We start from the raw sequence: 114,261 nt of genomic DNA on the forward strand, positions 1-114,261 counted from the left end.
TCGAGCCGCCACGAAAGTGGGCCGTAGTGATCCGGTAGCCCGGGGTGGAGCGGCTATCGCGCAACGGATAAAAGGTACGCTGGGGATAACAGGCTTATCGCGCCCGAGAGTTCACATCGACGGCGCGGTTTGGCACCTCGATGTCGGCTTATCACATCCTGGGGCTGGAGAAGGTCCCAAGGGTCCGGCTGTTCGCCGGTTAAAGTGGTACATGAGCTGGGTTCAGAACGTCGTGAGACAGTTCGGTCTGTATCCGTCGTGGGCGTGGGAGTGTTGAGGGACGTCGTCTCTAGTACGAGAGGACCGAGACGAAGCGACCGCTCGTGTACGGGCTATCCCGCCAGGGGTACCGCCCGGTAGCGATGTCGCGCGGAGATAACCGCTGAAAGCATCTAAGTGGGAAACTCTTCCCAAGATGAACACTCCTGGAGCATAAGCTCCCTCAAGGGCCCTGGGAGACTACCAGGTTGATAGGGCGCAGGTGCACGGAGGGCAACCTCTTCAGCCGAGCGCTACTAATCGCCCGTGAAGTTTGATCTCTCCCCCAGGGGGCACACCCGTGCCCCCGGACGATTCCTCTCTGCCGCAGGCGCCAAGGCGCCGGCGGCGCTCACCATCCATCTCCCGATTGTCGCGGAGCCCCTCGGGGCTCCGCTTCGATATCCGGCGCGCTTGACGCGCCGCGAGAATCGGCTGACGACTAGCGCGCAGGGGCCACACCCGTTCCCATTCCGAACACGGCAGTTAAGCCCTGCAGCGCCGATGGTACTAGGACCGAGAGGTCCTGGGAGAGTAGGCCGTCGCCAGCCTTTCCTTCGAAGGCCCGATATCCGCAAGGAGTCGGGCCTTCGCGCGTTTCAGCCCTCGCCTCGCTCTTGACAGCCGCGCCATCACGTCGGACTATAGGATTACGAAGTCGGCTGACAGATCAGATCGGCAAGCCGGCCTCGTTCCGAAGGATCAGGTCCGGACGACCGCGCCCGCGCTCGCTCCGCGCTGTGTCCCGCCCGCCCGGGCGAGGATTGAGGGTATATGAAGGATCAGGGCGTCCTCTGATGTGCCTGGCCATTCCTGGGCAGATTGTCGCAGTGGTCGACGAGGAGCGGCGGCTCGCCCGCGTGAACGTCGCAGGCGTGCAGCGCAACGTAAACGTCGGACTGCTGGATGCCGATGGGATCGGCGTTGGCCCCGGCGATTGGGTCCTGATCCACGTCGGCTTCGCCCTCTCCAAGGTGGACGAAGCGGAAGCCCTCGCCACCCTCCGCCTGCTGGAACGCATGGGCGGTGAGTATGAACTTGAGCTGAGCGAGCTCAGAGCGAGCGCGATCGAGTGAGCACTCGCCTCCCGCCCACGCCTCAGGCCTGCGACCCCGGCTCCCACTGCACCACCTGCGCCGACGAAGGCACGCCGATGCGCGTCGTCCGGATGGACGCGGACAACGCGCTCGCCGTGGGCGTTGATTCGGAAGGGCGCGAGGCCGAGATCCAACTCAATCTCGTAGGTGCGGCCGCGCCCGGCCAGCTGCTGCTGGTGCACGCGGGCGTGGCGCTGCTCCGGCTCGACGGTGGTGCCGGAGCCGGCGGCGGCGAGGAGCGGCCCAGATGAAGTTCGTCGACGAATTCCGGAATCCCGAGCTCGGCCGGGCCCTGTCGGCCCAAATCGCGGCGGAGGTCGAACCGCGGCGCCATTACAAGGTCATGGAGGTCTGCGGCGGCCACACCCACACCATCTACAAGTACGGTGTGGATGACCTGCTGCCCGCCAACGTCGAGTTGGTGCACGGGCCCGGCTTCCCGGTCTGCGTGATTCCGATGGGGCGGGTGGACGACGCGATCTCCATCGCGCGCGGGCCCGGCGTGATCTTCACCTGCTTCGGCGACATGCTGCGGGTGCCGGGTTCCAGCGGCACCCTGCTCGACGCCAAGGCCGCCGGGGCCGATGTGCGCATGGTCTACTCGCCGCTCGATGCGCTCCGGATCGCGCGGGACAATCCCGATCGGGACGTGGTCTTCCTCGCCATCGGCTTCGAGACCACGGCGCCTTCCACGGCACTCACGCTGATGCGCGCCCGCGCCGAGCGGATCCCCAACTTTTTCTGTCTGTGCAATCACGTCACCATCGTACCGCCGCTCAGGGCGCTGCTCGAGTCGCCCGATCTCCGGCTCGACGGATTCATCGGGCCCGGGCACGTCTCGACGGTAGTGGGCGGCCGGCCGTTCGAGTTCATCCCGACTGATTATGGGAAGCCGGTGGTGATCTCGGGATTCGAGCCGCTCGATGTGCTCCAGTCGGTCCACATGGTGCTCCGGCAGCTCGCCGAGGGGCGCTGTGAGGTCGAGAACCAGTACACCCGGGTCGTGCCCTACGCCGGTAACCCCCGCGCTCTGGAGGTGCTGGCCGCGGTCTTCGAGCTCCGCCCTCATTTCGAGTGGCGCGGGCTCGGCTTCATCTCGCAGAGCGGGCTCAAGCTCTCCGCGGCATACGCGGACTTCGACGCCGAGCGGCGCTATCCGGTGCCCGGCATCAGGGTGGCGGATCCCAAGGCCTGCCAATGCGGCGAGGTGCTGAAGGGCGTCATCAAGCCGTGGGAGTGCAAAGTGTTCGGCACGGCCTGCACGCCCGAGCGGCCCATCGGCACCTGTATGGTATCGAGCGAGGGGGCCTGCGCCGCCTATTACAACTACGGGCGGTTCGCCCGGGAGCGGCAGGTCGTGTAATGATGCGGCATCCCGCCGCGGGTGCCGCCGACGTCGAGCGGCACGCGCAGGAGCCGAAGGGCATGCGCGCCGAGGTCGATGCGCGCGAGCAGCGGGTGCTGGGCCGCATCGAGCAGGCGCGCTCGCGGCCCGCGCACTTCCGCGATGCGCAGATCACGATGGCGCACGGCGCCGGCGGCAAGGCGACCCGCACGCTGATCGAAGGTTTGCTTGTGCCGGCGTTCGGCTCCGCTTCGCTCGGCGAGTTGGCCGATGCCGGTACGGTGCGGCTCGAGGGCCTGGGCTTGGCACTCACGACTGACAGCTTCGTGGTGAAGCCGCTCCGGTTTCCCGGCGGATCGATCGGCGAGCTCGCCGTGAACGGCACGGTGAACGACCTCGCCGTGGCTGGAGCCCGCCCGGTGGCGCTTACGCTCGCGCTGGTGCTCGAGGAGGGGCTTCCGGCCGAGGCGTTGCGGGCGGAAGTCGAGGCGATTGGGGCGGCGGCGCGGACAGCGGGCGTCGAAATCGTGGCCGGCGACACCAAGGTGGTGGAGCGGGGCCACGCGGATGGCATGTACGTCTGCACTACCGGGCTCGGCGTCCTTGATCCGCGCGCTTCGTTGTCGCCTCGCGCGCTCAAGCCCGGCGACCGGATCGTGGTGTCCGGCCCGATCGGCGCGCACGGCACGGCGATCATGCTGGCGCGCGGCGAGTTCGAGCTGGACGCGGCCATCGAGTCGGATACCTGCTCGCTCTGGCCAGCGATGGACGCACTGCTCGCGGCGGCGGGCCCGGGGCTCCGCTGCGTTCGCGATGCGACGCGCGGCGGCGTGGCGTCCGCGCTCAACGAGCTGGCCCTCGCATCCGGCGTCGCCATGCTCGTCCGCGAGCGCGCAGTGCCCGTGGACCCCGCCGTCGCGGGCGCGTGCGAGATCCTCGGCATCGATCCCATGTACGTGGCGAACGAGGGGCGACTCGTGGCGTGCGTTGCACCGGAGCTCGCGGACGCGGCGGTGGCCGCGCTCTGTCGGGTTCAAGGCTCGGAGCGCGCGGCGGAAATCGGAGAGGTCCGGTCCGAACCGCCGGGCATGGTGCTGGTCGAGACCGCATTTGGCGGCAAGCGCGTGATGGATCTCCTGGTCGGAGACCCGCTGCCACGGATCTGCTAGGAAGACGTGCTGGTCGGGCTCTCCGCCGCGTTCGCGCGGGCGGTGGACTGGGAGGTCGAGCTGGTGCTGCGGACGGTGGAGGAGCTACGGCCTGATGCCGCCAGTCCAGGGTAAGAGCGGTACGACCACGACGCCCGCCGCGACACTCGGGGCCGCCGCGTGGATCGACCACCTCCTGCAACGCCGCACCGACGCCAACCATCGCTTCTTTGCCGCACACGCCGATCGGATCGCGCGGCTCTGCCACCGCATGGCCGAGCGATTTGCGCGGGGCGGGCGGCTGGTGGCGTTTGGGCACGCCGCGGCGCCGCGGTCCGACGTGCGCCATGTGGCGGTGGAGTTCGTGCACCCGGTGATCGTCGGGAAACGCGCGTTGCCGGCGTTGGGGCTCGCGAGCGAAGGTGGGCCGCTCGCCGCCCAAGTCGAGCTTCTGGCCGAGCCCGAGGACATCGCGATCGCGTTCGGGACGGACGAGCGCGGAGGCGATAGCGATACGGCCGCAGCGCTCGACGCGGCGCACCGTCGCGGCTGCCTCACGATTGCGTTTTCGCCAGCGGGCGCCGCGTGGGAATTCGTGCCGCCGAGCGACGACCCGTTCGTGCGCCAGGAGCTGGTCGAGACCCTCTATCACGTGCTCTGGGAGCTGGTGCACGTGTTCTTCGAGCATCGCGGGCTGCTGCATGGGCGGGAGGCGCGCACCGTTCACGACATTGGCGCGCCGGGATTTCTCTATCCCTTTCTGGCGGAGCGGGAGAACGACCTCGAGTCGGTCGTGGGCGACGTGCGTGCGTCGGTGCTGCTCAAGGCCGACGAGGTGGCCGCGCTCAGGGCGCGCACGCTGTCCGAAGGGCGCGATGCGCTCGCCGCCGCCGCGACCGCGCTGCGTGCGGCGTTCGACGGTGGTGGGCGCCTCTTCGCGCTCGGCAACGGCGGGTCCGCCACCGATGCGATGGACGTCGTGGCCGACTTCCGCGAGCCGCCGCGCGGATGGCCCGCACGCCCGGCGGTGGATCTCACCGAGGACGCGGCCATCCTGACCGCGATCATGAACGATGTGGGGCCCGAGCTCATCTTTTCCCGCCAGATCATCGCGCACGGGCGCGCGGGCGACGCAGTCCTGGCGCTCTCGACGAGCGGCGGATCGCGCAACGTGATCGAGGCCCTGGCCGAAGCGCGCCGGCGGGCCATGGTCACGGTCGCGCTCGTGGGATATGGCGGCGGCCGCATCGCCGCGGAAGGATTGGCCGACCACGTGATCGTGACGCCCTCCGAGCACATTCCGCGCATCCAGGAGGCGCAGGCGAGCGCGTACCACGTGCTGCGCGAGTTGGTGGAGCTGGCGGGCGCGGACGCGCCCTCATGAGCCGCGCGCCGGCGATGCGGCCGCGCGGAGGCGCCGTCGATCCGACCCGGCGACCGGGCCGGCGCCGGGTGCGGGCCCGGGTCGAAGGCGTGGTGCAAGGCGTTGGCTTTCGCCCGCACGTCTACCGTCTGGCCGTGACGCTGGGCCTCGGCGGTCACGTCCGGAACGACGTGCGCGGCGTGGTGGTGGAAGTCGAAGGCGACGCGGGTGCGGTCGAACGCTTCCTCGATCGTCTGGTTGCGGAGGCGCCGCCGCTCGCGTCGATCGAGCGGGTGCTGCGCGACGACATCGCGCCGGCCGGCGAGCGCAGTTTCTCGATTCTGGAGAGCGCCGCGGCGGGCGAACCGTCGGCGCTCGTCTCGCCCGACACGGCGACCTGCGCGGCCTGCCTCGGGGAGTTGTTCGACCCGGGGGACCGCCGCTATCGCTATCCGTTCATCAACTGCACCGACTGCGGGCCCCGGTTCACCATCGTGCGCGGCGTGCCGTATGACCGGCCGCTTACGACGATGGCGGGGTTTACGATGTGCGCCTGGTGCCGGGCGGAGTACGACGATCCGGGCGCCCGCCGCTTCCATGCCCAGCCCAATGCGTGCGCGGCATGCGGCCCGAGCGTGCGGCTGGTCGATGCGCTCGGGCATCCTGCATCGCGGAATGCGCCCAATGGCGATGACGCGATCGCCACCGCGGCACGTGCGCTCGCCGGCGGCGCGATCATCGCAGTGAAGGGGCTCGGCGGTTACCACCTGGCCTGCCGCGCGGACCACGAGAGCGCGGTGGCACGACTCCGTTCGCGAAAACATCGCGAGGACCGCCCGTTCGCGCTCATGGTGCCCGACGTGGGCAGCGCGCGCGCGCTGGCAGACCTGGCGCCCGAAGACGAAGCGCTGCTCACCGGGCCCGCGCGGCCGATCGTGCTCTGCCGGAGGCTCGCCGCGGGCCAGGACCGCAGGGTGGGGGCGGTCGCGCCCTCGGTGGCGCCGGGTTCGCGCGACCTGGGCCTGATGCTTCCCTATACGCCGCTCCACCACTTGCTCGTGGCGGATGCCGGCGTGCCGCTCGTGATGACGAGCGGAAATGTCTCCGACGAGCCGATCGCCTATCGCGACGACGACGCGCTTGCGCGGCTCGGAACCATCGCCGATCTCTTTCTCACGCATGACCGCCCGATCCAGACCCGGACCGACGACTCGGTGATCCGGACGGTCGCCGTCGGCGCCAGCGTTCGGCCGCTCGTCGTGCGGCGGTCACGCGGCCACGTGCCGGCGAGCCTCGCACTTCCGGACGAGGCGCCGCCGCTCCTGGCGTGCGGCGCGGAGCTCAAGAGCACGTTCTGCGTCGGCAAGGGGCGTCGCGCGTGGGTAAGCCATCACATCGGAGATCTCAAGAACTACGAGACCCTCGCGGCCTTTCGTGAGGGCGTAGCGCAATTCGAGCGGCTCTTCGCGGCGCGGCCCGAAGTCGTCGCGCACGACCTTCATCCCGACTATCTCTCCACGGCCTACGCGCTCGAGCGCCAGAGTGTCCGCCACGTCGCCGTGCAGCACCACCACGCCCACCTGGCTGCGTGCCTCGCCGAGCACGGTATGCGCGGCCCCGCGATCAGCGCCATCTTTGATGGCGCGGGTTACGGACCCGATGGGACGGTGTGGGGCGGCGAGTTGCTCTTCGGCGATCTCACCGGCTTCGAGCGGTGTGGCCACCTCTGGCCGGTGCGGCTCCCGGGCGGCGACCGCGCGGCGCGAGAGCCGTGGCGGATGGCGTGCGCGTGGCTCGCGGAGGCGGAAGGCGGCGCGCCCGCGCTTCCCTGCGCGCTGCAGGATCGAGTCGAGCCACGCCGCTGGCGCGCGGTCACGCAAATGGCGCTCGGCGGGCTGGCCGCTCCGCTCACGACGAGCGCGGGGCGCCTGTTCGACGCCATCGCTGCAATCGCCGGCGTGCGGGCGGAGGTCACCTACGAAGGCCAGGCGGCCATCGAGCTGGAAGCGCTCGCCGACCCAATCGAAGAGAGCGGGTACACCGTACCCTTGGTCGAAGCGGCGGCCAATGCCACGCTCCAGCTCGACGTCCGCGAGGCGGTGCTCGCGGCCGCGCGCGACGCCGCGGCGCTCGTTCCGTCGCCGGTGATCTCGGCGCGATTCCACAACGGCCTCGCCGAGGCGACCTCCGCGGCCCTCTCGTACATGGCACGCGCGCGCGGCTGCGACGTCGTGGTCCTCTCGGGCGGCGTATTCCAGAACCGCCTGCTTCTCGAGCGCACCGCGGCGCCGCTCAGCGCGGCGGGGTTCACAGTTCTCGTGCCGGAGCGCCTGCCGCCGAACGACGGCGGCATTGCATACGGTCAGGCGGCGGTGGCGGCGGCGCTGCACGCGGCAGCAACCGGCGCGAGCCGCTGAACGCGTCGACGGGAGCGCGCATGCTCGGCTTGGACCAGTGGATCGCGACGTTCGGCGGCGGCGGCATTACGATGGGGCTCATCGTGGCGCTGCTGCTCGGGCTGCGGCACGCCACCGACCCCGATCACCTCACCGCCGTTTCGACGCTGGTGCTCACCGGCGACCGGAGCGCCCGGCGCGCCGGCCTGCTCGGGCTCGCCTGGGGGCTCGGCCATGCGACGACGCTGTTCATGTTCGGCCTGCCGGTCGTCTTGTTCCGGCGATTCCTCCCGGAACGGCTGCTCCAGGGTGCGGAAGTGGCGATCGGCCTCGTCGTCATCGTCCTTGCGGTGCGCCTGCTGCTCCGCTGGTGGCAAGGCGAGTATCACATCCACCCGCACCGGCACGGTACGGTGCGCCACGCCCACCCGCACGCGCACGCGACGGCGCATGCCATCGATGCCCCGGGCGACCATACCCATTCGCATGCGGACGCGCTCGGCCGCACCCCGCTCGCGGCGTATGGCATCGGGCTGGTGCACGGAGTGGGGGGGTCCGCGGGCGTCGGCGTGCTGCTCGTGGGAGCGGTCTCGGGGCGCACCCAAGGCGTGGTCGCGCTGCTCGTCTTTGCCGCGGCGACGGCCGTGTCGATGGCGCTCGTGTCGACGGCGCTCGGCTACGGGCTGAGCCGGGGTCGGATGGCAGCGAGCTTGGCGCGGCTGGTGCCGGCGTTCGGGGTGGGCGGGCTGCTGTTCGGCGCGTGGTACGCCGTGGTCGCAATGCGATAGCACACACCTCAAATACCCGGTACAAACGACGCGCGCCCGAGCGCGCCCGCGTTCGGGGCCGGGTTATCGTCGACGATCTCGAACGAGACGCGCTTCGGCTGGCTTCGGTTGCCGGCCAGGTCGCGAAGCCTCACGTCTGCTGCCACTTTGCCCGTGGCGCAGGTGTTCACCGGGCATACGAAGATCTTGTCGATCTTGATCGTCCCAGCGGTCTTCGCGAAGAGCAAGTCCGGGCGGTTCACGATGCTTGTCGGCGGGATGACGTGGTTGGGATCCGAAACCACCTGGAACTCGAGCCCGACCACGTTGCCTTCGGCGTCCGTGAAAGACACCCTCGCATCGACCGGATCGCCGGCCGGGATCGGAGACGGGATCTCCGCCGCCGACAACACGGGCGCCTCGTTCGTGACATCGAACGAGAAGGTGGACGGCTCGCTCTGATTGCCCGCCTTGTCTTGGAGCGTCACGGTGGCGGTTACGCGCCCCGCGTTGCAGCCGGGAGGCCCTGCGGCCGGGCAGTTGTAAAATCCCTGCCCGATCGTTCCCTCGGTGGCGTCCGCCACGTCAAGCGGGACCTCGGTTCTGCCCTGGGCCTGGACATTGGTCGGGGTGCTCGTCACGTCCACAAGCACCTTCTCCAGGTCGCCGTCGGGATCGACGAATTGCGCCGTGCCGATGACGTGCGTGCCGGCCACGCTCGGTACGCTGGAGGGAAACTCCACACTGGTAATCCGGGGCGGCCCGGATGACGCCGGCGGTTCGACGGGAGCGTCCGCTCCGCCGCTTCCGCAGCCGCTCAGGCCGATTGCCCACGCCAGCCCAACGGCCGGCACGCAGACCATCTTTCGGGCGATTCTCATGGCGCACCTCGCGCGCTTTGGGATGACCGTCCTCGGGCCGCTGGCGGTACTTCATCGTCCCCAGCTCGGCGCACCGTCGAACGCCGCGTTGTTCGTGAAGTTGGCCGGGGCCGAGCCATCGGCGTTGATGACGAAGATCTCGTGGTTCGCGCCGACGATCCGCTCGAGCGCGATCCGGCTGCCGTCCGGCGACCAGGTGGGGCTGAAGTCTGCGTTGGTATTGCTGGTGAGCGGTACGGCGCCCACCCCGTCGGCGTTCATGACGTAGATCACGTTTGCGGCCGGGCCGCCCGCGCCGTCGGGGTCGCCGCTGAACGCGATCCGGGCGCCGTCGAGCGACCAGGCCGGCCGAGGGACATCACCGACTACGTGCTCGGCCTTTTGAGCGTGCGCATGGGCGACGACGCAGCGGCCGGCCGGTACCAGGACAGCCTCGTGGCGGGGCCCGACTCGTCGTACAGGCAAACCTTCGCCCGCGCGCTCGCCGCGAGCATCCGGGCAACTGCGGCGGTGGAGCGGGGGAGCCCGGAGGAGGCGTTGGCCGAGCTGGAGCGCGCGCCGCTCGATTGGCCGCGCGACTATACACCGGCGCACTTCAACACCCAGGGGCACGAGCGATTTCTGCGGGGCGAGCTGCTCCGCCGGCTCGGACGTGGTGCGGAGGCGCTAGGGTGGTTGGAGCCGATCGCCGAGCTGTCAACGGCCGATCTGGTATATCTCGCGCCGTCGGAGCTTCGCCAGGCCGAAATCCACGAAAAAAACGGAGAGCCGGCGCGGGCGGCGGAGCACTACCGGAACTTTCTCGAGCTGTGGAAGGAGTGCGATCCCGAACTGCGTCCGATGTGGCTCGAGGCGAAAGCCCAGCTCGACCGGCTGAGCGAGGCGGCGGACTGATTCGAGCCGCGTATACTTCCGCATGACCCGCTCAGGCGTGATCGCCCTCGCCGGCGCGCCCAACACCGGCAAGTCGTCGCTCCTCAACGCCCTCGTGGGCCAGCACCTCGCCATCGTGTCGCCCAAGGCGCAGGCGACGCGGCTGCCGGTGATGGGGCTCGTGACCGAGGACGACACACAGTACGTCTTCCACGATCTGCCCGGACTGCTCGATCCCTCCTACCTCATGCAGGCCCGGATGCGCGCGCTCGCCGTGGATGCGCTCGACGGCGCCGACGTGATCCTCCACCTGCACCCTGCACCCGCCGCGCCCGCACCGCCGCTCGCCGAGGTGACGCGGCTCGAGCGGCCGCCGGCAGCTCCCGTGCTGCTGGTCTACACCATGGGCGACCTCGTAAGCGGCGGGCGTCGTGCTGAACTCGAGAGCGGCGGGGCCTCGGTCGTGGCGGCCATCGAGGGTCAGGGCATCGCGTCGCTCCTCGCGCGTATTCGGCCGCTGCTGCCCGAGCGGCCGTTCGCCCACGACCGTGACGACGTCGGTGTGCAGCCCCTTCGCTTCTTCGTCGTGGAGTATCTCCGCGAAGCCGCGTTCGAGCTGTTGCAGGACGAGCTGCCCTACGCGTTCACCGCCGAGGTGGACGAGTTCCGCGAGGACGAGCGACCGGTGTACATTCGGGCGACGCTGTACGTCGAGCGGGAGTCGCAGAAGGGGATGGTAGTCGGCGAAGGAGGCCGGACCATCAAGGCGATCGGAACGCATGCACGCGCGCGGCTGGAGGAACTGCTCGGCGCGCCGGTCTATCTCGACACCTGGGTGAAGGTGCTCCCGAAATGGCGCCGCAGCGCCGCGGCGCTCACCCGATTCGGCTTTCCCGTTTCCCGGGAGGAATCCGCATGAGCCTCGCGCCCGAATTGCTCGAGATCCTGGTGTGCCCCAAGTGCAAGGGCGAGCTGGAGTACCGGACCGAGCCGGAATGCCTCGTGTGCCAAGCCTGCCGGCTGGTGTACGCGGTGGAAGACGGCATTCCCATCATGCTGATCGACGAGGCCACGCCGCTGTAGTCCGGGCAGCACCCCGCCGATGATCCGACGCCTCCTGCTCGTGGCGCTGCCCGCGAGCCTCGTGTTCGGGTGGTTGCACTTCCCTCCGAGTGTCGTATTCATCGTGGCGTGTCTCGGTGTGCTGCCGCTCGCCGGCTACATGGGCGAGGCGACGGAACACCTCGCCCATCGCACCGGCCCCACCATCGGCGGGTTGCTCAACGCGACGTTCGGCAACGCGGCGGAGCTCATCATCGCCATCGTGGCGCTCCGGGCCGGCCTGGTGTCGCTGGTCAAGGCCTCGATCACCGGCAGCATCCTCGGCAATCTGCTCCTCATCCTCGGCATCTCGCTCATCGCTGCAGGCACCGACCGGCAGGAGATCCGCTTCAACCGCACCTCCGCCGGCTCGAGTGCCGCGATGCTCGCGCTCGCGGTTGTCGGCCTTGTCTTTCCGGCGCTCTTCCACGCGGCGCATCCCGAAGCGCGGGCGCGCGCGGCCGAGCTGCACATGTCGGAGTGGGTGGCCGCGATCCTGATTGCGACCTATGGCTTCTCACTGCTCTTCAGCCTCAAGACCCACCGGCGGCTCTTCGGCGGCGAACCGCACGCCATGGACGGACCCACGTGGGGCGTGCGGAAGGCGGTCGTGGTGCTGGCGCTCGCGACCGTCGGTGTCGCGATCGAGTCGGAGCTGCTGGTACATGCCACCGAGGCCGTCACGGCGAGCCTGGGCCTGAGCGAGCTGTTCCTGGGCCTCATCGTAATCCCCCTCATCGGAAACGCGGCGGAGCATGCCACAGCCGTCGTGGTGGCCCGGAAGGGGCAGGTGGACCTCGCGCTACAGATCGCCCTTGGGTCGAGCACGCAGATTGCACTACTCGTGGGGCCGCTGCTGGTTTTCATCGGGCTCGTGCTCGGCCAAGAGATGGATCTGGTGTTCCAGCCATTCGAGGTGATTGGCCTGGCGGCGGCCACGGGCGTGGCCGCCATACTCATGCTGGACGGGGAATCACACTGGTTCGAGGGGGTCCAACTCCTGGCGGTATATGCCATCCTGGCGGTCGCGGCGTTTTTCATTTGACTTGGCTCGGCGGCGCGGCTTAAGTTAGCGTCAGGCAAACTCTTACCTGAGGGCACGGGTGCGGACTCGCCCGACGATTCTCTTCTTCTCGCCGGACGGTCGCCCGGTGCCGGCCCTGGTACGCCAATGGGCCCACGCCAAGGCATTCCCCCTCTTGCCGTTCCGCCGGGCCGACGAGATCGAATCCATCGTCCTGCGGGGCCATCCGTGCCTGCTGTTCGTGGATGCGGACCGCTCGAGCGCGGTGGGTCTCGGGCTCGTCCGGCGCCTCAAGAGTGATGCGTTCACCGCAATCGTCCCGGTCACCGTGCTGGCAGGCGAGCACCACCCGGAGGCCGTCCAGGCCTGGTTCGAGGCGGGGGCGGACGAGGTCATTACCGGCGCCTTTGCACAGGCGGAGCAGCGGGCTCGCATGGAGGCCATGCTGGTCCGCACGCAGCGGGATGTGTCGGTGCACCCCTCGACCCGGCTCCCCGGCACCACGGAGATCGAGCGGGAGATCCGGCGCCAGTTGGAGCTGCACCAGCAGTTCGCCGTGTGCTACGCGGACCTCGACCACTTCAAGGAGTTCAACGATCGCTACAGCTACTACGACGGCGATCGGGTGATTTATCTGCTCTCGCGGATTCTGCACGACGTCGTGAAGGGCATGTTGGGGCCGCGCGGGTTCGTGGGGCATATCGGCGGCGACGATTTCATCTTCGTCATCCCGGCGTGCGAGATCCACGGCGTCTGCACCGAGATCCTGAGCGTGTTCGACGCTCTGATTCCGCTGCAGTACAACGAGCAGGACCGGCGCGCAGGGTACTTCTTCGGCAAGGACCGCCGGGGCCAACTTCACCGGGTGCCGCTCATGACGCTCTCGATCGGCATCGTCACGAACGTGAGCCGGCGGTTCGCGCATCCGGCGCAGGTGAGCGAGCTGGCCACGGAAATGAAGAGCTACGCCAAGACGCTGCCTGGCTCGGTGTTCGTCGTCGATCGCCGTCAGGGATCCGATGCCGACACTCGGGCCGTCCCGGCATCACGCGAACGGGGCGAGGAATCCAAATGAACGTCACGTGTCCGAACTGCAGCACGCTGTACCGGGTCGATCCGGCCAAGGTGCCCGAGCAGGGAGTGCGGGCGCGCTGCGCAATCTGCAGCGCCGTCTTTGCGGTGCGGCGGGAGAGCGACGCGGCGCCGGCGCGGGCCGAGCAGCAAGCCGACGCTCCTTCGGCCGCACACGCTCCGGCGCCGGTGCCCCCGCCGGCCGCGCCGGCGCCGCAGGCTGCCAACCCCGCTGCGGCCGAGCCGACGGTCGCCGCGCAGGTCGAGAGACCCGCGGAGCCGGCGATCGAGGCGCGGAGGGAGCCGGAACCGGCACCCGCCCCCCGCGTCGAGACACATGCGCCTGAACGGCCGGGGGCGCCAGCGCCAGCGGCGCCAGAGCCACCCGCGCCACTGTCGCCGGCGCCCAGCGCATCGCCCCAGCCGGCCGCCCCGGTCCGCGGCATCGTCTTTCCGCCGCCGGCGGTGCCGCGGGCCGCACCCAGGCCCGCCATCCCCGCGGTGGCCGCGGCGGCGCCGAGCATCGGCACGCACGTGATCACGCCACCGCGGCCCGTGCCGTCAGCGCCCCAGGCGTCCGCCGCGCTCGCCACGGCCATGCCGGCCGCCGCGCCTGCAGCGCCAGCCTCACCCGCGACCGCAACGGCCCCGCCGTCGCCCCGGCCCATCAACCCGTTCCTTTCCCAAGACCCGTCGTCCAAGGCACGGCGCCTCGCACGCGCGCTCATCTCCGACATGGTGGTCTACCATCCGGGCAAGCGGCAGCAGGGCCTCCGCGACGGCAACCTTCGCGAATTGTTCAACGACGAAATCCGCAAGAGCTGGGACGAATACACCGAACAGGTGGGGCAGGAGATCGCGGAGACGACGGTCTTCTTCCGGGAGGCGCTGAACGACATCCTGGCGGACGGGCGGCAACTCTTCTAGCCCCCGCGCGAACGGGGTATATTCGAGCGTTCGGAGCCGTTCGTCCGCCCGCGGGCGGTCGAGCGGCTCACTCGCATTGTCACCACCCTGGAGCCCTGCCCATGTCGGATCTCGCCGAGCATCTGGCCGAACTGGAGCGTCGCGTCGCCGAGCTGCGAGACTTTCTTTGACCTGACGGGCAAGGCGGCGCGGCTCTCGGCGCTCGAAGCTCGGCAGTCGGAACCGGGCTTCTGGAGCAACCCCGAAACGGCCCGCGCCGCTGTGCAGGAGCTCAAGCAACTCAAGGGATGGACCGGCCCCTACGAGACACTGCATGCGAGGCTCGTGTCCGCGCGCGAAATGGCCGAGCTGTTGAAGGCGGAGCCGGACCTCGGGCTCTCGGCCGAGCTCACCCGCGAAGCGGAGGAGCTGGAGCGTGGCGTGGAGGCGTTCGAGCTCCAGGCGATGTTGCAGGGCGCCGAAGACGAGCGCGACGCACTGCTCACGATCCATCCCGGCGCGGGCGGCACCGAGTCGCAGGACTGGGCCGAGATGCTGATGCGGATGTACGTGCGCTGGGCGGAGCGGCGCGGATTCGAGGTGACGATCCTCGACCTGGTCCCCGGCGAAGAGGCGGGCATCAAGGCGGCATCGATCGAGATCAAGGGCCAGTACGCGTACGGCTATCTCAAGGCGGAGAAGGGCGTGCACCGGCTGGTGCGCATCTCCCCGTACGACTCCCAGGCCCGGCGCCACACGTCCTTCGCGTCGGTGTTCGTCTATCCGGAGGTGGACGACACGATCGAGATCGATCTGCGCGAGGAAGACATCAAAATGGATGTCTTCCGCGCCTCGGGCGCCGGTGGGCAGCACGTCAACAAAACCAGCTCGGCCGTGCGGCTCACCCACATTCCGACGGGCGTCGTCGTCTCCTGTCAGCAGGAGCGCAGCCAGTTCAAGAACAAGGACACCGCGATGAAGATGCTGCGCGCCGCCCTCTATCAGCGCAAGCTCGAAGAGCAGGAGGCGGAGCGCGCCAAGCTGGAGGCCACCAAGGCGGACATCTCCTGGGGCAACCAGATCCGCTCCTACGTCTTCCAGCCCTATACGATGGTGAACGACCACCGGACGGAGGTGAAGGTCGCTGACGTGCAGCGGGTGATGGACGGCGACCTCGACGAGTTCATTCAGGCTTATCTCAGGCGCTTCGGAGGCCGCGCGGCGTGAGCGCCACCGAAGAGCGCAGCTACATCGAGGCCGCGCGCCGCGAGCGGATGGCCGAGCTGGACCGCCGCGGCATTCCCGCGTTTGCATACCGGTTCGAGCGCACGCACACGACGGCCGAGGCGCGGGCGGCTTATCAGGACGCGATGGGCGACAACGGGCCGGAGGTGGCCGTCGCCGGGCGCATCGTGTCGCTCCGCTCGCAGGGCAAGACGGCGTTTGCGCACCTGGAGGACGCCGCAGGGCAGATCCAGATCTACTTTCGGCGTGACGCACTGGGCGACGCATACGAGCTGGTGACACTGCTCGACCTCGATGACCACGTCGGGGTACGCGGCCGCCTCTTCCGCACTCGCATGGGCGAAATTACGGTGCGGGTCGAGGCCCTCGAGCTGCTTGCCAAGTCGCTGCGGCCGCTGCCGCGCGGCAAGACCGTGGGCGAAGGCGACGAGGCGACGACATTCGGTGGCCTGGCCGACCCCGAGGTGCGGTATCGCCAGCGCTATGCGGATCTCGCCGTACACGCCGAGGTGCGTGAGGTGTTCCGGCTGCGCGCCCGGGCCATCGCATATCTCCGGCGGTTTCTCGACGAGCGCGGGTTTCTCGAAGTCGAGACGCCCGTGCTCCAGCCGCTCTACGGCGGCGCAGCGGCGCAGCCGTTCGTCACGCACCACAACGCGCTCGACCAGCCGCTCTTTCTCCGCATCGCCGACGAGCTCTACCTCAAGCGGCTCCTGGTGGGCGGGTTCGAGCGGGTCTACGAGATCGGACACGACTTCCGCAACGAGGGGATGGACCGGACGCACAACCCCGAGTTCACGATGCTCGAGTTGTATCAGGCATACGCCGATTACCGGGACATGATGGCGCTGGTCGAGGCGATGATCTCGGGGGTCGTCGAGCATTGCCTGGGCACCCGCACGATCGAGCGGGAGGGAGTGATGCTCGACTTCACGCCGCCTTGGCCACGGGTGGAGTTCGTTTCGGGGCTCGCGGCGCGCACCGGGGTGGACATCCGAACCGCCCCCGAGGCCGCGCTCAGAAAGCTCCTGGTGGACGCTGGCGTGCCGCCCGACACCGCGGCGGGATTTTCCGGCGGCAAGTTGTATGACGAGGTGTTCAAGGTGTGGCTCGAGCCGACGCTCGTGCAGCCGACGTTCGTGGTAGACTACCCGAAGGCGCTCTCGCCGCTCGCGCGGGTGCACCGGACGGACCCGGCGCTTACCGAGCGGTTCGAGTTGTTCGTGCGCGGCGTGGAGCTGGCCAATGCGTTCAGCGAGCTCAACGATCCCGACGACCAGCGCGCCCGGTTCGCGGATCAGGCCCGCCAGCGTGCCGCCGGCGACCACGATGCGCAGCAATACGACGCCGACTACATCCGTGCGCTCGAGTACGGGATGCCGCCGGCGGGCGGCGTCGGCATCGGGGTGGACCGGCTGGTGATGCTCCTCACCGGCGAACCGTCCATCCGCGACGTGACCCTCTTTCCCGCGATGCGGCCGGAGACGTAAGCGAGCTGGCAAACCGATGACGCTGCAGCCCACCGATCGAGTGCCCGGCGAAAGACCGCCGGTGACGGGCACGCCCGAGCTCCGGGCCGTCCTGCGCTGGCCCTCGCGGCTCGAGCGCCGGATTGCGGGGCGCTACCTCCGCTCTCGCCGGGGCTCGCGTACGGCATCGCTCAGCACGGTCATCTCCATCGGCGGTGTCGCCGTCGGCGTGCTGGCGCTCACGGTGGTGCTCGGCGTCATGAACGGTCTGCGCGACGATCTGCGCGAGCGCATCCTGGTGGGAAGCCCGCACCTCCGGGTGCTCACGTTCGGCGCGGGGCTCCGGCTGGACGACTGGCAGCATGTGCTCGCCGAGGTGCGGAAGGTGCCGGGCGTGGTCGCGGCGGAGCCCGAGGTGATCAGCCAGGCCGGAATCACGGCGGGCCACGACTACGGCGAGGCCGTCAACGTGCTGGGCTTCGAGCCAGACACCGGCACGAAGTCGGTCACATCCTTCCCTCAGTCGATCACCAAGGGCGATCTCTCCTTCAAGCCGACCCGCAAAGACGTGGATGGCGCGCTGCTCCTCGGCGCCCGGCTCGCGAGCCGGCTCTCGGTCTATCCTGGCGATGTGGTGACGCTGGCGCCGGTCACCGAGGCCAAGATCAATCCCGCGCTCGGCGTCGCCGTGCCCAAGTTCTGGAAGTTCGAGGTGACCGGGCTGTTCGACACCGGCATGTTCCAGTACGACAACCAGTTCGTCGTAATGTCGCGGACCATGGCGCAGAAGTTCACCGGATTGGGTGACGCGGTGTCGGGGATTGCCGTGCGGGTGACCGATCCCGACCTGGCCCCGGTGGTGGGCGCGAGGATCGAGCAGCGGCTCGGGTATCCCTATCGCACGCTCGACTGGCAGGACCAGAACGCGAGCCTCTTCAGCGCTCTCCAGCTCGAGAAGCTCGCGATGGGCCTGATTATCTTCTTCATTATGGTGGTCGCGGCGTTCAACATCGTCGGGACCCTTACGATGGTGGTGGCGGACAAGACGCGTGAGATAGGCATCCTCCAGGCGATGGGCCTCACGGCGCCGGCGGTCGCACGGATCTTCCTCGCACAGGGCGCCATCATCGGGCTGGTCGGCACCAGCCTCGGCCTCGTCAGCGGCCTCGCGGTTTCCTACCTGGTGGACCGCTCCGGCTGGATCAAGATCAACCCCGCGGTGTACTTCATCGATCACCTGCCGGTCCATGTCGAGCTGCGAGACGTACTGGTTGTGGTGGCCGCGAGCATCGCGATCGCCGTGCTCGCGACGGTGTACCCGTCGCTCTCGGCGGCGCGGCTCACACCGGTCGAAGCCATCCGGCATGAGTGAGCGGCGGAGGTGAGTGTGCCGATTCTGGAGGCGAACGCGCTCAGGAAGGTTTATCGCGGGGGGGACGGGAGCCTGATCGAGGTGCTCGCCGGCACCGACCTCGCGGTCGCCCGGGGCGAGTTTGTCGCCATCATGGGGGCGAGCGGCAGCGGCAAGAGCACGCTGCTCCACCTTCTGGGCGCGCTCGACCGGCCGACCTCGGGCACGGTAAGGCTCGAGGGCCAGTCATACGCCGAGCTCGCGCCACCGGCGCTCGCGCAGGTGCGCAACCGGCGGCTTGGGTTCGTCTTTCAGTTTCATCACCTGCTGCGGGAGTTCACCGCGTTGGAAAACGTCATGCTGCCCCTGCTCATCGCCGGCGCGTCCGATGCGGCGGCGCGCTCCAAGGCCGAGGAGCTGCTCGCGGCGGTGGGGCTCGCGGGGCGGATGTCGCACCGGCCGACGGCGCTCTCGGGCGGCGAGCAGCAGCGGACCGCCGTGGCGCGCGCGCTCGCGACCGATCCGGTGGTGGTGCTGGCGGACGAGCCGTCGGGCAACCTCGACTTCGGGCACAGCGAGATGCTGCACGAGCTGTTCGCCAATCTCGCGCGCCAGTTCGAGACCGCCCTCGTCGTGGTCACCCACAACCGGCTCCTGGCCGCGAGAGCAGACCGGATTCTCACTCTGGAGAACGGGCGGCTGGTGCCGATGCCGGGCGTGGAGTCGATGCCGTCATGACCTGCGACCAGTGCCACGAGCGCGAGGCCGCCGTCCATCTCACCCAAGCGGTAGGCGGCGAAATGACCACAGTCCACCTGTGCGAGCGCTGCGCGGCGGAGAAGGGCATCGAGAGCGCGGGGTCGGTGGAGCAGAACCCCTTTGCGAAGCTCGTGGCCGCGAGCATGGGAAAGGGCCAGCCCGACAAGCTCGCCGGTCTGAGCGGCGCCGACCGCATGGCGTGCAGCCGCTGCGGCGCCACGTTGCAGGATTTCCGCGAGACGGGCCGGTTGGGCTGCGCCGACTGTTACCGGAGCTTCGAGGCTCCGCTGCGCGACCTGCTTCGCCGGCTGCACGGCTCGACGGTGCACATGGGCGAGCGGTACGCGGAACGCGGTGCGCCGGCGGAGCCGGGGCGGCACGAGGCCGAGCTGAGGGAACAGCTCCGCCTTGCAATCGAAACCGAGAACTTCGAGCTGGCAGCCGAGCTTCGCGACCGGCTGCGGGTGGCCGAGTGAGGCGGGTGGCCGAGTGAGGCGGGTGGCCGAGTGATCGATCTGAGCCTGCTCACCGACGGCGGCGTCGGGTGGCTCGACGCAAGCGGGCCGCTCAACAACCTGGTGCTCTCGACCAGGGTGCGGCTGGCGCGGAATCTGGCGGGCAACGTCTTCCAGACGCGAAGCAGCGAAACCGACCGCGAGCGCATCCTCGACACGATACAGCGGGCAGCGCGAGAGACGGTGCTGCTCCGGCGCGCGGCGCTCTTCCGCCTCGACCGATTGGAACGCACCGACCGGCAGCTCCTGCACGAGCGGCACCTCGTCAGCAAGGAATTGGCGGGCCTCGAGGCCGATGGGCGGGTGCGGAGCGGAGCCTCGCTCCTCGTTCAGGACCGCATCGGCGTGATGGTGAACGAGGAAGATCACCTGAGGCTCCAGGGTCTGCATTCGGGCTTCGCGCTCGATGCCGCGTACGCCGAAGTGGAACGGCTCGACGCGGAGTTGGGACAACGACTTCCCTTCGCATTCCACTCTGAGTTTGGTTACCTTACCTCTTGCCCCACGAACGTCGGGACGGGGCTCCGTGCATCGGTGCTGATCCACCTGCCGGGGCTGGTGCTCACCAAGGAGATCTCGAAGGTTCTCCAAGGGCTGGCACAGGTGGGCCTCACCTTCCGCGGGCTGTACGGCGAGGGGAGCGAAGTCGTCGGCAACTTCTTCCAGCTCTCCAACCAGACCACGCTCGGCAAGTCCGAGTCGGAATTGCTCGATCACCTGGGTAAGATGGTGCGCCAGGTCATCGACTACGAAGAGCAGGCGCGGCAGGTGCTGGTCCGGGACGCGCCGGCCATCATCGAAGACAAGGTCTGGCGCGCGTACGGTTTGTTGCGCTACGCGCGGTCGCTCTCCTTCGAGGAGGCGATGAACCTGCTGAGCGGGGTCCGGCTCGGCGTGGGGATGGGGCTGATCCCGGGCGTTGGGATGTACACGCTGAACAAGCTGCTGGTCTACACGCAGCCGGCGCACCTCGCGGCGGGGCAGGGCTCGGGAGCCGGGCCGGCCGCCGACGCGGAGATCCCGATTCGGCGGGCCCAATACGTGCGGCGGATGCTTGAAGAGGAAGTCGGCCGGCGCGGGTAGGCGGCCGTGGCCAAGAATGCAGAACGCAGGTGTCGCGATGAACGGGTACAATTTTACTGATCGTGTCCGCAAGGTCCTGCAGATGGCCCGCGAAGAGGCGGCTCGCCTGCACCACGAGTACGTGGGGACGGAGCACATCCTGCTCGGCCTCATCCGCGAGGGTGAGGGCGTGGCCGCGGCGGTGCTCACCAACCTGAACGTGGACCTGGAGGAAATCCAGCAGAAGATCGAGGAGACAGTCAAGAAGGGAAAGGCGGCCGCCGCCGCCGGGCCCGACCTGCCGTACACCTCGCGCGCCAAGAAAGTCCTCGAGCTGGCGATGACGGAGGCGCGGGAGCTCAACCACTCCTACGTGGGCACCGAGCATCTCCTACTCGGGCTTCTCCGGGAGGAGAAGGGCATCGCGGCACAGGTTCTGACCGACGCGGGCGTGAACCTGGAGCAGTCGCGGGCCGAGACGCTCAGGCTCTTGGGCAGCGACATGCCACAGGCATCGGCCGGCGGCTCGGGCACTACGCCCGCGCCCAGCTCGGCGCCCAAGTCCGAGAAGAAGTCCAAGACGCCGGCGCTCGACCACTTCTGCCGCGACCTCACACAGCTCGCGGCCGAGGGGCAGCTCGACCCGACCATCGGGCGGGGTAAGGAGATCGAGCGCGTCATGGAGATCCTGGCGCGGCGGAAGAAGAACAACCCCGTGCTGATCGGCGAGCCGGGCGTGGGCAAGACGGCCATCGTCGAGGGCCTCGCCCTCCTCATTGCCAACGGACTCTGCCCCGACGTGCTGCGCGACCATCGGGTGCTCTCGCTCGACATGGCGGCCGTCATTGCGGGCACCAAGTACCGCGGCCAGTTCGAGGAGCGGCTCAAGGCGGTCATGAACGAGATCGCCCAGAACAAGCAGATCATCCTCTTTATCGACGAGCTGCACACGCTGGTGGGTGCCGGCGCGGCCGAAGGGGCCATCGACGCCTCCAACATGCTCAAGCCCGCGCTCGCGCGCGGGGAGCTGCAGTGCGTCGGCGCCTCCACGCTGAACGAATACCGGAAGTACATCGAGAAGGACGGCGCACTGGAGCGCCGCTTCCAGACCGTCGTGGTGGACCCGCCCACGGTCGAAGAAACCGTGGAGATCCTGAAGGGCCTTCGCAAGAAGTACGAGGATCACCACCGCGTTTCGATTCCCGACGACACGCTCAAGGCCTCGGCCGAGCTGTCCGACCGGTACATCACCGACCGGTTCCTGCCGGACAAGGCGATCGATGTGATCGACGAGGCCGGCGCCCGGGCGCGGCTCGCCTCGCAGGTGCCGCCCGCCGAAGTGGCGGACCTCAAGGCGCAGCTCGAGCAGGTGAACGTGCAGAAGGAAGAAGCGGTGCGCGACCAGAACTTCGAGCGCGCCGCCTCGCTCCGCGACCAGGAGCGCGAGTTGCAGAACCAGATCCGGCTCAAGCAGGAGGAGTGGGAGCGTGACCGGCAGACCCGCCGGCCGATCATCGACGAGGAGGCCATCGCCTTCATCGTCTCCCGCTGGACCGGGATTCCGGTCACCCGCCTGCAGGAGGCCGAGGCATCACGGCTGCTCCGGATGGAGGACGAAATCCACGCGTCGGTGGTGGGCCAGGACGAGGCGATCAAGGCGGTCTCCCGTGCCATTCGGCGGAGCCGCGCAGGCCTCAAGGACCCCAACCGGCCGATCGGGTCGTTCGTGTTCTCCGGGCCCACGGGCGTCGGCAAGACCGAGCTCGCGCGGGCACTGGCGCGCTTCCTCTTTGCCGATGCCTCGGCCCTCATCCGGGTCGACATGAGCGAGTACATGGAGAAGTTCTCGGTGAGCCGGCTCATCGGCGCGCCTCCTGGTTACGTGGGCTACGAGGAATCGGGCACGCTCACCAAGGCCGTGCGACGGAAGCCCTACTCGGTCGTCCTACTGGACGAGATCGAGAAGGCGCACCCGGACGTCTTCAACATCCTGCTCCAGGTGCTCGACGAAGGTCACCTCACCGACAACTACGGCCGGGTGATCGACTTCAAGAACACGGTCGTGATCATGACCTCGAACGTCGGCGCGCGGGACATCATGTCGGGCAAGTCGCTCGGCTTCCACCAGGCGGATACGAAGACGAACTTCGAGAAGATGCAGGAGCGGATCAAGGACGAGATGAACAAGGTGTTCAACCCGGAGTTCCTGAACCGGCTGGACGACGTCATCGTGTTCCATCCGCTCGACAAGGACCACATCTCGCAGATCGTCGGGATCCTGCTCAAGGACGTGCAGCGCCGGATCGGCGACGAAGTGAAGCTCACGCCCGCGGCGATCGAATTCCTGGTGAGCAAGGGCTACGATGCGAACTATGGCGCGCGCCCGCTCAAGCGGGCCATCCAGCGCTACATCGAGGACCCGCTGAGCGAGAAGATCCTGCTTGGCGAGTTCGGCCGCGGCGAGGAGATCGAGGTCGACGTGGCGGCCGAAGGCGACCGGCTCGTCTTCCGCGCCCTGAGCGGCACGCAGGCGTAGGCGGACCGGCGACCGGACCGGTCAGCGGCGCCGCTCCGCGCTGCGGCGCCACCTCCTTCTTTCGAGCATTGATGCGGCTTCGTTCCTTCGCGCTCGCCGTCCTGGCTCTCGGTTTGGGCAGGGCGGCTTCCCTCCCCGCACAGGTTCCAGCGCAGGCGCCCCCGCCCATCGACAGCATCGCCGTCGAGGGCAATGCGCGCGTGAGCGATGCCCAGATCATCTCCAACTCGGGGCTCGCCGTTCACCAGCGGCCCAACTACCGCGACATCCAGCGCGCCATCACCGCGATCTTCGGCACCGGGCAGTTCGACGACGTGACGGTGGAGCAGCACAACGTCGGCGGGAAGCTGGTGCTCGCCATTCGGGTCAAGGAGCGGCCGCTCCTTGACGGGTGGTCGCTCAAAGGCGTCGAGCGGCTTCCCGAGAACAACGTGCGTGACCAGGTGCGCATCGGAGCCGGCGGGCCGCTCGACCGTGCGGCGGTGGAGCGCTCGCGCGCGGCGATCGATTCGCTCTACAAGCGCCAGGGCTACTACGCCGCGCAGGTCAAGGTCGAAACCCTGGCGCAGGATTCGGGGCACGTGCGCGTGGTATTCGACGTCGCCGAGGGGCGGCGCGTGGCGGTGAGTGAGGTGCAGATCGACGGCAATCGCGCGTTCTCGGACGGGCAGGTGGTGAAGCATATGGCGACCCGACCCGAGGGCTTCTGGTGGTTCCGCAAGGGCGAGTACAGCGAGCGAAAGCTCGACGAAGATCTGCGCGACCGGCTGCCCCGCTGGTACGCCGAGCACGGCTACATCGACTTCCAGGCGCTGGGTGACTCGCTGGTGCCGGACACGACAACCGGCAAGGCCGTGCTCCACGTGAAGGTCGACGAAGGCCAGCGCTTCCAGGTGGGGACGTTCGACGTCCAGGGTAATCGCCGCTTCTCGAGCGAGGAGTTGAAGGTCTACTACCCCTTTGCCGCCGGCGAGCCGTTCGACCGCACCGCGTGGGACGATGCGACCCAGCGCCTGCAGGACCTCTACGCCAACAACGGCTACATCTACGCCCACATCGTCCCGACCGAGACGCGGCGCACGGGCTCCGACGGGCAGCCGACGCTCGACCTGGCATGGCAGATCCAGGAGGGGCAACCGGCGACGATCAACAAGATCGACATCGTCGGCAACGATGTGACCCACGAGCGGATCATCCGCGAGGCAATCGTCCTCCTGCCGGGCGACCTGTTCAATCGCGAGCTGCTGATCCGCTCCTATCAGAACATCAGCAACCTCAACTTCTTCCAGCAGCCGCTGCCGGCGCCCGACGTGAAGCCGGCGGGCAACGGCGTCGACGTCGACATCGTCTTCCGGGTCGAGGAGAAGCGCACCGGCAACATCAACTTCGGTGCCTCGCTCGGGCAGGGCACCGGGGTGGGCGGCTTTCTGGGCCTGGAGGAGCCGAATCTCTTCGGCAAGGGCAAGCGCGCCCGCCTTCAGTGGCAATTCGGCGCGAACATCAACGACTTCAACCTGAGCTACACCGACCCGTCCATCCGCGCCTCGCGGGTCTCGGGCACCCTCTCGGTGTTCGACTCCCGCCAGACGTTCATCATCGGCGACCTCGGGCGCCGCAAGCAGATCGGTGCCAACCTGCAGCTCGGCATTCCGTTCTTCGGCTCTCGGTATACCCGGGTGTTCGCCTCGTATGGTATCCAGCGGATCAAGTTCGACGAGGGGTCGGAAGATCTGCGCGCGCGCTTCTCGTGCAACAACTGCACGCGTTCCACGCTCGGCATGAGCGTGCTCCGGGACACCCGGATCGGGCTGCCGTTCCCCACGGCGGGCACCTACTTCAACGTGGGCGGCGAGCTCAATGGCGGCGTGCTGGGGGGCACGGGCAACTACCGCAAACTCGATCTTGAGGGCCGCTGGTACGCGCCGCTCGGCACGCTCGGTGGCAACGGCCAGCTCGGCCAGGGCGTGCAATTCGTCCTCGGGCTGACCGCCAAGTCGGGGTTCATCTTCGGGGACGCCGGGCCTTTCTTTACGGAGCTATATTCCATGGGCGGTGTCCAGTTCGGCATTCCGCTCAGGGGATACAACGAGTTTTCGATCACGCCGGACGGCTATGACCCGAACGCCAACTCCGGCACGGCGAGCGTCAATGCGTTCGGCAAGTCGTATGCGGCGTTTACGGTGGAGGCGGGCGCCCGCATCAGCGGCGCGCTGTACGTCAACACGTTCCTGGACGCGGGCAACGTGTACCGCACGCCGCGCCAGTACGACCCCACGCGGCTCTTCCGCGGCGCCGGGTTCGGCGCGGCCGTCGTGTCGCCCCTCGGGCCGCTCGGGATCGATATAGGATACGGTTTCGACAAGACGGACCAGTCGGGCAAGCCGGCGCCGGGATGGGAGCTTCACTTCCGGCTCGGGAACTTCTTCTGAGCCGGACCCGATGCGGCCGGATGCAGCGCGCAGTACGCACCCTCACCTCTTGGAGTCGAGAATGATGCTTGCCGTCCGAGCGACCTGGGCAGGGCTCGCGGTCGCGCTGGTCGCCGGGTCCGCCAGCACCGCCACCGCGCAGCAGCGCCCCGCCAAGCCGGCACCGCAGAAGGCCGCGGCGACGCCCGCCGCCGGCGGCGAGAGCACGCGGATCGGGTTCGTCAACATCCAGGCGATCCTTAAGCAGTCGCCCGGCTACGCCAAGGCCGAGTCGACGTTCTCCAAGGAGCTCGACGGATACCGGGCCGAGCTGCAGAAGCTGCAGGCGAATCTGGATTCCGCGGCGCAGGACTTCGAGGCGCAGTCGGCCGTGATGAATCCGAGCCAGCGCACTGCCAAGCGGAAGGACCTGGAGGCCGAGCAGGAGAAGCTGCAGCAGCGCAACCAGGAGCTGCAGCAGACGGCGGCCAAGCGGGAGCGCGAGCTGCTCGACCCGATCCAGGCCCGGGTGAACAGCGTCATCGAGGGCATCCGTGCGGCGGGCAATTACGCGATCATCTTCGACGTGAGCGCGCCGGGCAACGGCATCGTAACGGGTGACAAATCCCTCGATCTCACGCAGCGCGTGCTGGATCAGCTCCAATCCTCGAAATAGCGGGAGCGGAAGACGGACAGCATCATGGGGCGGTCGCCGGACGGAGGGGCGGCCGCCCCATTGCCACAAGGAGAGCCGACGCGATGAGGCCGACGCGATGACGATGGACATCGAGCGGATTCTCACGGTGCTGCCGCACCGCTACCCGCTTCTGCTCGTCGACCGGATCGTCAGCGTCGAGGGCACCACGCGCATCGTGGGGCTCAAGAACGTCACGTTCAACGAGCCCTTCTTCCAGGGCCATTTTCCCGGTAACCCGATCATGCCCGGGGTCCTCATCGTCGAGGCCATGGCGCAGGTGGGTGGCTGCCTCATGCTGGGCAGCATGGAGCGGCCGGACACGAAGGCGGTTTACCTGGCCGGGCTGGATGGCGTCCGGTTTCGGCGGCCTGTGCGCCCCGGCGACCAGCTGCGACTCGAGGTCGAGGTGCTCCAGGCGCGGGGCGGCACCTGCCGCATGAAGGGCACCGCCTCGGTGGACGGCCAGCGCGCGGCCGAGGCGGAGATTCTTGCGCAAGTGGCAGATCGGCCGACCGCTGCCCGGCCGAGCTCGGGACATCCCGGTGGCGCGGCGCGGTGAGGCGCACCGGATGCTCCGCTGGCTATGGACCAGCCGGCGGCCGGAGGCGCGGCTTGTGAGGCTCGCGCTGATCCCGGCGTCGGGCCTCTGGCGCGGCGCGATGGCGGCGCGGGCCCAAGCCTACGCCCGCGGATGGCGGCCGGTGCGCGATCTGCCACTCCCGTCGGTGGGCGTCGGCAATCTCACCCTGGGCGCCTCGGGAAAGATGGCGGTCGCGAGCTGGGTGGCCGCGCATTATGCCGCGCGCGGGTGCAAGCCCGCCATCCTGGTGCCGGGCGCGGCAGATGACGAGGTTGCGCTCAGACAGCATCGTGCGCCGTCGGCGCTCATCGTCGCCGACCGCGATCTCCCGACCTGCGCCGACCGGGCCCTCGCTGGCGGAGCCGAGGTCCTCGTCCTCGACGATGCCTACCAGCGGCTCGACGTCCGGCGCGATCTCAACCTCGCCGTCGTGAGCGCTGAGACGGCGCACGCAGTACGCTGGGGACTGCCGGCCGGCCCCTGGCGCGAGGGCTGGGCAGCGCTGGCGCGCGCTGATGCCGCGGTCATAACCCGGAAGCGCGCTCCGCGCGAGGCAGCGGAAGCCGCCGCGCGGGATGTCGCGAGGCGGGTGCCGGGGCCGGTGGCCGTGGCGCGGCTCGCGATGGATCACCTCGAAGGATTGGTGAGCGGCGCCAGCCACCCGGCCGCCTTCCTTGCCGGTAAGCGCGTCGTGGCCGCGACCCGCTCGGCCGACCCGGACGCCTTCGTCGCGCAGGCCAAGGCGACGGGTGCGGCGGTCCAGGTGGCCACCTGGCGCGGCGCACCCGACTTTCGCGACGAGGACGTGGCCTGGCTGGCCCATGCGACCCGCCGCGCGGACCACGTCGTCATCACCGAGCGGGATGCCGCCCGGCTGCGCGACCGTTGGCCCAACCGGGTGGCCGAGCCGCTGGTCGCCGTGCTGGCGCTCGAGTGGGAGCAGGGCGCGAGCGACATCGTCGCGGCGCTCGACGCCGTCATCACACCCGTCGAACGGCTCTGATCCTCACCATTACCCCGCACCCGCGGAGTCGACCGGAGATCACATGAGCACCGTCATTCCGCCGAGCACCCCGATCATCCGTCCCGACAAGGACACCTTTCTCAACGAGGAGAATCCGTTCGAGGCGATGATGTCGCGCTTCGACTACGCGGCCGAGCGGTTGAGCCTCGACCCGGGACTCTACAAGGTGCTCCGGAGCCCGGAGAAGCAGATCATCGTGTCCATCCCGCTCCTGAAGGACAACGGCGAGGTGGACGTATACACCGGGTACCGGGTCCTCTACAACACGGCGCGCGGGCCGGCCAAGGGCGGCATCCGGTTCGACCTGGCCGTGACGCTCGACGAGGTGAAGGCGCTCGCGGCGTGGATGACGTGGAAGTGCGCGGTGGTCAACATTCCCTTCGGCGGCTCCAAGGGCGGCGTGGTGTGCGACCCGACGAGCCTCAGCATCTCGGAGCTCGAGCGGGTGACTCGCCGCTACACCGCGGCCATCATCGAGGTGCTCGGCCCCGATTCCGATGTCCCCGCCCCCGACGTGAACACCAACGAGCGGGTGATGGCATGGATCATGGACACGTACTCGATGCACAAGCGGCACACGGTGACGTCGGTCGTCACCGGCAAGCCGGTGGCCATGGGCGGCTCGCTCGGGCGTCGTGAGGCCACGGGCCGCGGCTGCATGATCGTGACCCGCGAGGCGCTCAAGCGGCACAACCTGCCGATCGAGGGGACCCGGGTGGCAGTGCAGGGGTTCGGCAACGTCGGGTCGACCGCGGCCCAGCTCATGGAAGACGCGGGGATGCGGGTGGTCGCCGTGAGCGACAAGAACGGCGGCCTCTACAACGCCAAGGGGCTCAAGGTGCGGGAGCTGGTGCAGCACGTCCGCCAGGGCAAACCGCTCAAGGACTACCTGAACGCCGAACGGATTAGCAATGCCGATCTCCTCACCTGCGATTGTGACGTTCTGGTGCCCGCCGCGCTGGAGAACGTGATCACCCGCCACAACGCGCGCGACATCAAGGCGCGGATCATCTGCGAGGGGGCCAACGGGCCGACCACGGCCAACGCCGACCGGATCCTGGACGAGAAGGGCGTCTTCGTGATCCCCGACATCCTGGCCAACGCGGGTGGCGTCACAGTGAGCTACTTCGAGTGGGTGCAGGATCGCGGCGGTTACTTCTGGGACGAGGACACGGTGAACCAGCGCCTCGAGCGAATCATGGTGGAGTCCTTCGACGAAGTCGCCGGCATGGCCGCGCGCCACGGGACGAATCTGCGGATCGGGGCGTACATGGTGGGGATAGAACGAGTGGCGGCGGTACACAGGCTAAGAGGGATGTATGCGTGAGGAGGCGGTCGGGTGAGGCGGTAAAGGCGGGGCGACGGTACGGGCGGTAAGGACCTGCGCCGGCCGAGCCTTTACCGCCTGTGCCGTCCTTACCGCCTCTCCCGCCTACCTTCCCACCTTTCACCTGACCTGATCGCATGGAGCTTTTCCTGCTCACGGTAGGGCGCCTGCGCCCGGCCTTTCGCTCCGCATGCGACGACTATCTCACGCGCATTCGCCGATACTCCCGTGTCACCGAGTACGAGGTGCGGGAAGCGAGCAGGCTGCCGGCGGCGGCAGGACGGGCTCGGGAAGCGGAGGCGCTGCTCGCTCGGACGCCGGACGGGGCGACGCTCGTGGCGCTCACGCGCGAGGGACGCGGGTGGAGCAGCGCGGAACTTGCCCAGGAGGTCGGGAAGTGGCGGCGAGCGGCCGGGCCGGTGGCCTTTGCCATCGGTGGCTCAGAGGGGCTGGCTCAGGACGTACTCGAGCGGGCGCAGGCGCGGTGGAGTCTGGGCCCGCTTACTTTGCCACACGAGCTGGCGCGCGTCGTCGTATGCGAGCAGCTCTATCGGGCGTTCACGATCCTGGCGGGCACGCCGTACCACAAGCCGTCGACGGCCTGATCCGTCGGCGCGCGGGAGATCCATGGCCGAGTGGTTCGAGGAGTGGTTTGGCGAAGAGTACCTCCAGCTCTATCCCCACCGCGACGACGCCGACGCCGAGCGCGTCGTCGGGCTCATCCGGCGGACGCTGCCGTGGCGCGATGGATGGCGCACGCTCGACGTGGCCTGTGGCGCGGGACGCCACGCGCGCGCCCTCGAGCTGGCGGGCGCGCGGCCCATCGGGCTCGACCTCTCGGCCAGCCTGCTTCGGCGGGCGCGCGAGGTGACCGACGCGTCGCTCGTGCGCGCCGACATGCGCTGGCTTCCGATCCGGGCGAGGAGCACCGATCTCACCGTAAATCTCTTCACCAGCTTCGGGTACTTCGAAGGTGACGACGAGCACGCGCGGGCGCTCGCCGCGATGGTGCGGACGGTCCGTCGCGGCGGCTGGTTCGTCCTCGACTATCTCAACGCGTCGGCGGTGCGCGCGCGCCTGGCCGAGCGCCACACGACCGGCGCGCCCCACGGCGCGGAGGCGGACCGGCGGTTGTCGGAGGATGGCCGCTTCGTCTGCAAGACGATCCGCACGCCGGACGGACGCCGGTTCGTCGAGCGGGTGCGCCTCTTTTCGCCCGCGGAGCTCGAAGCAATGCTGCAGCGCGCCGGGCTCGCCATCCGCCACCGCTTCGGTGACTACGCGGGCGCGCCCCTCAGCGACGGCGCCCCACGGACGGTGCTGATGGGGCAGATCGAGGAATCGGGGCTCAACGCCGCGGACGGCGTCTCGGGCGATGGCGCGGATGGACCGGCCCGATGATCCCGCGTCTCGTCCCCTCACCGATTTCTCCGTCAGGCGTGGACTCGCTCGCCGCCCTCGTGGATGCGCCGGCACGCGCGGGCGGGACCCGTTCGGGCGGCGTGCCGCGCGAATTGCTGCCCGCCTTCATGCGAGTGCCCGGCAACGACGCGCTGCTCGCCCGTCTGGCGACCCCGGATCTCCTGCTCGTCACCACGGGCCAGCAACCCGCGCTCTTTTCCGGCCCGCTCTACACGGTCCACAAGGCGCTGTCGACCGCGGCGCTCGCGCGAACGCTTGAAGAGCGGTGGGGGCGGCCCGTCGCCCCGGTCTTCTGGGCCGCCGGCGACGACCACGACTTCGCCGAGGCGGCTCACGCCGAGTGGCTGGCGCCCGACGGGTCGGTAACCGGCGCCGCGCTCCCGCCGCGCCCGGCGGAAGCGCCGCTCACGCCGATGTACCGCGAGCCGCTCGGCGCGGCGGTGTCGCAGGCGCTCGATGCGCTGGCGCGCGACCTCGCGCCCTCGGAGTTCCGCGACTGGACACTCGAATGGCTCGCCCGCCACTACACGCCCGATGCCACGATGGGGTCGGCGTTCGCCACGGCGCTCGCCGAGCTGCTTGCCCCGCACGGCATCGCCGTGTTCGACAGCACGCATCCCGCCGTGAAGCGCGCCGCGGCACCACTGCTGATGGACGCGCTGCGCCGCGCGGCGGCGCTCGACGGCTCGCTCGCCAAGCGGGCGCAGGTGCTGGCCCGCGAAGGACACGATGCCGGCATCGCCGCCGGCGACGGCGCAACGCTCGTGATGGTCGAGTGCCGGATGGGCCGGGACCGGCTGCTCGCGCACGAACACGGCTTCACGACCCGGCGCGGCAAGACCGTGTACGACCTCGCGCATCTCGAGGCGCTCGCCGCGCGCGAGCCGGAGCGGTTTTCGCCGAACGTACTGCTCAGGCCGGTGCTCGAGAGCGCGCTGCTCCCGACCGTGGCGTACACGGGTGGCCCGGGCGAGCTGCGATACCTCCGGCTCACGCCATCGGTCTACGAAACGCTGGGCGTGCGCCCGCAGGCCGTCGTGCCGCGCTGGTCCGGCGCCATTGTGGAGCCGCGGATCGAGCGGGTGTTGGAGAAGTTCGCCATTTCACTCCACGACCTGATGCAGCCGCCGGGTGCGCTCGAGGCGCGCCTCGTGCGCTCGCGGCTGCCGGAGGGCGTCACCGGCGCGCTCGCCGAGCTGCGCCGCGCCATCGAGGCGGGCTACGAGCCGATCGCCCGCTCTGCGGTCGAGATCGATCCCACGCTGGAGAAAACGGTGCAGGCGGCGCGGCAACACGCACTCACCGGCACGGCGGACATCGAGAAGAAGCTGGTGCAGCACCTCAAGCGGCGGGAGGAGACGGAGCTGGCCCAGATCGCGCGAGCGCGGCACGCGGTGTGGCCCAACGGCAAACCCCAGGAGCGAGTGTTGACCGCGGCGCCGTTCCTTGCCCGGCACGGCCCCACGCTGCTCGACGCGCTGATTGGCGAAATGCGCCGCTGGTACGCCGCGGCCCTTGAGGGCGCCGCGCGCCCGGCATAGACTCGACCCATGTCCACCATCGCCCTGGTCGTGGTCCTCGTCGTGGTGCTGATGATCCCGATCCTGGGCATTCTGATCGATTCGCCGCTCGCGCGGGCACTCGCGCGCCGGCTCGAGGGGCCCGAGTCCACGCCTGCCGCCATGACGCAGCTCGCGAGGAAAGTCGAGCTGCTCGAGGCCGAGGTGGACGATCTCACCCGGAGCGTGCGGACGCTCGAGGAGGAGCACCAGTTTCTCCAACGCCTGCTCGCCGAATCGCCGCGCCGCTCGACCCTGCCACCGCCCGAGACGTCCTGACCCCGCCGCCCGGGCGGTCCCGGCGTCCGGCGGCGATGGTCGCCGCGGGCATTCTGCTGAGCCGACTCGCCGGCCTCATTCGCTCGCGGGTGCTGGCGCACTACTTCGCTACCTCCGATGCGGCGGATGCGTTCGTCGCCGCGTTCCGCATTCCCAATCTCCTGCAGAACCTCTTCGGCGAAGGGGCGCTCTCCGCGTCGTTCATTCCGGTGTACGCGGCGCTGCTGGCGCGCGGCGACCGGAAGGAGGCGGACCGGGTGGCGGGCGCCGTGGGCGCGCTGCTCGCCGTCATCGTCTCGGTCCTCGTGTTGGCAGGCGTCGCGTTCACGCCGTCGCTCATCGACGCCATCGCCTACGGCTTTACCGGCGCCAAGCGCGAGCTCACCATCCGCCTGGTCCGCATCCTCTTTCCCGGCGTCGGGCTGCTGGTGCTTTCGGCCTGGTGTCTCGGCATCCTCAACAGTCACCGCAAATTCTTCCTTGCGTATTCGGCGCCGGTCATCTGGAACGCGGCCATCATCGCCACGCTGATCTGGTTCGGCGGGACGGTGGGCCAGTATCGGCTGGCCGCGCTCGCCGCCTGGGGTTCGGTGGCGGGCAGCGCGTTGCAACTCGGCGTGCAGTTGCCCGTGGTCATGCGACTCGCGCGCGGGCTCCGGCCCACGTTCGATATGGCGTCGGAGCACGTGCGGACGGTCGCGCGGAACTTCTGGCCCACCTTCGCGAGCCGCGGCGTGGTGCAGATCAGCGCGTACATCGACGCCCTCATCGCGAGCCTGCTGCCGACCGGCGCCGTGGCCGCGCTCGGCTATACCCAGATCCTGTACACGCTCCCGGTGAGCCTCTTCGGCATGGCGGTCTCGGCGGCCGAGCTGCCGGAGATGTCGAGCGCCACGGGGGAGCGCGCGGAGGTGAGCGCGTATCTTCGCGCGCGGCTCGACGGGGGGCTCCGGCAGCTCGCATTCTACATCGTGCCGTCGGCGGTGGCGTTCGCGGCGCTGGGACAGGTGCTCGCGGCCGCGATCTTTCAGACCGGCCGGTTCACGCGGTCGGACAGCTTCTGGGTCTGGGGCATCCTGGCGGGCTCGTCGGTGGGGCTTCTCGCCGGCACGATGGGGCGGCTCTACTCGTCGGCCTTCTACGCGCTGCGCGACACCCGCACGCCGCTCCGCTTTGCGATCGTCCGGGTGGTGCTCACCACGGTCCTTGGCTTTCTCGCTGCACTCCCGCTCCCGGGGCTCATCGGCATTCCGCAGCGCTGGGGCGTCGCGGGGCTCACGGCCTCGGCCGGCGTCGCCGGCTGGGTCGAGTTTCTGCTGCTCCGCCGCGCACTGGACGAGCGGATCGGCGAGACGGGGCTCGATTGGGCCTACGGCGCGCGCCTCTGGGCCTCCGCCGCGCTCGCTGCGCTCGTGGGCGGCGGCCTTGCGCTCGCCACGCCTGCCGACCTGGCGCTGCGGCATCCGGTCGGTGTAGCGATATTTGTGATCGGCGCGTACGGCCTCGTCTACTACGGGGTCACCGGCCTGCTCGGCATCCCGGAAGCGAGGCTCCTGCTCGCGCGATTCCGGCGGCGCTGACGAGGTTCGACCGTGGCGCGCCCTGACGATTGCCCCGACGTGTTCATGACCGCCCTGCCGATTCCCGATCCGCTCGCGCGCAAGCTCTACACGCTCCCCGAAGGCCCCGGCGTCTATCTCTGGAAGGACGCCGAGGGGGCCGTCGTGTACGTGGGCAAGGCAAAGCGGCTCCGGAGCCGGGTGCGGAGCTATCTCGTGGGCGAGAGTGCGGCGAGCGCCGCGGCCGCGAGCCCCAAGCTCCGGCTCCTGCAGCGGGTCATCGCCGACGTCGAGACGATCGTGGTGAACAGCGAGGCCGAGGCGCTCATCCTCGAGAACAACCTCATCAAGGAATACCGGCCACGCTTCAACGTGCGGCTCAAGGATGACAAGAGCTATCCATCGATCGCCGTCACGCTGGGCGAGCCGTTTCCGCGGCTGCTGGTGACACGTCGCCGCGACATTCCGGGCGCGCGCTACTACGGGCCGTACACCGATGTGGGCCAGCTCCGGCGCACGCTCGCCATCGTCCGGCGGCTGTACACCATGCGGAGCTGCCCCGACGACATTCCGCGCGAGCCGCGGGAGCGGCCCTGTCTCGATTATTACATCGGCCGCTGCAAGGCACCCTGCGTCGGGTGGCAGGGCGAGGCGGACTACCGCGCCATGGTGAACGACGTGGTGGACTTCCTCGAGGGCCGCACCCACGACGTGCGCCAGCGGGTGCGCGAGGCGATGCTGGCGGCAAGCGGACGGGAAGATTTCGAGCGCGCGGCCCAGCTTCGTGATGCGCTCCGCTGGCTCGAGAATCTCGAAGAGCCCGGCGCGGCCGAGGTCATCGGCACCGGCGACGCGGACGTGATCGGCTACGCCCGCGACGGCGACGACGCGGTGGGCGTGCTGCTCCGCGTGCGCGAGGGGCGCGTGGTGAGCCGCGACCACACGTTTCTCGAGGGCGTGGACGAAGAGGCCGACCCCGCGATCCTCGCCGCGTTCCTGGTGCGCTACTACGTCCCGGCCGAGGCGCGCGCGCGGCGCGTGGTGCTGCCGTTCGCACCGGAGGACTGGGACGCCATCCGCACGGTGCTCGCGGGCACCGACTGGACCATCCCGCAGCGCGGCACCGCCAGCCGATGGCGCGAGCTGGCCGACCAGAACGCGCGCCACCTGCTCGAGAGCCTTCGGATCGAGTCGTTCGAGACCGACGAGCGCGCCGAAGATCCGGTCTACGCGCTCGGCCGGGATCTCGGCCTGAGCAGCGTGCCGCGGAGCCTCGTCTGCGTGGACATCTCGCACAACCAGGGGCGCGACATCGTGGGCTCGCTGGTCTGGTTCGAGGCAGGCCGGCCGCGGAAGAGCGAGTACCGCAAGTTCAAGATCAAGGGTCTGGCGGAGCAGGACGATTTCGCGGCCATCCACGAGGTGGTGACGCGCTATCTCGCCCGCCGGCGCGACTCGAACGAGGCGCTGCCCGACCTCATGGTGATCGACGGCGGTAAGGGCCAACTCAACGCCGCGCTGGACGCGGCGCGCGCGCTCGGCTTCGACGCGCTCCCGCTCGTGAGCCTCGCCAAAAGGGAGGAGGAGATTTTCCTTCCGGGCCGCGCGGAGCCGCTTCGGCTGTCACGCCGGAGCCCCGCACTCCGGCTGCTCCAGCGGGCGCGGGATGAAGCGCATCGCTTCGGCCTCGCATACAACCGGAAGCGGCGGACGCAGCGCACACTCACGTCGGAGTTGCTCGAGATCCCCGGCGTCGGCCCCACCCGCCGGCGCGCGCTACTGGAGCGCTTCGGCAGTCTGGCCGGGGTGCGCTCGGCCACTGCGCAAGAGCTCGCGGCGGTGCCCGGGTTTTCCACCGCGCTCGCGGAACGGATTCTCGAACGGCTGCACGCCAAATCGTGACCACGCGCGCCCGTGCCTGAGCTGCCGGACGTGGTGGTCTATCTCGAGGCGCTCGAGCGGCGCATTGCCGGGCGCATGCTGGAGCAGATCCGGGTGCTGAGCCCGTTCGTGCTCCGAAGTGTGGATCCGCCGGTGGCGGCGGCGGCAGGCCGCCGGGTCATGGGACTCCGGCGGCTCGGCAAGCGCCTCGTCTGGGAGCTCGATGGCGAGCTGTTCGTCGTCATTCACCTGATGATTGCGGGGCGCCTCCGCTGGCGGCCGCGCGGGGCCAAGGCCCCGGGCCGAATGGGCCTCGCCGCGTTCGATTTCGCGGAAGGCACCGTGCTGCTCACCGAGGCGGGGACGAAGCGCCGGGCATCGCTGCACCTCGTGCGCGGCGCGGCGGGGCTCGCCGCCTTCGATCGCGGCGGCGTCGAGCCGCTCGAGGCACCCCTCGAAGCCTTTGCTGAGCGGCTCCGATCGGAGAACCACACGCTCAAGCGAGCGCTCACCGACCCGACGCTCGTGAGCGGCATCGGCAACGCGTACTCGGACGAAATTCTGCACCGTGCGCGGCTCTCGCCGCTCGCGCTCACGCGGCGGCTCGCCGACGGCGAGCTCGCCCGGCTGCACGCGGCCGTGCAGGCGGTGCTCACCGAATGGACCGGTCGGCTCCGGCGCGAGGCGGTCGATGGATTTCCCGAACGTGTCACGGCATTCCGTGAGGGGATGGCGGTGCACGGGCGGTGGCGCGAGCCATGTCCCGCGTGCGGCTCGCCGGTGCAGCGCATCCGTTACGCCGAGAACGAGACCAACTACTGCGCCACGTGCCAGACAGGCGGCCGATTGCTCGCCGACCGCGCGCTCTCGCGGCTCCTGCACGATGATTGGCCGCGCAGCCTCGACGAAATGGAGGAGCGGCTTGGCCGCTGACCCGGACTGGACCCTGCGTTGCTCGGCCTGCGATGAAACCACCGCACCCGTGGGCCTCCCTACGGTCTGCGGCCGGTGCGGGCAGCCGTGGCTGGTGCGCTACCCGTCGCGCGCGCACACCCTCGCCGACCGCGACGCGCTGCGCCAGGCGCGCGGCAGCAACAGCGCGCCGGAGGCCGACGGCATGTGGGGATTCCGGGCATTTCTCCCGCTTGCTGACGGCGAGTCGCCCATCACGCTCGGCGAGGGCGGCACGCCGCTCCTCCGCCTCGCGCGCACCGGTGAGCGCCTGGGCCTCGCGCGGCTCCGGCTCAAGGACGAGTCGGTGAACCCGACCGGCTCGTTCAAGGCGCGCGGGCTCGCCATGGCGGTGACCCGCGCGCGGCTTGGCGGCGCCGAGTCGTTCGTCGTGCCCACCGCGGGCAACGCGGGCGTGGCGCTCGCCGCGTACGCCGCGCGCGCGGGGTGCCACGCCACGATCTTCGCGCCTGCGAGCACGCCGCCCGTCATTCTCGCGCAGGTCCGGCGGTTCGGCGCCGAGCTCAACCTGCTCGACGGCCACATCGGTGACTGCGGCCGCGCGGCGCTCGCCCACGCCGAACGCACCGGCGCCTTTCCGGTGCACACGCTGCGCGAGCCCTATCGGATCGAGGGCAAGAAGACGCTCGGCCTCGAGCTGGCCGAGCAGCTCGGCTGGGGTCTGCCGGACGCGGTCGTGTATCCCGCCGGCGGCGGGACGGGGCTCATCGGGATGTGGCTCGCCTTTGCAGAGCTTATCGCGGCCGGGTGGGTGCGCGGCCCGATGCCCCGGATGTACGCGGTCCAGGCCGAAGGGTGCGCGCCCGTGGTGCGCGCGTTTGAACGCGGCGCCGCGCAATGTGAACCCTGGCCCGACCCGCGCACGGTCGCGAGTGGCCTCCGGGTGCCGGCGCCGCTGGGCGGGGCGCTCATGCTGCGCGCGATGTGCGAGTCGGGCGGCGGCGCGGTCGCGGTGAGCGATGCGGAGCTCGCGGCGCAGGCCGACCAGGTATCCGCGCGCGAAGGCGTGGATGTGGGGCCCGAGGGCGGAGCGAGTCTTGCGGGCGCGGCGGCGCTCCGCGCGCGGGGAGACATCGAGCCGGACGAAACCGTGATCGCATTCAACACCGGCGCGGGCTGGCTCTATCGCTCGTGAGCATGCAATCCCTCGCGCGAGCGTGGACGGGTGCATAGGGGACTGTATATTCAGATGTCATGCCTCAGAGCCGGTTCGCCATTCTGGACCCCGCCGCAGGGATCAGCGGTGACATGCTGCTCGGCGCGCTGGTCGCGGCGGGCGCGCCCGAGGCATGGCTCACCGGCCTGCCCGCGCGGCTCGGGTGTCCCGAGGTGTCGGTGGGGATCACGCAAGTAGAACGGTGTGGGGTACATGCGGTGAAGGCCACCGTCCGACTTCCGGGCGGCGAGGTCGAGGCCCCCGCCGCGCCGCACCGTCCCACCCGCTCCCATTCACACCCTCACCCGCACAAGTCCAAGCCCGCCGCCAACCACGCGCACGGCCCGCATCGCCACGTGGGAGAGTTGCTCGCGCTCATCGAGCGCGCACCGCTCTCGACCTGGGTCAAGGAGCGGGCCGGCGCTGCATTCCGATTGCTGGCGGAGGCGGAGGGGCGGGTGCACGGCGTGCCGGCGGAATCGGTGGCGCTGCACGAGGTGGGTGCGCTCGATGCGCTCATCGACATCGTCGGCGGGGTCGAGGGATTCGAGCAGCTCGGCGTGCGCGACGTGTACCATCGCGCGGTGGCGGTCGGTGAGGGATGGGTGCACGCGGCCCACGGCATCATTCCGGTGCCGGCGCCGGCCACTGCGGTGCTGCTCGAAGGCCTAGAGGTGGCGCCCAACGGCCCGGTGTCGGGTGAGGCCACGACGCCCACCGGCGCGGCACTCCTCCGCGCGCTGTCGTCGGGTCCGCCGCCTGCGCGGTGGCGGGCCGTGTCCGCCGCCAACTGGGGCGCCGGCGGCCGCGACCCGGCGGAGTACCCCAACGCGCTCCGCCTCATTCTGGCCGAGCCGGCGCACGAACTCGGTGAGGTGGTGGTGCTGTCTACCGACCTGGACGACCTGAGTCCCGAGTATCTCGATCCGTTGCGCGAGGCGTTGGTGGCGGCCGGCGCGCTGGACGTGCAGACGTGGCCCACGCAGATGAAGAAGGGCAGGACGGGGTTCCGCGTCGAGGCCGTCGTTGCGCCGGCCGACGTCGACCGCGCTGCCGAGGCCTTCTTCCGGCACAGCACGACGGCCGGCGTGCGGCGCACGGGTGCGGAGCGGGTGACGCTGCCGCGGCGCGAAGTCCGACTCGACGTGGCCGGTGGCGGGAGCGTGCGGGTCAAGTTGCTCGACGGTCCCGACGGGCTCCGCGCCAAGCCGGAATACGACGACGTGGCGGCGGCCGCGCGACGCGCGGGACGTCCCGTGCACGAACTGGCAAGGGAGTTGCAAACCCGCGCCCTGACCCTGGCCGGGGCCGATCGGCCCGCGGCAACGGCGCGCGACACCACGACGAAGGAGCCGTGACGAGTGACGACTGAGAGGCAAACATCACGCGCGTGGTCTCCGGCGGCGCTCAACGCCGCCGGCATCGCGCTGGTCGCATTGGCGCTGCCGATGCTGGCCGTACCCGCGCGCGCGCAGACGCCGTCGGGCGGCAATGCCCGTGTGATCGCCGCGATGAAGAAGCAGGGCGGGGCCTCGGCGCTCCCCGCATGCAAGGAGGGCATTGCACCCGGCGGCCGGGTCCAGGACGGTCTCCGCGCGCTGCAGTCCGACAAGTTCGGTGAGGCCGCGCAGCGGCTCGCCGAGGCGACAAAGCGCGAACCGGAGAACGGTGGTGCATGGCTGTACCTCGGGCGCGCCTACCTCTACGAGGGCGACCTCGCCGGCGCCGACTCTGCGTTCACCAAGGCGGAACAGCTCGCGCCCGCGTGCAAGGAAGACATACTGCGCTACCGCCAGGCCGCGTGGGTGCCGCTGGTGAACGACGGCGTGGACTTCGTCAAGGCGAACCAGAGCGACTCCGCGTTCGTCGTGTTCCGGGCGGCCAATACGATCTACCGCGGCCAGCCGAACGCGTTCGCGGGATTGGGTGTGATCTACGCGAACCGCGGTGAAACCGACAGCGCCATCACCTACCTCAAGAAGGCGGTCGAGGTGGCGGCGGCGGACAGCATGGTCGAGGAGCGCAACAACTCCACGCTCAATCTCGGCATCATGGAGACCAGGGCCAAGCGCTTCGACGACGCGATCGCGACGCTCGAGCGGTACCGCACCTGGGTGCCGAACGACACGACCGCGGCAAAGACCCTGGCCCAGGCGTACCGGGCCGCCGGCAAGGGCGACAAGGCCGCCGCGCTGGAGAAGCAGTTCGGCATCGCGCCCACCGAGGTACCCGGGGGTGACACGAAGGACCTCGCGAGCAAGGGCATCGCGCTCTTCACCGCGGGAAAGTTCGCGGAGGCGGCGGACGTGTTCGGGCAGGTGTTCGAGAAGCAGCCCTTCAACCACGACGCGCTCGTCAACCAGGCGACGGCCTATTACAAGGCAAAGGACGGTTCCCACCTGGTCGAGGCCGCGACCAAGCTCGTGGCACTGGAGCCGCTCAACGAGATCGGCCTCGAGCTGCTGGAGCAGGGCTACAAGGAGACCCATCAGACGGACAAGCAGATCGCCACGGTGGCGCGGCGCCGGGCGCTTCCGGTCAAGATCGAGAGCAAGGGCGTCAAGATCAGCCCGACCAGCCTGGAGCTCTCGTTCACGGCCACCGGTCACGAGGCGCGCGACGACAAGGACAAGCTGATCAAGCCGGCGCCCGTGACGCTCACGTTCGAGATGATGGGGCCCGACGGCGCCACGCTCGCGACGCAGGACGTGACGGTGCCGCCGCTCAAGGCCGACGCAACGCAGGACTTTACGGTCGATGCCAAGGCCAACGGCATCAACGCGTGGCGCTACAAGGCCAAATAGCGCCGCCCCATGTAGATTTCCGGAGAGTGCCGCACAGGAGGCGGGAATGGCCGGGATCGAAACGCGCGAAACGGACCGGGCCGGAGGCACGGCCGGGCCGGCCGGAGTGCCGGCGGGGCTCACGACCACCCAGGCGCCATTCATCGAGCAGGCGCAGCGGGACGGGCAGCTGTACATCCACCAGCCGTACGAGTTGTACACCGAGGCGAACCACGAAGCGTGGCGGCGGCTCTTTCACCGGATGGTGCCGCGCTGGCGCGAGTACGCCAATCCGCATTTCCTGGCGGGCATCGACAACCTGTGCCTCGATGCCGACCGGGTGCCGAAGCTCGAGGACGTGAATCGATTTCTCAATCCGCTCACCGGCTTCAAGGCGAAGCCGGTGAGCGGCTACGTGCCGGCGTTCATGTTTTTCGACTGCCTGCGCAACCGCGAGTTTCCCACCACCATCACGATCCGCGACGCCCGCCGCCTCGACTACCTGCCCGAACCCGACATCTTCCACGACATCGCCGGTCACGTGCCCATGCATACCGACCGCGCGTTCGCCGAGACGCTGGTGCGGTTCGGCGAGTGCGCCCATACGGCGGCGGACATCGTGGCGGGCATCGCGGACGAGGCCGAGAAGATCCGGCGCGTCACCAGCATCTTCAAGGGCATGGCGCGGTTCTTCTGGTTCACCGTCGAGTTCGGCCTCATGCGGAGCGGCGACGGACTCCGCGCCTATGGGAGCGGCCTGCTCAGCTCGCACGGCGAGCTGACCCATGCCATCGATTCGCCGGCCGTGCAGCGCTACCCCATTCAGATGGAGTGGGTGGTAAATCAGTATTTCGAGATCGACCACTATCAGCCGCTGCTCTTCGTGGTCGATTCGTTCGAGCACCTGTACGACCTCGTCGGTCAGCTCGAGCGGTGGATGAAGGCCGGGCGGTTGGACAACGTCTCGCCGGGTGAGCCGGTGATGAACGAAGCGGACGTGAAGAGCTTTCTGGAGGCCTCGCTCGCGAGGTCGTGAGAGGAATGTTGCAATGCGCGCAGGGACGAAGTGGGGGACGTGTCTGGCGGTGGGCGCGCTGCTCGCGGCGGCACCGGTACATATCGAAACCGCCGGGGCGCAAGTGTCGCTGCCCCGGGCGGCGCCCCACGGCGGGGGGGCACACCCGGCGTCCGCGATGGAAAGCATGGACTCCGTCGGCGTGAACATCGCGATGCTCAACGTGGCGCTCTATACGCGCGGTGCGAACGATCCGCAGCCGAGCGACACGGCCCGCGCGCTGCTCGCGACCAGAGTGCTGCGCGACGCGCTGCGAGAGCACCTTGGCGCGGCGGCGCTCGCCGACTCGGCGGCCGTCGCCGAGGTGACGAGCTCGGACCGGGCGCGGGAGATTACGGGCGGCAAGGCCTGCAACGTCATCGTGGACTGCGCGCGTGAAGCGGGCCGCGAGCTTGGCGCGCGCTGGGTCGTGATGAGCAAGGTGAGCAAGACGAGCAACCTGATCTGGCTCTTCTCCGGACAGTTGATCGACAACCGCACCGGTCGCTTCGTGCTCGACGACACCACCGAGCTCAAGGGCGACCCGACCACGATGATTCCGGCCGGCACGAAGATCTTCGCCGAGCGGGTTGCGCGGGCGGTGAAGCAGGGCACCCCGACACCGTAGGTTCACGCCACCCTCCGGCGCCTTGCGCCCTCGCCGGTGCCTCCGGACCGACCCGCCCCGCGGGGGGCACGTTCCCACTGGCTCGTCGTAATCGTCTGGGCCATCATCGGCGGCGCGGCCGCGATTTTCGCGACGCGGGTGCCCGACCGCCTCACCGGCCAGAGCACCGAAAGCCCGAGCTCCGAGGCGGAGCATGCCGAGGGGGTCGTCGACGCCGGGTTCGATGCTCCGATCGGCGAGTTCTTTGCGGTCGCGCTCAAGGGGCCGAACCCGCTCGGACGCCGGGGCGGGGGCGGCATCGCGGTGCTCGACACCCTCATCGCTGCGCTCCGCCGGCAGCCCTACGTCCGCGGCACCATCTCGGTTCGCACGTCCGGCGACTCGATGTTCGTGAGCCGCGACCACCGCACTGCGCTCATTCTTGTCGCGTTCAATGCCTCGCCCGACAGTCTGAGCGTGCTGGTGGATCCGCTGCGCGCCGTCGTCAGCCGGACGCTCCACCAGGTGCCGGGCGGCGCAGCGTACCACGCGCTCGTCACCGGTCGAGCGCCGCTCGACCTCGACGAGCGCCGCCTCGTCACGAGCGACAGCCGCCGCGGCGAGGTGCGCATCCTGCCGTTCACCGGGATCATCCTCGTGCTCGCCTTCGGCGCGCTGGGCGCGGCGCTGCTTCCGATCGGCATCGGCATCCTTGGCGTGCCCGTGGCCGTCGCGGTGCTCGGACTCCTCACCCACGTGATGCCGGTGTCGATCTTCTCTCTCATCATCGTGACGATGGTGGGGCTTGGCGTCGGGATCGACTACTCGCTGCTTATGGTGACGCGGTTCCGGAAAGAGCTGAGGGCTGACCAGACCCCGGCGGAGGCGGCGGCGCGCACGGTGGCCACCGCGGGCCGCGCGGTGCTCACCTCGGGACTCACCGTCGTACTCGGGTTCGGCGCCCTCCTTCTCACACCGCTCGTCGAGACCCGCAGCGTGGGCGTGGCTGGGGTCGTCGTGGTTGTGGTGATGGTGCTGCTCGCGACCACGCTGCTCCCCGCGGCGCTCGCGCTGCTCGGGCCCCGCATCGATTGGCCCCGCTGGCTCGCTCGCCGGCTCGCCTGGTATCACGGGCGCGCACTGTGGGAGCGATGGGCCCACGCCCTCACCGGCCGACCCTGGGTGGCACTTGCGCTGGGCGCCGCCGTGGTGCTGGCGCTCGTCTGGCCCGTGCGCCATATCCGGATCGGGCTGCCTGCGCTGGACTGGTGGCCGGCCGCGACCGAGTCGGGCCAGGGTGCCCGGACGCTCGAACGGATGGGCGTCGGCGGCGTGATCGAGCCGATCAAGGTGGTCGTCACCCTGCCGGACACCCAGCGCGCGACGTCGGCTCGCTCGCTCCGCGGCCTCATGGCACTCAGCGACTCGCTCCGGGCCGATCCGCGCGTGGGGCAGGTGCGGAGCATCGTGGATCTCAAGCCCGGTACCTCGCTCCTCGCGTACTCGCTGCTTTACAGCGACCTCGCAGCAGCGCGGGCCGAATACCCCGACTTCATCCCTGCCTACCTGAGCCGCGACACCCGCACGGCGCTCATCGATGTGGTACCGGCCGATACCACCTCGCTCACCTCCGACATGGAGCTCGTACGGCGCATCCGGCGGCTCGGCACCGACAACATCCGGGGGCTCGCGGGCGCCCGGGTGCTCGTCGGCGGGTACGCCGCAGCGAACGTCGACTTCCAGCGGAACCTGCTCGACCGACTTCCGCTCCTCGTGGCCATTATCCTCGGGAGCACCGCGCTTACGCTCGCGCTCATCTTTCGTTCGGCCCTGATTCCGCTCAAGGCGATCGTGCTCAACTCCCTGTCGGTCGGGGCGACGTTCGGCGTGATCGTGCTTGTGTTCCAGGATGGGTGGGGTGCATCGCTCTTCGGGCTCAACGGGCCGACGGAGGCGATCTTCGTCGTGGTGCCGGTGATTGTGTTCGCCTCGGTGTTCGGGCTCAGCATGGACTACGAGGTGTTCCTGCTCACCCGCATCAAGGAGGAATTCGACCGCGCCGGTGACAATACGCAGGCCACGGTCGAGGGGCTCACGACCATTGCGTCGACCATCACCTCGGCGGCGCTCATCATGATCATTGTGTTCGGGTACTTCGCCTTCTCGCGGGTGCTGATGATGCAGTTCGTCGGTTTCGGGCTCGCGGTAGCGGTGCTGCTCGACGCCACCCTGATCCGCCTGGTGCTGGTGCCGGCGATCATGGATCTCGCGGGCCGGTGGAACTGGTGGCCGGGGTATCGGCAACCGATTTCCGCGCGACGCCGTCGTCCGGCCGGCGGCAGTACGCGGTGATCCGCGCGTCGACCTCGGACTGCGGACGCGGCCAGAACACGTCGTAGAGCGCGAGCCGCAGCCGTTCGACCGCCACGCCATAGCGGAGCGAGTCGAGGCCGAGCGCGGCAAGGCCGCCGCAGTATGCCTCCGCCTCGCGGTCGAGCCGGAGGGCAAGGTCCGCCTGCAACGCCCGCAGCCGCGCGTCGCAGTCGCCCGCGAGCTGGCGCCTGTGCGCTGCCTCGTGGGCCTCGGTTTCGATCCGGGTGAGCGAGTCGAGGTGGGGATTCACGGTAGTGACCGGCACGCCGTGCTCGCAGCGCGTCACGGCGAGGTACCCGTGACGAAGCGGCGGGGCCGGCGCGTTGGCCGAGACCGGCGGCGCGCCGGGCAGTTGCGCCCCCGCCGGATTGCTCATGAGTGCGAAGAATGCAAGCGCTGACAGCGCGCGACGTCCGAGACGCGGCGGTGCGCGCCTAGCGAGCGAGTGCGTCAACTCGCGAGACGGACGGCATGGAGCCTCCCTCGTTGAGCGTTGGTCCAGGCGTCGCATATGCGCCGCGCGTGGATGCACGCGAGCGTGCACCCGGCCTTGCCGCTCCAGCGACCCGCGGCGATATTCCGCCCCGGATCGGAAGCACCTCAGCGATCCATCTTCAATGCACGAAATTGCGGGAGTAGCTCAGTTGGTAGAGCGTCAGCTTCCCAAGCTGAATGTCGCGGGTTCGAGCCCCGTCTCCCGCTCTCGCAGTCCCCTCCGACGCTCTCCTACAGCCCCGCCACCACCTTCGCCTTGATCGCCTCGTACTCGGCGTCGGTGATGAGACCGTTCGTCAGCATCTCCTTCGCCTGCTTGAGCCGGTCCACCGAATCGGCGCCCGGAACGCCGCCGCCCGCGGCCGACGCCGCACCCCCGAGCGCGTTCCCGCCCAACTGCACGCCGCCCGAACGCGCCCGCAGCTCCTCGAGATCGCGCACCCGGCGCTTCTCCCGCCACGCCTGCACCTGCGCTTGGCAGGCGCGGTAGACCGCCTGCGCCTGGTCCTTCCTCAGTCCCTCGAAGTGAAAGCCGCCCGCCCGCTGCTCGGCGCTCGCAAGGTCGGCGTGGTCGAGCACCGAGAGCGTGAGATCGGCCCCGAACACGCCCACGTCGAGCTTTGCCTCCTGCAGGTCCTGCCACCGGAGATCCTGGACGTGAAACCCGCCGAAGAGCCCGCGCCGGAGCGCAATGAGCCGCCCGCTCGTCGCTGCCACGAGATGCCGCCGGTGCTTGAGCGCGAAGATCCGCCGCTCGACTGCCCAGCTCTCCAGCGTCTCACCCGACACCAGCAGGCCCTTCAGCTCCCCGAGCGCCGCCTCGATGCGCGCGTCCTCCATACGGTCCTCGTGATTGTAGGGGTGCGATACAATGTCACCCGGACGGCCGGCGGGCAATGATGGGCGGGCGGGCGGACAGGCGGACGGAAGGTGGCCGCGGGAGGCGATGGTGCCGCGAGCCCATTCCCAGGTCACCTCAAACGTCGGGCCCGAAGTCCCACATTCGGTTGCCTTTACCCCGCCGACCCGCGATCTTCTGCGCCGGCATGATCAAGGTCACGGCGATAGACCCCGATTCGATCGCGGCGGAGCTCGGACTCTCGCCCGGCAGCGAGCTCGTCTCCATCGACGGACGCGCACTGGACGACTTTCTCGACTGGGAGTTCCTGAGCGCCGAGGAGGAGTTTGCGCTGCACGTGCGGCAGCCGGATGGAGAGGAGATCGTCTTCGAGATCGAGCGTCCCCTGGGCGAGCCGATGGGTCTCACCCTCGAGCCGCCGCGCATCCGGCGCTGCGCCAACCGCTGCGACTTCTGCTTCGTGGACGGCCTCCCCGAGGGCCTCCGCGACGTGCTCTACATCCGCGACGACGACTACCGGCTCTCGTTCCGCTACGGCAATTTCGCGACGCTCACCAACCTCAAGCCGCACGACTCCGCCCGCATCATCGAGTACCGGCTCTCGCCGCTCTACGTGTCGGTGCACGCCACCGACCCCGTGGTGCGCCGCTGGCTGCTGCGCAATCCCACCGCGCCCGAGATCCTGCCGCAGCTTCGCGGCTTCGCCGAGCACGGCATCGCGTTCCACACCCAGATCGTGCTCTCGCCCGGTGTCAATGACGGCGCCGTGCTGCGGCAGACGCTGGATGATCTCTGGCACTTCGGCCCCGCGATTCTGAGCTGTTCGGTCGTGCCGGTGGGGCTCACCGAGTTCAGCAAGCATCAACTGGTGCGAGAGCCAACCGCCGGCGAGTGCCGTGCCGCCCTCGCGGAGGTCGAGCGCGCCGCTGCCCGCGCCCGCGGCGAACGCGGCATCGCGTGGGCGCAGGGCGCGGACGAGCTGTACCTGCGCGCGGAACTCGAACTGCCCCCCGCCGGGTCGTACGACGGATTCGAGCAGGTGGAGAACGGCGTCGGCGCCGTGCGCTGGCTCGAAGGGCGCATCGCCGAGGAGGCCTCCGCGCTCGGCGGCTGGGACCGACGGCGAATCGGCGTCGTCACTGGCACCGCGATGGCGCGGCTCATGCCCGCGGTGCTGGCGCCGCTCGCGCGCGCCACGGGTGCTGAGCTCGAGCTCATCCCGGTCGAGAACACGCTCTTCGGCGCGTCCGTCACGACCGCCGGTCTTCTCCCCGGCGCCGACATCGAACGCGCGCTGGCCGACCGGCGAGATCTCGACCTCGTGCTGCTGCCGGGCGAGGCGGTGAACGACGCCGGGCTCTTCATCGATAGCCGCTCGGCCGAGGCGCTCGCCGCGGCGCTGCCGGTCGAGCTCCGCTTGTCGAAGGATTTCGCCGACGCGCTGGGCGGCGCGTCCGCCGCCCTCCGGTGAGCAAGCCCACGGTCGCCATCATCGGCCGGCCCAACGTCGGCAAATCGACGATCTTCAACCGGATCCTGGGCGGCCGCCCCGCGATCGTGTCGGAGCGCGCCGGCACCACGCGCGACCGCCACTTCGGCGACGCCGAGTGGAATGGTCGCCGCTTCTGGATCGTCGACACCGGCGGCCTTATTCCCGACTCCGACGAGCCGATGGATCGCGCCATTCGCCGCCAGGTCGAATTCGCGCTCGCCGAAGCGGACGTGGTGCTGTTCCTGGTCGACGGCAAGGAGGGCGTGATGCCCCTCGACCGCGCCATCGCCGATCGACTGCGGACCGCGAACCGCCCGGTGCTCCTCGCCGTGAACAAGCTCGACGACCTGGAGCGGAGCACTGCGCAATACGAGTTCTATGAGCTGGGCTACGGCGAGCCGATCGGCGTGTCCGCCGGCGTGGGGAAGGGGAGCGGCGATCTGCTCGATGCGCTCGTCGAGCGCTTGCCGCCGCGCAGCGTGGGCGAGGACGAGGAGACGATCCAGGTGGCCATCGTGGGCCGTCCCAACGTGGGCAAGTCCTCCCTGGTGAACCGCCTCCTCGGCGAGGAGCGGCACGTCGTCGCACCCGAGGCGGGTACCACGCGCGACGCCGTGGATTCCCTCTTGCGGTTTCGAGGGGCGACGCTCAACTTCATTGACACCGCAGGCTTACGCAAACGAACTAAAGTAGCAGATGATCTGGAGTTCTATTCCACGCTTCGCACCGGGCGTGCCATCGAACGGGCCGAGGTCTGCGTGCTTGTGGTGGACGCGACGGTCGGGCTCCATACCCAGGACCTGCGCATCGCCAATGCCGCGTGGGACCGCGGCGCGGCACTCATCATCGTGGTGAACAAGTGGGACCTGGTCGAGGAGAAAGACGCGAACACCGCGCACCGCGGACAGCAGGCGCTGATCGAGCGTGTGCCGTTCCTCGCCTACGTGCCGTTTCTCTACGCGTCGGCCCTCACCGGGCAGCGGGTGCACCAGCTGCTCGAGCTCATTCTCACCGTCGCCGAGGAGCGTGAACGCCGCGTGCCGACCGCGGAAGTGAACCGGGTGCTCGAGGGATTGACCCAGCGCGCGGCGCCGCCGCAGGAGGCGGGCGACGAGGTGAAGCTGCTCTATGCGTCGCAGATCGGCACCGCGCCGCCGGTGTTCGCCATCGTGACCAACCGCCCCGAGGCCGTGCCCGAATCGTATCAGCGCTATCTCGTGAACGGCTTTCGCGCCGCGTGGGGCTTCGCCGGATCCCCGGTGCGCCTGAAGCTCACGCGCCGCGGGTCGCGCGGGCGATGACCGCGGCGCTCGGCTGGCTCGTGGCCTCCTACGTCGTGGGCGCGATCCCGACGAGCTACCTGGTCGCGCGGGTGTTCCGCGGCGTCGATCTGCGCGCGCACGGGAGCCGGAATCTCGGCGCCACCAATCTCTATCGGGTGCTCGGCTGGAAGTACGCCATCCCTGTCGGCGTCTTCGACGCGGCCAAGGGCGCCGTGCCGGTGTGGGTGTTCGGACCGCACGGACCGGCATGGCCGCTCTTCCCGCTGCTCTGCGGGATCGCCGCAGTGATCGGCCACGTCTTCTCCGTGTTTGTGGGATTCAGGGGCGGGAAGGGCGTGGCGACCGCCGCGGGCGTCGTTCTCGCGCTCGCCCCGTGGGCGCTGCTCGCCGTCCTGGTCGTGTGGGCGGCGATCGTGCGGTTCACCGGCTACGTATCGCTGGGAAGCGTCGTGTCTGCGGCGCTCTTCCCGCTCGCCGCGTTCGTGATCCATTCGACGCGCGGGCCGGTGCTTCTGGCCGAAATCGCGCTTGCGCTCTTCATCATCTGGAAGCATCGCACCAACCTGCGGCGCCTCGCGGCGGGCACGGAGAACCGCTTCGGGCGGCGCGCTTCGCCTGCCTCGGCCGGGGGGCCGTCGTGACGCGCATCGGCGTGGTGGGCGCCGGGAGTTGGGGCACGACGCTCGCCGATCTGCTTGCGCGCCGGGACGGCAACGATGTCCGCATCTGGGCGTACGAGCCGGAGGTCGTGGACGCGATCAACCGCGCACACGAGAACCCGCTCTTCCTGCCGGGGGCGCGGCTCGCGCGCAGGCTCGCCGCGCGGGCGGACGCGCGCGAAGTTGTCGCGGGCGCCGAGGTGATCGTCTCGGCCGCGCCGAGCCACGCGGTGCGCGCGGTGATGGCTGAGGCCGCCGGCTGCGTGGCCGACGGCGCGCTGCTGGTGAGCGCCACCAAGGGCCTCGAGGTGGAGTCGCTCGCGCGGATGTCGACCGTGCTGGAGGAACTGCTGCCCGGCGCGCGCGTGGTGGCGCTCTCGGGGCCGAGCTTCGCGCAGGAGGTGTTCGCGGGGCAGCCGACCGCGGTGGTGGCCGCTGCCGTGGCGCCCGACGCGGCGCGCGACGCGCAGCGGGTCTTCGCGACACCCTCGTTCCGCGTGTACACGCACCACGACGTGACCGGGGTGGAGCTGGCCGGCGCGCTCAAGAACGTCATCGCCATCGCCGCGGGCGCGCTCGAGGGGCTGGGCCTCGGCGACAACCCGCGCGCGGCGCTGGTCACCCGCGGTCTCGCCGAAATGACCCGCCTTGGCCGGGCGCTCGGCGCCGATCCTCTCACCTTCGCAGGACTCGCCGGCATGGGCGATCTCATCCTCACCGCCTGCGGCCGCCTGAGCCGGAACCGCGCGCTCGGCGTGGCGCTCGGGCAGGGCCAGAGCTTCGCCGAATACCGCGCCGCGCACCGCAGCGTGGCCGAGGGCGCCAACGCCTCGCGTGCGGGCGCGGCGCTCGCCGCCCGCGCCGGTGTCGAGCTGCCGATCACCGCTCAGGTGTGCGACGTGCTCTTCCGCGGCAAGCCGGCGCGCGACGGCGTGGCCGAGCTGATGGGGCGCGCACTCAAGCCGGAGCAGTGGCAATGAGTCCCGCCCGGAATGCGGCGCAGGCTCCGGTCCAGGAGTTCTACTCGATCGGCGAGGTGTGCGCGCTCACCGACTTGAAGCCGCACGTCCTGCGCTACTGGGAGAGCCAGTTCCGCTTCCTCAATCCCGCCAAGAACCGCTCGGGAAACCGGGTGTACAAAGCGAGGGAAGTGGAGCTCATCATGCTGGTGAAGCACCTCCTCTACAGCGAGAAGTACACGATCGAGGGGGCGCGCCAGCGGGTGGACGAGTATCGCCGGAGCGGTGAGCTCAAGCCGATGGCGCGCCAGGCATTCGAGGCGCAGATGCTCCACGAGCTGCGCGAAGGGCTCGACGCGCTGCTGGCACTGCTCGACGGCTCGCGTGCGGAAGGCACGCGTGCCGGCGAATCGTCGCGGACCGAGCGTTGAACATCCTGGTTTCGAACGACGACGGCGTGCTCGCGCCCGGGCTCGCGCTGCTCGCCGACGCCTGCCGCGCCGTCGGCACCGTCACCGTCGTCGCCCCCGACCGCGAGCAGAGCGCCACGTCGCACTCGCTCACGATGCACCGGCCCATCCGCCCGACGCGCCGCCCCGACGGCGCGTTCCAGCTCGACGGCACGCCCACGGACTGCGTCATGCTCGCGCTCGAGGCGCTCATGCCGGAGCGCCCCGCGTTCGTCTTTTCCGGAGTCAACCTCGGCCCCAACATGGGCGAGGACGTGCTCTATTCGGGGACCGTGGCCGCCGCGATGGAGGCGGTGATGCTGGGCGTCCCGGGCATCGCCATCTCGTTCGCCGGCGATGAGCCCGAGATGCTCGCCACCTACCGCGGCCGCCTCGTGGAGCTGGTGCGCCGCATCGCCGGCGTGCGCGACTATCCCCGCACCACGCTGCTCAACGTGAATCTGCCGGCGGTGCCGGCGCCGGACGTGCGCGGCATCAAGGTCACTAAGCTCGGCAGCCGCTTCTTCTCCGAGTCGCTCAAGCGGATGCAGGACCCCTCGGGCAAGGAGATCTACTGGATCGGCGGCGGTACGATCACCTGGACCGGCGACCAGGAGTCGGACCACGTCGCGGTGGCCGAGGGCTACATTTCCGTGACGCCGCTCCAGATGGACCTGACCAACTACTCGCTGCTCGAGACGGTGCGACAGTGGTGGCTCACGGACTAGCCGACAGCTACGGCGGCTATCGCACGCAGCTGGTGGACGCGCTCCGCGCCAAGGGGATCCGCGACCTCGCGGTGCTCCATGCGGTGCAGCAGGTGCCGCGGCACCGGTTCGTGCCAGAGAGCGTGCGGCACCGGGCGTACGACGACGCGGCGCTGCCGATCGGGAGCGGGCAAACGATCTCCCAGCCGTTCGTGCAGGCGCGCTCGCTCGAGGTGGTCGGCTTGAACGGGCGCGAGCGAGTGCTCGAGGTGGGGACCGGCTCCGGGTATCAGACGGCGCTTCTCGGACTCCTTGCCGACACGGTGTTCAGCGTCGAGCGCGTGCCGGCGCTCGCCGCCGCGGCGCGCGGCGCGCTCGAGGCCGCGGGGCTGCGCAACGTCACGGTGCTCGTCGGCGACGGCACCCTGGGCTGGCGGGCGTTCGCGCCGTATGACGTCATTCTCGTCGCGGCCGCGTCGCCCGACATCCCGCTCCCGCTGGCGGAACAGCTCGCGCCGGGTGGCCGGATGGTGATCCCGCTCGGCGATCGTGACGGGCAGACCCTCACGCTCGTGCGGCGGGACGCCGGTGGGGTCCATACGAGCACCATCGGCGACGTGCGCTTCGTGCCGTTGCTCGGCCAATTCGGCTTCGCCGGCTGACGCCGGCCGGGAAGAGATCGCGATGCTCGCCTCGTTCTTTCACTGGCTGGCCGAAACGGTGTTTGCCCTGGGCTATCCGGGGATCATCATCCTGATGGCCATCGAATCGTCGGTGCTTCCGCTGCCGAGCGAGCTGGTGATGCCGCCAGCGGGATACCTCGCGGCCGAGGGGCGGATGAACGCCGTGGTGGCGGTGCTCTGCGGTACGCTCGGCAGCGTGCTCGGCGCGCTCATCAACTACGCGCTCGCGGTGTACGTGGGCGAGCCGGTGCTTCGTCGCTACGGCAAGTACGTGCTCATTTCCGAACGCTCGCTCGACCGGAGCGAGGCGTTCTTCCGCCGCCACGGCGAGATCAGCACGCTGCTCGCCCGCCTGCTGCCCGTCGTGCGCCACCTCATTTCCATTCCGGCGGGCCTCGCCCGCATGCGGCTCGTGCCGTTCGTCGTGTTCACCGCGCTCGGTGCGGGCACGTGGTGCGCGGTGCTCACCTATCTCGGCTGGCTCATCGGGCGACACGGCGAGGAGGTCGACCGCGCGATCGGCCCCTACGTGCACCAGACGCTCACCCGCTACATCCTGCCCGCGGTGATCGTCGTGCTGGTGGGCTATATGCTCTGGCAGCGGCGGCGCTCGAAGCCTGCGCCCGTGCCGGAGCGCAAGGCGGCTCCGTGACCGGCGCGCGCTATGTGGTTGGCGGCCGCGTGCAGGGCGTGGGATTCCGCTGGTTCGTGCTGCGGCACGCGCAGGTGCTGCACCTCAAGGGCTATGCGCGCAATCTTCCCGACGGACGCGTGGAGGTCATCGCGACCGGATCGCCCGACGACCTCGCGGAGCTGGAGGCGCAGCTTCGCGTGGGGCCGGCGCGGGCTGCCGTCGCGTCACTCGAAATCACGCCGCTCGCCACCGAAGCGGCGCCGGCCGGAGGCTTCGAGATCCGATGAACGAGACCAACGCTCCCGCTCGCGAGTCCGCGACGCGCGACGCACTCACGCACGAGGTGCGTCAAGCGCTGCGCGCGATTCCCGACTATCCCAAGCCCGGCATTCTCTTTCAGGACATCACCCCGGTCCTGCGTGATGGCGCCCTCTTTCGCCGCGTAGCCGATGCGATGGCGGCGCCGTTCGCCGGGGTGGGCATTACCCACGTGCTCGGGATCGAGGCGCGCGGATTCATCCTGGGCGGCCCGGTGGCGACGGCGCTCGGCGCGGGCTTCGTCCCCGCGCGAAAACCGGGCAAGCTGCCGTGGGAAAGCGTGCGCGAGGCCTACGCGCTCGAGTATGGGAGCGATGCGCTCGAGGCGCACCGCGACGCGTGGAGCCAGGGCGCCCGGGTGCTCATCGTCGACGATGTGCTCGCGACCGGCGGCACCGCACGCGCGGCGGGGTTGCTCGCGCGCGCGCTCGGCGCCGAGCTCGCAGGCTGGACGTTCCTGCTCGAGATCGGTGCGCTCGCGGGCCGGAGCCGGCTCACCGGCGCCGAGTGCCGGGCGCTGGTGTACGTCTGATGCCGCGGCGCGGGCCGGCGCCGGCTGGCGCGCAGTGGCCGGGCATGGCAGATTGGCGGCGGCTGTTTCCGTGGTATCCCACAGGAGGGCAGGTATGATGCGCAGCATCGCGGCAGTACTGGCCGGCGTTGGCGCTCTGGCGCTCGCGGCGCCATACGTGGCGGCTCAGAGCAGATTCGAGGGGACTATCACGTTTCGCACAATGGACGACAACGGCAAGACCGACACCCTGGTGCAGACGACCAAGGGCCACGCCACGAAGATCGAGCAGGCGGGCCTCGGCGCCTACATTGTCGACGGCGACCAGCACCAGATCGCGATGATCGATCCGCGCCAGAAGCGCTACATGGTGATGACCGACGCCGCGATGCAGCAGATGCGCGCCATGGGCGAGCAGATGCGGGCCAAGTACGGCCAGAAGGGTACGACCTCGGGCGGGGACTCGGGCGATGACGAGCAGATCAACTTCTCCGACACCGGGCGGAAGGAAACGGTGGCGGGCACAAGCTGCGAGGTCTGGCATGGATACCGGATCGAAGACGGCGTGAAAAAGGAAGGCGAGGCCTGCATCGCCAACGGCGTTGGCCTGTTCCCGTTCGACGCGATGTCGAGCCCGATGTCCGGCGAAGGGCGGCGGTCCAAGGCGATCGAACGATACCGCAAGATCCTGGGCCCGAACGGGGGCGTCCTGAAGGTGGTCGAGATCAAGGACGGCAAGCCGATCACGGCAATCGAGGCAATCCGGATCGACCGCACCCCCGTGAGTGCCACGGCTTTCCAGGCGCCCGCCGGCTACACCAAGGTCGACATGGGCGAGCAGATGATGAAGATGCACCAGATGCAGCAGCGGTCGCAGGAGCATGCGCCCGCCGCCAAGCCGCCGACGCGCTGACGGACCGCCCCGTCGAGGGACCTGAGAGATTACTTTAAGGGTGGCAGATAACGCCCTATTTCGCTTGACCGCCCCCGTAGCTCAGCTGGATAGAGCAGCAGTTTCCTAAACTGTTGGCCGCGTGTTCGAATCACGCCGGGGGCACTGGCGCGGGTCCGGGGGCCGCCCCCCCCGGCGCTGGCGTCGGCCCGCGCGGGGCGTGTAGCTTTCACGGCTTGGCAGTGGGCAGACATTTTCATTCGGGATATCATGGCTACGACAGTGCCATCGAAGAAGCAGCAGCAGGGAAAGAAGATCCAGCCGGCTCCGGCCACTCAACCAGTTCCGGCCGCGCCGGCTGCCGCCCCATTTGCGCTCGCGGGCTGGGCGCGCGCGCATATCCGCCTGGGCGTTGGGGCGCTCGCGGCCGTGGCGCTCGTCCTGCTGGGCATCTGGTTCGTCATCAGCAGCAACCGACGGAAGCAGGAATACGCCACCCGGCTGCTCTCGCAGGCACTCGCCACCGCCGACCAGGGCAACCTCCCGCAGGCGGCCGGCGACCTCCAGAAGCTCATCCAGACCTACCACGGGACCAGTGCTGCCACCGAGGCGGTCATCGCGCTGAACCAGGTTCGATTGGTGAGCGGGCAGGGCGAGCTGGCGGCGCAGAACCTCCGCGAATTCGTCGCCACCAATCCGCCGCCGCGCTACGCGGCCTCCGCCTACGGCCTCCTCGGCGCCGCCGAGGAGAACACGGGCAAGCCGGCCGAGGCAGCTCAGGCGTACGAGAAGGCCGCGGCCAGCACGGAGCTCGACTATCTCAAGGCGGACTACCTCGTGGAGGCCGGGCGCGCCTACACCGACGCGGGGAAGGCTTCCGACGCCATCCGGGTATACCGCACGGTGGTGGAGAAGTACACGACGTCGCCTTCCTTCGGCGAGGCGCAGGTGCGTCTGGCCGAGCTTACTGCCGGGGCTTCTTCCTAGGATCCGCAGCCCGAACCACGTCGGGACGCGCCCCCGGGCCACCAAAGCCGACCAAACCCATTGCAGCCATTCCATTTGGAGCAATCGCTTCGCCTGACGAGCAAAGTCGTATAAGATATGTTATGTTAAGTCGCCGTGTGAACAAGCGTGGAAAACCCCCGGTTTGCCTGCACCCTCTGTCCCTCTATCTTCTTCCCCCCAGTTCCGCCAGCATCCCGCATCCGCGCTCCACAGTGACGGTGCCGCCCTGGGCCATCTTCTCCTCGTCTCGCTTGCCGCCGCCATTGGCGGCGCCATCAACTCGATCGCCGGCGGCGGGACGCTCGTCACGTTTCCCGCGATTGTCTGGCTCGGCGTCCCGCCCCTCGTGGCCAACGCAACCAGCACGGTCGCGCTGTGGCCCGGCACGGCCGCGAGCATGTGGGGGTATCGGCGCGAGCTGAGCGGCGCCCGCGCATGGGCGTTCCCGTTCGCGGTTCCGAGCCTCGCCGGGGGTGCGGCGGGCGGATGGCTCCTCCTCCGGACGCCGCCACGCGATTTCACCCGCATCGTCCCGTTCCTGGTTCTGGGTGCGACCGTGCTGTTCCTCGTCCAGGGCCCGCTGCATCGCTGGGCCCGCGGGCGGCGCACGAAGAAGGGGGCGGCGCCGGCCGGCAAGCTGCCGGCGCCCTCCCCCGCATTCGTCGCAATCCAGTTCTGCATCGGGGTGTACGGCGGCTACTTCGGCGCCGGCGCCGGCATCGTGATGCTCGCCGTGCTCGGTTTCCTCGGGTTCGCGAACATCCACCGGATGAACGGGCTCAAGAATTGGGGCGGGCTCTGCATGAACGCGGTGGCGGCGACGATGTTCGCCGTGAGCGGAATCGTGGATTGGCCGGTGGCGCTGGCGATGGTGGTGGGGGCGCTGCTAGGAGGCTACGGCGGCTCGCGCATGGCGCAGCGGGTGCCTCAGCCGTGGGTGCGGCGGGCCATCGTCGCGATCGGCCTCGCGGCGTTCGTGTGGCTGCTGGTGCGGAGCTGGTGAGAGGTCTCGCTCAGCCGCTCCACGCCCCGCTGAACACGAGCCGCCCCTGCCCGCCGAGCCAGATGTCGGTGGCCCATCCGGCCTCGAGCCGAGCCCGGACCGTGAGGACTTCTCCGCCCGCGGTGAGAAACGCGGCCGGTAGCGTAAGCCGGCAATCCGCCGCGAGGGCGAGCGCCGCCGCCACCGTGCCGGTGCCGCAGGCCAGCGTTTCGCCCTCGACGCCGCGCTCGTAGGTGCGGATGCGCCAGGGGCCGCCCGGTTCGCGGGGCGGCGCCACGAAGTTCGCGTTGGCTCCCGCGGGCCCGAACGCGGGCTCGAATCGCAACGGACGACCCCGGGCCGCCAGATCCACGCGCGCCGTATCTCCAACGAGCACGACCAGGTGCGGCACCCCCACGACGCCGAACCACATCGCCTGCTCACCCGGCGCGCGGACCGCGGCAGTGACCGGCGCCGGCATCGCCGCGTCGGGGAGCCGGATCTCGGCACGGTCGTCCGCGTCGCCCGCGGCATTCACGGCACTCGAGACAGGCTCCGCATCGTCCACGCACCGGCTCTCGACTACACCTGCGTCGGTCAAGAGCCGCATCCCCTGCGCGCGCCCGAGGCCGAGCCGCGCTGCGAGCCGGGTGCTGCAAAGGGCCGCGTTGCCGCACATGGCGGCGCGCGAGCCGTCGGCGTTCCAATAACCCATGCGCACGGCGCCGCCCTCCGCCGGCGAAAGCACGACGAGGCCGTCCGCGCCGATGCCGGCGCGGCGGTCGCAGGCCGCCGCGATGCGCGCGGGCGTCCAGCGCTCGGCCGGCTCCTCGCGGCCGTCCACCATGACGAAGTCGTTGCCCGACCCCGTCATCTTGTGAAAGGCCACGCCGCTCATGCGCGGCGAAGCAGGGAGCGCAGCCGCAGCCACGGCACCATCCAGATGGCTTCGCGCACGATCTTCTTGTTCATCTTGCTCTGCCCCTCCACCCTGTCTGTGAAAACGATGGGAATTTCCTTGAGCCGGAAGCCCCGCCGCCACGCCAGAAAGCTCATCTCGATCTGGAAGGCGTAGCCGTTGGACCGCACCCGGTCCAGCGGAATTGCCTCAAGCACCTTCCGGCGGAAGCACTTGAACCCGCCCGTCGAATCCTCCAACGGAAGCCCCGTGATCCAGCGCGCGTACTGGTTGGCGCCGATCGAGAGCAGCAGGCGCGACATCGGCCAGTTGATCACGTTGACGCCGGTCTTGTAGCGCGAGCCCACGACGAGGTCGGCGTCGGTGACGGCGGCGAGGAACTCCGGGATGAACTTGGGGTCGTGGGAGAAGTCGGCGTCCATCTCGAATATCAGATCGTAGCACCGCTCGAGCGCCCAGCGGAACCCCGCGATGTACGCCTTGCCCAGCCCTTCCTTTGCCGTCCGATGGAGCACGTGCACCCGCGGATCGGCGGCCGCGTGCTCGTCGGCCAGTTGCCCGGTACCGTCCGGTGAATTGTCGTCCACGATGAGCAGCTCGACCCGCGGATCCTGCGCCAGGATCTCGGGCACGAGGAGCGGCACGTTGGTCCGCTCGTTGTACGTCGGCACCACGACCAGCACCCGCTCGGCCACCTTACCTCCGTCGGCGCCACCGCGGACTGGTGAGGAGCACCAGGGTCACCGCCAGCGCGAGCGCCGTCACGAGCTGCCCCCGGCGATAGTCGGCCGACGCGAAGTCGAGCCGCACCTCCCTGGCGCCCGGGGGAAGGACGACACTCAGGAAGGCGTTGTCGGCGCGGTGGACGGCGGCGGGCCGGCCGTCCACGACCGCATGCCAATCAGGATACCACGTCTCACTCACGAGAAGATAGGTGGGACGCGGCGCGGCGCCATCGAGGGCGATCCGCATGCGGCCCGGCATCCACTCGACCACCCGGGCGCGGACGCCGGCGGAGTCGATCGGCTGGTTGGGGCGGATCGGGCCGGGCGTAACCGACGTGGTGTCCGGATACAGAGCGATCCGGTCGTAGGGGAAGCGCTGATCGATGACGGTCGGGACGATCTGATCTTCGGGCACCTTGGCGGCCGCGGCCAGCACCCGCGCGTAGGGCGCGGGATTGGCCGAGTCGCGCTCGAAGAGAATGCCGGGACCGCCGGGCGTCGTCGGCACCGGGCCCAGCACGTGATGGTAGCCGGGGAGCGAATCGGCCTTGGGCACCACGATGTAGCGCGCGGCCACGAGGTCGACCACGTTCGGGTTGCCGAAGTTGCTCCAGACGTTCTTGCCGCCGAGCAGGTCGTCGTAGAAGCGGATCTCGTTGCCATGATGGCCGAGCACGGTCTCGATATCGTGCACCATGAGGAAATCGCCCGGATAGACGCCGGGGTCGAGTACCCGGAAGGGTGGCCTGTCCTGCTTGATCCGGCTGGTCAGCTCGTCCAGATGGTAGAGCGCGGCGGCGGACGGGCTGTAGTCGAAGAAGATGCGGTCGATGCTCCAGAGGTCGCCGCCCACGACGAGGGCGAGGAGGGCCACGGCCGCGCCGCCGCGCAGGCGGCCGAAGGCGATGCTCAGAACGACGACGGCTGTGGCGGCCACAACGATGAGGAGTCGGAGCGAGCCCAGCTGAAGCGCGGTGGCGTTCGCGGAAACGAGATCGAACCGATCCGGCGAGGCGATCGCAAAGGCGACCGGCTCGAGCGCCCCGACGACACCGAGCACCGCGAGGAGCCCGATCACGCCGAGGCCGGCGATGAGCGTGCGGGGCGGAACCTCGCCCCGTAAGAGCCGCTCCGCGCCGATGGCCGCCCACGTCGCGACCGGAAGCGCCACGAGGAAGAACGCCATGCCGGGAGCACGGACCTTCTTCATCATTGGCATCAACTCGTACCAAAGTCGATAGAACGGCGTGTGCCCGCCGAACGACACCAGCAGGAAAAGGAGCGCGATGATGCCCGTGATGCGGAGCAGCGGGCGGCGGGCACGGTCGCCCCAGCCCACGGCAGCGAGCAGAAGAACCCCCGCCCCGAGATACTCGGTGTGCAGCTTGAAAAAGTTGCGGCCCCAATAGTGTCCAAGCACGCCGTTGAACTGCGGCAGGATGGTGCTGATGATTTCTTCCGGCGGCATCGAGAACGCCGTCGCGTACTCCCACCCGCCGCTCGGCCCGGCCGCGGCGCGGGGCGAGTAGGGGATGTAGCGCCAGAACGGAATAATCTGAATGGCCGCGATGGCGAGGCCCAGCAGCACGGCACCGAAGCTCGCCGCCACCGGGATCCACCACGGGCGGCCGGCCGGGCGCTCCGGGTCTCCCAGCGCAAGCCACAGTGTCCAGATGGCACACGCCACCAGCAGGTAGTACGTCATCTGATAGTGCGGGCTCAGCATGCAGAGCCCGATCACCAGCGCGAACAATCCGTAGTGCCCGATGCGCCGCTCGCGGATGGCGCGGAGAAGCGCAAGGAGCGCCAGCGGTGCGAGCGCCGACACGAACAGCTTGCCGTCGTGCCCCGGCTTCACCAGCGAATCCAGGATGCCCGTGAGCTCGTACGCGAGGCCGCCTGCGAGCGCGCCGGACCAGGAGATCCGGAGCCCGCGGAGGAGCGCGTACATCGTGCATCCCGCGATCACGAAATGCACGGCAAAGCCGAGGTTCATCGCGGTGTCGACCGGGAGAATCCAGCGGAGCCATGCGGTCGGATAAAAAATGTCGCCGTGCTGCGCGGCGATGAACGGCAACCCCCCGAAAAGATAGGGATTCCACTCGGGAATCCGCCCATGCGCGCGAAAGAACTCGGCGCCGAAGGCGCGGAAGGCATAGCCGGCCACGTATTGGTCGCTCTGCTCGCTCACGAGGAAGCGTCCGAGCAGCATCGGCCAGCAGAGCGTGAAGGTGGCAAACGCGAAGACGACGAGCGCCACGAGCGCCGGCCGGCGCGGTTCCAGGGCGCCGGCCGGCGGAAGGTCGATGGGCTGGGCCTCAGGGGACGGCACGGGCGCTCCGGCGAGGCACGAAGAGGAAGGGCGCCGCGGCACCGAACTCGGTGAGCGTGAGCAGCACCCGCGAGGCGAGTGCGAGGACCGTGGCGGCGCCAAGGCCGAGCGGGCGCTGCAGCATCAGGATGAACAAGCCCTCTCGCACGCCAAGGCCGCCGGGAGCGAGCAGCGCGAGGAAGCCGGCGAGATACGACGCCGTGAAGACGGCGATGGCGCTTACCAGATCGAGTGGCGCGTGCGGCAGGAGGCCCCGCGCGAGGAGCCAGAGTGCCACGCCGTAACCCACCCAGGCCACCGCGTTCGCCACCACGCCCGCGGCGATGCCGGAGGGGCGCGGGGCCGCCGTCGCCGGCGCCACCGAGGCAAGGCGCAGGAGGCGGCGCATGAACGGCGGCCAGAGCACGAGGGCCACGCCCCCGATGCTGGCCGCCACGAGCAACGCGAGCGCCGCGCGCGCGCCGGGATGTGCCGCCTCGAGTGCCACGCTGCCGGTGAGGCCGACAATGCCGGCGCCGGTACCGACGGCGAGTGCTTGCAGCACCACGGCCGATCCGGTTGCAGCCCAGGGCGCCACGCCCACCTTCTGCGCCATCACCGCCATGCCCGCGATTGCCCACACCTTGCCCGGCAGGTATTTGCCGAGGCTGGAGACGGTCCAGATGCGCGCAGCGTCCCACGCGCCGAGCGGCTGATCCCAGCTCGCGAGCATCACGCGCCAAGCCCAGATGAGTATCGCGTACATGGCCCACACGGCGACGGCGCTCAGCAGGAGCTGCAGCGGGCGAAGGTCGAGCGCCACCGGCTGTGCGCGGAGCTGGTCCCAGTTGGCGATGAGCGCGCGCGCGGCAAGGCCCACGACAACGAGTCCGAGCGCCCATTGGGCGGCCCGCCAGAGCCGTCTCGGCCAGGTGCGATCAGGCATCGTCCGATTCGGCGGCGGGCGTCGGCGTTGGCAGCGCTTCGCGATACCAGCCCTCGGCCACCGCGGCCACGTGGTCGGGCGAGAGACGGTGGCGCCACGATTCGCCTTCGGCGCGGCCCAGCTCGAGGCGCCGGGGATCGTTCAGAATATCGAGCGCGGCATCGGCGAGGGCTTCGCCGGAGGGGAGCGTGAGCCGGCCCGCGCCCTTCTCCGGGATTACGTCGAGCACGCCGCCCCCGTCCCAGCAGCCGACGGCCGGCACGCCGGCCATGAGCGCCTCGGCGGCGGCGAGCCCGAAGCCTTCGCCCTTGGCGGGGAAAAGCATGAGATCGGCGCGGGCGAGATACTCGGGAACGCGCTCGGGCGCCACCGCGCCTTCGAACCGCACCAGCGAGGCGACGCCGAGGCGGCCGGCGAGCGCTTCGAGCGCGCTTCGCTCGGGACCGTCTCCCACGATGGTAAGCGGAAGCGGGCGGCCCAGCTCGACGAGGCACGCGACCGCCTCGATCGCGAGCTGCACCCGCTTCTGCGCCGTGAGTCGCGCGATCACGACGGCGCCGGCGCCGCCCGCGGTCCACGGCCAGCTGGTCGATTCAACCGGCATCGGCTGCACGTGCTCCCTGGGCACGAATCGGTGCACGGCGGCCTGCACCCATCCGGCCAGCTCCTTCGACACGGTGGTGACGACGCGCGCGCGGCGAAAGACGGGCGCCGCAACGCCCCGCGCGAGCGCCGAGCGCCGGAGCAGCGCCGCGTCGGTGCCATGCACGGTGAGCACGGCCGGCGCGCCGGCCGGGATGGCGAGCCCGGCCGGCACCCACCAGTGTGCGTGGATCAGCTCCGCGCCGGCCTCCAGCTCGCGGCGCACGCCGCGCCGGAGCGCGCGCCAGAGACCGCCGAGCGCTATCCACCCGGCGGGCCCGCGGAGGGCGGAGAGCATCGTCCCCTTGTACGCGATGGTCTCGCGCCGCGGGGAGGCATAGCGCACCCGCCGCACGCGCACGCCGTTCAGCTCCGCGTCCCCGCCCTGCCCCGCATCGCTCGGGGCCACGACGCTCACGACGTGCCCCCGGCGCACCAGTGCTTCGGCAAGGGTGGCCAGAAAGCTGCCGGAGAGATCGCCCGCGTGGCGCGGGTAGTTGTGGGTCACGAAGACGACCCGCACGGGGGCACTCAGGGCGGTCCGGCGGTCGGGCGGTCGGGCGGTCGGGCGGTCCGACGCTCGGGCGGCCGGGCGGCCGGGCGGTCGGGGGCGTCGGCGGCATCGGCACCGATCGACTCGCGAGCGAGCTCACCTGCGAGTTCGCGGGCCAGCTCGCGCTGCTCCTCGCGCATTCCGGCGATCATCTCGCCCACGAAGCCGAACCCGAAGAGCACGATTCCGCTGATGACCATGGTCTCGACGAGGTTGAGGAACGGGCGGAAGCCGATGCCGTAGCCGAAGCGGAGGATGAGTGCGGCGACGCCGACCAGAAAGCCGATGGCGAAGAGCACCGCGCCGACCACGCCGAAGAAGAGCATCGGCTTCCGGCCGAAGCGGAGCTGAAACCAGACGGAGAGAAGATCGAGCACGCCGACGGGAATGCGGCGCCAGTTGAACTTGGAGACGCCGGCCATGCGCGGGTAGAGCCGTACCGGATGCGAGGCGAGCCGGAAGCCGTCGGTGGCGGCGATCACGACCATGTAGCGGTGCCAGTCGGGCCGGAGCGCCGCGCCCGCCATGACGCCGCGGCGCCAGGCCTTGACCGAGTTGAGATCGGTGACGCCCACGCCGAAAAGCGCGCGGCAGAGCGCGTTGTAAATGCTCGAGACGAACGCCTTCTCGTACTTGCCCTGCTTGGTGCCGGTGACGATGTCGGCCCGGTCGTCGAGAATGGGGCGCACGAGCGGCGGGATGTCCTCGGGCAGGTACTGCAAGTCGGCCGGATAGAAGACACACACTTCGCCGCGGGAGGCCTCGACGCCGGAGCGGAGCGCGTCGGCGATGCCGCGCTGGCGGCGGTGCGTCACCACATGGAGAAAAGGATACTTGGCGCGCAGCTCGCAGAGTACGCGGGGCGTTTCGTCACGCGAGCCGTCGTCCACCACCACCACCTCGAACGAAAACCCCGCCGGCCCGAGGGCGTCGGCGCAGCGCGCCACGAATTCGGGCAGATTCGGCGCCTCGTCCTTGGCGGGGACGAGCACGCTCACGTCCAGCGTCATACCCGCTTTCGCATTCTCGCTGGCAGGATCCCGAGCTGGTCCCGGTACTTGGCGACGGTGCGCCGCGCGATCTGGATGCCCTGCTCCTGGAACAGATGCACGATCTGCTGGTCGGTGAGCGGTTTGCTGGTCTTTTCGTCCGCCACCATCTTTTCGAGCTTGGCCCGGATGGACCGCGCGCTCGCATCCTCACCCGAGGCGGTCGAGAGCGCGCTCGAGAAGAAGAACTTGAGCGGGAGCACGCCGCGCGGGGTCTGCACGTACTTCTCGTTGGTCACCCGGCTCACCGTGCTCTCGTGCATGTTGATGACCTCGGCCACCTCGCGCAGCGTGAGCGGCTTGAGGTACTCGATGCCCTTCTCGAAGAAATCCCGCTGCCGGTCGACGATGAAGTTCATCACCTTGAGCATCGTCTGGCGCCGCTGCTCGATGGCCTGGATCATCCAGTTCGCGCTGTTCATCTTGGCGGCGATGAACTCGCGGTTCTCCGGCGTCATCTTCTTTTTGTCGCGCGCCACCTCCTGATAGGCCCGGCTCAACCGGAGCCGCGGCATGCCCGTGTCGTTGAGGAACACGTGGTAGCGCTCGCCGATTTTCTCGACGATCAGGTCGGGGATGATGTAGCCGTCGTTCCGATCGGAATACTTGAGCCCGGGCTTGGGATCGAACCGCGCGAGCCCGTCCGCCGCTGCCTGCACCCGCGCGGGGTCGACGCCGAACCGCTTGGCGAGGTCGTTCCAGCGGTGGGCGATCAGGTCGGGGAACGCGTCGGCGACAAGCCGATAGGTGAGAGACTCGGTGTCACCCGCCTCGCGCAATTGGATGAGCAGGCACTCGCGAAGGTCCCGCGCGCCGACGCCGGCGGGGTCGAGGCGCTGAATGATGGCGAGAAGGTCTTCGGCCTCGGCCAGGGTATACAGGGCCTCGGATGGGACGGCAGGGGGTTGAGTGGGCGCCAGCGGCGGTACAGACGGCAGAGGCGGGAGTGCCTCGGCCGGCACGGCGCCGTGCTCGGCCATCAACTCGGCGACCTCGTCGATCGCTTCGGCGTCGATGTCCGTACCGCCTCGACCGTCACGATCGCCGCCACCGCCCTCCTTCCCGGCAGTTGCGAAGTGGTTCGCCACGAGCTGGTTGACCGACCCGATGATCTCCTCCAGCGAGGCCGCAAGGTAGCCGTCGTCGGTCATGTTGCCCAAAAACTCTTCCGCCAGCAACCGCTGGCGCGGCGTCAACTCGCTGTGATGGAGCTGCTCCCGGAGGTGATCGGTGAGGTTTCGCGTTTCGACGGTGACCGGCTCGGTGTATTCCTGCACCTCGAACTGCTCGCGCGTGCCGCCGACGTCGAAGCCGTTGAGCAGGATCTCCTCCCAGTCCACCTCGTCGTTCTTCTGCTGCTGCTCCTTCTCCTGATCGTTCGTGGCCTGCGCCTCTTCGGTGGTTTCCTCCTCGGGCTCGAGGAGCTCGAGGAACGGGTTGGCCAGGAGTTCCTGCTTCAGGTGCTGCTGCAGGTCCATCATGGGCATGTAGAGCATGTCCATGGCCTGGTAGAGCCGCGGATTGACCCGAAGCTCCTGGCGGAGGCTCGTCTGCTGGGAGAGTCCGGTGCGGAGGCTCATGCCGCCGCCTCGAGCCGCGCGCGGAGGCGCATGGTGAGCGTCGGCCCGAGGTAGAGCTGCGCCACGCGGTCATCATAGACGAGCGCGCGCACGGTGCCTTCGGCCTGGACCTTTCCCTCGAACATGATGTAGGCGCGATCCACGATATCGAGCGTCTGCTCCACGTTGTGGTCGGTGATCAGCACGCCGATGCCCCGGTGCCGGAGTCCGGCGACGATGGTCTGGATGTCGTGCACCGCGATCGGGTCGACCCCGGCGAACGGCTCGTCGAGCAGCATGAACTTGGGCTCGGTGACGAGCGCACGGGTGATCTCGAGCCGGCGCCGTTCGCCGCCGCTCAGCGCGTACGCCTTCACCGCGCGCAGGTGGCGGATGCCCAGCTCGTCCAGCATCCGCTCGAGCAGGCGGCGCCGCTCGTCGCGCTTGAGCCGGCGGGTTTCGAGAATCGCCCGAATGTTCTCCTCGACGGTCATTCTACGGAAGACCGAGGGCTCCTGCGCCAGGTAGCCGATCCCGGCGCGGGCGCGGCGGAACATCGGCGCGCGGGTGAGGTCGCGCGCATCGAGCGTGACCCGACCGGCCTCGGGCCGCATGAGCCCGGTAAGCAGGTAGAACGTCGTCGTCTTACCGGCGCCGTTCGGGCCCAGGAGCCCCACGATCTCGCCCTGGGCGAGGCGCACCGTCACGCTGTCCACCACGTGGCGCCCCCGAAAGCTCTTGGTGAGATCGCGTCCCTCGAGCACGCTGCCCACGCGCGCCGGCTCGGGCTGAGCCGCATGGCCGCCCGCCTGCTCGGCCGCCGAGAGGAGGAGCGCCGCGGCACCGGCGCGCTCGGACGACACCTCGGTCCACCACGCCGATGCCGCGCGGACGTCCGGCCATTCGCCCGCCCGGTGATCGCCGCCGCGCTCTTCGACCTGCGGAGGCTCGATCCAGCCGTCCGTCACGAGGCGTGGCAGCACCGAGCTCACCACGTGATCGCGCACGGAATCGGGCAACCCTTCGGCCGGCTGGTAGACCCGCATGAACCCGTCGCGGTAAGCAAGCAGCATCGCGTCGAGTGATGCGCGGCCCTCCGCGTCGGCCGTGCGAACCAGCGCCGCGAGCGCAAGCGGGATGGAGGCGTCGGCGGTGTCGAGCCGCGCGAGCCACGCAGGAGGTGCGTCGATCATGGTTTGCGTGGCGCCGAATGCGCCGAGTCGCCCGCTGCCGGGACGGGCGGCGGCGGGGGGGCCGGGTGCGTCGAATCGGCCGGGGCAGCGGGCGCAGGATGCGCCGAGTCCGCCGGCACCGGCGACGCCGAGGGCGCGCCGAGAGCGGCGCCAGCCGACGACGTGTCGTTCGACGGCTCGAGCTCCGCACCATGGACGTGCCCGTGCAGCTCGACCAGGTCGGCGCGGTCGCTGCCGTCGGGCTTGAGCGTGATCACGATCTCGTCCGCCCGGGCGTAGCTCACCGATGGCCGCTCGGCGGGTTTCTTCGGATCGCGCTCCACCCGGTAGGAGCGCGCGGAGTCGCGCGCGACCAGTCTGGTGAGCACGGTCCGCTCTTGGCCGGCGGAGTCGTGGGGCGCAAATCGCGCGACGACGGTGTCGCCCGCGAGCCAATCGCGCTCTTTCGTGGCAGAATCGACGGCGCCGCCGAGCCACGCGCGGCGGAACGCGCGCGCCTCCTCAAGCTGCTGGCCGGGCGTGTCGAGCGCGAGCGAATCCGCCCGGATCTCGTGATCCGGCGAGGTAGCGACCGGACGCAGGCTGTCGCCCCATGCGCGGGTGCGCTCGAGCTTTCGGTGATCCACGTCGAGGGCGATCGTGTCGGCCACCAGGGTCCAGTCCTTGTTTACGGCCTTGCTGTCGTGCTGCGCGAGCACGAAGGTGAGCTCGCGGTCCTTGAGCTTGAAGTCGATGCGCCGCCCGCTCAGGTCGAACGTGTCTGCGCCGAGTCCGTGGAGCTCGGGCCGCTCACCCAGGAGCGTGCCGTCGCTCCCCTTCCCGGTGTCGAGGCGGAGCGAGTCGCCGCGGGCGGCAAAGTCGCTTCGATCGATGGTCACCTTGCCCCCGCCCCACACCTGGTCATCGCCCTTGATGCGCACCCGGTCGGCCACGATGATGTACGGCTCGGCCGGGGCGCCGGCGGAATCCTTGGCGGCGTACGCGATGCGCGGACGGCTCACGGCATAGAGCTGCGTCGTGTCGCGTACGCCCTGCACGGTGCGGTAGTAGTCGAGCGACGGACCCTCCAAGGTCGAGCCGGTCTTGAGGTTCTGCGTCTTCACGTGGCCGCGGGCTTCCCAACGCTCGGCGGCGCGGTAGTAGGTGCCGCGGTCAGCGTCCATGGTGAGGGTGGAGTCGCGATACCGCACGTCGCCGATGAACTCCACCACGTTGCCGGCGTAGGAGGCGACGCTGTCGCTGCGCATGGTGATCGCGCTGTTCCGGCAGCGAAGCCGCACGTTGCCTCCGGCGAAGTAGTTGGTGCCCTGCGGTGTTTCGACCGCGATGCCCTGCCGGTCCACGTTGTCGATTTGGAGGGTGCACCGGTCGGCCGCCGGCGTGCCCTGCGCCGCGGCACCGCGCGCACCGAACGTCGCCAGCGCCATTCCCACGAGCAGCGCCCCACGCCCGGCTCTCACTGTTGCCCCGGCAGCAGAATGCCCTTGCCCGCCACGCCGTGGGGACGGTCGGTCACGACATTCTTGAAGTCCGGGTCGGACGAGAAGCTGTTGCCGACGATGTGCTCATCGCCGCGCTGAAACCGGAACGGCTTGTCGGTCGAGATCCGATTCTGCTTGTTGTCGAATTTGAGCGCTTCCGTCTCCAGCCGCCGGCCATCGGGCGTCGTGACCACCACGTGGCCCTCGGCGTCCATCGAGCCGTCCTGCCAGGCGTAGGTGCCGCGATCCGCCGTGAGGCGCGAGGTTTCGGCGCCCTTGGTGTCATAGAACGTCGAGCGCACGCCACGGAGCGACGCCTTCTGGGATGCCTCGTAGAGGTACGCCGTATCCGCGTCGATCCGCGTGCGCCGGATGCCGTCCGACGTGACGTAGTGCGAGAATCCCTGGAGCACCTGGTCGGCGCTGTCCACCGCGGTGAGCGTGGCCGTGGGCCGCGCGCCCGCTTCGCCGCATGCGCTCACGCCGATCGCGAGACCGGCGGCGCCGGCAAGCGCCGCTCCCAGTGCGGCGGACCTCACCACGCCACGCCTCACCGGCCCGCGGCGGCCAGCTCCTTGGCCGTGGCGGCCCGCGTCGGGCCGCGCCGGCGCGCCAGTGCGGCGGCCACGAAACCCGTGAACAGCGGGTGCGGCCGGGTGGGCCGCGACTTGAGCTCGGGGTGGAACTGACAACCGATGAACCAGGGATGCTCCGGCAACTCGATCACCTCGACCAGGCCGCCGTCCGGCGACTGGCCCGAGAGCCGCAGCCCGAACTCGGCCAGCACGTCGCGGTATGCGTTGCTCACTTCCCAGCGGTGGCGATGCCGCTCGCTGATCTCGGTGGTGCCGTAAGCCTGCGCGGCGCGGGAGCCGGGGCGGAGCTTGGCGGCGTACGCGCCGAGGCGCATCGTGCCGCCCATGTCGGTCACGTCGCGCTGCGACTGCAGGAGCGCGATGACGGGCGACTCGCACTCCGGCTCGAATTCGGTGCTGTTGGTGTTGGGGAGGCGGCAGACGTTGCGGGCGAACTCGACGATGGCGACTTGCAGGCCGAGGCAGATGCCGAAGAACGGCAGCTCGTGCTCGCGGGCCCAGCGGATGGCCTCGAGCATTCCCTCGATGCCCCGGATGCCGAAGCCGCCGGGGATCAGCAACCCGTCGTAGTTGCCGAGGATGCGCCCGGTCTCGTCCTGGTCGGTGAAGCGATCGCTCGCGATCCAGTCGATCCGCACGCCGGCATCGTTCGCGATGCCGGCGTGGATGAGCGCCTCCTGCACCGATTTGTAGGCGTCATGCAGATCGGTGTACTTGCCCACGACCGCGATGCGGGTGGACTCGCGTGGATTGAGGATCCGCTCGGTGAGCGCCTGCCACGCGCTGAGGTCGGGCTTGGGCGTGGTGAGCCGGAGCCGCTCGCAGACTACCTCGTCCAGCCCCTGATCGGCAAAGCGGAGCGGAATCTCGTAGATCGAGCGCACGTCGGGGCTCTCGATGACGCAGCCGAAGTCGACGTTGCAGAAGAGCGCGATCTTCCGCTTGATCTCGGCGGAGATGGGCTGCTCGCTCCGGCAGACGAGGATGTCGGGCTGGATCCCGATCTGCATCAGCTCGCGCACCGAGTGCTGCGTGGGCTTGGTCTTGAGCTCGCCCGCGGCGGCGATGAACGGCACCAGCGTGAGATGGATGAAGATCGCGTTGTCGCGCCCCACTTCCTGGCGAAACTGGCGGATGGCCTCGAGGAACGGAAGCGACTCGATGTCGCCCACGGTGCCGCCGATCTCGGTAATCACGACGTCGTGTCCCGGCGCGGTGCGCCGGATGGCGTGCTTGATTTCGTCGGTGATATGGGGAATCACCTGGACGGTGGCGCCGAGATATTCGCCCCGGCGTTCCTTGTTGATCACCGTCTGGTAGATGCGGCCGGTGGTGACGTTGTTCTGCTGCGAAAGCGAGCGGTCGATGAACCGCTCGTAGTGGCCCAGGTCGAGATCGGTCTCGGCGCCGTCGTCGGTGACGAAGACCTCGCCATGCTGGAACGGCGACATGGTGCCGGGATCGACGTTGATGTAGGGATCGAACTTCTGCATCGTGACACTCAGCCCGCGCTCCACCAGCAACCGTCCGAGCGAGGCGGCGGCGATGCCCTTGCCGAGCGAGGAGACCACCCCACCGGTCACGAAGATGTATTTGGTCGCACTGCTACCGCTCGGCATAGGCTGCCTCAAACGGGTGGCTATCGATGGGAACGGGTCGAACCGAGCAGACGCACCGGGCGCGCATCATCCAAGTTAACAGGGGCGGGGCGCGCAGTCAAAAGTCATGCCGTGGCGGACACGCCGGCGGGACAGGTGCTTAAGGAATTGACAGCCAAAGAGTTATACAGTAGCCGCCGGCTGGGTGAGCCGGGCGGCGCCGGCCAGCTCGAAGAAGTTCTGCAGGATCTGCTTCCCGTAAGCCGTGCCGACCGACTCGGGGTGGAACTGCACGCCCCATACGGGGAGCGCGCGATGGCGGAGGGCCATGATCTCCGTCCCCGCGGGGCGGTCGGAGGACCAGGCGGTAATTTCGAGCTCGGCCGGAAGCCCATCGGCAGCCACGACGAGCGAGTGATAACGCATCACGGTGAGCGGCGAGGGCACGCGGGCAAAGAGCGTGCGGCCGTCGTGCACCACGTCGGTGGTCTTGCCGTGCATGAGCCGATCGGCGCGCACCACCCGGCCTCCGAACGCCTCGCCGATGGCCTGGTGACCGAGGCAAACGCCGAGCAACGGTACGCGGCCCGCGGCCGCGCGCACGAGCGGAACTGAAATCCCGGCCTCGGCGGGCGTGCGGGGACCCGGGGAAATGAGAATTGCGGCGGGTGCCAGGGCGAGCACGGCCTCGGGCGTGATCTGGTCGTTCCGGTAAACCAGCGGCTCCGCGCCGAGCTCGCCGGCGTACTGCACCAGGTTGTAGGTGAAGCTGTCGTAATTGTCGAGGACGAGGAGCATGGGCGCTGAGCGGATGCGGTCCGGGCGGTGCGCTAGTGATCGCGCGCGGCCGCGCGGAGCGAGTCGCGCAGCACCTGCCCCCGGTGCCGCATGGAGTCCACGAAGGGCTGCATGGCTTGCCGGATGGAGTCGGCCACGTGCTCGTGCGCGCCGGCCATCGAGTCTGCCATGCGGCGCGTGGCCGCTTCAATCGAGTCGGCCATGCGGTCGGCGGCTTCGCTGATCGAGTCCGCGGTGACTTCGGCGCTCGCCTGCGCTCGTGCCGCGGCGTCGCTCTGGTGAAACTCGGCGGCGAACTGGCGCGGCACGAGCAGCGGCAGCGTCAGGCCGCCCGGTTCCAGCGCGAGAGTGCCGAACCGCACGGCATCGGTGCCGGCGGTGTCCCGCAGGCAGTGGAAATCGGCGTTCTGGATCTGGACGTGCCTGCCGGCGGCGATGGTATCGATCGAGGCGAGGAGCGCGCAGTCGGCAAGGGAATCGGCATTCACCGAATCTGCGAGCTGCGCCCTGAGCTTCACCCCTGAGAGCTTGCCGGGCGTCTTGCGCAGAAACACGATCCGGTCGAACGTCCCGAGCCGGCGGCCGTCGATCCGGAAGGGGACGAAGGCGAGGGGCACCACGATCGGGTCGGTGCTGTTGGCTACGTCATGCGCCCGCTCGACGCCCGCGCGGACGGCAGTGATGAGAACCATGCCGACGGCAAAGACGCCAAGGGCGCCAAGCAGGATCTTGATCCAGTAGGTCCGCATCGGAGCGCGCGTGATCGAAGTAGAGTCACTGTCAAAGGTGTACGGACCGGTCGACGCCGTCCAGGGTCTCACCTTCCGGGTTGGGCCCGGCGAGGTGCTCGGGCTCGTGGGTCCGAACGGCGCCGGCAAGACGACGACGCTCCGCAGCATTGCGGGCATCGTCCGCCCGACCGCGGGCACCATCCGCATCGCCGGGTACGATCTGGCGCGTGATCCGGTTTCGGCCAAGCGCGCGCTCGCGTTCGTGCCCGACGAGCCGCACCTCTTCGACTACCTCACCGTCGAGGAACATCTCCGCTTCATCGGCCGGCTCTACGGCGTGGCGGACGTGGGAGCGCGCATGGCCGCGCTCCTCGCGGAGCTCGAGCTCACCGACAAGCGGAACGTGCTCCCGGGCGAGCTGTCGCGCGGGATGCGGCAGAAGCTCGCCATTGCCTGCGGGCTGCTGCACGAGCCCAAGGCGCTGGTGCTCGACGAGCCGCTCACCGGGCTCGATCCGGTCGGCATCCGGCGGCTCAAGGAGACGATCCGGCGCCGCGCGGCGGCGGGCGCCGCCGTAATCCTCAGCTCGCATCTCCTGCACCTGGTCGAGGAGGTATGCGACCGGGTGCTGGTGATGCGCCAGGGCCGGGTGCTCGCGGCGGGTCGGATCGCCGAAATCGTTGCGGGCGATCCGGCACTCGCGGGGCGGCCGCTGGAGGAGGTGTTCCTCGCGCTCATCGCGCGGCCGGAGGTCGAGTCCCCGTGACCGCGGGTGCGCTCGGGTATCTCACCCGCCGGTCGATGGCCAACCGCATGGCGCGGCAGGCCGCACAGTTGCGGAGCCCGCGCTACGTCGCGGCGCTGCTGCTCGGCGTGGCGTATCTCTGGTACGTCCTCGTCCACCAGCAGCCGGGCAGGGTACCGGGCGGTGTGCCGCGCGCGTGGGTCGTGCTTGCCGGCGCGCTCGGTCTTGTGGGCCTCGTGACGTGGAGCTGGATCGTGGGCTCCGGACGGCGCGCGCTCGCGTTCTCACCGGCGGAGGTGACGCTGCTCTTCCCCGCCCCGCTCACCCGGCGCACGCTGGTGCACTACAAGCTGCTCCGCTCACAGCTCGTCATCCTCTTCAATACAGTGCTCTGGACGTTGCTGCTCGGCTGGAGCAACGACCGGCTGGCGCCGCCGTTCCGCGCGCTTGCGATCTGGACCCTGTTGTCGACCCTCTCGCTCCACCGCCTCGGCGCCGCGTTCGTGCGCGCCGGCCTCAAGGAGCACGGGCCGGCGCGGCTCGGCCGGCGCGCGGTGCCGCTGCTCGTCGCGCTGCTGGCGGCAGCCGTGCTCCTGGGGAGTGTCATGGCCGCGCTGCCGGAGCTCCGTGACGCGGCCGGCCGGGGAGTGGTCCAGCTCATCTCTGCGTTCGTGGCAGCGCTCTCGCGTCCCCTGCCGGCATTCATTCTCTGGCCATTCAAGGCACTGGTGCGCCCGCTCGTGGCGGTGCACGCCGCTGGGTGGGCGCGCACCATGCCCGCGGCGCTCGTGGTGCTCGCAGTGCACTATGTCTGGGTGGTGCGCGCCGACGCGGAGTTCGAGGAGGCGGCTGCCGAGGCGTCGCTCGCGCGGGCACGGCGGCGAGCGGAGCGGCGGGTGCTGGGTGTGCCGGCGGTGGGCAGCGGGGGTCTCGTGTCCCCGCCACTCGTGGCGCTCGCGCCAACCGGCTGGCCCGCGGCGGCGCTCCTCTGGAAGAACGTGACGGCGGTGGTCCGGCGCCGGCGGGCGCGCAACATCGCGGCGCTGTTCGTGGTGGTGGGGACGCTCGCCGCCGCGGGGTCCGCGCGCGGCCGCGGGAGCCTGTCGGAAGTCGCGGCGACGCTGGCCGTAACCTGGTGCGCGTTCCTGTTCTTTCTAGGGCCGCACTGGGTTCGCAATGACCTGCGCGCCGATCTCACGCGATTCGACGTACTGCGCGCGCTGCCGCTGCGTGGACCCGCCATCGTCGCGGCGGAGGCGCTCGCATCGAGCCTCACGCTCACGGTGATGGAGCTCGGGCTGCTCGGGCTCGGTTATCTCGGCCTCCTCGCCAATCACGAGTTCGACGTGCCGCTGGACGAGCGCACGTTCATCCTCATGGCAGCCGTGCTGCTGCTGCCGCCGATCAACTTCGCGGCCATGCTGCTCCAGAACGGGGCGGCGCTCGTGTTTCCGGCGTGGGTCCGGCTCGGCGCGGACGCGCGCGGGGTCGAAGCGCTGGGCCAGGGGGTGCTCGCGACGGTTGCCTACACCGCGGTGCTCGTGCTGCTCCTGCTCCCGGCTGTGGGCATGGGCGTAGCGCTCGCGCGGGCGCTCCAGCCGGCGTTCGGGCCGTGGGCGCTCGCGCCCGGCGCGGCGGCGGGATTCGCGGTGTTCGCGCTTGAGCTGCTGTCGCTCGTGCGTTGGCTCGGGCGGATGTTCGAGCGGACGGATCCGGCGGAGGTCGGACTCGAGGCCGCCCGTGAGTAGCGCGCCCGCGCCACACCGCGCAGGCCCACAGTCGACAGACCGGCCGCGCTACGTTGAGTGGGCGGCCGGCGAGCAGCTTGCGCCCTGGGTAGATCGCTACTGGTGCTCCGGCGCGGCGCACTCGGCCCCGCACCACACGCGCGTACTGCCGGACGGATGCGTCGATCTCGTCTTCGACCTTGCGCATGCCGACGCGCCGCTCGTAGTGGGCGCCATGCGCAGGCCCCTCCTAGTGCGGCATTCGGGACCGGTGGACATCGTGGGCGTGCGGTTCCGGCCCGGAGGCGCGTTGCCGTTTCTCGACGTGACGCTTCGGGAGCTCACCGACGCGCGCGTGCCGCTCGCCACGTTCTGGGGGAGTGAGGCGGACGCCATCGTCGCCGCGCTTCGGTCGGGCACCGGGCGCGACCGCGTGCGACATCTCGAGCGCGTGTTGCTGCTCCGCCGACGCGCGCGGATCGCCGCCGGGCGCGAGGGCGAACTCGTGGGCGCCGCGGTGAACTTGCTGGGTGCCGAGCACCGCCCCGCCGCTGTACGGGAAGTAGTGGCCGCACTCGGAATCGGCCAGCGGGGTCTGGAGCGCGCGTTCGAACGGTGGGTGGGGCTCAGCCCCAGAGTGCTCGCGCGGGTGTTCCGATTTCAACGGCTCGTTCGCCGGATCGGGGATGCTGCCGAGGCGCCGCGCTGGGCGGCCGTCGCGGCGGAGGCGGGCTACGCCGACCAGCCGCATCTCATTCGTGACTTCCGGGCGCTCGCCGGCATTACCCCGGCGCGGTTCGCGGTGGAGCGCCGTGTCGGAAACGTTCAAGACGCCGCGGCCGCGGCGAGTAGCTTTCGACCTTCTCCTGCATCCGAGTGTTCCGATGAGCGCATCGAGCCCACCGCTGCACGGCGCCGAGCATGATCGGCGCATCGACTACATCGAGCTGCCCGCGACCGACGTCGCGGCCGCCAAGGCGTTCTATGCCCGCGCCTTCGGCTGGACGTTCACCGACTATGGGCCGGACTACACCAGCTTTGAGGACGGCCGGCTGGCGGGTGGATTGCGGAAGGCAGAGGTCGTGGGGCGGGACGGGGTGCTGGTGGTGATCTTCGCGGTGGACCTGGCCGCGACGGAGGCGCGGGTGCGCGGGGCGGGCGGCACAATCGTGCAGCCGGTGTTCAGCTTTCCGGGCGGGCGCCGGTTCCACTTCACCGATCCGAGCGGGAACGAATTGGCGGTGTGGTCGGATCGGTAGCGCCGCCGCGGCGCCGGCGCGCGGGGAGTCGGCCACAATGCAGTCGGCGGCGGGCGCCCAAGGGGCCCGCCGCCGTGCGCTGCCACCAGCCGGCCCACCAGCCGGCCTCAGCGGGTGCTGTCGCCCATCCGGCTCATCGCCGAATCGTGCATGCGGCCCATCTTGCTACTCGCGCTGTCCCGCATCCGCCCCATCTTGCTGCTCGCGCTGTCCTTCATTCGTCCCATCTTTGCCGATGCGCTGTCGCGCATGCGGCTCATGCGGTTCGAGGCCGTATCGCTCGTGCCGCTCGTTGTGCTGTCGGCCATGCCGCTGGACGTGTCGCGCATGCCGCTCATCGACGTATCGCTCGCCCCCGGCGCCGCCGGCGCCATGCCGGTGTCGCTCGGCGTCGCGCCGGTCGACATGCCAGCGGTGTCGCCCATGGCACCCGTATTGTCGCTGCCGGCGCGGTTCCCGGGCGAGCTACACCCGGCGAGCGCAACGACGAGCGCCGCCACGATCAAGTCCGTCCGTGTCATACCTACTCCCGGTGTCTGGCTACCCGCCTCGCCCCCGCACCGCGCGGACCTCAGCTCGCGGGCTGGCGGAGCATAACAGCCGCCCGCCAGGGCCGGAGGTGACGGGGCTCACGTCCGGTCGAAACGGCCGAACCGGAGTGCCAGCGTGGGCAGGACGAAGAGGCTCAGCACGGTCGAGGTAAGCAGGCCGCCCAGAATCACGATGGCCATGGGCCCCTCGATTTCGCGGCCCGGATCGCCGCTGCCGAGCGCCAGCGGCAGGAGGCCAAGCGCGGTGACGAGGGCCGTCATGAGGATGGGACCCAGGCGCTCGAGCGCGCCGCGCACGGCGGTCTCCAGACCCCACGCCGCGCCTTCACTCACCATCAGGTGCTGGTAGTGCGAGATCAGCATGACCGCGTTGCGCGTCGCGATGCCGAAGAGGGTGACGAAGCCGACGAGCGAGCCGAGCGAGAGCAACCCACCCGTCGCGAAGACGGCCATGATGCCGCCCACGAGCGCGAACGGAAGATTGGCGAGCACGAGCAGCAGCCGGCTCGCATTGCCGAACGCCAGCCAGAGGAGCATCACGATGCCGGCACCCGCCAGCAGGCTGTGCAGCAACAGCTCGCGCTGCGCCTCCCGCTGGGCCGTGGCGGAACCACCCAGCTCGGCGTAGACGCCGGCAGGCAGTTTCGCGGTGCGGAGCCGGCGCTCGACCGCGCGCGCGAATCCCGCCACGTCTTCACCGGCCGCGTTAGCCGTGACGAGCTGCAACCGGCGCGCGCCCTGGTGTGCCACCGAAAAGCGCCCGGTGGTGCGCGCGATGTCCGCCACCTGCGAGAGCGCCACGAGCCTGCCGCCGGCCGACACGACCGGGAGATCGCGCAGGTCCTCCGGCCGGGCGCGGGCAGTAGAATCGAGCAGCACGACGACGTCGGTCGAACGATTGCCCTCGAAGGTTTCGCCCACCTTGACGCCGCGGGTTGCCGCCTCGACCGCGGCGAGCACCTCGTCCGCGCCGAGGCCCGCGGCAGCGACATCCGCGGGGCGGACGCGCACGGTGACCTCGGGCGTCACCGGCGGCGGATCGTACTGTACGTCCGAGGCGCCGGGCGCGCTCTTCACCAGCTCGGCCACGCGGCGCGCGGCGACGTCGAGGCTATCGAGATCGTCGCCGTACACCTTCACCACGAGCTGCGCGGTGGACCCCGTGATCGTCTCCTCGATCCGCTCGGCCAGGAAGCCGCGGATGGCGAAGTTGACGCCGGGAAAGTGCGCGAGGATTCGGCGCAAATCGTCCTGCATCGTCTCCGCCGCTCGCCCGGCGAGCGGCACGAGGTCCACCTCGAACTCGGTGTAGTGCGTGCCCCAGGTGTCCTCCGACAGTTCCGCCCGCCCGATCCGCTGCGCGACGGCGCGCACCCGCGGATCGCGGCGGAGCGCGGCCGTCACCTGCTGGCCCAGGCGAAAGGATTCGTCGAGCGAGGTACCGGGCACGGCCGACATGTGGACCAGGTAATGCCCCTCGCGAAACTCGGGGAGAAACGTGGCGCCGAAGAACGGCAGCGTGGCGGCGGCGGCAACGCAGGTCGCGAACGCCGCGGCCGCCACTGCCATGGGGCGCGCGCAGAGCCAGTGGAGTGCGCGCCCGTAGCCGCCCTTGAGCCACGCGAGAAAGCGGGATTCGTGCTCCGCGCGACCGCGCCGGGCGATGAGAGTGAGCGTGAGCGCCGGGGTGACCGTGAGCGCGACCAGCAACGACGCAAGCGTCGCCAGGATGTACGCCAGGCCGAGCGGGCGGAAGAGCGCGCCCTGGACGCCGGACAGCGCCAGCACCGGCAGGAACACGAGGGCGACGACGAAGGTGGCGTACACTACGCTGCCCCGCACCTCGAGTGAGGCATCGATCACCACATCCCCGATAGCGCGCGGCGAGCCGGATGCCCGGTTGAGCCGGAGCCGGCGCGCGATGTTCTCGACGTCGATGATCGCGTCGTCCACCACCTCGCCCAAGGCGATGGCGAGACCGCCCAGCGTGAGGGTGTTGATGCCGAAGCCGAAGCGGTCGAGCACGATGATCGCGGCGAGGAGCGAGAGCGGAATCGCGGTGAGCGAGATGGCGGCCGCGCCCACGTCCGCCAGGAACACGAACAGCACGACGGCGACGAGCGCCGCGCCCAGGAGGAGCGACGTCGTGATGTTGCGCAGCGCCAGGTCGATGAACTCGGCGGGCCGGAAGAGGGCCGGGTGCAGCGTGAGCCCGGCCGCGCGGATGGCCGGCTCCATCTGGCGCAGGGCGGCCTCGGCGCCCGCCGCAACCACCTTGGTGTTGGCGCCGAGCTGCGCCGAAATGACGATGACGAGACCGCGCTCGCCCATGACGCCACCCTCGCCGATGCGGGGCGCGCCGCCTTCGATCACGTGGCCCAGGTCGCGGAGGCGCAGCACCGCGCCGTCTCGCTCGCGCACGACGGCGCCGGCGAGCACGTCGGGATCCACGAGCTGGCCCTCGGTGCGCACCACGATGCGCTGGTTCGGGCTGTCGATGACGCCGGCGCCGCGCACACCGGTGGCCCGCTCGGCGGCCGCCAGCACCTCGGGAATGCCGACGCCATGGAGCCTGAGCCGTTCGGGGTCGAGCAGAATCTGAAGCTGCCGCACCTCGCCGCCGAACACGGCGACCTTGGCGACACCGCGCGTCGCGAGGAGCCGCGGGCGCATGACCCAGTCGACGAACGTGCGTTGCTCGATCGGGGTGCGGGTCTCCGAGGTGATGCCCACGATGAGCACGGTGCTCGATGACGAGGTGAGCGGGCTCAGGACGGGTGGCACGACGCTCGCCGGCAGGCGGCTCGCCGCCTCACTCAGCCGCTCGGCGATGGCCTGGCGGGCACGGTAGATCTCGGTGCCTTCGGCAAGCACCGCCGTGATGACCGAGAGCCCCTGGATGCTTTGTGATCGCACGGTCGCAACACCGCTCACCCCGTTGATCGCATCTTCGATCGGCCTGGTGACCAGGATCTCCACCTGCTCGGCGGAGAACCCGGGCGCCTCGGTCTGGATGGAGACCTGCGGCGGGGCGAACTCGGGGAACACATCGAGCTTGGCGTTGCGCAGCACGTCGAGACCGTAAACCACGACCGCGAGCGCGAGCCCGATGACGATCCCGCGATGCCGGACCGAGAACCGGACCAGGGTGGAGAGCATCGGCTATTCGTTCGCTTCGTCGCCCACGGTAACGCGGGCGCGGAATTCCTCGGAGAGCAGTTGCTCGGCGCCTTCGATCACGACGGGCGTGCCGGGCTCGAGCGTGGTGGCGAGCATTCCGCCGGCTACCGGGCGGTCGGTCGGTACGCGCACTCTCGAGAAGCGGCCTGGCTCGCGCTCGACGTAGGCCCAGACGAGGCCCTCCCATTGCACCAGCGCGCGGTCCGGGACGAGCACGCCGCGGCGCGCGGAGCCGCCGCGCGGGAGGAGAGCGAAAACCGCGGCGCCCGGCCGTGCGCCGGACCAGCTCCGCTCCGCGCGGTAGAGAAACGCGGGGAGCCGGGTGAGCGCATCGGCTTCGGGAGAGGCACCGACGAGACGCGCGGTCACCCGGCCACCGGTGCGTCCGGGCGCCACGAGCGCGAGCGAAGCGGGCGGCCGCGGTGCGTCGGCCGGCCATGCGATGCGCGCAAGCGGTTGGGTGTAGTCGGTGATCTCGAGCAGCACCTGGCCGGGCTGCACCATTTCGTCCGGCTGCGCGCCAACGTGGGTGACCACGCCGCCGCGCGGCGCGGCGAGGGGCTTCGCGTCGGACACCTGCGCCACGAGCGCGCCTGCCGACACCCGGTCCCCAAAGCCGGGCCAGTGCGCGCCGTCGGGAACGCTGAGCCGGCCAGCGAGCGGCGCGCGCACCGCGGCCGTGCGATCCGGCTCGGGCACCAGCTCGCCGGTAAGCCGGACCTCGGGCGCCGCCACTGCGGCCCGCACCGGAGCCACGCGAAGGCCCAGGCGGCGCTCATCGGCGGTGTCGAGCACGACCGTGGCCTCGCCGCCGCTCTCCCGCACGCGGCTTGGCGCCACGACGGGCTCCTGCAAACCGGCTTGCGCCTCCAGCCGAGCCTCATGGCGATGATACATGGTGACGAGCCATACGCCCACGAGGACCGCCGTCGCCAATGCGAGCGCTGACGCGAGCGCGCGCGGGAGCGGGCGGCTCATCGCGCCGCCTCATTCACCGTGGGGCTCACCGTCGGATCGGGCCAGGTGACGTTGCCCGGCGGCCAGGCACCGGTCGCCGCGTCGAGCGCGAGCGCCGCCGTGGCCTCGCGCTGCGCCGCCGCGTGCTGCTCCAGGATGGCGCGGCTCTCGGCCAGCTCGAGCGGCTCGAGATCGCCCGCGCCGACCTCGCCACGCTCGTACGCCGCGCGCGCCACTTCGGCGCGACGGCGCGTTGCCGCAAGCACCGAATCGGTACCGGCCGTTTCGCTCCGCGCCACCCGGCAGGCGGCAAGCGCCGCGCCCACATCGGCGATCACGCCCTGCTGCAGCTCCGAGAACCGCGCGGCGGCGGCGGCGCGCCGCGCGGTGGCCTCGGCGATCGGACCGCGATTCCGGTGAAACGGCAGCCGCGGCAGGGCGAGCGCGAGCGTCCAGATGCCGATGCCCTGGTCCCAGTTGAATCCGGGGCCGAGCGTGAGGTCGGGCGAGGCGCCCGCCACGGCCATGCGCAACTCGCCCTCCGCGACGGCGTACTCGGCGAGCCCGCGCCCGATGTCGGTGCGGCGGCGGAGCGCCACCGCGCGCACGCTGTCGGGCGCGGCGGCATGCACGGCGCAGCGCGCCGGCGGGTCGGGCTCGACCCCGATCGAGTCCATCGCGTCCGGCGGCACACCGACCGTGCGCCCGAGCGCCGCGCGTGCGCCGGCCACCGCGCGCGCTTCGCGCGCGAGCGCGGTGCGCGCGCCGGTCTCCTCCGCCTCGATCGCGACCAGCTCGCCACGCCCAACGGCGCCTTCCTCATATCGGTGGCGCAGCCGCGCCGCGAACTTGCCGACGCGCTGCTGCTGCTCGGCGGCATCGCGCGCACGCTGCTCCGCCGCGCCGAGCGCCACCGCGGCGTCACGGACCGCGCGCGCGGTGCGCCACGCAGTGTCGTCCAGCTCCACCTCGGCCAGCGCGGTGCGCGCCCGCGCCGCGGCGACGCGGGCGCCCCGCTTGCCGCCCAGCTCGAGGGTGAAAACGGTCGTGAGCGCGGCAACCCAGCGGGACTCGAACACGTCGCTCGACGTGGCGTAGCCAAGCTGCGATTCCAGCGCAGGCTCGGGCCGCGCGCCGGCCGTAATTTCGCCCGCACGCGCGGCACGCCACTCCGCGCGGGCGCGGTCGAGCGCGGGCTGCCAGTAGAGCGCGGCGAGCGCCAGATCGGCCGGGCGCCACGCGGCGGAGGGCGCGCTGGAGCCATGCTCGCCGAGGTAGCGGACCAGCCCAGGCTCATTGAGCCGGCGCGCCGCAAACGCATCGGCCAGCTCGGCAGGATGGAGCGGCGCGGGTGTGTAGTGCGCGCAGGCGGCGAGGAGCAGCAGGGCGCCGGCATGCGCCGGAAAGCCGGGGCGAGCCGTCACGCGCGCGGGTGATATTGGCGGTGCACCGATCGGAGATACTCGCGGTCCACGTGGGTGTAGAGCTGTGTGGTGGAGAGATCGGCGTGGCCGAGCATCTCCTGTACGGCACGCAAGTCGGCGCCGCCTTCCAGGAGATGGGTGGCGAACGTGTGCCGGAGCGTATGTGGCGTCACCCGCTTGGTGATGCCGGCGCGCTCGGTGCACCGCTTCACGACGCCCCAGGCGCCGACCCGCGAAAGCGGCTCGCCGCGCGCGTTGAGCAGCAGCCGCGCCTTCGATTTGCCGCGGTCGAGCGTCGGACGCAGCTCGTGCAGGTACACGGACACCGCGCCAATCACGCGCCGGCCTATCGGCACGAGCCGCTCCTTGCTCCCCTTGCCGAAGACGCGCACGAGGCCCTCCGTAAGCAGCAGGTCAGCGAGGCCGAGCCCGCAGAGCTCGGAGACGCGAAGCCCGGCGCCGTAGCCCAGCTCCAGCAGCGCGCGGTCGCGCCAGGCGAGCGGGTCGTCCACGCGTGGCGCCGCGATCAGGGCCTCGACCTCCGCCACGGTGAGCGTGTCGGGGAGCGTGCGCCAGCGCTGCGGGCTCTCGAGCCGGTCGCTCGGATCCTCGGCCAGGCGCCCCTCGGCCACGAGAAACGCGAAGTAGGTTCGAATTGCGGAGACCTCGCGCCGGATCGTCGCGGCGCTCATGCCGACGTCCTTCAGCTGATAGATGAAATCGCGGAGCAGGCTGCGGCTCACCGCGGCCGGGCTCCGCACGCCCTTCGAGATGGCGAACCGGCCGAGCCCATGGAGATCGTGAAGGTACGCGGCCACGGTGTTGGGGCTATGCCCCGCCTCGAGCGCGAGGTAGTCGCGAAAGCTCTCCAGCCAGAACGCGCGCTCGACCTCCGCGCGAAGTCCGGCGGGGTCGCTCCCGGCGCCCACTCCGGTCACGGCGCCTCCCCCGCTTCCGGCGTTCCCTTCGGGCCGTTTACGCGCTCGCGCCGCCTGCGCCGCGCCCGCGCGTACGCGAGGGCGAGCCAGAGCGCCACCACCACGGCCGCCGCCACAGCGAGCGCGCGGTTCACCCCGCCGAGGAGTGCCACGATCGCTCCCCACTCGGCGCCGAGCAGCGCGCCGAGGATGGTGATGCCGCCGTACCAAACGGCCGAATGGGCGGCGATCGGAATCGCGGTCCGCAACGGCGGAATATCGGAGATGCCCGCGAACGGCGGCACCACGGCCCGGATGCCGGGCAGGAACCGGGCGAGGAAAATGCCGAGGACGCCGAAGCGGAGGTATTCGCGTCTGATCACGGCGAGTGCGTCCGGCGCGAGTAGCCGGCGGCCACGCTTGGTGGCGAGAAACCGTCGCCCGCGACCGCGCACCGCGAAGTACACCGCGAGCGCACCACCCACGTTGCAGGTCCACACGACCGTGAATACGCCGAGTGGGGAGGTGACTCCGCGCCTCGAAAGAAAGGCGCCGATCAGTGCCGCCGCATCGGCCGGCACCGGGGGCACGACGTTTTCAACGGCGGCGAGGAGACCGAGCGTCAGATAGATCGCGAGCGGCGGGAGTGCGGCCAGCCGCTCGAGCAGCGACTCGATCAGCGGGCCTCCCTCGCGCCGAGCATGGCGACGGCGAGCACGGCGACACCGTCGCCCCGTCCGATGAAACCCATTCCCTCGTTGGTCTTGGCCTTGACGCCGATATCGTCCGCCGACACATCGAGACGCGCCGCGAGTGCTGCCGCCATGGGCGCCAGATGTGGCGCGAGCGCCGGCGCTTCGGTGATCACGGTGAGGTCGGCCTGCCTGAGCGTCCACCCACGGGTGCGGGCGATATCATGCGCCTGGGCCAGCAGCTCGAGCGAGTCGGCGTCCTTCCAGCGCGGATCGGTATCGGGAAAGTGGCGGCCGATGTCGCCGGCACCCGCCGCACCCAGGATCGCGTCGGTCAGCGCGTGCGCCACCGCATCGGCATCCGAGTGCCCGGCGAGCCCGAGCGGATGCGGAATCGTGACACCACCCAGAATGAGAGGACGCCCGGGCGCGAAACGGTGGGAGTCGTAGCCGAGTCCGATGCGGAACGGGAGGCCCGGCTCCCTCACACCAACACCGTGTAGTCCTGCCGCCGCCGCTTCGGCGTGTAGCCGGCGTCCGTGATGAGCCGCTCGATCTCGCCGAGCGTCGTACGATAGGTGGTGCCGGCGGCGGAAACGACGTTCTCTTCCATCATCAGGCTGCCGTAGTCGTTGGCGCCGAAGCTCAGCGCCACCTGGCCCACCTTGTGGCCCATCGTGACCCACGACGACTGCATGTTGGGAACGTTGTCGAGCACGATGCGCGCGATGGCGAGCGTGCGCAGGTAGGTCACCGCGTCGGTCCTGGGCTGGCGCGACATCGTCGGCGTGCCCTCGGGCTGGAGTGGCCAGCAGATGAACGCGGTGAATCCGCCGGTGCGCGCCTGCACTTCGCGCACGCGAAAGAGATGCTCGATCCGGTCGGCGTTGCTCTCGCCCAGCCCGTACATCATCGTGACCGAGGTGCGCATTCCCTGGCGATGCGCCTCCTCCTGGACGCCGAGCCACTCGTCGGTGTGCGCCTTCTTGCGCGCGACGCGCCGGCGCACCTCGTCCACCAGGATCTCGCCGCCGCCGCCGGGAATGCTGTCGAGCCCGGCCGCGGCCAGCTCGCGCACCACGTCGGCCACGGAGAGCGCGAACCGCTCGCTGAAGAAGACGATCTCCGAGGGCGAGAAGCCGTGGATGTGGATCGGGTGGCTGCGCTTGATGTAACGCATCAGGTCGAGGTACCACTCGAAGGGAATGTACGGGTTGTGCCCCCCTTGCAGCAGAATCTGTACGCCGCCGATCGCCTTGCACTCGTCGATCTTGCGTCCGATCTCATCGAAGCTCAGCACGTAGCCTTCGGCATGCTTGGGGCGCCGGTAAAATGCGCAGAAGCCGCAATCGGCGACGCAGACGTTGGTGTAGTTGATGTTCCGATCGATGATGTAAGTGACGACCGACTCGGGATGGAGCCGCCGGCGCGCCTCGTCGGCCAGCCGGCCGAGCTCCAATAGATCGGCGTCCTCGTAGAGCGCGAGGTACTCCTTGAACTCACTCGAAGTGCGATCTACAACATCCATGGAGAGTGGCACTTATGCGGCTGAAATAAAGGACAGTGAGCCGTCGGGCACGAGGCCGTCCCTGGTCAAGCGGCGGAAGAAGTCGGTGAGGCCGGCCAGATGCGCGTAGCTCAACGCGTAATCGAGGTCGCCGAGATAGGCGCGGCAGACGGGCTCCGGCACTGCGGTTTGCCGTGCGGCCGCGGCGGCCAGCTCGTCGAGATGCCCGAGCCCCCACGCGCGCGACTCGAGCAACTGCTCGTGTACCCGGCGCACCTCGGCGGCCGGCGCGTTCCGCCGCGCGGCCCAGACCGCGAACACGAACGGAAGTCCGGTCCACTCCTGCCACGCGGCGCCCAGGTCCACGGTGATCGGATAGCGCCGTTCGGCCGTGAGCATCAGCGCCGCATCGCCGATTACGAGCACCGCCTCGTGCGGAAAGCCCGCGAGTGCCTCGAGGTCTCCCGCCTCCGCGCGCACGGTGGCGAACCGTGGTGTGATGTGCCACCGGTGACGCGATAACAATTCGAGCAGCAGCACCGACGTGCGCGACGAGGCCGTGAGCAGCACCGTGCAGTCCGACAGCTCCGCGACGGGCCGCCGGCTGAAGAGCGCCACGCTGTGCACCGGCCCGTCGCAGGTGATGGCGAGATCGGGCAGGAGATGATAGGCCGCCGCGTTCCGCGCGTACTCGACGGCCGACACCACGCTCACGTCTAGCTCGCCGGCCGCGAGCAGATCGTTGAGCTCCGACGCAGTGCCGGTCACGAGCTCGGCCGGCACCGGCACCAGCGCGCGATCGATGGCGCCATACACCGGGTAGCAGTTGATCCAGGGAATCCGCCCGAGCCTCATGCGGCGTGCACCACGGGCAATGCCGCGCCGCGCCGGTGCGCCCGCCCGTCGGGGTGCTCCGGCGGTGGCGGATCGTCGAAGGCGTCCCGCACGACGCGGTAGAGGCTATCGCGCTCGACGGGCCGGCGCCCCGCCCCTCGGATGAGCCGCACCAACTCGAGGTAGGGCAGGCCCATGGCGGTGCGCGCGCCGGCTTCATGATAGATCCGCTCGTACACCACCGTGCCCTCGACATCGTCGCACCCGAAGTTGAGCGCAATCTGCGACAGGAACGGCGTCACCATGGGCCAGTGGGTCTTGACATGCAACACGTTGTCGAGAAAAAGCCGCGCGACCGCGATGTTCTTGAGATCCTCGTGGCCCGTGGTGGCCGTGCCGACGCGGCCCAGGTCCTCGCCCAGGTCGTTGTGGTCGGGGTGATACGCGAGCGGAATGTAGGTGAGAAACCCGCCGGTCTCGTCCTGCAATGCGCGCAGCATGCTCAGGTGCTCGATCCGGTCCGCCGCCGTCTCCACGTGACCGTAGAGCATGGTGCAGTTGGTCGGGAGGCCTAGCGCGTGCGCGGTGCGATGCACCATGATCCACTCCTCGCCGGTGAGTTTCCGCTCGGCGATCGTGGCGCGGACCGCGGTGCTGAACACTTCGGCGCCACCGCCCGGGAGGCTCGTGAGGCCGGCCTCCTTGAGCGCCACCAGCACCTCGCGCACGCTCGACCGCTCGATCCGCGCGAGGTGCGCGATTTCGACGGCGGTGAGCGCCTTCACGTGCACCTCGGGGTGGCGCTCCTTGAGGCCGCGGATCATGTCCGTGTAATACGAAAGGCGGAGCTTGGGGTGCAGCCCGCCCACGATGTGGAACTCCCGCGTCGGCGCGCCGCGCGCCTGCTCCGCCTCGGCGAACACGTCGTCGAGCGAGCGGGTGTAGGCTCCCGCTTCCTTCGGCAGCCGCGCGAACGAGCAGAAGACGCAGGTGTTGCGCAGGACGCAGACGTTGGTCGGATTGATGTGCTGGTTGGCGCTGAAGAAGACGCGGTCGCCGTTGACGCGTCGGTTGGCCGCGTCGGCCAGCGCGCCGAGACCCAGCAGGTCCGCCGTGGCGTAGAGCGTGAGCCCGTCGGCAGCCTCGAGCCGCTGGCCACCGAGCACCTTCTCGCCGATCGGGCGGAGCGCGGGATCGGCGAGGCGGCCGAGGTCGGGTGCGCGGGACATCGTATCTACGCCGTGTAGTGCAGCTCGCGGAATTCCCGCCGGTAGCGGCCCTCACCGCTCGGCTCGAAAACGTGGCAGTAGGTCATCTCCCCACCGTACACGTGGATCGTCACCGCGGGCGCCCGGTCCGGATTCTCGATGCGGTGATACTCGAACGGCGGAATGAGCGCCCCCGCCTCGCCCCTGCCCGCGAGCACGACGGTTTCCTGCCGGAACTCGACCAGATCCAGCTCGGGATCGCCGCCGCTCACCGAGTATGACGTGACCTTGATGCGCCCGCGATAGACGCACTCCACGCACCACGTGCCGGCGTGGTCGTGAAGCGGCGTGCCCTGGCTCCGGTCCCAGACCATGGCGATCACCGTGTAGCGGCCCGCCGGATCGCGATGGAGCAGCCGGCGCGCATAGCGATCGGGCGCGGGCACGAGAAAGCGCGCGTCGAGCAGCGCCTCGCCCGCGTGCATCACGTCGATCAACACCTGCTTCACCCGGCGGCAGCGGCCCGCGTCGTCGCGCACGGCCACGGCATCATCGAGGCGATGGATCAACTGCTCGACGGCGGCGGATGGTACGGTGGATGTCATGCGACCCTCCTTGCGTTCGAGCGCGATGCTACCCGCGCCAGCCGCGCACGGCCAGCGTCACGTTGTGCCCGCCGAAGCCGAACGAGTTCGAGAGCGCCACGTTGACCGGCCGTTCCACTTTCTGGTTCGGGGCGGAGTCGAGATCGCACTCGGGGTCAGGGTGGAATTGGTTGATGGTCGGAGGAATGACCCCGCAGCGCGCCACGAGGAGCGATACGGCAAACTCGAGCGCGCCCGCGCCGCCGAGCAGGTGCCCGGTCATCGATTTGGTGGAGGCGAATACGAGCTGGCGGGCACGCGGCCCGAAGAGCGACTTCACCGCCTGGGTTTCCGCCACGTCGCCTTGCGGGGTCGAAGTGCCGTGGGCGTTGATGTAGTCGACGTCCGCGGGGTCAATGGCGCCGTCGGCGAGGCAATCGGCCATGGACTGGCGGGCGCCGGCACCGCCCTCGGGCGGTTGGGCCATATGGAACGCGTCGTCGCTCATTCCGTAGCCCAGCACCTCCCCCAGAATCGTGGCGCCCCGCGCCTCGGCGTGCTCCAGGCTCTCGAGTATGATTGACGCGGCGCCGTCGCCCAATACGAAGCCGTCGCGGTCGCGGTCGAAGGGGCGGCTCGCCGTCTCGGGCGAATCGTTGCGGGTGGAGAGCGCCTTCATGTTCTGGAACCCCGCCACCGTGAGCCCGGTGATGGCGGCCTCGGCGCCACCCGCGATCATCACGTCCACCTTGCCGTGCTGCACCAGCCGGTACGCCTCGCCGATGGCGTGCGCCGACGACGCGCAGGCCGACACGGTGCAGAAGTTCGGGCCCTTGAGCCCGTAGCGGATGGCGACGAGCCCGGCAGCGATGTTGGGGATGTACATCGGAACGAAGAATGGCGAGACGCGGTCGGGGCCCTTGAGAAGATAGGCGCTGCAGTTGTCCTCGTAAGTCTGCATCCCGCCGATCCCGCTGCCGATGATGACGCCGGTGCGCGTCGCCGGAAATCTCCCCTCGAGCCCGGCCCGGCTCACGGCCTGGTGCGTGGCCGCGAGCGCGAACTGCGCGAAGAGGTCGTAGCGCCGCGCCTCCTTCCTGTCCATGTAGCGGGAGGCGTCGAAGCCCTTCACCTCGCAGGCGAAGCGGACCTGCAGCCTGGCGGGATCGAACTTGGTGATCGGCGCCGCACCGGACTTGCCCGCCACGAGCGCGGACCAGGTGGAGTCGACGTCGTTGCCGACGGGAGTGACGAGCCCTAAGCCGGTGACGACGACCCGCCGAGTGGCGACCGCAGTGCCCACGGGTGCACCCAAGCTACTTCCCGATCTTCTGGTGAAGATACGTCATCGCATCGCCCACGGTGCGGAGTTTTTCCGCCTCTTCGTCGGGGATGTCGATGTCGAATTCCTTCTCGAAGGCCATCACGAGCTCGACCGTGTCCAGGCTGTCGGCGCCGAGGTCCTCCATGAAGCTCGCCTCGGGGGTCAGTTTCTCGCGCTCCACCCCCAGCTCCTCGACGATGATGTCCTTGACCTTTTCGTCCACGTCGCTCATGTCGTCCTCGTCCCAGATTAAAGGTCCGCCCTCCACGACCCGATCACATCGCCATCCCGCCGTCCACGATCAGCACCTGCCCGGTGATGTAACGCGCCAGGTCCGAGACCAGAAAGAGCACGGCCCCGGCGATATCTTCGGGGCGGCCCAGCCGACCGAGCGGAATGTCCTGTAATAACGACTCCTTCGCTTCGACCGGCAAGGCATCGGTCATGTCGGTTTCGATGAACCCGGGGGCCACGCAATTCACCAGGATATTGCGGCTGGCGTACTCCCGTGCCACCGACCGGGTGAAGCCCACGAGCCCCGCCTTGCTCGCCGCGTAATTGGCCTGCCCCTTGTTGCCCATGAGGCCGACGATGCTCGAGACGTTCACGACGCGTCCGGCGCGGCGCTTGAGCATGCCACGCGTCGCCGCCTTGGTGACGAGGAACGCGCCCTTGAGATTGGTATCGAGCACCGAATCCCACTCGTCCTCGCTCATCCGGAGCAGGAGCTGATCGCGGGTTATGCCGGCATTGTTCACCACGATGTCGAGCGGGCCCAGGGCGCGCTCCGCCGCGGCAACGACCGCATCCACCTGCGCCGCGTCGGTGACCTCGCATGCGAAGCCCGCGGCGCCCTCGCCAAGTACGGCGGCGGCGGCTTCGGCGCGCGCCAGGTCACGCCCGGTGAGGGCCACACGCGCCCCCGCCGCGTGCAGCTCCTCGGCGATCGAGCGGCCGATGCCGCGGGTCCCGCCAGTGATGAGCGCGACCTTGCCGCCGAGATCCACCGCAGTCACGCGCCCGCGGGCTCCCGGCCGCCGCGGCCTCCGGCCGCTGATGCCGCCGTGCCGGCAGGGCCCGCGAGAAAGCGCTCGACCTCGGCCGCGGTGCCGAGGCTCACGGCCCGGGCCTCCGGCACGATGCGCTTGAGCAACCCGGCCAGCACGTTGCCAGGACCAACCTCGACAAAGCTCGCGCCGGGCGCCAGGCGATGCGCAGCCTGCATGCATTCCACCCAGCGCACCGGTGCGGTGAGCTGCTCCTGTAACCGCGCGGAGGCCGCCGCGCCCGTGTGTACCGGCTCGGCGGTCGCGTTGGCGATGACCGGCGCGCACGGATCGCGGAACAAAACCTCGGCGAGCGCCGCGCCGAGCCCGTCGAGCGCGGGTTGCATGAGCGGCGAGTGAAATGCGCCGCTCACCTTGAGCGGCGTGACCCGCTTGGCGCCTCGCGCCCTGCACCGTTCGCCTGCGCGGGTCACCGCCTCGGGATCGCCCGAGATGACGGTTTGCTCCGGCGTGTTGAGGTTGGCTGCGACGGCCACCCGACCGCCGGATGATGCTTCCCGACACGCCGCCTCGACCTCCGCCGTGGCAAGGCCGAGCACAGCGGCCATGGCGCCGGGGCGCTCGACGCCGGCCGCGTACATGAGCTCGCCGCGGCGGCGCACGAGGCGCGCCGCGTCCGGCAGCGTGAGCGTGCCGGCGGCCACGTGCGCGCTGTACTCCCCCAGACTGTGACCGGCCGCGGCGCGCACGTCGCCCAGCCGATCGCCCAGGACGGCGAGCACGGCGCACGAGTGCGCGAGGATGGCGGGCTGCGCGTTATCGGTGCGGGTGAGCTCCTCTTCCGGGCCCTCCCACATGAGGCGCGAGAGCCGCGCGCCAAGCGCCTCGTCCACTGCGGCGAATGCGTCGCGCGCGGCGGGAAAGCGCTCGGCCAGATCTTTCCCCATGCCGACGCGTTGCGCGCCCTGGCCGGGGCACATGAGGACCGTCACCACCGGACGACGGCGCTCCCCCAGGTGAACCCGGCTCCGAACGCAACGAAGAGGAGCAGCGAGCCGCGCGACACCCGCCCCTCCTTCAATGCCTGATCGAGCGCCAGCGGAATCGATGCCGCCGACGTGTTGCCGTAACGGTCGAGATTCACCATCACCTTGTCCATCGGAACGCCGGCGTGCCTGGCCGTCGCCTCGATGATGCGGATGTTGGCCTGGTGCGGGACGAAAAGGTCGATCTCGTCGGCGGTGACGCAGGCGCGGCGGAGCGCTTCGTCGGTCGCCTCCGCCATCGCGTGGACCGCCGCCTTGAACACCTCGCGCCCGGCCATCTTCATGAACTGCGAGCGGTCGCGGATGACCTGCTCGCTGATCGGCTCGCAGCCCGCGCCGCCGGGGATGTACAGCAGATTTGCGAGCCGCCCGTCGGTGCGCAGAAACGTCGAGAGGATGCCCCGGTCGCCGCGCGCCGGCTGGAGCACGACCGCGCCTGCGCCGTCGCCGAAGAGCACCGCGGTCGAGCGGTCCTGCCAATCCACCACCGTCGAGAGCCGCTCCGCGCCGAGCGTGAGCACGTTCCGGCCCTGCCCCGTCGCGATGAGTCCTTCGCCCACCGCAAGCGCGTAGATGAAGCCCGGGCACGCGGCGTGAATGTCGAATGCCGCGGCCGACTCCGCGCCGATGAGCGCCTGCAGGTCGCACGCGGTGCCCGGCATCCGGCGGTCGGGTGAGACGGTGGCGAGGATGATGGTGTCGAGGTCCGCGGCGGTAATGCCTGCCTCGTTCGTGGCGCCGGTCGTGGCGGTGCGGCAGAGCGAGGCGAGCGTTTCCTCCGGCGCCGCGATGCGCCGCTCACGGATGCCGGTGCGCTCGACGATCCACTGGTCCGTGGTGTCGAGCGTGCGGGAGAGGTCGTGATTGGTGACGGTGCGGGCGGGCACCGCGACGCCCAGCCCCGCAATTTCCGCGATGGGGCGGGCCATCATGCGCGGGCCGCTGCGGCGTCCTGCCGCGCGAACTGGGCGCCGATGTGCTCGTCGAGGCGGCGCTCGACCGAGTGTACGGTGACCCGGATCGCATTCTTGATCGCGTTGGCATTCGAGGCGCCGTGGCACATGACGGCGATGCCTTTGACGCCGAGCAGGGGCGCGCCACCGTACTCGGTGTAGTCGAGGAACGTGAGCACCCGGCCGAAGTCCTCCCGCGTGAGCACCTCGGGCGCCTCGCGCCGCATGATGCCCACCAGCAGCTTGGCCGCCGACTCGTAGAACTTGAGGACGATGTTGCCGACGAAGCCGTCGCACACGATCACGTCGACGGGCCCGTGGACCGGGTGGCCGGGCAGGATGTCCCGGCCCTCGATGTTGCCGATGTAATTGAGGCCCGGCGTGCGCTTGAGCAACTGGTGCGCTTCGCGGGCCGTCGCGTTGCCCTTCTCCTCTTCCTCGCCCACATTGAGCAGGCCCACGGTGGGATTGGGCCGGTCGAAGATGTCGCGCACGTAGACGGTGCCCAGGCGGGCGAAGTTCACCAGCTCGCGGGCGGAGCAGTCGACGTTGGCGCCGGCGTCGAGCACGATGACGGGGCGGCTCTCGGTGGGAAAGGCGGATGCCGCCGTCGCTCGTTCCACGCCTTCGTGCAGGCCAAGAATGAGCGTGGAGGCGGCGAGCACCGCGCCGGTGTTGCCCGCTGAAAGAAACGCGTCGGATCTGCCGGCGGCCTGCAGTTTGAGCCCCACCACGATGCTCGAGAGCGGCTTCTTGCGCACGGCCGCGAGCGGCTTCTCGCCCATGCCGATCACGTCGGGCGCGTCGTGGAGCTCGATGTGCGAACGATCCGCGCCCGGGTGGCGCGCGAGCTCAGCTTCGATGACGTCGCGCCGCCCCACGAGCTGGGCGGTGAATGCGGGCGAGCCGGCCGAGCCGTACTCGGCGAGCGCCGCGAGGACGCCCGCGACCTCCGCCGCCGGGGCATGATCGCCGCCCATCGCGTCCACCGCGACGCGGATCACGCTCAGGCGTCCTCGACCTCGACCCGCTTCACGCCCCCGTAGTAGCCGCAAGTATCGCAGACCCGGTGCGGCAGCTTGGGCGAGCTGCAGCGCGGACAGGCCTGGGTCCTGACGGTCGCTGCGGTGTGGTGCCCGCGGCGCAGGCGCTTGCGGGATTTGGACGTGCGTCGCTTCGGGACGGCCATGAATGCCTCAGCGGAGTGCGGTGAAGTGGTGCTACGCTGGTTCGGCCGGCGCGCACTGGCACGCACCGGCATTGCGATCGGCCCCGCACCGCGGGCAGAGGCCCGCGCAATCTTCCCGGCAGAGCGGATAGGGCGATACGGCGAGCGCCAGCTCCTCGCGTACGACGGTGGCCAGGTCGATGGCCGTGGCGTCGGGTGGCAGCGGATAGACGCTCGGGTCGTCGGCCGCGTCGGGATCGTCGCTGAAGAGCGCGTTCAGCTCGGTGTCGATGTGCTGCGGCACGTCGACGAGGCAGCGGCGGCAGCTCGCCCGCACGTCGCCCTCCACCCTGCCACGCCAGAAGTATTCGCCGGGACCCGTCGCCTGGATGCGCCCTTCGACCGCCGCCGGCCCCGTGAGCCCGAGATCGAGCCCCTCGAACGCGGGATCGTCCGGCTCGAGGCGCCCCACGGTCTCCACCGGACCGCGTCGGAGATCGCGAAGGTCGACTCGAAGCATAGCCGCTTATTGTAGTAGGGGTAACGACTTGGGACAAGGGAGCGAGAGGCGGTAGAGAAAGCCGGGAGAGGCGGTAAGGGCGGCAGGGACGGTAAGCGAAATTCAGCCGGCAAGGCGCGCGAGGGTGGCCTCGGTGAAGAAGAAGGCAACCTCGCGGGCGGCGTTGTCGGGGCTGTCGGAGGCGTGGATGACGTTTCGGCCCTTGGATTCGGCGTAGACCTTTCGGACGGTGCCCTCGGCGGCCTCGGCGGGGTCGGTAGCGCCGATCACCGTGCGGAGATGGGACACGGCGTCGGCGCGCTCCAGAGCCATTGGCAAGCAGGGGCCGCTCGTCATGAAGGAAACCAGATCGTTGTAGAACGGGCGGCCGCGATGGATGGCGTAGAAGGCGCCGGCCTCGGCGGGGGTGAGGCGGACGAGGCGCGCGGCGCGGAGCACGAAGCCCTCGCGCTCCAGGTGGGCCAGGATGAGGCCCGCCTTGCCGCGCTGGACGGCATCGGGCTTGATGATGGCGAGCGTCAGGGTCGGCGTGTCGGGCATGGGTGCGGTCCGGGTGTTGGGGTGAACGTGGTGCGCGGTACCTTCGATTCGCTCCGCGTCAGCCGAGGAGGCGGCGCACGATGTCGCTGCGGGTGAGGAACCCGCGGAGCGCCCCGTCGCGTACCACCGGCACGCCGCTCACGTCCTTGTTGGCGAGGAGCGTCGCCGCCTCGGCGACCGTCTGATCCTCGGAGACGCAGAGCACCGTGCGCGCCATCGCATCGCGGACGGCGCGGGCGGGCGCGGCGCCCGGCCGCTGGCCCGCAGTCTCGCCGGTCTGCATCCGCTGCACGTAGGCCGGCCCCAGTACGCGGAGCAGGTCACGCGTCGAGAGGAGGCCCAGCACCTCGCGGGCCGAGCTCACCACGGGCACCGCATCCACGCCGTGCGCGAGGAGGAGCCGGGCCGCTTCGTCGAGCGGCGTGTCCGGAGCCACGGCAAGCGATTCGGGAGGGAGAATGTCCCCCACCAGCAATTGCCCCTCGAGCCGCACGTCGCGCAGCGCCGGCAGCGCGAGCACGGCATCCGGGCCGCTCGCCGCGTGGAGCCCAGTCACGATTTCGGGGCGCGAGAGCGCCCGTGCGAAGGCCGCTACCGTCTGCAAGTACTCTGCAGCCTGGGCCGCCGGCGCCACCACGAGCAGCATGATCCGCGCGCCGGCCGCTTCCGACGAGGCGGCGGCGAATCGCGACCGCGGCGAGGCACCGGCGCTCCGCGCCGGCATCAGGGGTGCCGGTGCCACCCCGAGCGCCACGACGACCTCGTCCACCGCGTCCGTGCGGAAGTGCGCAAGGAACGCATTCGGGCCGAGGTGCATGGTGTCCGCCGGCCACGCCTCGCGCACCACCTCCGCAAGGCGTGCCGCGTCCCTCACGCAACCGTCCGCGACGCACGCGGAAAGCAGCGCGTCGATGCCCTCGGCCCAGGTGGCGGCGGCGAGTGGAACCACCACCCGCCGCGGGCTCAGGAGGTCGGTGAGCCGCCGAAATGCGTTCACATGCGTGCCCGGACCAGCTCGACCACGTCCGCCGGCCGCCGCATGATGCCGAGCCCCGCGTCCGCGAACGCGCCCAGCTTTTCCTCCGCCGTGCCGGAGGAGCCGGAGATGATCGCCCCCGCATGTCCCATCCGCCGCCCCTTGGGCGCCGTCTGCCCCGCGATGAAACCGATCACCGGTTTCGAGATCCGCTCCTTCACGTAACGCGCCGCGTGCTGCTCGTCGGTGCCGCCGATCTCACCGATCAGCACGATCACATCGGTCTCGGGGTCTGCCTCGAAGGCCTGGAGGCAGGCGATGAAGTCGGTGCCGATGATCGGGTCGCCACCGACGCCGACGCAGGTGCTCTGACCGATCCCGGCGCGGGTGAGATGGTTCACCACCTCGTAGGTGAGCGTGCCGCTCCGCGAGATGACGCCCACCCGGCCCGGCGCGCAGATATTGCCCGGAATAATGCCCACCTTGGCGCGCGCCGCCGGGCTGATGAGCCCGGGGCAATTGGGCCCGATGAGCCGCACACCGTGCCGGGCGAGAAACGGCATCACGCGGCTCATGTGCATTACGGGCACGCCTTCGGTGATGCAAACGACGAGCGGAATGCCGGCATCCGCCGCCTCGTAGATGGCGCTTGCCGCCGCCATCGGCGGAACGTAGATGACGGCCGTGTTCGCGGCCGTCTCGCGCACCGCCTCCGCCACGGTGTTGAAGACCGGCACGCTGCCCTCGAAGCGCTGCCCGCCCTTCCCCGGCGTGACGCCGGCCACGACGCTCGTCCCGTACTCGATCATGTGGCGCGCGTGGAACGATCCCTCGCGCCCGGTGATACCCTGCACCAGCAGGCGGGTGCCGCCGTTTACAAAAATGCTCACGCCGCCTCCCGCGCCAGCGCGACCGCGCGCCGCACCGCCTCGTCCATGTCGCTCAGCGCCGTCATCCCCACCTCGTTCAGAATGCGGATCGCCTCGGCTTCGTTGGTGCCGGTGAGCCGGATGACGATCGGCACCCGCACCTTGAACTGGCGTGTTGCCGCGACGATGCCGTTGGCCACGTCGTCCGTGCGGGTGATCCCGCCGAAGATGTTGAAGAGGATTGCCTTCACCCTCGGATCGGCGGTGATGATCCGGAGCGCCGCGATGACCTTCTCCGGGCTCGAGCTGCCGCCGATGTCGAGAAAGTTGGCCGGCTCGCCGCCGTAGTACTTGACCAGGTCCATCGTCGCCATCGCGAGCCCGGCGCCGTTTACCACGCACCCGACGTCCCCGTCGAGCTTGATGAACGACAAGTTGGCGCGCCGGGCCGCCGCCTCGCTCGGCTCCTCGGCCGTGTCGTCGCGCAGCACGCCCAGGTCGGGGCGCCAGAACAGTTCGTTGTCGTCGATGATGATCTTGGCGTCGAGCGCCAGCACACGCCCCTCGGGCGTCGTGGCGAGCGGATTGATCTCGGCGAGCGAGCAGCCGTTGGCGACGAACGCCGCGTAGAGCTGCTCCAGGATGCGCGCCGCGGCCTTCACCTGGGTGAAGTCGCGAAAGAGCGCAAAGGCGAGTGCCAGCGCCTGGTGAGGAAAGAGCCCGTAGGCGGGGTCCACCGCGAGCCGGGTGATCTTCTCCGGCGCGCGCGCCGCCACGTCCTCGATGTCGACGCCGCCGGCCGGGCTCACCATGAAGACCGGCTTCTGGCTCTCGCGGTCCATGATGAGGGCGACGTAGCTCTCGGTCGCGATTTCGGCCGCAGGCACGACGAGAATCTTCTGGACCTCGAGGCCCTTGATCCGCATGCCCAGTATGTCGGCGGCGCAATCGAGCGCTTCGGAAGGATTGCGCGCGAGCCGCACGCCACCCGCCTTGCCGCGCCCGCCGGCGTGCACCTGTGCCTTGATGACCACGGTGCGTCCAAGCCGCCGCGCAATGGCCTCCGCTTCGGTGGGCGTGGTGGCGACGTCGCCGTCGAGCATCGGGATGCCCTGGGCCTTGAGCAGCGCACGGGCCTGGTACTCGTGAATGTTCACGCCGTCCTCACGTTGCCGGGGCGGACACGATGGTAGTGCCGGTCTCGCCGCGGAGCGCGGCGGGGCCCTCGGCGAGACGCGCGATGATGGCGCGTCCGCCGCCTCGCGCGAATTCCGCCGCGGCCTCGAGCTTGGGCCGCATGCCGCCGGCATTCGCTCCGCCGGCTTCGACGAAGGCCGCCGCCTCGTCCGGCGTGAGGCGGCGGAGCGGGCGCGCGGCCGGCGTCCGCCAGCCCTCGTACACCGCGTCCACGTCGGTCAGGATCATCAACACCTCGGCCGAGAGTTGACGCGCGAGGATGGCGGCCACCCGATCCTTGTCGACCACGGCGTCGAGGCCCTCGTGCCCGAGCAGCGGATCGTCGTAGATCGGCGGTCCGCCGCCGCCCGCGGCGATGACCACTACTCCGTCGTCGACCAGCCGCTTCACCAGCGGAAACTCGACCACGCCGAGCGGCCGCGGGCTCGCTGCGAGCCGGCGCCATGCGCCGGCACCGTCGCGGCCCACGGCGAGTCCGGCTTCCGCGAGCTCGGCCGCGTACGGCTCCGCCAGCGCGTGCCCGATCGGTTTCGTGGGGCAGCCGAGCATGGGGTCGTAGCGGTCCACCACGGTCTGGGTGATGAGCGTTACGACCGGACGATCCACCCGCGCGCTCCGGAGACCGTTCTGAAGGGACTGCTGCAGCATGTAACCGATCCAGCCGGCCGTGCCCGCCACCAGCACGCCGAGCGGCAGCGGCTCGATGCGGTCACGGGCGCGCTCGTTGCGCGCCAGCTCGTCGCCGACCTGCGGGCCGTTTCCGTGGACGATCGCGATGCCCCATCCCTCGCGCGCGAGCTGCACGATCGGGGCGACGCTTTCGCGAGCGTGGCGGAACTGGTTGGTGATCGTCGCCCGCTCTCCGGCCCGGGCGAGCGCGTTGCCGCCAAGCGCCAGCACCGCCGTCCTCATGCGCCTCCTGCCGGGATCAAGGCGGGTGCAACCTAGCCCGGGCCCGGAGACCGGGCAAGCGGAATGCGAAGCCGCGCACGGCGTGCAGACGAGCGCGGGCGCCGCTCACGGCACGGCCGAATCGCGCGGCGTGAAGGAGTCGCGCGGCGGGACGGAGTCGCGGAGGGCCGTCGAGTCGGGCGAAGCACCGAGGGTGCGGCGCAGCGCGTCGAACGCGCGGCCGAACTCAGCCCAGTCGCCGGTGCGGAGCGCGCTGTCGGCGAGGCGAACCCAGCGTCGCGCGGCCTCGAGCTCCGCGGCGGGCACCGCGGGCGGCAGCGGGGCGGAGGCGCCTTGCAAGTTGTCCCAGGCCGCCGGAAGTGTGCGCCCGGCGCCGCGCCGCTCGCCCTTCCACACGCTCACCCAGACGAGCGCGGGCCCGCCGCCGCCCGGACGGGGCGCGTAATAGGGGCGGTACGCGCCGAGCGTGCCGCCGTCGCGCCAGAGCGTGAGCGCACCGGGCGTGATGCTATCGCCACGGGCGCCGCTCGTCCGGACCGAATCGGCCAGGCGCTCGTACGACGGAAACCGCGTCCAGGTGGCATCGAGTACGCGCGGCGCTGGAAGCGCGTCGTTCGAGTCTGTGCGCATGACCTCGAGGATCGGCATGCCGCCCCGTACTGCACCCGCGACCACCGCGCTCACCCGCCGGCCCGCCGGACGCTCGAAGATCGCGACCCGGCGGACGTCCGACGTATCGGGCGCCCACCCCGGCTCGGCGATGCGCGGCTCGCCGCCCAGCGTTCCGCTCGCGGGCCGGCCGCTCAGCACACCGAGGCTCCACGGAGCGCGCTCCAGCGCGATCGACTGCACACGGAACTGCGCCGCGGGATACGGAAGTCGCTCGGGCAGCTCATCGGGCAGCTCGCTCGCCGGACGCACCACGCCGGCCGCGATCGAGGCCCAGGCTTCCGCCAGCGGATCGGGATCCCGCTCGCGTCGGAGATAGAGCTTGGTATCGCCGGTCTCGGCCCAGACGACGCCAATGAAGCCCGCGCGCACCGCGCTCGCGCCTTCGCCCCGCCACGGCACGCGCTCCACCAGCGGGAAAGTGCCGCTGCTCACGTAACCATCGCTGATCCAGACGAGCCTGCCTTCGAGAATACGCGCGATCGGCACGCTCCATGTCGCCACGGGCAGGAGCGCATCGAGCCGCTCGGCCGGCGTGAGCCGCCAGACGAGCCGCGCGCCGGCGGGCACGTCACCGAGCAACCGCCCGATCTGCAGCGCCCACGCGAGCATCACGCGGCGGGGCCAGGAGTCGATGGCCGCGCCGCGCCCGCGGCCGTCGGTCTCGATACTCCACGCGGGCGCGCCAGGACGCACCGGCGCGTCGGCCAGCTCCATTACGGTCTGCGGGACGGGGTACGCGTGAGCGTCTCCGGCGCGATACCAGAGGGGATCGCCCACCGCGCTCGCGGTATCCGCCGCCATGGCGGTGAGCGTGATCGTGCCGCTCCCATGGCCCTGCACCGCGAGCCAGGTCGGGCGGCGGACGCCGTTCAGCTCGAGGACGGCGGGACTCACCGAGGCGGCATCGAGCGAGTCGGGTGCCGCGGCGCGCGCGGCGTGGGCATCCCAAAGCGGCGCGAGCCTGGGCGGCGATGTGTCGCGGAGCAGATGGCCGTTGGCGGTGTCGCTCAGCGCGGCGAGGCCGAAAGCGAGCGACGACAGCTCCCGCGTAAGCGCGGGATCCAGCGCGGGCGAGGGCGCATCGCCGTCGAGCGCGGGCAGGATATAGTGGCCCGCGAGCGAGGCGAGCACGAGCACGAGCCAGCCCGCCGCCACGAGCGCGTGCCTCGGCCGCGCCGCCCACACGGCTGAGACGAGTGCCACCATGAGGGCGGTGCCGGTGAGCACCGGCGCGATCACCGTTACGAGATCGGCCGTGGCCCGATCGGGCACCCCGCCCCGGCCGGCCACGAGCTCGTAGGGCTCGAGCATGTAGCCCCAGGCGAGTGCCAATGCCAGGGCGACCAGAAGCCATCCCACGTGCGCCCGCGCATGGTCGTTGATCGCGGGGCGTCCCTCCACCCAGCGGATCGCGCCGACCACGCCATAGAGGCCAACGCACACCACCAGTGCCAGCACCGCGAGCAGCAGGAAGAACCCGTGGAGCGAGCGCCAGAGCGGCAGCTGAGCGACGTAGAGGCCCGGATCGTGGCCCAGCAGTGGCTCGGCAAAGCCGAACGAGAGCCCGTGCCACGCGAGCGCCACCTCCGCCGCCCAGTGCGACGCGGCAATGCCGGTAATGAGACCGAGCAGAAGGCCGCCGATGACCGTGCCGGTGAGCAGGGTTTCGGCGGTGAGCGCTTCGCGGATCTCGAGGTTTGCGACGCGGCGGGAGATCTGCACGGAGCCGATGGCTCGGTACACGACGAGCAGGTGGCCCACGAACCACGCGCTCGCGATGAGCACGCCGCCGAAGCCGAGCGTGAGCTGAAGGACGTGCCAGCCGGTGAGAAACGTGACCGCGGCCGGCGAGATGCCTTCCGCCCACCAGCGGTCGGCGAGCACGCCGGCGGTCCAGTGGCCGGCAAAGAGCACGGCGCCAGCGGCCGCAAATGCGGGGGCGAGCCGCCGCCCGCGCGAGGGCACCGGTTACGCGGTCACGCCCTGCGCGGCGAGCCAGTCCATCACCTCGCCGCGGTAGGCGTCGAGCGCCTCGGGGCTCGTGGCCTCGAACCTGAGCACGAGCACGGGCTGGGTGTTGGACGAGCGGATCAATCCCCAGCCGTGGGGAAACGTCATCCGCACGCCGTCGATCGTATTCACCGGGTACCGCGCGCCGAAGTGCCGCACTGCGCGCTCGGCGATCTCGAACTTGAGATCCTCGGGGCACTCGACCCGGATTTCGGGCGTCGCGAAGGTCCTCGGCAGATCCGCGAGCAACGCCGCCAGGCCGAACGAGGAGCCCGCGGCTACGATGCCGAGCAGCCGGGCTGCGGCAAAGAGCGCGTCATCAAAGCCGAGATAGTCCCCGCCGAAAAACATGTGGCCGCTCATCTCGCCCGCGAGCGGCGCGTGCATCTCCTTCATCTTGGCCTTGATGAGCGAATGCCCGGTCTTCCACATCACCGGCTCGGCGCCCGCGCGCTCGAGCGCCTGCGGCAGCACTTCCGAACACTTCACGTCGAAGATTACCGGTATGCCGCGGCCGAAGCGCCGCACTGCGTCCCGGCCGAAGAGCACGAGTAACTGGTCGCCGAAGATCACGGTGCCGTGCTCGTCCACCGCGCCGATCCGGTCGGCATCGCCGTCGAAGGCGATGCCCAGCTCGGCGCCGGTGCGGCGGACGGCGGCCTGGAGGTCGCGCAGGTTCTCGACTACCGTCGGATCGGGATGGTGATTCGGGAAGCTGCCGTCCGACTCGCAGAAGAGGCCCGTGACCTCCGCGCCGAGCGCCTGCAACGTCGCCACGGCGATCACGCTGCCGACGCCATTGCCGCAGTCCACCACCGCGCGCACCGGCCGGGATACCGAGTTGCGGCTCAGAATCGCCTCCCTGTAGCGCCCGAGGACCGAGCCGTCGCTCGTCTCCTGACCCGTGCCGCTCCGCCACCGCTCGGCCATGATGATCTCCCAGAGACCGAGGATCTCGTCCCCATGGAGCGCGTCGCCGGTCAGGACCATCTTGAATCCGTTGAACTCGGGCGGGTTGTGCGAGCCGGTGACCTGGCAGCCGCCGTCGGTCTCGAGCGCGGTGACGGCAAAGTAAAGCGCCGGCGTGGGCAGCATGCCCACATCCACCGCCGTACCCCCCGCGTCGGCAATGCCTCGGCGGAAGCCGGCGGCGAGCGCGGTGCCGGAGGGCCGGTTGTCGCGCCCCACCGCGAGCCGCGGCGCGCGCCCCAGCCGCTCCCAGCCGACGCTTGCGTACGCGCGCCCCAGCGCACGGGCGAATTCGCGCGTGAGCTCCGTGTCGACCAGCCCGCGGACGTCGTACTGACGAAAAATCGATTTCGCGACCTGCATCAGAACCCTCGACTGCGTGGACGGTGCGCGCGCCGGAGCGGCACGGCGCGGGCACCGATGCTATCGACCGGCCAGCGACGCGGCGCTGCGCAACACGGTGGAGAGCGGCCCCGTGGGCCAGATCCCGAATACGACCACGATCGCAACCGCGACGGCAACCGTGGCGCGCGCCGCCCACGAGAAGGTGACCTGCCGGTGCGATTCCTTGCTCCGCGTGGGCTTCATCGTCATCGCCATGATGATCGGCAGGTAGTAGCCCGCCGAGATGAGGCTCCCGAGCACCAGCACGACCGGAAGAATGTACTGCCCCTCCGCCACCGGCGCGGAGATGAGGTACCACTTGCCGATGAAGCCGAACGTCCCGGGAAAGCCGAGCAGCGACAGCAGGCAGATGCTGAGGGCGAGCGCCGCGCCCGGGCGCACGGAGAAGAGCCCCTCGAGGTCCTCGATCATGACGGTGCGCGAGCCGACGTGCTCGACGGCCGCCACGATGCCGAAGGCGGCGAGCGTGGTCACGGTGTAGGTGAGGAGGTAGAACGACACCGCACCGGCGCCGAGCGTCGTCCCGGCCCAGACGGCCACGAGCGTGTAGCCCGCGTGCGCGATGGAGCTGTAGGCGAGCAGGCGCTTCACCGAACGCTGCGCCAGCGCCACCGTGTTGGCGAGCACGATGGTGGCGATCGCGAGCGCCGCGACCACCGGCTGCCAGAGGTACCCCGCTTCCGGGAAGGCGTGCAGCAACGTGCGGACGAGCGCGGCAAAGGCGGCCACCTTGACGCCGGTGGCCATGAAGCCGGTGATGGGCGTGGGCGCGCCGTCGTACACGTCGGGCGCCCACATGTGAAACGGCACGGCGGAAATCTTGAACGCGAACCCCACGAGGAGCAGCGCCAGCCCGAGCCCCGCCATCGGCGAGAGCGGTGCACCCGAAAGCCGCCGGCCGATCTCGGTGAGATTCGTGGCCCCGGTGGCACCGAAGACGAGCGCGATGCCGTACAGCAGGAACGCCGAGGCGAATGCCCCGATCAGGAAGTACTTGAGCGCCGCCTCGGCCGACGAGCGGCGAAAGCGGTCAAAGCCCGCGAGCACGTACACTGCAACCGACATGACCTCGAGGCCGAGGAAGGTCACGATCAGGTCTTCCGCGGCCGCGAGCAGCAGCATGCCGATCGTGGCGAGCAGCACGAGCACGTAGTACTCTGGCGCGAGCAGGCGCTGGCGGTCGAGATAGCGGAGCGAGAGAAGAATGGTCGCGGCCGAGGAGAGCAGGATCACCGCCGCCCCGCCGAAGCGGTAATCGTCCACCGCGACCATGAAGGGCGCGCCGGCCGAATGCGCGCCGCCGAGCGCCATCACGCCGAGCGCCGCGCTTGCGACCAGGATGCCGACGAAGGCGAGCCACCCGGCGAGGTGCACGTCCTCCTCCGTGTCATGCCGCCACGCCACCACGAGCAGCATGAGGAGCACCCACGCGGTGAGGAGGACCTCCGGCAGCAGTCCGATCAGCGCGTCGAGCGGCACGCGGAGGTCGAGGGGCCTCATCGGCGCGCCTCGATGGTCTGGCCCGGCACGCCGAGCACCGCCGGAGGCACGTGGGGGCGGACGGTTTCGACGTAACGGATGCTGGCCGCCTCGGTGCGGCGCAGAATCGGGCGCGGGTAGATGCCCATCCACACCATGGCGGCGATGAGCGGGATCATCACCGCCAGCTCGCGCAGGTTCAAGTCCCGCACCTTCTCGTTCTCCGGATTGCTGAGCCGGTTGAAGAAGACGCGCTGCACCGCCCAGAGCAGGTAGGCGGCGGCAAAGATCACCACGGTGGTGGCAAAGCCCGTGGCCCAGGGGAAGCGGCCGAAGCTCCCGAGCAGCACCAGGAATTCACCGATGAAGCCGTTGAGACCCGGCAGGCCGATCGCAGCGAAGGCGGTGACGGTGAAGGCCGCCGCGAGGAGCGGCGCCACCCGCGCGAGGCCACCGAAGTCCGCGATCATGCGGGTGTGCCGGCGCTCGTAGAGCATACCCACCAGGAAGAAGAGCGCGCCGGTCGAAATCCCGTGCGCGATCATGACCATGATCGCCCCCTGGACGCTCTGGACGGTGCCGGCCCAGATGCCGAGCATGACGAAGCCGAGGTGGCTCACGGAGGAATACGCAACCACGCGCTTCAAGTCGGGCTGCACCATCGAGACGAGCGCGCCGTACACGATGCCGATGACCGCGAGCACCACCACGACGTTGGACACCGTGGGGCTCAGCGCAAATGCCGTGAAGAACGGGACCGCGAATCGTAGGAACCCGTACGTCCCCATCTTGAGCAGGATCACCGCCAGGTCCACGCTTCCCGCGGTGGGCGCCTCGCCGTGCGCGTCGGGCAGCCAGGTATGGAAGGGGAAGACCGGTACCTTGACCGCGAAGGCGAGCGCGAACGCGGCGAAGAGCCACGGCGCCTTGTCGCCCAGCAGATCCTTGTGCGCCAGCAGGTAGTCGTACGCGAACGAGTAGGTGCCGGTCCCCTGGCCCACGGTCCACACCATCGCGATGATCGCCACCAGCATGAGGAGCGACCCCGAGAAGGTGTAGATGAAGAACTTCTCCGACGCGTAGAGCCGCCGCGTGCTGCCCCAGATGCCGATGATGAAGTACATCGGCACCAGCAGCAGCTCCCAGAAGCAGTAGAAGAGGAAGAGGTCGAGCGAGACGAAGACGCCGATCATCCCGACCTTGAGCGCCAGGAGCAGCGCGTAGAAGCCGCGCTGCTTGAAGTCGATCTGGTGCCAGCTCCCCCACACGAGCAGCGGCATCATCGCGGTCGAGAGCAGCACCATGAAGATCGACAAACCGTCGAGGCCCACGTAGTAGCTCACGCCCCACTGCGGGAGCCAGTCCACGCGGGTGACGAACTGCATGCCGCCGTTCGACGGATCGAAGGCCCACCAGAGCCCGAGCGAGATGACGAACTCGAACAGCCCGACGCAGAGCGCCACCACCCGCGCCCATGCGGACCGGGATACCACGACCAGCACCATGCCGACGAGCGGCGTCACCAGGAGGACCTGGAGGATCCAGCGGCTGTAGCCGATCGAATCGAGAAAGGCGTGCATCGGTTACCGCACGATGGTGCCCAGCACCAGGACGGCGCCCAGGACGAAGAGGACCGCGTAGAAGCCGAGCTGGCCGTTCTGCAGGCGGCTCCCGAGCCAGCCGAGGCTGCGCGAGACCTGCACCGCACCGGTGACGCCGAGGCCGTCCACCAGCGCCTGGTCCACCGTGCGCCAGAGCACCCACCTGGAGAACCAGACCGTGGGCCGTACGATGAGCGCCCGGTAGATCTCGTCCACGTAGTACTTGTGGTAGAGCACGCGCGCAAACCCGACGTCCGGCGGCGCCTCGCGGGCCGGGAGGATGCGGATGCCGCGGGTGCGGACGTATCCGGCAATGAGCCCGAGCACGCCGACCACTACCGCGGTGGCGACCAGCAGGGACTCGGCGTGGCCGGCGGGCAGCGGGAGGGGGCGGATGCGGAGCGCGGCGCCCGTCACGGGCTCGAGCCAGTGCTCCAGCCGCTCTCCACCGCCCAGGAACGCCGGCACGTCGATGAACCCCCCCACGAGGCTCAGCACGCCCAAGATGACGAGCGGCCCCGTCATGATCGGCGGCGCCTCGTGCAGATTGGTCCGTTCGGCCGCGCCGGTCCGGTTCTCGCCGGCAAAGGTCATCGTCATGAGCCGCGCCATGTAGAACGCGGTCAGGAGCGCGGCGGCGAGACCGAGCACGTAGAACAGGTACCAGACCGGCTGCTCCGCGCCCCGGGCAAAGGCGGCCGACAGGATGGCGTCCTTCGAGAAGAAGCCCGAGAACGGCGGAATCCCCGCGATGGCGAGCGTGGCGACGAGCATGAGGCCCGCGGTGGCCGGCAGATAGCGCGCGAGCCCGCCCATGTTGCGCATGTCCTGCGCGTCCTCGTGCGAGTGCGTCGCATGATACGCGTGGTGCATCGCGTGGATCACGCTCCCCGCGCCGAGAAAGAGGAGCGCCTTGAAGAAGGCGTGGGTCACGAGATGAAAGATTCCCGCCGTGTACGCCCCCGCGCCCACGGCGAGGAACATGTAGCCGAGCTGCGAGACGGTGGAGTAGGCCAGCACCTTTTTGATGTCGTACTGCCGGAGCGCGATCGTCGCCGCAAAGAGCGCGGTGACCGCCCCGATGCCGGCGGTCACCATGCTCGCCGCGGGCGAGAGCGCAAAGAGCACACCCGCGCGGGTCACGAGATACACGCCCGCCGTCACCATCGTGGCCGCGTGGATCAGCGCCGAGACCGGCGTGGGGCCCGCCATCGCGTCGGGCAGCCAGACATAGAGCGGGATCTGCGCCGACTTGCCCGCGCAGCCAAGCAGCAGGAACAGGCAGATCAGGGTGGCCATCCGCGTATGGAGCACGCCGGGCGCCTTCGCCAGCATCGGCGCAAAGTCGAGCGATCCCACGGTGTGCCAGAGCAGGAACATCGCGATCAGGAACCCGAAATCGCCGATCCGGTTCACCAGGAACGCCTTCTTCCCCGCGTCGGCATTGGCCTGGTCGGTGAACCAGAAGCCGATCAACAGGTAGGAGCAGAGCCCGACGCCCTCCCACCCAATGAAGAGCACCGGCATGCTCGACCCCAGCACCAGCAGCAGCATGAACACGACGAACAAATTGAGATACGCGAAGAAACGCGCGTAGCCCGGGTCCTCGCGCATGTAGCCCACGCTGAAGAGGTGGATGAGGCTCCCGACGCCGGTCACGATGAGCAGCATGACGGTCGAGAGCTGGTCCACCTGCAACGCCAGCTCGATCTGGAGCGACCCCACGTCGAGCCAGCGCCAGATTGACACGAGGTAGGGCCACTCGGGGGGCGCCGCACGCAGCTGGGCAAAGACCGCTGCGGCCACGGCGAAGGCGGCCAGCAGCACCCCCGGGCCGATGACCGAGACGAGCCGCATGGCGCCGGCTCCCGGCGCGCGTCCCCGCGCCTCCGCCCGCGCGCCCGCGATGGCGATCAAGCCGTTCGCGAGAAAGCCCGCGAGCGGGAGCGCCACCGTCAGCCACACGAGGCTCACGGCGCCATGGGGCGCAAGGGTGCCGGCAATGGCGAGCGAATCCTGCATCGCGGGTATCGTCAGCCGTGCAGCAGGTTGATGTTCTGCAAATCGATGGACTGGCCGTGCCGGAACACCGCCAGGATGATCGCGAGCCCCACGGCCGCCTCAGCGGCGGCCACCGTCATGACGAAGAACACGATCACGTAGCCGGCCACGCCGTAGAGCTGGGCAAGGGCGACGAACGCGAGGTTTACGGCGTTGAGCATGAGCTCGACGCACATGAAGAGCACGATGGCGTTGCGGCGGAGCAGCACGCCCGCCACGCCCAGGCTGAACAGAATCGCCGACAGCACCAGCGCCGGTCCGAGGAGCATCAGGCCCTCCGCTTGGCGAGCACGACGGCCCCCACGATCGCCACGAGCAGCAGGAGCGACGTGATCTCGAAGGGGATGAGATAGGTCCCGAAGAGCGGCGCCGCGATTCCGCCCACCACCCCGTGCGCCGCCGCCAGGCGCTCCGCCTCCGCGCCGCCGGAGAGGCTCGCGCGCGCCGTCATGAAGCCGGCCGCCCGGGTCACTTCGGCCGTCACTCGGGCGGGCGTGTAGGCCGCGAGACCGGCCCAGAGCTCGACTGCGAGCAGGCCCACCACCACGATCGTGGCGGCGAGGGCAGAGGGGCCGCGCGAGTCCGGGCCGGTCACCTGGCCCAGGTTGAGCAGCATGATGATGAACAGGAAGAGCACCATGATGGCGCCCGCGTACACCAGGATCTGGATGAGCCCGATGAACTGCGCGCTCAGGAGCACGAAGATGGCGCCGAGCGAGAGCATCACCTGCACCAGCCAGATGAGCGCCGATACGGGACTCCGCTGGAGAATGCACATCGCGGCCGACGCCACCGCGATCGCCGCGAAGACGTAGAAGACGACCTGCATCATCTATTCACCCTTCGGATCGGTCGGGTCCCAAAGCGTGGAGACCGGGTGGGTCTGCGAGGAGAGCCGCTCCAGGTCGTATACGAACCGGTCGCGGCCGTACTCGGCGTTCTCGTAGTGCACGCCCACGTGGATCGCCTCCTCGGGGCAGACCTCCTGGCAGTAGCCGCAGAAGACGCAGCGGAACTCGTCGATCTCGTAGATCAGCGGGTAACGATTGCCGTGCTCGTCTTCGCCCGGCACCAGTTTGATGCAGTTGGCCGGGCAGATCTGGGGACAGAGCCCGCAGGCCACGCACTTGGAGCGGCCCTGCTCGTCGGTCAGCATCCGGTGGGTGCCGCGCCAGCGCGGCGAGAGCGCCCAGGAGCCCATGCCGTGGGCCGCGTCGGTGCTCTTCTCCTCCGGATACTGCATCGTGACCCTCTTCTCGAACATGTGCTTGAACGTGAGCGCCATTCCCTTGAGGGTGGCGCGCACGTAGCTCACCTCGCGCTCGGGACGCTTGAGCACCTTGACCCCGATGGCCATCAGGGCCGGGCCTCCCCGCCGGCCCGGGCCGCCTGCCCGGCGACGGCGAGCGCCCGGGCGCGGGCGCGCCGATCCGACCCGGCGAGCAGGAACCCGCGGTCGAGTCCCACGAACATCAGGAGCCCGAGCCCGAGGCTCACGACGGTGAGCACGATCGCCGTGGCCAGCGCGCTCGGGTGGGCGATCGCGCGCTCCGCCAGATACAGGGCGATGCAGACCACCATGATGTACGCCAGCGCGAGCGGCGTCAGCAGCTTCCAGCCGAGCGCCATGAGCTGGTCGTAGCGGAAGCGCGGCAATGTCCAGCGGATCCACATGACGAAGAAGATCCAGAACATCAGCTTGAGGAAAAACACGAACCCGGTGATGACGGTGGCCAGTACGCTGCCGTGCTCGTCCCAGTGTATGAACGGAATATCCCAGCCGCCGAAAAAGATCGTCGTCACCATGGCCGCGACGGTCACCACGTTGGCGTACTCGGCGATGAAGAACATGGAGAACTTCATCGCGCTGTACTCGGTGTGGTAGCCCGCGATCAGCTCCGACTCCGCCTCCGGCAGGTCGAACGGCAGTCGGTTGGTTTCGGCGAAGCCCGACACGAGGAAGACGAAGAAGGAGAGAAAGAGCGGCAGCACGTACCAGAGCGACTCCTGCTGCGCCGCGATGATCCGCGAGAACGAGACGTCGCCGGCGAGCAGCAGCACCGGAATGAGGCTCAGGCCGAGGGCCACCTCGTAGGAGATGAGCTGGGCGCTCGCGCGGAGCCCGCCGAGCAGACTGTACTTGCTGTTCGACGCCCAGCCCGCGAGCGCGATGCCGTACACGCCGAGCGAGCCGACGGCGAGTACGAAGAGAAAACCCACCGGCAGGTCCGCCACCACCATCGGCATCGCGCCATGGTGCGCGATGCGGCCCAGGATCGGCACGGTGATGTCAAAGTCGAGCGGCAGCGGCGCCGCGAACGGGATTACGGCCGAGAGCAGGAGCGCCGGGATGAACGCGAGCGCCGGCGCCAGCATGAAGAGCACCGGGCTCGCCTCGGACGGAAAGGTCTCCTCCTTGAGGATGTTCTTGAGGCCGTCGGCGGCGGGCTGCAAGAGTCCGCCGGGGCCCACCCGGTTCGGTCCCATCCGGTTCTGCATCCAGGCGGAAACCTTGCGCTCCATCAGCGTGAGCAGCGCCACGCCCACCATGACGACGGTGAAGACGAAGAGCATCTTGACGATGCTCAAGATCAGAAAAGCCTTCATCTCCGGCGTCACCGCGCCGCCTCCGCACGACCGGCGAGCACGCGCCCCGTAAAGCCGAGGTCATCGCGAGTGATGCCGGCAAACACAGGCCAGCTCTCGCCCACGAGAACGAATGCCTCGTCGGCCGTGGACGGCGCCGAGGCATCAGGCCCCGGACCCGCCAGCACTTCGCCCGCGATCCACCAGGCGGGCCGCGCCATGCCCGGCTGTGCCTTGGCCTGATCGAAGCGCTGCGCGCGGCCATCGCGGTTCACGTAGGTGCCGTTCTCCTCGACCATGTTCGTGACCGGCAGCACGAGGTCCGCGGTCTGAAGCGCGTCGCCCGCCACGGTGCCCAGGAGCACCAGGGCGCCCGGAATGCCGGCCAGCGCCGCCAGGTCGTCGGGCGCGAGCGCGGCGTCGAGCACGATCACCACCGAGGCGCCGATGGCCGCGCGGAGCGCGCTCTGCCAGTCGCTGCCGTAACCCAGCAGCTCGGCGCCGACCAGGTTGGGCGCGCGCTCGCGGCGGAGTGCCAGGTCCGGGATGCCGGCCAGCGGCGCCTCCTCACCGAGCGGAACCTGCACCGCCGCCGTCACGCTTCGCCCCGCCACCAGACGGCGCACGAGCCCGAGCGACTCGACCGACGCGCGGCCACTCGCGAGGATCACCGCCGGGCCTGACGCGTCCTCGAGCAAGCGGCCGAACCGATCGAGCGCCGTGTCCCAGTCCACCGCGACGTGGCGTTCGCCCTGGCGGCTGCTCTCGCGCACGAGCGGCGCCTCGATCCGGTCGCCCCGGTTCATCCAGCGGTAGTCCATCCGGCCATGATCGCACATGAAGTGGCGGTTCACCTCGAGGTTGGGGCGCGGCCGGAGCCGCACCACCACGCCGTCGCGCGTGTCCACGGTCATGTTGCACCCCTGGGTGCAGCCGGGGCAGACGCTCGCGGTCTTGTCCAGCTCCCAGGCGCGCGCCTTGTGCAGGAAATCCTTCGAGAGGAGCGAGCCCACGGGGCAGAGGTCCACCACGTTGCCGGCCCAGGGATGCTCGAGCGGCTGGCCGGGCGCGATCCCGATGTAGGCCCGGTCGCCGCGCTCGGAGACGTTGAGCACCGGGTCTTCGGCGACGCTCTCCATGAACCGAACGCAGCGGGTGCAGAGGATGCAGCGGTTGGGGACGTACAAGATGTCCGGCCCGAACGACTCCACCGGGTTGTAGCGCTTGGCGTACTCGGCGTACCGGGTGCCGGCGCGGCCCTCCTGAAAGACGTAGTCCTGCAGCTCGCACTCGCCGGCCTGGTCGCAGATGGGGCAGTCGAGCGGGTGATTGATGAGCAGCAACTCGAGCACGCCCTGGCGCGCCTCCCTGGCCCGCTCGCTCTCGACGTGCACCACCTGCCCTTCCGTCACCGCCGTGACGCACGCCGGCATCAGTTTGGGCGCCTTCTCCACCTCGACCAGGCACATGCGGCATACCGCGGGCGACGGCAACGACGGGTGATAGCAGTAGTGCGGCACGAGCACGCCGGCGCGCTTGGCGGCCTCGATAATGGTCGTGCCCTTGGGCACCGCGACCGGCATCCCTTCGATCGTGACGTGGACCAGCTCGTCGGTCATGCGGAGACCCTAGACGGCCGCGAGCGCCGGCTGCCGCGCCCGCGCGATGTAGGCCTCGAACTCGCCGCGGAACTTCTGGATGCCGCTCACCACCGGCGCGGCGCACGAGTCGCTCAGCACGCAGATCGTCTTGCCGGTCATGTTCTCCGAGAGGTCGAGCAGAAGCTGCAGGTCGTCGTCCTTGCCCTGGCCGGCGAGGATGCGCTCGAGAACCTTGGTGGTCCACGCCGTGCCCTCTCGGCATTGGGTACATTGGGCGCACGACTCGTGGGCGTAGAAGCGCGCGAGGCGCCAGATCTGGTACACCATGTCGGCCGAATCGTCCATCACGATCATTCCGCCGGAGCCGAGCATCGAGCCCTTGGCCACGACGCCCTCGTAGTCCATGATGCAGTCCTCGGCCTCGGCCGCCGTCATGATCGGCACGGAGGAGCCGCCCGGGATCACCGCCTTCAACGTCCGGCCTTCCGGCACGCCGCCGCACATGTCGAGCAGCGCCTTCATCGGCGTGCCCATCGTGATCTCGTAGTTGCCCGGCCGCCGCACGTGACCGCACACGGAGATCAGCTTGGTCCCCGTGCTCTTGGGATTGCCGAGGCAGAGGGACTTGTACCACGCGCCGCCGCGCACGAGGATGTGCGGCACCGCGGCGAGCGTCTCCACGTTGTTGATCGTGGTGGGCATGCCGAACGCGCCGGCCTGCGCGGGATAAGGCGGCTTGATCCGCGGGTTGCCCCGCTTTCCCTCGAGCGAGTTGAGCATCGCGGTCTCTTCGCCGCAGATATACGCACCCGCGCCCCGGTGCAGCACCATCTCGATGCGATGGCCGCTCCCGAAGACGTCGTCGCCGAGCGCGCCGTTGGCACGGGCCTCGGCCACCGCGGCCGCCATTACCCGGAGCGGCTCGGTGAACTCGCCGCGGATGTAGATGTAGCAGCGCTCCGCGCCGATGGCATACGCGGCGATGGCGCAGCCCTCGATCAGCGCGTGCGGCGTCCACCGCATGATCTCGCGGTCCTTGAACGTGCCCGGCTCCGATTCGTCGGCGTTGCACACGAGGAAATGCGGGCGACCATCCGCCTTGGGCATGAGCGACCACTTGAGGCCGGTCGGGAATCCGGCGCCGCCGCGGCCGCGGAGCCCCGAGCCCTTCACCTCCTCGACGATTGCCTCGGGCGCCATCCCGAGCGCTTTGCGCAGGCCCTCGTATCCGCCGCGCGCCACCCAGCCCGCGTAGGTGCGCGCGTCGGCGTCGCCGAAATACTTCGAGAGAATGACCGTCTCCCGGGGATCACTCGGGTGGGGAAAACCCATCAGGCGTACCTCCGCACGATCTCCGGCACCCGCTCCGGCGTCACGCTCTCGATGAAGTCGTCGTCCACCATGATCGGCGTGGGGAAGCCGCAGGCGCCGAGGCACTCCACCTCGATCACGGTGAAGCGCCCGTCGGGGCTGGTGGCACCAAGCTCGCCGCAGCCGGTCGCCTCGAGCAGCGCATCGCGGGCAGCCTCGGCACCGCAGAGCCCGCAAGGCGACGTGGTGCACACCTGGACGAAATGCCGGCCGACGGGATGGGTGTGGTACATCGTGTAGAAGGTGACGACGCCCTTCACATACGCCGGGGTGAGGTCGAGCACATCCGCCACCTCGCCCACCGCCTCCTCGCTGATCCAGCCGCGCGCTTCCTGCACCATCCAGAGCGCCGGCAGGAGGCACGCCGCCTTGGTGGGATAGAGGGCAAGGAGCTGGTCCAGCCGCGCCCGCGCCTCGCCGGTGAAGACCGGCTCGTAGGGGGCCACGCCCGCGCCGGTCTCCGCCGACACCGCACCGGAATGCCGCCCGGACACCCGGGCGCCGTGCTGGCTCATCGATCCACCTCTCCCATGACGATGTCAACGCTCGCGTTGATCGCGATCACGTCGGACAGGAGCGCGCCCGCGCAGAGTCTGGGCAGGCACGACAGGTTGATGAATGACGGCGGGCGGATGCGCCAACGGACCGGCTTGGCGGTGCCGTCCGAGACAAAGTAGTAGCCCAGCTCGCCCTTCGGATTTTCGATCCCCATGTACGCTTCGCCGACCGGCGGCTTCACCCCCTCCATCACCTGCTTGAAGTGGTAGATCATCGCCTCCATGTCGCTCATTGCACGGCTCTTGGGGGGCAGGATCACGCGGGGGTCGTCCACGTTGAGCGGCGCGCCCTTGAGCCGCTCGAGCCGATCGAGCGCCTGCTCCAGAAGGCGGGTGGCCTGCCACATCTCCTCGAGCCGCACCCGGTAGCGGTCGTAAATGTCGCCGTGCTCGCCGATGGCGACGTCGAAGTCGTAGGTCTCGTAGTCGAGGTACGGCCGGTCCTTCCGCACGTCGTAGGGGACGCCGCTCGCACGGAGCATCGGCCCCGAGAGCGAATAGTTGATCGCATCGTCCGCCGAGATGACACCCACGCCCTGGGTGCGGCCGCACCAGATGGCGTTTCGGGTGAACATGGTGTCCACCTCGGTCAACGTGCTCGGAAACGTGCGGCAGAACTCGCGCAGTCCGTCGGTCCAGCCGTCGGGCACGTCGGCCATCATGCCGCCGACGCGGGTCACGCTGGTGGTGAGCCGAGCCCCGGTCCAAGCCTCCTGCAGGTTGTAGATGCGCTCCCGCTCCTGGAACGACCAGAGGAACGGGGTGAACGCGCCCAGATCGATGCCCGTGGTGCCGAGCCAGACGAGGTGCGAAATGATCCGGCTCATCTCGCAGGCGATGACGCGGAGCACCCGGCACCGCTCGGTCACCTCGATCCCCATGAGCTTCTCCGCCGCGAGCGCCAGGCAGACGTTGTTCGCCATCGGGCTCAGATAATCGGTGCGGTCGGTGAGCGGGATGATCTGATTGTAG

109 protein-coding genes, 2 tRNA genes and 2 rRNA genes (1 of these 113 only partly in view) are annotated in these 114,261 nt (G+C 69.9%); 59 read left to right on the forward strand and 54 right to left on the reverse strand.

Translation table 11 applies throughout. From position 1 onward, the window contains the following. The 9 genes from VFW66_01410 to VFW66_01450 all read left to right on the forward strand — a co-directional run. A 23S ribosomal RNA gene (locus tag VFW66_01410) occupies positions 1-540 on the forward strand; the annotation flags it as partial. Positions 541-692: 152 nt separating this feature from the next. Next, positions 693-809, forward strand: a 5S ribosomal RNA gene (gene rrf / locus VFW66_01415). Positions 810-1,055: 246 nt separating this feature from the next. Further along, on the forward strand, positions 1,056-1,334 hold the full coding sequence (gene hypC, locus VFW66_01420; GenBank protein HEX5385338.1) for a HypC/HybG/HupF family hydrogenase formation chaperone: 279 nt from the start codon (positions 1,056-1,058) through the stop codon (positions 1,332-1,334). Then, positions 1,331-1,606, forward strand: a complete 276-nt coding sequence (locus VFW66_01425) for a HypC/HybG/HupF family hydrogenase formation chaperone (protein ID HEX5385339.1) — start codon at positions 1,331-1,333, stop codon at positions 1,604-1,606. The genes hypC and VFW66_01425 overlap by 4 nt, the downstream gene beginning before the upstream one ends. Beyond that, complete coding sequence (gene hypD / locus VFW66_01430; protein ID HEX5385340.1) at positions 1,603-2,718, forward strand: hydrogenase formation protein HypD; 1,116 nt, start codon at positions 1,603-1,605, stop codon at positions 2,716-2,718. The genes VFW66_01425 and hypD overlap by 4 nt, the downstream gene beginning before the upstream one ends. Then, positions 2,718-3,869 (forward strand): hydrogenase expression/formation protein HypE, encoded by a 1,152-nt coding sequence (gene hypE, locus VFW66_01435; GenBank protein HEX5385341.1) that lies wholly within the window; start codon positions 2,718-2,720, stop codon positions 3,867-3,869. The genes hypD and hypE overlap by 1 nt, the downstream gene beginning before the upstream one ends. A 94-nt stretch (positions 3,870-3,963) precedes the next feature. After that, positions 3,964-5,232 carry an SIS domain-containing protein gene (locus VFW66_01440; protein HEX5385342.1) on the forward strand — a complete coding sequence of 423 codons (1,269 nt, stop codon included), beginning with the start codon at positions 3,964-3,966 and terminating at the stop codon, positions 5,230-5,232. Then, on the forward strand, positions 5,229-7,628 hold the full coding sequence (gene hypF, locus VFW66_01445; GenBank protein HEX5385343.1) for a carbamoyltransferase HypF: 2,400 nt from the start codon (positions 5,229-5,231) through the stop codon (positions 7,626-7,628). The genes VFW66_01440 and hypF overlap by 4 nt, the downstream gene beginning before the upstream one ends. 20 nt (positions 7,629-7,648) lie before the next feature. Beyond that, positions 7,649-8,395, forward strand: coding sequence for a hypothetical protein (locus tag VFW66_01450; protein ID HEX5385344.1), 747 nt, complete (start codon positions 7,649-7,651; stop codon positions 8,393-8,395). 8 nt (positions 8,396-8,403) lie between these two features. Here VFW66_01450 and VFW66_01455 read toward each other — a convergent pair whose 3' ends face one another. Next, on the reverse strand, positions 8,404-9,090 hold the full coding sequence (locus tag VFW66_01455; protein ID HEX5385345.1) for a hypothetical protein: 687 nt from the start codon (positions 9,088-9,090) through the stop codon (positions 8,404-8,406). A 216-nt stretch (positions 9,091-9,306) separates the two neighbouring features. Next, a complete protein-coding gene (locus VFW66_01460) occupies positions 9,307-9,528 on the reverse strand; it encodes a hypothetical protein (GenBank protein ID HEX5385346.1) in 222 nt (73 codons plus the stop codon). 120 nt (positions 9,529-9,648) lie between these two features. Between VFW66_01460 and VFW66_01465 the strand changes: the two genes are divergently transcribed. The 31 genes from VFW66_01465 (at position 9,649) to VFW66_01615 (ending at position 44,827) form a co-directional block, all read left to right on the forward strand. After that, positions 9,649-10,149 (forward strand): hypothetical protein, encoded by a 501-nt coding sequence (locus VFW66_01465; GenBank protein ID HEX5385347.1) that lies wholly within the window; start codon positions 9,649-9,651, stop codon positions 10,147-10,149. 22 nt (positions 10,150-10,171) lie between these two features. Next, positions 10,172-11,047, forward strand: coding sequence for a GTPase Era (gene era / locus VFW66_01470; protein HEX5385348.1), 876 nt, complete (start codon positions 10,172-10,174; stop codon positions 11,045-11,047). After that, entirely contained in the window at positions 11,044-11,211 is a 168-nt protein-coding gene (locus VFW66_01475) for a Trm112 family protein (GenBank protein ID HEX5385349.1), read from the forward strand. Before era ends, VFW66_01475 begins: the two co-directional genes overlap by 4 nt. 19 nt (positions 11,212-11,230) lie before the next feature. Further along, complete coding sequence (gene cax / locus VFW66_01480; GenBank protein HEX5385350.1) at positions 11,231-12,274, forward strand: calcium/proton exchanger; 1,044 nt, start codon at positions 11,231-11,233, stop codon at positions 12,272-12,274. A 58-nt stretch (positions 12,275-12,332) separates the two neighbouring features. Further along, positions 12,333-13,328, forward strand: coding sequence for a diguanylate cyclase (locus tag VFW66_01485; protein HEX5385351.1), 996 nt, complete (start codon positions 12,333-12,335; stop codon positions 13,326-13,328). Next, on the forward strand, positions 13,325-14,251 hold the full coding sequence (locus tag VFW66_01490) for a zinc-ribbon domain-containing protein (GenBank protein HEX5385352.1): 927 nt from the start codon (positions 13,325-13,327) through the stop codon (positions 14,249-14,251). The genes VFW66_01485 and VFW66_01490 overlap by 4 nt, the downstream gene beginning before the upstream one ends. A 95-nt stretch (positions 14,252-14,346) precedes the next feature. Continuing rightward, positions 14,347-15,457 (forward strand): peptide chain release factor 2 gene (gene prfB / locus VFW66_01495; protein ID HEX5385353.1). Its coding sequence is split into 2 segments (ribosomal slippage): positions 14,347-14,418 and positions 14,420-15,457, totalling 1,110 coding nucleotides; the frame shifts between segments, so codons are not numbered across the junction. Beyond that, positions 15,454-16,965 (forward strand): lysine--tRNA ligase, encoded by a 1,512-nt coding sequence (gene lysS / locus VFW66_01500; GenBank protein HEX5385354.1) that lies wholly within the window; start codon positions 15,454-15,456, stop codon positions 16,963-16,965. The genes prfB and lysS overlap by 4 nt, the downstream gene beginning before the upstream one ends. Before the next feature lie 16 nt (positions 16,966-16,981). Beyond that, positions 16,982-18,316 (forward strand): ABC transporter permease, encoded by a 1,335-nt coding sequence (locus VFW66_01505; GenBank protein HEX5385355.1) that lies wholly within the window; start codon positions 16,982-16,984, stop codon positions 18,314-18,316. 15 nt (positions 18,317-18,331) lie between these two features. After that, positions 18,332-19,033, forward strand: a complete 702-nt coding sequence (locus tag VFW66_01510; protein ID HEX5385356.1) for an ABC transporter ATP-binding protein — start codon at positions 18,332-18,334, stop codon at positions 19,031-19,033. Next, entirely contained in the window at positions 19,030-19,530 is a 501-nt protein-coding gene (locus tag VFW66_01515) for a UvrB/UvrC motif-containing protein (GenBank protein ID HEX5385357.1), read from the forward strand. Before VFW66_01510 ends, VFW66_01515 begins: the two co-directional genes overlap by 4 nt. A gap of 30 nt (positions 19,531-19,560) precedes the next feature. Continuing rightward, the gene (locus tag VFW66_01520) at positions 19,561-20,652 is read left to right on the forward strand and encodes a protein arginine kinase (protein ID HEX5385358.1); all 1,092 of its coding nucleotides are present in this window, start codon (positions 19,561-19,563) and stop codon (positions 20,650-20,652) included. A gap of 82 nt (positions 20,653-20,734) precedes the next feature. Beyond that, positions 20,735-23,167, forward strand: coding sequence for an ATP-dependent Clp protease ATP-binding subunit (locus VFW66_01525; protein ID HEX5385359.1), 2,433 nt, complete (start codon positions 20,735-20,737; stop codon positions 23,165-23,167). 71 nt (positions 23,168-23,238) lie between these two features. Next, the gene (gene bamA / locus VFW66_01530) at positions 23,239-25,596 is read left to right on the forward strand and encodes an outer membrane protein assembly factor BamA (protein ID HEX5385360.1); all 2,358 of its coding nucleotides are present in this window, start codon (positions 23,239-23,241) and stop codon (positions 25,594-25,596) included. Positions 25,597-25,657: 61 nt separating this feature from the next. Continuing rightward, positions 25,658-26,251 (forward strand): OmpH family outer membrane protein, encoded by a 594-nt coding sequence (locus tag VFW66_01535; protein HEX5385361.1) that lies wholly within the window; start codon positions 25,658-25,660, stop codon positions 26,249-26,251. 97 nt (positions 26,252-26,348) lie between these two features. Further along, positions 26,349-26,831, forward strand: a complete 483-nt coding sequence (gene fabZ, locus VFW66_01540) for a 3-hydroxyacyl-ACP dehydratase FabZ (GenBank protein HEX5385362.1) — start codon at positions 26,349-26,351, stop codon at positions 26,829-26,831. Positions 26,832-26,886: 55 nt separating this feature from the next. After that, entirely contained in the window at positions 26,887-27,855 is a 969-nt protein-coding gene (locus VFW66_01545; GenBank protein HEX5385363.1) for a tetraacyldisaccharide 4'-kinase, read from the forward strand. Positions 27,856-27,898: 43 nt separating this feature from the next. Further along, entirely contained in the window at positions 27,899-29,203 is a 1,305-nt protein-coding gene (locus tag VFW66_01550) for a Glu/Leu/Phe/Val dehydrogenase (protein ID HEX5385364.1), read from the forward strand. A 137-nt stretch (positions 29,204-29,340) separates the two neighbouring features. Further along, on the forward strand, positions 29,341-29,808 hold the full coding sequence (locus VFW66_01555) for a 23S rRNA (pseudouridine(1915)-N(3))-methyltransferase RlmH (GenBank protein HEX5385365.1): 468 nt from the start codon (positions 29,341-29,343) through the stop codon (positions 29,806-29,808). A 22-nt stretch (positions 29,809-29,830) separates the two neighbouring features. After that, positions 29,831-30,604 (forward strand): methyltransferase domain-containing protein, encoded by a 774-nt coding sequence (locus tag VFW66_01560; GenBank protein HEX5385366.1) that lies wholly within the window; start codon positions 29,831-29,833, stop codon positions 30,602-30,604. Then, complete coding sequence (gene bshC, locus VFW66_01565) at positions 30,601-32,166, forward strand: bacillithiol biosynthesis cysteine-adding enzyme BshC (protein ID HEX5385367.1); 1,566 nt, start codon at positions 30,601-30,603, stop codon at positions 32,164-32,166. The genes VFW66_01560 and bshC overlap by 4 nt, the downstream gene beginning before the upstream one ends. A 9-nt stretch (positions 32,167-32,175) precedes the next feature. Then, positions 32,176-32,463 carry a hypothetical protein gene (locus VFW66_01570; protein ID HEX5385368.1) on the forward strand — a complete coding sequence of 96 codons (288 nt, stop codon included), beginning with the start codon at positions 32,176-32,178 and terminating at the stop codon, positions 32,461-32,463. A 35-nt stretch (positions 32,464-32,498) separates the two neighbouring features. Continuing rightward, positions 32,499-34,043 carry a murein biosynthesis integral membrane protein MurJ gene (murJ, locus tag VFW66_01575; protein HEX5385369.1) on the forward strand — a complete coding sequence of 515 codons (1,545 nt, stop codon included), beginning with the start codon at positions 32,499-32,501 and terminating at the stop codon, positions 34,041-34,043. Positions 34,044-34,055: 12 nt separating this feature from the next. Next, the gene (gene uvrC / locus VFW66_01580) at positions 34,056-35,924 is read left to right on the forward strand and encodes an excinuclease ABC subunit UvrC (protein HEX5385370.1); all 1,869 of its coding nucleotides are present in this window, start codon (positions 34,056-34,058) and stop codon (positions 35,922-35,924) included. Between the two features lie 12 nt (positions 35,925-35,936). Beyond that, positions 35,937-36,836: a DNA-formamidopyrimidine glycosylase family protein gene (locus VFW66_01585; protein HEX5385371.1), complete on the forward strand. Its 900-nt coding sequence runs from the start codon at positions 35,937-35,939 to the stop codon at positions 36,834-36,836. Continuing rightward, on the forward strand, positions 36,787-38,010 hold the full coding sequence (locus tag VFW66_01590) for a threonine synthase (protein ID HEX5385372.1): 1,224 nt from the start codon (positions 36,787-36,789) through the stop codon (positions 38,008-38,010). Before VFW66_01585 ends, VFW66_01590 begins: the two co-directional genes overlap by 50 nt. A 59-nt stretch (positions 38,011-38,069) precedes the next feature. Beyond that, the gene (gene larC / locus VFW66_01595) at positions 38,070-39,389 is read left to right on the forward strand and encodes a nickel pincer cofactor biosynthesis protein LarC (GenBank protein ID HEX5385373.1); all 1,320 of its coding nucleotides are present in this window, start codon (positions 38,070-38,072) and stop codon (positions 39,387-39,389) included. A 3-nt stretch (positions 39,390-39,392) separates the two neighbouring features. Continuing rightward, entirely contained in the window at positions 39,393-40,835 is a 1,443-nt protein-coding gene (locus VFW66_01600; protein ID HEX5385374.1) for a tetratricopeptide repeat protein, read from the forward strand. 46 nt (positions 40,836-40,881) lie between these two features. Further along, positions 40,882-41,850 (forward strand): phenylalanine 4-monooxygenase, encoded by a 969-nt coding sequence (locus tag VFW66_01605; GenBank protein HEX5385375.1) that lies wholly within the window; start codon positions 40,882-40,884, stop codon positions 41,848-41,850. A 13-nt stretch (positions 41,851-41,863) separates the two neighbouring features. Beyond that, a complete protein-coding gene (locus tag VFW66_01610) occupies positions 41,864-42,496 on the forward strand; it encodes a DUF2380 domain-containing protein (protein ID HEX5385376.1) in 633 nt (210 codons plus the stop codon). Between the two features lie 36 nt (positions 42,497-42,532). Next, positions 42,533-44,827 (forward strand): MMPL family transporter, encoded by a 2,295-nt coding sequence (locus VFW66_01615; GenBank protein ID HEX5385377.1) that lies wholly within the window; start codon positions 42,533-42,535, stop codon positions 44,825-44,827. On the opposite strand, the gene VFW66_01620 is transcribed toward VFW66_01615, so the two are convergent. Next, the gene (locus tag VFW66_01620; protein HEX5385378.1) at positions 44,733-45,224 is read right to left on the reverse strand and encodes a hypothetical protein; all 492 of its coding nucleotides are present in this window, start codon (positions 45,222-45,224) and stop codon (positions 44,733-44,735) included. The two genes, VFW66_01615 and VFW66_01620, sit on opposite strands and share 95 nt — an antisense overlap. Before the next feature lie 253 nt (positions 45,225-45,477). Between VFW66_01620 and VFW66_01625 the strand changes: the two genes are divergently transcribed. Further along, positions 45,478-45,550 (forward strand) — tRNA-Gly (locus VFW66_01625). A gap of 24 nt (positions 45,551-45,574) precedes the next feature. On the opposite strand, the gene VFW66_01630 is transcribed toward VFW66_01625, so the two are convergent. Then, a complete protein-coding gene (locus VFW66_01630; GenBank protein ID HEX5385379.1) occupies positions 45,575-46,183 on the reverse strand; it encodes an SHOCT domain-containing protein in 609 nt (202 codons plus the stop codon). A 206-nt stretch (positions 46,184-46,389) separates the two neighbouring features. Between VFW66_01630 and VFW66_01635 the strand changes: the two genes are divergently transcribed. The 14 genes from VFW66_01635 to VFW66_01700 all read left to right on the forward strand — a co-directional run bounded on the left by VFW66_01635 (position 46,390) and on the right by VFW66_01700 (position 56,800). Beyond that, positions 46,390-47,673 carry a DUF512 domain-containing protein gene (locus VFW66_01635; GenBank protein ID HEX5385380.1) on the forward strand — a complete coding sequence of 428 codons (1,284 nt, stop codon included), beginning with the start codon at positions 46,390-46,392 and terminating at the stop codon, positions 47,671-47,673. After that, a complete protein-coding gene (gene der, locus VFW66_01640) occupies positions 47,670-48,995 on the forward strand; it encodes a ribosome biogenesis GTPase Der (GenBank protein HEX5385381.1) in 1,326 nt (441 codons plus the stop codon). Before VFW66_01635 ends, der begins: the two co-directional genes overlap by 4 nt. Further along, on the forward strand, positions 48,992-49,618 hold the full coding sequence (gene plsY / locus VFW66_01645; GenBank protein ID HEX5385382.1) for a glycerol-3-phosphate 1-O-acyltransferase PlsY: 627 nt from the start codon (positions 48,992-48,994) through the stop codon (positions 49,616-49,618). The genes der and plsY overlap by 4 nt, the downstream gene beginning before the upstream one ends. Then, positions 49,615-50,616 carry an NAD(P)H-dependent glycerol-3-phosphate dehydrogenase gene (locus VFW66_01650; GenBank protein ID HEX5385383.1) on the forward strand — a complete coding sequence of 334 codons (1,002 nt, stop codon included), beginning with the start codon at positions 49,615-49,617 and terminating at the stop codon, positions 50,614-50,616. Before plsY ends, VFW66_01650 begins: the two co-directional genes overlap by 4 nt. Beyond that, complete coding sequence (locus VFW66_01655) at positions 50,613-51,026, forward strand: MerR family transcriptional regulator (GenBank protein ID HEX5385384.1); 414 nt, start codon at positions 50,613-50,615, stop codon at positions 51,024-51,026. Before VFW66_01650 ends, VFW66_01655 begins: the two co-directional genes overlap by 4 nt. Then, positions 51,023-51,772: a 5'/3'-nucleotidase SurE gene (surE, locus tag VFW66_01660; GenBank protein HEX5385385.1), complete on the forward strand. Its 750-nt coding sequence runs from the start codon at positions 51,023-51,025 to the stop codon at positions 51,770-51,772. The genes VFW66_01655 and surE overlap by 4 nt, the downstream gene beginning before the upstream one ends. Then, positions 51,757-52,413: a protein-L-isoaspartate(D-aspartate) O-methyltransferase gene (locus VFW66_01665; protein HEX5385386.1), complete on the forward strand. Its 657-nt coding sequence runs from the start codon at positions 51,757-51,759 to the stop codon at positions 52,411-52,413. The genes surE and VFW66_01665 overlap by 16 nt, the downstream gene beginning before the upstream one ends. 22 nt (positions 52,414-52,435) lie before the next feature. Next, positions 52,436-53,086, forward strand: a complete 651-nt coding sequence (locus VFW66_01670; GenBank protein ID HEX5385387.1) for a DedA family protein — start codon at positions 52,436-52,438, stop codon at positions 53,084-53,086. Beyond that, complete coding sequence (locus VFW66_01675; protein ID HEX5385388.1) at positions 53,083-53,355, forward strand: acylphosphatase; 273 nt, start codon at positions 53,083-53,085, stop codon at positions 53,353-53,355. The genes VFW66_01670 and VFW66_01675 overlap by 4 nt, the downstream gene beginning before the upstream one ends. Further along, positions 53,352-53,918, forward strand: coding sequence for an adenine phosphoribosyltransferase (locus VFW66_01680; protein HEX5385389.1), 567 nt, complete (start codon positions 53,352-53,354; stop codon positions 53,916-53,918). Before VFW66_01675 ends, VFW66_01680 begins: the two co-directional genes overlap by 4 nt. Before the next feature lie 94 nt (positions 53,919-54,012). Continuing rightward, positions 54,013-54,810 (forward strand): DUF4412 domain-containing protein, encoded by a 798-nt coding sequence (locus VFW66_01685; GenBank protein HEX5385390.1) that lies wholly within the window; start codon positions 54,013-54,015, stop codon positions 54,808-54,810. Positions 54,811-54,880: 70 nt separating this feature from the next. Beyond that, positions 54,881-54,954 (forward strand) — tRNA-Arg (locus VFW66_01690). Between the two features lie 105 nt (positions 54,955-55,059). Beyond that, positions 55,060-55,776 carry a tetratricopeptide repeat protein gene (locus tag VFW66_01695; protein ID HEX5385391.1) on the forward strand — a complete coding sequence of 239 codons (717 nt, stop codon included), beginning with the start codon at positions 55,060-55,062 and terminating at the stop codon, positions 55,774-55,776. A gap of 163 nt (positions 55,777-55,939) precedes the next feature. Beyond that, positions 55,940-56,800 carry a sulfite exporter TauE/SafE family protein gene (locus VFW66_01700; protein HEX5385392.1) on the forward strand — a complete coding sequence of 287 codons (861 nt, stop codon included), beginning with the start codon at positions 55,940-55,942 and terminating at the stop codon, positions 56,798-56,800. Positions 56,801-56,810: 10 nt separating this feature from the next. On the opposite strand, the gene dapF is transcribed toward VFW66_01700, so the two are convergent. The 13 genes from dapF to VFW66_01765 all read right to left on the reverse strand — a co-directional run bounded on the left by dapF (position 56,811) and on the right by VFW66_01765 (position 71,898). Next, positions 56,811-57,677, reverse strand: a complete 867-nt coding sequence (gene dapF, locus VFW66_01705) for a diaminopimelate epimerase (GenBank protein ID HEX5385393.1) — start codon at positions 57,675-57,677, stop codon at positions 56,811-56,813. Continuing rightward, positions 57,674-58,393 (reverse strand): polyprenol monophosphomannose synthase, encoded by a 720-nt coding sequence (locus VFW66_01710; GenBank protein ID HEX5385394.1) that lies wholly within the window; start codon positions 58,391-58,393, stop codon positions 57,674-57,676. The genes dapF and VFW66_01710 overlap by 4 nt, the downstream gene beginning before the upstream one ends. Position 58,394: 1 nt before the next feature. Further along, on the reverse strand, positions 58,395-60,755 hold the full coding sequence (locus tag VFW66_01715; GenBank protein HEX5385395.1) for a hypothetical protein: 2,361 nt from the start codon (positions 60,753-60,755) through the stop codon (positions 58,395-58,397). Then, on the reverse strand, positions 60,742-61,680 hold the full coding sequence (locus VFW66_01720; protein ID HEX5385396.1) for a lysylphosphatidylglycerol synthase domain-containing protein: 939 nt from the start codon (positions 61,678-61,680) through the stop codon (positions 60,742-60,744). Before VFW66_01720 ends, VFW66_01715 begins: the two co-directional genes overlap by 14 nt. Further along, a complete protein-coding gene (locus VFW66_01725) occupies positions 61,673-62,845 on the reverse strand; it encodes a glycosyltransferase family 4 protein (protein HEX5385397.1) in 1,173 nt (390 codons plus the stop codon). Before VFW66_01725 ends, VFW66_01720 begins: the two co-directional genes overlap by 8 nt. A gap of 8 nt (positions 62,846-62,853) precedes the next feature. Continuing rightward, positions 62,854-63,885 carry a DPM/DPG synthase family glycosyltransferase gene (locus VFW66_01730; protein HEX5385398.1) on the reverse strand — a complete coding sequence of 344 codons (1,032 nt, stop codon included), beginning with the start codon at positions 63,883-63,885 and terminating at the stop codon, positions 62,854-62,856. Then, the gene (rpoN, locus tag VFW66_01735) at positions 63,882-65,504 is read right to left on the reverse strand and encodes an RNA polymerase factor sigma-54 (GenBank protein ID HEX5385399.1); all 1,623 of its coding nucleotides are present in this window, start codon (positions 65,502-65,504) and stop codon (positions 63,882-63,884) included. The genes VFW66_01730 and rpoN overlap by 4 nt, the downstream gene beginning before the upstream one ends. Beyond that, the gene (gene lptB, locus VFW66_01740) at positions 65,501-66,676 is read right to left on the reverse strand and encodes an LPS export ABC transporter ATP-binding protein (protein HEX5385400.1); all 1,176 of its coding nucleotides are present in this window, start codon (positions 66,674-66,676) and stop codon (positions 65,501-65,503) included. The genes rpoN and lptB overlap by 4 nt, the downstream gene beginning before the upstream one ends. Next, positions 66,673-68,136 carry a hypothetical protein gene (locus VFW66_01745; protein ID HEX5385401.1) on the reverse strand — a complete coding sequence of 488 codons (1,464 nt, stop codon included), beginning with the start codon at positions 68,134-68,136 and terminating at the stop codon, positions 66,673-66,675. The genes lptB and VFW66_01745 overlap by 4 nt, the downstream gene beginning before the upstream one ends. After that, positions 68,133-68,696, reverse strand: a complete 564-nt coding sequence (gene lptC, locus VFW66_01750) for an LPS export ABC transporter periplasmic protein LptC (protein ID HEX5385402.1) — start codon at positions 68,694-68,696, stop codon at positions 68,133-68,135. Before lptC ends, VFW66_01745 begins: the two co-directional genes overlap by 4 nt. Positions 68,697-68,707: 11 nt before the next feature. After that, positions 68,708-70,372, reverse strand: coding sequence for a CTP synthase (locus tag VFW66_01755; protein HEX5385403.1), 1,665 nt, complete (start codon positions 70,370-70,372; stop codon positions 68,708-68,710). A 162-nt stretch (positions 70,373-70,534) separates the two neighbouring features. Then, positions 70,535-71,149 (reverse strand): aminodeoxychorismate/anthranilate synthase component II, encoded by a 615-nt coding sequence (locus VFW66_01760; GenBank protein HEX5385404.1) that lies wholly within the window; start codon positions 71,147-71,149, stop codon positions 70,535-70,537. Positions 71,150-71,181: 32 nt separating this feature from the next. Further along, a complete protein-coding gene (locus VFW66_01765; GenBank protein HEX5385405.1) occupies positions 71,182-71,898 on the reverse strand; it encodes a hypothetical protein in 717 nt (238 codons plus the stop codon). Between the two features lie 10 nt (positions 71,899-71,908). Here VFW66_01765 and VFW66_01770 point away from each other — a divergent pair, with 10 nt between their 5' ends. The 4 genes from VFW66_01770 to VFW66_01785 are packed head-to-tail and all read left to right on the forward strand — an operon-like array spanning position 71,909 to position 75,611. Beyond that, positions 71,909-72,646, forward strand: coding sequence for an ABC transporter ATP-binding protein (locus tag VFW66_01770; GenBank protein HEX5385406.1), 738 nt, complete (start codon positions 71,909-71,911; stop codon positions 72,644-72,646). Further along, on the forward strand, positions 72,643-74,373 hold the full coding sequence (locus VFW66_01775; GenBank protein ID HEX5385407.1) for a putative ABC exporter domain-containing protein: 1,731 nt from the start codon (positions 72,643-72,645) through the stop codon (positions 74,371-74,373). The genes VFW66_01770 and VFW66_01775 overlap by 4 nt, the downstream gene beginning before the upstream one ends. Then, the gene (locus VFW66_01780; GenBank protein HEX5385408.1) at positions 74,366-75,277 is read left to right on the forward strand and encodes a DUF6597 domain-containing transcriptional factor; all 912 of its coding nucleotides are present in this window, start codon (positions 74,366-74,368) and stop codon (positions 75,275-75,277) included. The genes VFW66_01775 and VFW66_01780 overlap by 8 nt, the downstream gene beginning before the upstream one ends. Beyond that, positions 75,237-75,611 (forward strand): VOC family protein, encoded by a 375-nt coding sequence (locus VFW66_01785; GenBank protein ID HEX5385409.1) that lies wholly within the window; start codon positions 75,237-75,239, stop codon positions 75,609-75,611. Before VFW66_01780 ends, VFW66_01785 begins: the two co-directional genes overlap by 41 nt. Before the next feature lie 107 nt (positions 75,612-75,718). On the opposite strand, the gene VFW66_01790 is transcribed toward VFW66_01785, so the two are convergent. From VFW66_01790 to nuoD, 37 genes are all read right to left on the reverse strand, one after another. Beyond that, a complete protein-coding gene (locus VFW66_01790; protein HEX5385410.1) occupies positions 75,719-76,132 on the reverse strand; it encodes a hypothetical protein in 414 nt (137 codons plus the stop codon). 108 nt (positions 76,133-76,240) lie between these two features. Beyond that, positions 76,241-79,321, reverse strand: coding sequence for an efflux RND transporter permease subunit (locus tag VFW66_01795; GenBank protein ID HEX5385411.1), 3,081 nt, complete (start codon positions 79,319-79,321; stop codon positions 76,241-76,243). Between the two features lie 3 nt (positions 79,322-79,324). After that, entirely contained in the window at positions 79,325-80,320 is a 996-nt protein-coding gene (locus tag VFW66_01800; protein HEX5385412.1) for an HlyD family efflux transporter periplasmic adaptor subunit, read from the reverse strand. Beyond that, entirely contained in the window at positions 80,317-81,723 is a 1,407-nt protein-coding gene (locus tag VFW66_01805; protein ID HEX5385413.1) for a TolC family protein, read from the reverse strand. The genes VFW66_01800 and VFW66_01805 overlap by 4 nt, the downstream gene beginning before the upstream one ends. After that, positions 81,720-82,661, reverse strand: coding sequence for a site-specific tyrosine recombinase XerD (gene xerD / locus VFW66_01810; protein ID HEX5385414.1), 942 nt, complete (start codon positions 82,659-82,661; stop codon positions 81,720-81,722). Before xerD ends, VFW66_01805 begins: the two co-directional genes overlap by 4 nt. Continuing rightward, positions 82,658-83,230 (reverse strand): VTT domain-containing protein, encoded by a 573-nt coding sequence (locus VFW66_01815; protein ID HEX5385415.1) that lies wholly within the window; start codon positions 83,228-83,230, stop codon positions 82,658-82,660. The genes xerD and VFW66_01815 overlap by 4 nt, the downstream gene beginning before the upstream one ends. Before the next feature lie 86 nt (positions 83,231-83,316). Further along, positions 83,317-83,820: a 2-C-methyl-D-erythritol 2,4-cyclodiphosphate synthase gene (ispF, locus tag VFW66_01820; protein HEX5385416.1), complete on the reverse strand. Its 504-nt coding sequence runs from the start codon at positions 83,818-83,820 to the stop codon at positions 83,317-83,319. After that, positions 83,817-84,860, reverse strand: a complete 1,044-nt coding sequence (gene mqnC, locus VFW66_01825) for a cyclic dehypoxanthinyl futalosine synthase (protein ID HEX5385417.1) — start codon at positions 84,858-84,860, stop codon at positions 83,817-83,819. Before mqnC ends, ispF begins: the two co-directional genes overlap by 4 nt. 12 nt (positions 84,861-84,872) lie before the next feature. Next, positions 84,873-85,694: a menaquinone biosynthesis protein gene (locus VFW66_01830; GenBank protein ID HEX5385418.1), complete on the reverse strand. Its 822-nt coding sequence runs from the start codon at positions 85,692-85,694 to the stop codon at positions 84,873-84,875. Beyond that, positions 85,691-86,902 (reverse strand): aminofutalosine synthase MqnE, encoded by a 1,212-nt coding sequence (gene mqnE, locus VFW66_01835; protein HEX5385419.1) that lies wholly within the window; start codon positions 86,900-86,902, stop codon positions 85,691-85,693. Before mqnE ends, VFW66_01830 begins: the two co-directional genes overlap by 4 nt. 5 nt (positions 86,903-86,907) lie before the next feature. Beyond that, positions 86,908-87,486: a cysteine dioxygenase family protein gene (locus VFW66_01840; GenBank protein ID HEX5385420.1), complete on the reverse strand. Its 579-nt coding sequence runs from the start codon at positions 87,484-87,486 to the stop codon at positions 86,908-86,910. A 28-nt stretch (positions 87,487-87,514) separates the two neighbouring features. Continuing rightward, positions 87,515-88,768, reverse strand: coding sequence for a beta-ketoacyl-ACP synthase II (gene fabF, locus VFW66_01845; GenBank protein ID HEX5385421.1), 1,254 nt, complete (start codon positions 88,766-88,768; stop codon positions 87,515-87,517). Between the two features lie 13 nt (positions 88,769-88,781). Further along, positions 88,782-89,021, reverse strand: coding sequence for an acyl carrier protein (locus tag VFW66_01850; GenBank protein ID HEX5385422.1), 240 nt, complete (start codon positions 89,019-89,021; stop codon positions 88,782-88,784). A gap of 43 nt (positions 89,022-89,064) precedes the next feature. After that, complete coding sequence (fabG, locus tag VFW66_01855; GenBank protein ID HEX5385423.1) at positions 89,065-89,805, reverse strand: 3-oxoacyl-[acyl-carrier-protein] reductase; 741 nt, start codon at positions 89,803-89,805, stop codon at positions 89,065-89,067. After that, on the reverse strand, positions 89,802-90,791 hold the full coding sequence (gene fabD / locus VFW66_01860) for an ACP S-malonyltransferase (GenBank protein HEX5385424.1): 990 nt from the start codon (positions 90,789-90,791) through the stop codon (positions 89,802-89,804). The genes fabG and fabD overlap by 4 nt, the downstream gene beginning before the upstream one ends. Further along, a complete protein-coding gene (locus VFW66_01865) occupies positions 90,785-91,774 on the reverse strand; it encodes a beta-ketoacyl-ACP synthase III (protein ID HEX5385425.1) in 990 nt (329 codons plus the stop codon). Before VFW66_01865 ends, fabD begins: the two co-directional genes overlap by 7 nt. Further along, the gene (gene plsX, locus VFW66_01870; protein ID HEX5385426.1) at positions 91,771-92,799 is read right to left on the reverse strand and encodes a phosphate acyltransferase PlsX; all 1,029 of its coding nucleotides are present in this window, start codon (positions 92,797-92,799) and stop codon (positions 91,771-91,773) included. Before plsX ends, VFW66_01865 begins: the two co-directional genes overlap by 4 nt. A gap of 2 nt (positions 92,800-92,801) precedes the next feature. Further along, entirely contained in the window at positions 92,802-92,984 is a 183-nt protein-coding gene (gene rpmF, locus VFW66_01875) for a 50S ribosomal protein L32 (GenBank protein ID HEX5385427.1), read from the reverse strand. A 31-nt stretch (positions 92,985-93,015) separates the two neighbouring features. Further along, positions 93,016-93,483 carry a DUF177 domain-containing protein gene (locus VFW66_01880; GenBank protein ID HEX5385428.1) on the reverse strand — a complete coding sequence of 156 codons (468 nt, stop codon included), beginning with the start codon at positions 93,481-93,483 and terminating at the stop codon, positions 93,016-93,018. 102 nt (positions 93,484-93,585) lie between these two features. Beyond that, positions 93,586-94,023: a nucleoside-diphosphate kinase gene (ndk, locus tag VFW66_01885; protein ID HEX5385429.1), complete on the reverse strand. Its 438-nt coding sequence runs from the start codon at positions 94,021-94,023 to the stop codon at positions 93,586-93,588. Between the two features lie 58 nt (positions 94,024-94,081). Next, positions 94,082-95,020: a CBS domain-containing protein gene (locus VFW66_01890; protein HEX5385430.1), complete on the reverse strand. Its 939-nt coding sequence runs from the start codon at positions 95,018-95,020 to the stop codon at positions 94,082-94,084. Then, on the reverse strand, positions 95,017-95,889 hold the full coding sequence (sucD, locus tag VFW66_01895) for a succinate--CoA ligase subunit alpha (GenBank protein ID HEX5385431.1): 873 nt from the start codon (positions 95,887-95,889) through the stop codon (positions 95,017-95,019). Before sucD ends, VFW66_01890 begins: the two co-directional genes overlap by 4 nt. Further along, the gene (sucC, locus tag VFW66_01900; GenBank protein ID HEX5385432.1) at positions 95,886-97,025 is read right to left on the reverse strand and encodes an ADP-forming succinate--CoA ligase subunit beta; all 1,140 of its coding nucleotides are present in this window, start codon (positions 97,023-97,025) and stop codon (positions 95,886-95,888) included. The genes sucD and sucC overlap by 4 nt, the downstream gene beginning before the upstream one ends. Positions 97,026-97,032: 7 nt before the next feature. Further along, on the reverse strand, positions 97,033-97,977 hold the full coding sequence (locus VFW66_01905) for a carbamate kinase (protein HEX5385433.1): 945 nt from the start codon (positions 97,975-97,977) through the stop codon (positions 97,033-97,035). Between the two features lie 105 nt (positions 97,978-98,082). Beyond that, positions 98,083-100,614 carry a UPF0182 family protein gene (locus tag VFW66_01910; GenBank protein ID HEX5385434.1) on the reverse strand — a complete coding sequence of 844 codons (2,532 nt, stop codon included), beginning with the start codon at positions 100,612-100,614 and terminating at the stop codon, positions 98,083-98,085. A gap of 3 nt (positions 100,615-100,617) precedes the next feature. Beyond that, on the reverse strand, positions 100,618-101,991 hold the full coding sequence (locus VFW66_01915; protein HEX5385435.1) for a phosphomannomutase/phosphoglucomutase: 1,374 nt from the start codon (positions 101,989-101,991) through the stop codon (positions 100,618-100,620). A 60-nt stretch (positions 101,992-102,051) separates the two neighbouring features. Then, a complete protein-coding gene (locus VFW66_01920) occupies positions 102,052-103,533 on the reverse strand; it encodes an NADH-quinone oxidoreductase subunit N (GenBank protein ID HEX5385436.1) in 1,482 nt (493 codons plus the stop codon). After that, the gene (locus VFW66_01925) at positions 103,530-105,092 is read right to left on the reverse strand and encodes an NADH-quinone oxidoreductase subunit M (GenBank protein HEX5385437.1); all 1,563 of its coding nucleotides are present in this window, start codon (positions 105,090-105,092) and stop codon (positions 103,530-103,532) included. The genes VFW66_01920 and VFW66_01925 overlap by 4 nt, the downstream gene beginning before the upstream one ends. 3 nt (positions 105,093-105,095) lie before the next feature. Beyond that, a complete protein-coding gene (gene nuoL / locus VFW66_01930; GenBank protein HEX5385438.1) occupies positions 105,096-107,135 on the reverse strand; it encodes an NADH-quinone oxidoreductase subunit L in 2,040 nt (679 codons plus the stop codon). Positions 107,136-107,146: 11 nt separating this feature from the next. Further along, positions 107,147-107,443 (reverse strand): NADH-quinone oxidoreductase subunit NuoK, encoded by a 297-nt coding sequence (nuoK, locus tag VFW66_01935; protein HEX5385439.1) that lies wholly within the window; start codon positions 107,441-107,443, stop codon positions 107,147-107,149. Continuing rightward, positions 107,443-108,006 (reverse strand): NADH-quinone oxidoreductase subunit J, encoded by a 564-nt coding sequence (locus tag VFW66_01940; protein HEX5385440.1) that lies wholly within the window; start codon positions 108,004-108,006, stop codon positions 107,443-107,445. Before VFW66_01940 ends, nuoK begins: the two co-directional genes overlap by 1 nt. Then, on the reverse strand, positions 108,007-108,531 hold the full coding sequence (locus VFW66_01945; protein HEX5385441.1) for an NADH-quinone oxidoreductase subunit I: 525 nt from the start codon (positions 108,529-108,531) through the stop codon (positions 108,007-108,009). Beyond that, a complete protein-coding gene (gene nuoH / locus VFW66_01950) occupies positions 108,531-109,793 on the reverse strand; it encodes an NADH-quinone oxidoreductase subunit NuoH (GenBank protein ID HEX5385442.1) in 1,263 nt (420 codons plus the stop codon). The genes VFW66_01945 and nuoH overlap by 1 nt, the downstream gene beginning before the upstream one ends. Next, the gene (locus tag VFW66_01955) at positions 109,790-111,379 is read right to left on the reverse strand and encodes a 2Fe-2S iron-sulfur cluster-binding protein (GenBank protein HEX5385443.1); all 1,590 of its coding nucleotides are present in this window, start codon (positions 111,377-111,379) and stop codon (positions 109,790-109,792) included. Before VFW66_01955 ends, nuoH begins: the two co-directional genes overlap by 4 nt. Before the next feature lie 9 nt (positions 111,380-111,388). Then, complete coding sequence (nuoF, locus tag VFW66_01960; GenBank protein ID HEX5385444.1) at positions 111,389-112,693, reverse strand: NADH-quinone oxidoreductase subunit NuoF; 1,305 nt, start codon at positions 112,691-112,693, stop codon at positions 111,389-111,391. Continuing rightward, positions 112,693-113,247, reverse strand: coding sequence for an NAD(P)H-dependent oxidoreductase subunit E (locus tag VFW66_01965; protein ID HEX5385445.1), 555 nt, complete (start codon positions 113,245-113,247; stop codon positions 112,693-112,695). The genes nuoF and VFW66_01965 overlap by 1 nt, the downstream gene beginning before the upstream one ends. Continuing rightward, positions 113,244-114,261 carry the 3' portion of an NADH dehydrogenase (quinone) subunit D gene (nuoD, locus tag VFW66_01970; protein HEX5385446.1) on the reverse strand. Its footprint extends 302 nt past the window's final position, so only the last 1,018 of its 1,320 coding nucleotides appear in the window; the start codon falls outside the window, past its right edge; it ends in the stop codon at positions 113,244-113,246. The genes VFW66_01965 and nuoD overlap by 4 nt, the downstream gene beginning before the upstream one ends.

The organism is Gemmatimonadales bacterium, from assembly GCA_036279355.1.
Lineage (GTDB): Bacteria > Gemmatimonadota > Gemmatimonadetes > Gemmatimonadales > GWC2-71-9 > DASQPE01.

Bases quoted from the DNA above. Each gene is read 5' to 3' on its own strand.
- VFW66_01515 (HEX5385357.1), top strand. From the start codon at position 19,030: ATGACCTGCGACCAGTGCCACGAGCGCGAGGCCGCCGTCCATCTCACC.
- VFW66_01550 (HEX5385364.1), top strand. From the start codon at position 27,899: ATGAGCACCGTCATTCCGCCGAGCACCCCGATCATCCGTCCCGACAAG.
- VFW66_01620 (HEX5385378.1), bottom strand. From the start codon at position 45,224: ATGAGCAATCCGGCGGGGGCGCAACTGCCCGGCGCGCCGCCGGTCTCG.
- hypF (HEX5385343.1), top strand. From the start codon at position 5,229: ATGAGCCGCGCGCCGGCGATGCGGCCGCGCGGAGGCGCCGTCGATCCG.
- VFW66_01760 (HEX5385404.1), bottom strand. From the start codon at position 71,149: ATGCTCCTCGTCCTCGACAATTACGACAGCTTCACCTACAACCTGGTG.
- VFW66_01590 (HEX5385372.1), top strand. From the start codon at position 36,787: ATGATTGGCCGCGCAGCCTCGACGAAATGGAGGAGCGGCTTGGCCGCT.
- VFW66_01670 (HEX5385387.1), top strand. From the start codon at position 52,436: ATGCTCGCCTCGTTCTTTCACTGGCTGGCCGAAACGGTGTTTGCCCTG.
- VFW66_01490 (HEX5385352.1), top strand. From the start codon at position 13,325: ATGAACGTCACGTGTCCGAACTGCAGCACGCTGTACCGGGTCGATCCG.
- dapF (HEX5385393.1), bottom strand. From the start codon at position 57,677: ATGAGCGGCGTGGCCTTTCACAAGATGACGGGGTCGGGCAACGACTTC.
- VFW66_01680 (HEX5385389.1), top strand. From the start codon at position 53,352: ATGAACGAGACCAACGCTCCCGCTCGCGAGTCCGCGACGCGCGACGCA.
- VFW66_01865 (HEX5385425.1), bottom strand. From the start codon at position 91,774: ATGATGGCCCGCCCCATCGCGGAAATTGCGGGGCTGGGCGTCGCGGTG.
- larC (HEX5385373.1), top strand. From the start codon at position 38,070: ATGCCTCAGAGCCGGTTCGCCATTCTGGACCCCGCCGCAGGGATCAGC.
- VFW66_01880 (HEX5385428.1), bottom strand. From the start codon at position 93,483: ATGCTTCGAGTCGACCTTCGCGATCTCCGACGCGGTCCGGTGGAGACC.
- VFW66_01505 (HEX5385355.1), top strand. From the start codon at position 16,982: ATGACGCTGCAGCCCACCGATCGAGTGCCCGGCGAAAGACCGCCGGTG.
- nuoL (HEX5385438.1), bottom strand. From the start codon at position 107,135: ATGCAGGATTCGCTCGCCATTGCCGGCACCCTTGCGCCCCATGGCGCC.
- VFW66_01440 (HEX5385342.1), top strand. From the start codon at position 3,964: ATGCCGCCAGTCCAGGGTAAGAGCGGTACGACCACGACGCCCGCCGCG.
- lptB (HEX5385400.1), bottom strand. From the start codon at position 66,676: ATGATCGACGCACCTCCTGCGTGGCTCGCGCGGCTCGACACCGCCGAC.
- fabZ (HEX5385362.1), top strand. From the start codon at position 26,349: ATGACGATGGACATCGAGCGGATTCTCACGGTGCTGCCGCACCGCTAC.
- hypD (HEX5385340.1), top strand. From the start codon at position 1,603: ATGAAGTTCGTCGACGAATTCCGGAATCCCGAGCTCGGCCGGGCCCTG.
- VFW66_01915 (HEX5385435.1), bottom strand. From the start codon at position 101,991: ATGCAGGTCGCGAAATCGATTTTTCGTCAGTACGACGTCCGCGGGCTG.
- VFW66_01800 (HEX5385412.1), bottom strand. From the start codon at position 80,320: ATGAGCCGCCCGCTCCCGCGCGCGCTCGCGTCAGCGCTCGCATTGGCG.
- VFW66_01755 (HEX5385403.1), bottom strand. From the start codon at position 70,372: ATGCCGAGCGGTAGCAGTGCGACCAAATACATCTTCGTGACCGGTGGG.
- VFW66_01555 (HEX5385365.1), top strand. From the start codon at position 29,341: ATGGAGCTTTTCCTGCTCACGGTAGGGCGCCTGCGCCCGGCCTTTCGC.
- VFW66_01925 (HEX5385437.1), bottom strand. From the start codon at position 105,092: ATGCACGCCTTTCTCGATTCGATCGGCTACAGCCGCTGGATCCTCCAG.
- VFW66_01945 (HEX5385441.1), bottom strand. From the start codon at position 108,531: ATGGCCATCGGGGTCAAGGTGCTCAAGCGTCCCGAGCGCGAGGTGAGC.
- VFW66_01730 (HEX5385398.1), bottom strand. From the start codon at position 63,885: ATGACGCTGGACGTGAGCGTGCTCGTCCCCGCCAAGGACGAGGCGCCG.
- VFW66_01630 (HEX5385379.1), bottom strand. From the start codon at position 46,183: ATGGAGGACGCGCGCATCGAGGCGGCGCTCGGGGAGCTGAAGGGCCTG.
- mqnE (HEX5385419.1), bottom strand. From the start codon at position 86,902: ATGTCCCGCGCACCCGACCTCGGCCGCCTCGCCGATCCCGCGCTCCGC.
- VFW66_01570 (HEX5385368.1), top strand. From the start codon at position 32,176: ATGTCCACCATCGCCCTGGTCGTGGTCCTCGTCGTGGTGCTGATGATC.
- murJ (HEX5385369.1), top strand. From the start codon at position 32,499: ATGGTCGCCGCGGGCATTCTGCTGAGCCGACTCGCCGGCCTCATTCGC.
- VFW66_01905 (HEX5385433.1), bottom strand. From the start codon at position 97,977: ATGAGGACGGCGGTGCTGGCGCTTGGCGGCAACGCGCTCGCCCGGGCC.
- VFW66_01655 (HEX5385384.1), top strand. From the start codon at position 50,613: ATGAGTCCCGCCCGGAATGCGGCGCAGGCTCCGGTCCAGGAGTTCTAC.
- VFW66_01955 (HEX5385443.1), bottom strand. From the start codon at position 111,379: ATGACCGACGAGCTGGTCCACGTCACGATCGAAGGGATGCCGGTCGCG.
- ndk (HEX5385429.1), bottom strand. From the start codon at position 94,023: ATGCCCGACACGCCGACCCTGACGCTCGCCATCATCAAGCCCGATGCC.
- VFW66_01785 (HEX5385409.1), top strand. From the start codon at position 75,237: ATGAGCGCATCGAGCCCACCGCTGCACGGCGCCGAGCATGATCGGCGC.
- VFW66_01465 (HEX5385347.1), top strand. From the start codon at position 9,649: ATGGGCGACGACGCAGCGGCCGGCCGGTACCAGGACAGCCTCGTGGCG.
- VFW66_01685 (HEX5385390.1), top strand. From the start codon at position 54,013: ATGATGCGCAGCATCGCGGCAGTACTGGCCGGCGTTGGCGCTCTGGCG.
- VFW66_01535 (HEX5385361.1), top strand. From the start codon at position 25,658: ATGATGCTTGCCGTCCGAGCGACCTGGGCAGGGCTCGCGGTCGCGCTG.
- era (HEX5385348.1), top strand. From the start codon at position 10,172: ATGACCCGCTCAGGCGTGATCGCCCTCGCCGGCGCGCCCAACACCGGC.
- VFW66_01765 (HEX5385405.1), bottom strand. From the start codon at position 71,898: ATGCGGACCTACTGGATCAAGATCCTGCTTGGCGCCCTTGGCGTCTTT.
- VFW66_01695 (HEX5385391.1), top strand. From the start codon at position 55,060: ATGGCTACGACAGTGCCATCGAAGAAGCAGCAGCAGGGAAAGAAGATC.
- VFW66_01560 (HEX5385366.1), top strand. From the start codon at position 29,831: ATGGCCGAGTGGTTCGAGGAGTGGTTTGGCGAAGAGTACCTCCAGCTC.
- rpoN (HEX5385399.1), bottom strand. From the start codon at position 65,504: ATGAGCCTCCGCACCGGACTCTCCCAGCAGACGAGCCTCCGCCAGGAG.
- mqnC (HEX5385417.1), bottom strand. From the start codon at position 84,860: ATGGATGTTGTAGATCGCACTTCGAGTGAGTTCAAGGAGTACCTCGCG.
- nuoF (HEX5385444.1), bottom strand. From the start codon at position 112,693: ATGGGTTTTCCCCACCCGAGTGATCCCCGGGAGACGGTCATTCTCTCG.
- VFW66_01920 (HEX5385436.1), bottom strand. From the start codon at position 103,533: ATGAGGCCCCTCGACCTCCGCGTGCCGCTCGACGCGCTGATCGGACTG.
- VFW66_01790 (HEX5385410.1), bottom strand. From the start codon at position 76,132: ATGACACGGACGGACTTGATCGTGGCGGCGCTCGTCGTTGCGCTCGCC.
- cax (HEX5385350.1), top strand. From the start codon at position 11,231: ATGATCCGACGCCTCCTGCTCGTGGCGCTGCCCGCGAGCCTCGTGTTC.
- VFW66_01940 (HEX5385440.1), bottom strand. From the start codon at position 108,006: ATGATGCAGGTCGTCTTCTACGTCTTCGCGGCGATCGCGGTGGCGTCG.
- rpmF (HEX5385427.1), bottom strand. From the start codon at position 92,984: ATGGCCGTCCCGAAGCGACGCACGTCCAAATCCCGCAAGCGCCTGCGC.
- VFW66_01720 (HEX5385396.1), bottom strand. From the start codon at position 61,680: ATGCCTGATCGCACCTGGCCGAGACGGCTCTGGCGGGCCGCCCAATGG.
- nuoK (HEX5385439.1), bottom strand. From the start codon at position 107,443: ATGCTCCTCGGACCGGCGCTGGTGCTGTCGGCGATTCTGTTCAGCCTG.
- hypE (HEX5385341.1), top strand. From the start codon at position 2,718: ATGATGCGGCATCCCGCCGCGGGTGCCGCCGACGTCGAGCGGCACGCG.
- VFW66_01610 (HEX5385376.1), top strand. From the start codon at position 41,864: ATGCGCGCAGGGACGAAGTGGGGGACGTGTCTGGCGGTGGGCGCGCTG.
- VFW66_01450 (HEX5385344.1), top strand. From the start codon at position 7,649: ATGCTCGGCTTGGACCAGTGGATCGCGACGTTCGGCGGCGGCGGCATT.
- bshC (HEX5385367.1), top strand. From the start codon at position 30,601: ATGATCCCGCGTCTCGTCCCCTCACCGATTTCTCCGTCAGGCGTGGAC.
- VFW66_01840 (HEX5385420.1), bottom strand. From the start codon at position 87,486: ATGACATCCACCGTACCATCCGCCGCCGTCGAGCAGTTGATCCATCGC.
- hypC (HEX5385338.1), top strand. From the start codon at position 1,056: ATGTGCCTGGCCATTCCTGGGCAGATTGTCGCAGTGGTCGACGAGGAG.
- VFW66_01605 (HEX5385375.1), top strand. From the start codon at position 40,882: ATGGCCGGGATCGAAACGCGCGAAACGGACCGGGCCGGAGGCACGGCC.
- VFW66_01635 (HEX5385380.1), top strand. From the start codon at position 46,390: ATGATCAAGGTCACGGCGATAGACCCCGATTCGATCGCGGCGGAGCTC.
- VFW66_01475 (HEX5385349.1), top strand. From the start codon at position 11,044: ATGAGCCTCGCGCCCGAATTGCTCGAGATCCTGGTGTGCCCCAAGTGC.
- VFW66_01850 (HEX5385422.1), bottom strand. From the start codon at position 89,021: ATGAGCGACGTGGACGAAAAGGTCAAGGACATCATCGTCGAGGAGCTG.
- VFW66_01795 (HEX5385411.1), bottom strand. From the start codon at position 79,321: ATGCTCTCCACCCTGGTCCGGTTCTCGGTCCGGCATCGCGGGATCGTC.
- bamA (HEX5385360.1), top strand. From the start codon at position 23,239: ATGCGGCTTCGTTCCTTCGCGCTCGCCGTCCTGGCTCTCGGTTTGGGC.
- plsY (HEX5385382.1), top strand. From the start codon at position 48,992: ATGACCGCGGCGCTCGGCTGGCTCGTGGCCTCCTACGTCGTGGGCGCG.
- VFW66_01965 (HEX5385445.1), bottom strand. From the start codon at position 113,247: ATGAGCCAGCACGGCGCCCGGGTGTCCGGGCGGCATTCCGGTGCGGTG.
- VFW66_01830 (HEX5385418.1), bottom strand. From the start codon at position 85,694: ATGAGGCTCGGGCGGATTCCCTGGATCAACTGCTACCCGGTGTATGGC.
- VFW66_01525 (HEX5385359.1), top strand. From the start codon at position 20,735: ATGGCCCGCGAAGAGGCGGCTCGCCTGCACCACGAGTACGTGGGGACG.